This is a genomic window from Pseudomonas sp. TE21435 (genome assembly GCF_056279265.1).
Genome location: NZ_JBWBQZ010000001.1, coordinates 285,602 through 393,251, shown reverse-complemented (window position 1 = coordinate 393,251; position 107,650 = coordinate 285,602). Strand labels below are relative to the sequence as shown.

General features: G+C 62.3%; 117 protein-coding genes, 1 tRNA gene and 3 pseudogenes (1 of these 121 only partly in view). 45 read left to right on the top strand and 76 right to left on the bottom strand.

The genetic code is table 11. The annotated features are described in order from the left end of the window. Positions 1 to 809: the 5' portion of an AMP-binding protein gene (locus ACZ9C1_RS01795; protein WP_277503368.1), read on the bottom strand. It extends 862 nt beyond the left edge of the window; the window shows 809 of its 1,671 coding nt (coding positions 1-809); it begins with the start codon at positions 807 to 809; the stop codon falls past the left edge of the window. 311 nt (positions 810 to 1,120) lie between these two features. Here ACZ9C1_RS01795 and ACZ9C1_RS01790 point away from each other — a divergent pair, with 311 nt between their 5' ends. Genes ACZ9C1_RS01790 through ACZ9C1_RS01775 form a run of 4 tightly spaced genes read left to right on the top strand, consistent with a single transcriptional unit; the run spans position 1,121 to position 6,676 of the window. Next, on the top strand, positions 1,121 to 2,284 hold the full coding sequence (locus ACZ9C1_RS01790; RefSeq protein WP_277503367.1) for an isovaleryl-CoA dehydrogenase: 1,164 nt from the start codon (positions 1,121 to 1,123) through the stop codon (positions 2,282 to 2,284). Between the two features lie 19 nt (positions 2,285 to 2,303). Continuing rightward, positions 2,304 to 3,911: a carboxyl transferase domain-containing protein gene (locus tag ACZ9C1_RS01785; RefSeq protein WP_102684457.1), complete on the top strand. Its 1,608-nt coding sequence runs from the start codon at positions 2,304 to 2,306 to the stop codon at positions 3,909 to 3,911. A gap of 3 nt (positions 3,912 to 3,914) precedes the next feature. Next, on the top strand, positions 3,915 to 4,724 hold the full coding sequence (locus tag ACZ9C1_RS01780; RefSeq protein ID WP_102684458.1) for a gamma-carboxygeranoyl-CoA hydratase: 810 nt from the start codon (positions 3,915 to 3,917) through the stop codon (positions 4,722 to 4,724). Continuing rightward, positions 4,721 to 6,676: an acetyl/propionyl/methylcrotonyl-CoA carboxylase subunit alpha gene (locus ACZ9C1_RS01775; RefSeq protein WP_476253463.1), complete on the top strand. Its 1,956-nt coding sequence runs from the start codon at positions 4,721 to 4,723 to the stop codon at positions 6,674 to 6,676. Before ACZ9C1_RS01780 ends, ACZ9C1_RS01775 begins: the two co-directional genes overlap by 4 nt. Before the next feature lie 356 nt (positions 6,677 to 7,032). Here ACZ9C1_RS01775 and ACZ9C1_RS01770 read toward each other — a convergent pair whose 3' ends face one another. Continuing rightward, positions 7,033 to 7,689, bottom strand: a complete 657-nt coding sequence (locus ACZ9C1_RS01770; protein WP_102684462.1) for a LexA family protein — start codon at positions 7,687 to 7,689, stop codon at positions 7,033 to 7,035. Positions 7,690 to 7,818: 129 nt separating this feature from the next. Between ACZ9C1_RS01770 and ACZ9C1_RS01765 the strand changes: the two genes are divergently transcribed. From ACZ9C1_RS01765 to ACZ9C1_RS01750, 4 genes and pseudogenes are all read left to right on the top strand, one after another. Further along, entirely contained in the window at positions 7,819 to 8,133 is a 315-nt protein-coding gene (locus tag ACZ9C1_RS01765; RefSeq protein WP_110698643.1) for a DUF6124 family protein, read from the top strand. A gap of 250 nt (positions 8,134 to 8,383) precedes the next feature. Then, positions 8,384 to 8,512 (top strand): annotated as a pseudogene (locus ACZ9C1_RS01760) (DUF6124 family protein); the annotation flags it as partial. Positions 8,513 to 8,943: 431 nt separating this feature from the next. Then, positions 8,944 to 9,459: a DUF4880 domain-containing protein gene (locus ACZ9C1_RS01755; protein ID WP_457377901.1), complete on the top strand. Its 516-nt coding sequence runs from the start codon at positions 8,944 to 8,946 to the stop codon at positions 9,457 to 9,459. A 103-nt stretch (positions 9,460 to 9,562) separates the two neighbouring features. Continuing rightward, positions 9,563 to 10,711 carry a M14 family metallopeptidase gene (locus ACZ9C1_RS01750; protein WP_277503364.1) on the top strand — a complete coding sequence of 383 codons (1,149 nt, stop codon included), beginning with the start codon at positions 9,563 to 9,565 and terminating at the stop codon, positions 10,709 to 10,711. A gap of 13 nt (positions 10,712 to 10,724) precedes the next feature. Here ACZ9C1_RS01750 and ACZ9C1_RS01745 read toward each other — a convergent pair whose 3' ends face one another. From ACZ9C1_RS01745 to ACZ9C1_RS01715, 7 genes are all read right to left on the bottom strand, one after another. Continuing rightward, positions 10,725 to 11,693 carry a Csu type fimbrial protein gene (locus ACZ9C1_RS01745; RefSeq protein ID WP_277503363.1) on the bottom strand — a complete coding sequence of 323 codons (969 nt, stop codon included), beginning with the start codon at positions 11,691 to 11,693 and terminating at the stop codon, positions 10,725 to 10,727. Further along, positions 11,690 to 14,023, bottom strand: coding sequence for a fimbria/pilus outer membrane usher protein (locus ACZ9C1_RS01740; RefSeq protein WP_277505583.1), 2,334 nt, complete (start codon positions 14,021 to 14,023; stop codon positions 11,690 to 11,692). Before ACZ9C1_RS01740 ends, ACZ9C1_RS01745 begins: the two co-directional genes overlap by 4 nt. A 68-nt stretch (positions 14,024 to 14,091) precedes the next feature. Beyond that, positions 14,092 to 14,868 (bottom strand): fimbrial biogenesis chaperone, encoded by a 777-nt coding sequence (locus ACZ9C1_RS01735; RefSeq protein ID WP_277503362.1) that lies wholly within the window; start codon positions 14,866 to 14,868, stop codon positions 14,092 to 14,094. Between the two features lie 34 nt (positions 14,869 to 14,902). Next, positions 14,903 to 15,406, bottom strand: coding sequence for a Csu type fimbrial protein (locus tag ACZ9C1_RS01730; protein ID WP_457377902.1), 504 nt, complete (start codon positions 15,404 to 15,406; stop codon positions 14,903 to 14,905). A 3-nt stretch (positions 15,407 to 15,409) separates the two neighbouring features. Next, positions 15,410 to 15,943, bottom strand: a complete 534-nt coding sequence (locus ACZ9C1_RS01725) for a Csu type fimbrial protein (protein ID WP_111532996.1) — start codon at positions 15,941 to 15,943, stop codon at positions 15,410 to 15,412. Between the two features lie 17 nt (positions 15,944 to 15,960). Beyond that, positions 15,961 to 16,494, bottom strand: coding sequence for a Csu type fimbrial protein (locus tag ACZ9C1_RS01720; RefSeq protein ID WP_102684541.1), 534 nt, complete (start codon positions 16,492 to 16,494; stop codon positions 15,961 to 15,963). 24 nt (positions 16,495 to 16,518) lie between these two features. After that, positions 16,519 to 17,046 (bottom strand): Csu type fimbrial protein, encoded by a 528-nt coding sequence (locus tag ACZ9C1_RS01715; RefSeq protein ID WP_476253462.1) that lies wholly within the window; start codon positions 17,044 to 17,046, stop codon positions 16,519 to 16,521. A 301-nt stretch (positions 17,047 to 17,347) separates the two neighbouring features. On the opposite strand from ACZ9C1_RS01715, the gene ACZ9C1_RS01710 reads away from it, so the two are divergent. Genes ACZ9C1_RS01710 through ACZ9C1_RS01700 form a run of 3 tightly spaced genes read left to right on the top strand, consistent with a single transcriptional unit; the run spans position 17,348 to position 22,468 of the window. Further along, complete coding sequence (locus ACZ9C1_RS01710) at positions 17,348 to 19,600, top strand: ATP-binding protein (RefSeq protein WP_476253461.1); 2,253 nt, start codon at positions 17,348 to 17,350, stop codon at positions 19,598 to 19,600. 11 nt (positions 19,601 to 19,611) lie between these two features. Next, positions 19,612 to 20,073 (top strand): response regulator, encoded by a 462-nt coding sequence (locus ACZ9C1_RS01705; protein ID WP_102684529.1) that lies wholly within the window; start codon positions 19,612 to 19,614, stop codon positions 20,071 to 20,073. Positions 20,074 to 20,083: 10 nt separating this feature from the next. Next, positions 20,084 to 22,468, top strand: coding sequence for a response regulator (locus ACZ9C1_RS01700; protein WP_139672168.1), 2,385 nt, complete (start codon positions 20,084 to 20,086; stop codon positions 22,466 to 22,468). A 54-nt stretch (positions 22,469 to 22,522) separates the two neighbouring features. Here the strand turns inward: ACZ9C1_RS01700 and ACZ9C1_RS01695 are convergent. Beyond that, a tRNA-Gln gene (locus ACZ9C1_RS01695) sits at positions 22,523 to 22,597 on the bottom strand. A 292-nt stretch (positions 22,598 to 22,889) separates the two neighbouring features. On the opposite strand from ACZ9C1_RS01695, the gene ACZ9C1_RS01690 reads away from it, so the two are divergent. From ACZ9C1_RS01690 to ACZ9C1_RS01680, 3 genes are all read left to right on the top strand, one after another. After that, positions 22,890 to 23,132 carry a hypothetical protein gene (locus ACZ9C1_RS01690; protein ID WP_102684527.1) on the top strand — a complete coding sequence of 81 codons (243 nt, stop codon included), beginning with the start codon at positions 22,890 to 22,892 and terminating at the stop codon, positions 23,130 to 23,132. A gap of 106 nt (positions 23,133 to 23,238) precedes the next feature. Continuing rightward, complete coding sequence (gene zapE, locus ACZ9C1_RS01685; protein WP_258700995.1) at positions 23,239 to 24,312, top strand: cell division protein ZapE; 1,074 nt, start codon at positions 23,239 to 23,241, stop codon at positions 24,310 to 24,312. Between the two features lie 120 nt (positions 24,313 to 24,432). Then, positions 24,433 to 25,629, top strand: a complete 1,197-nt coding sequence (locus tag ACZ9C1_RS01680; RefSeq protein ID WP_277503359.1) for an MFS transporter — start codon at positions 24,433 to 24,435, stop codon at positions 25,627 to 25,629. Between the two features lie 97 nt (positions 25,630 to 25,726). Here the strand turns inward: ACZ9C1_RS01680 and ACZ9C1_RS01675 are convergent, their stop codons facing one another. The 16 genes from ACZ9C1_RS01675 to ACZ9C1_RS01600 form a co-directional block, all read right to left on the bottom strand. Continuing rightward, positions 25,727 to 26,323 carry a putative adenosine monophosphate-protein transferase Fic gene (locus tag ACZ9C1_RS01675; RefSeq protein WP_102684524.1) on the bottom strand — a complete coding sequence of 199 codons (597 nt, stop codon included), beginning with the start codon at positions 26,321 to 26,323 and terminating at the stop codon, positions 25,727 to 25,729. 2 nt (positions 26,324 to 26,325) lie between these two features. Then, the gene (locus ACZ9C1_RS01670) at positions 26,326 to 26,493 is read right to left on the bottom strand and encodes a YhfG family protein (RefSeq protein ID WP_102684523.1); all 168 of its coding nucleotides are present in this window, start codon (positions 26,491 to 26,493) and stop codon (positions 26,326 to 26,328) included. 77 nt (positions 26,494 to 26,570) lie between these two features. Further along, positions 26,571 to 28,382 (bottom strand): ABC transporter ATP-binding protein/permease, encoded by a 1,812-nt coding sequence (locus ACZ9C1_RS01665; RefSeq protein WP_476253460.1) that lies wholly within the window; start codon positions 28,380 to 28,382, stop codon positions 26,571 to 26,573. A 242-nt stretch (positions 28,383 to 28,624) separates the two neighbouring features. Then, complete coding sequence (locus tag ACZ9C1_RS01660) at positions 28,625 to 28,828, bottom strand: formate dehydrogenase subunit delta (protein WP_110698669.1); 204 nt, start codon at positions 28,826 to 28,828, stop codon at positions 28,625 to 28,627. Then, complete coding sequence (gene fdhF / locus ACZ9C1_RS01655; protein WP_277503357.1) at positions 28,825 to 31,701, bottom strand: formate dehydrogenase subunit alpha; 2,877 nt, start codon at positions 31,699 to 31,701, stop codon at positions 28,825 to 28,827. Before fdhF ends, ACZ9C1_RS01660 begins: the two co-directional genes overlap by 4 nt. Further along, positions 31,698 to 33,242, bottom strand: coding sequence for a formate dehydrogenase beta subunit (locus ACZ9C1_RS01650; RefSeq protein WP_476253459.1), 1,545 nt, complete (start codon positions 33,240 to 33,242; stop codon positions 31,698 to 31,700). Before ACZ9C1_RS01650 ends, fdhF begins: the two co-directional genes overlap by 4 nt. Beyond that, positions 33,236 to 33,721 carry a formate dehydrogenase subunit gamma gene (locus ACZ9C1_RS01645; RefSeq protein ID WP_198753882.1) on the bottom strand — a complete coding sequence of 162 codons (486 nt, stop codon included), beginning with the start codon at positions 33,719 to 33,721 and terminating at the stop codon, positions 33,236 to 33,238. Before ACZ9C1_RS01645 ends, ACZ9C1_RS01650 begins: the two co-directional genes overlap by 7 nt. 351 nt (positions 33,722 to 34,072) lie before the next feature. Continuing rightward, a complete protein-coding gene (locus ACZ9C1_RS01640; protein WP_457377907.1) occupies positions 34,073 to 35,230 on the bottom strand; it encodes a glutathionylspermidine synthase family protein in 1,158 nt (385 codons plus the stop codon). 2 nt (positions 35,231 to 35,232) lie between these two features. Then, positions 35,233 to 35,985: a DUF1190 domain-containing protein gene (locus tag ACZ9C1_RS01635; protein WP_139672193.1), complete on the bottom strand. Its 753-nt coding sequence runs from the start codon at positions 35,983 to 35,985 to the stop codon at positions 35,233 to 35,235. Between the two features lie 25 nt (positions 35,986 to 36,010). Next, a complete protein-coding gene (locus ACZ9C1_RS01630; protein ID WP_023631082.1) occupies positions 36,011 to 36,436 on the bottom strand; it encodes a DUF350 domain-containing protein in 426 nt (141 codons plus the stop codon). Between the two features lie 12 nt (positions 36,437 to 36,448). Then, the gene (locus ACZ9C1_RS01625; protein WP_476253458.1) at positions 36,449 to 37,105 is read right to left on the bottom strand and encodes a DUF2491 family protein; all 657 of its coding nucleotides are present in this window, start codon (positions 37,103 to 37,105) and stop codon (positions 36,449 to 36,451) included. 255 nt (positions 37,106 to 37,360) lie between these two features. After that, the gene (locus ACZ9C1_RS01620; protein WP_046856319.1) at positions 37,361 to 38,062 is read right to left on the bottom strand and encodes a PspA/IM30 family protein; all 702 of its coding nucleotides are present in this window, start codon (positions 38,060 to 38,062) and stop codon (positions 37,361 to 37,363) included. A 16-nt stretch (positions 38,063 to 38,078) separates the two neighbouring features. After that, entirely contained in the window at positions 38,079 to 38,693 is a 615-nt protein-coding gene (locus ACZ9C1_RS01615) for a YjfI family protein (RefSeq protein ID WP_110698679.1), read from the bottom strand. A gap of 107 nt (positions 38,694 to 38,800) precedes the next feature. Next, complete coding sequence (locus ACZ9C1_RS01610) at positions 38,801 to 39,433, bottom strand: hypothetical protein (protein ID WP_277503352.1); 633 nt, start codon at positions 39,431 to 39,433, stop codon at positions 38,801 to 38,803. An 11-nt stretch (positions 39,434 to 39,444) separates the two neighbouring features. Further along, positions 39,445 to 39,735 (bottom strand): hypothetical protein, encoded by a 291-nt coding sequence (locus ACZ9C1_RS01605; protein ID WP_476253457.1) that lies wholly within the window; start codon positions 39,733 to 39,735, stop codon positions 39,445 to 39,447. A gap of 273 nt (positions 39,736 to 40,008) precedes the next feature. Then, positions 40,009 to 40,938, bottom strand: coding sequence for a LysR family transcriptional regulator (locus ACZ9C1_RS01600; protein WP_476253456.1), 930 nt, complete (start codon positions 40,936 to 40,938; stop codon positions 40,009 to 40,011). Between the two features lie 189 nt (positions 40,939 to 41,127). Here ACZ9C1_RS01600 and ACZ9C1_RS01595 point away from each other — a divergent pair, with 189 nt between their 5' ends. From ACZ9C1_RS01595 to ACZ9C1_RS01585, 3 genes are all read left to right on the top strand, one after another. Further along, positions 41,128 to 42,111: a DUF1852 domain-containing protein gene (locus ACZ9C1_RS01595; RefSeq protein WP_139673174.1), complete on the top strand. Its 984-nt coding sequence runs from the start codon at positions 41,128 to 41,130 to the stop codon at positions 42,109 to 42,111. Positions 42,112 to 42,137: 26 nt separating this feature from the next. After that, positions 42,138 to 43,172 carry a methionine synthase gene (locus ACZ9C1_RS01590; RefSeq protein ID WP_110698689.1) on the top strand — a complete coding sequence of 345 codons (1,035 nt, stop codon included), beginning with the start codon at positions 42,138 to 42,140 and terminating at the stop codon, positions 43,170 to 43,172. 85 nt (positions 43,173 to 43,257) lie between these two features. After that, the gene (locus ACZ9C1_RS01585) at positions 43,258 to 43,764 is read left to right on the top strand and encodes a flavin reductase family protein (protein WP_111533003.1); all 507 of its coding nucleotides are present in this window, start codon (positions 43,258 to 43,260) and stop codon (positions 43,762 to 43,764) included. A gap of 25 nt (positions 43,765 to 43,789) precedes the next feature. Here the strand turns inward: ACZ9C1_RS01585 and ACZ9C1_RS01580 are convergent, their stop codons facing one another. Further along, complete coding sequence (locus ACZ9C1_RS01580) at positions 43,790 to 44,365, bottom strand: hypothetical protein (RefSeq protein ID WP_111533013.1); 576 nt, start codon at positions 44,363 to 44,365, stop codon at positions 43,790 to 43,792. Positions 44,366 to 44,600: 235 nt separating this feature from the next. Between ACZ9C1_RS01580 and ACZ9C1_RS01575 the strand changes: the two genes are divergently transcribed. The 3 genes from ACZ9C1_RS01575 to ACZ9C1_RS01565 all read left to right on the top strand — a co-directional run bounded on the left by ACZ9C1_RS01575 (position 44,601) and on the right by ACZ9C1_RS01565 (position 46,854). Continuing rightward, entirely contained in the window at positions 44,601 to 45,638 is a 1,038-nt protein-coding gene (locus ACZ9C1_RS01575) for a sensor domain-containing diguanylate cyclase (protein WP_457377912.1), read from the top strand. Between the two features lie 295 nt (positions 45,639 to 45,933). Continuing rightward, positions 45,934 to 46,347, top strand: coding sequence for a hypothetical protein (locus ACZ9C1_RS01570; RefSeq protein ID WP_457377913.1), 414 nt, complete (start codon positions 45,934 to 45,936; stop codon positions 46,345 to 46,347). Between the two features lie 9 nt (positions 46,348 to 46,356). Further along, on the top strand, positions 46,357 to 46,854 hold the full coding sequence (locus tag ACZ9C1_RS01565) for a GNAT family N-acetyltransferase (protein ID WP_476253455.1): 498 nt from the start codon (positions 46,357 to 46,359) through the stop codon (positions 46,852 to 46,854). Between the two features lie 152 nt (positions 46,855 to 47,006). Here the strand turns inward: ACZ9C1_RS01565 and ACZ9C1_RS01560 are convergent, their stop codons facing one another. After that, complete coding sequence (locus ACZ9C1_RS01560) at positions 47,007 to 47,819, bottom strand: aminoglycoside phosphotransferase family protein (protein WP_476254550.1); 813 nt, start codon at positions 47,817 to 47,819, stop codon at positions 47,007 to 47,009. 251 nt (positions 47,820 to 48,070) lie between these two features. Here ACZ9C1_RS01560 and ACZ9C1_RS01555 point away from each other — a divergent pair, with 251 nt between their 5' ends. Next, positions 48,071 to 49,168, top strand: coding sequence for an NAD(P)/FAD-dependent oxidoreductase (locus ACZ9C1_RS01555; RefSeq protein ID WP_476253454.1), 1,098 nt, complete (start codon positions 48,071 to 48,073; stop codon positions 49,166 to 49,168). Here the strand turns inward: ACZ9C1_RS01555 and ACZ9C1_RS01550 are convergent. Beyond that, positions 49,155 to 50,210 (bottom strand): hypothetical protein, encoded by a 1,056-nt coding sequence (locus tag ACZ9C1_RS01550; RefSeq protein WP_476253453.1) that lies wholly within the window; start codon positions 50,208 to 50,210, stop codon positions 49,155 to 49,157. The two genes, ACZ9C1_RS01555 and ACZ9C1_RS01550, sit on opposite strands and share 14 nt — an antisense overlap. Before the next feature lie 442 nt (positions 50,211 to 50,652). On the opposite strand from ACZ9C1_RS01550, the gene ACZ9C1_RS01545 reads away from it, so the two are divergent. The 3 genes from ACZ9C1_RS01545 (at position 50,653) to ACZ9C1_RS01535 (ending at position 51,984) form a co-directional block, all read left to right on the top strand. Continuing rightward, complete coding sequence (locus ACZ9C1_RS01545) at positions 50,653 to 50,898, top strand: hypothetical protein (protein ID WP_102684505.1); 246 nt, start codon at positions 50,653 to 50,655, stop codon at positions 50,896 to 50,898. A gap of 138 nt (positions 50,899 to 51,036) precedes the next feature. Continuing rightward, entirely contained in the window at positions 51,037 to 51,306 is a 270-nt protein-coding gene (locus ACZ9C1_RS01540; RefSeq protein WP_102684504.1) for a DUF3077 domain-containing protein, read from the top strand. Positions 51,307 to 51,594: 288 nt separating this feature from the next. After that, positions 51,595 to 51,984, top strand: a complete 390-nt coding sequence (locus ACZ9C1_RS01535; protein ID WP_476253452.1) for a hypothetical protein — start codon at positions 51,595 to 51,597, stop codon at positions 51,982 to 51,984. A 186-nt stretch (positions 51,985 to 52,170) separates the two neighbouring features. Here ACZ9C1_RS01535 and ACZ9C1_RS01530 read toward each other — a convergent pair whose 3' ends face one another. From ACZ9C1_RS01530 to ACZ9C1_RS01510, 5 genes are all read right to left on the bottom strand, one after another. Next, positions 52,171 to 52,326 carry a hypothetical protein gene (locus ACZ9C1_RS01530; protein ID WP_476253451.1) on the bottom strand — a complete coding sequence of 52 codons (156 nt, stop codon included), beginning with the start codon at positions 52,324 to 52,326 and terminating at the stop codon, positions 52,171 to 52,173. A 55-nt stretch (positions 52,327 to 52,381) separates the two neighbouring features. Beyond that, positions 52,382 to 52,708 carry a hypothetical protein gene (locus ACZ9C1_RS01525; protein WP_457377919.1) on the bottom strand — a complete coding sequence of 109 codons (327 nt, stop codon included), beginning with the start codon at positions 52,706 to 52,708 and terminating at the stop codon, positions 52,382 to 52,384. A 100-nt stretch (positions 52,709 to 52,808) separates the two neighbouring features. Continuing rightward, positions 52,809 to 53,021, bottom strand: a complete 213-nt coding sequence (locus ACZ9C1_RS01520; RefSeq protein ID WP_457377920.1) for a hypothetical protein — start codon at positions 53,019 to 53,021, stop codon at positions 52,809 to 52,811. 402 nt (positions 53,022 to 53,423) lie between these two features. Next, positions 53,424 to 54,035: a M48 family metalloprotease gene (locus ACZ9C1_RS01515; RefSeq protein ID WP_457377921.1), complete on the bottom strand. Its 612-nt coding sequence runs from the start codon at positions 54,033 to 54,035 to the stop codon at positions 53,424 to 53,426. 170 nt (positions 54,036 to 54,205) lie between these two features. Beyond that, positions 54,206 to 54,700, bottom strand: coding sequence for a hypothetical protein (locus tag ACZ9C1_RS01510; RefSeq protein WP_146022622.1), 495 nt, complete (start codon positions 54,698 to 54,700; stop codon positions 54,206 to 54,208). Positions 54,701 to 55,227: 527 nt separating this feature from the next. Between ACZ9C1_RS01510 and ACZ9C1_RS01505 the strand changes: the two genes are divergently transcribed. The 3 genes from ACZ9C1_RS01505 to ACZ9C1_RS01495 all read left to right on the top strand — a co-directional run bounded on the left by ACZ9C1_RS01505 (position 55,228) and on the right by ACZ9C1_RS01495 (position 59,919). Then, complete coding sequence (locus tag ACZ9C1_RS01505) at positions 55,228 to 56,424, top strand: IS256 family transposase (protein ID WP_016391483.1); 1,197 nt, start codon at positions 55,228 to 55,230, stop codon at positions 56,422 to 56,424. A 780-nt stretch (positions 56,425 to 57,204) separates the two neighbouring features. Continuing rightward, positions 57,205 to 58,632 carry a hypothetical protein gene (locus tag ACZ9C1_RS01500; RefSeq protein WP_476253450.1) on the top strand — a complete coding sequence of 476 codons (1,428 nt, stop codon included), beginning with the start codon at positions 57,205 to 57,207 and terminating at the stop codon, positions 58,630 to 58,632. 351 nt (positions 58,633 to 58,983) lie between these two features. After that, positions 58,984 to 59,919 (top strand): hypothetical protein, encoded by a 936-nt coding sequence (locus tag ACZ9C1_RS01495; RefSeq protein ID WP_476253449.1) that lies wholly within the window; start codon positions 58,984 to 58,986, stop codon positions 59,917 to 59,919. A 64-nt stretch (positions 59,920 to 59,983) separates the two neighbouring features. On the opposite strand, the gene umuC is transcribed toward ACZ9C1_RS01495, so the two are convergent. Beyond that, complete coding sequence (umuC, locus tag ACZ9C1_RS01490) at positions 59,984 to 61,261, bottom strand: translesion error-prone DNA polymerase V subunit UmuC (RefSeq protein WP_476253448.1); 1,278 nt, start codon at positions 61,259 to 61,261, stop codon at positions 59,984 to 59,986. Further along, complete coding sequence (locus tag ACZ9C1_RS01485) at positions 61,251 to 61,679, bottom strand: LexA family protein (RefSeq protein WP_476253447.1); 429 nt, start codon at positions 61,677 to 61,679, stop codon at positions 61,251 to 61,253. The genes umuC and ACZ9C1_RS01485 overlap by 11 nt, the downstream gene beginning before the upstream one ends. A gap of 107 nt (positions 61,680 to 61,786) precedes the next feature. Between ACZ9C1_RS01485 and ACZ9C1_RS01480 the strand changes: the two genes are divergently transcribed. After that, positions 61,787 to 62,464 carry an SOS response-associated peptidase gene (locus ACZ9C1_RS01480; RefSeq protein WP_476253446.1) on the top strand — a complete coding sequence of 226 codons (678 nt, stop codon included), beginning with the start codon at positions 61,787 to 61,789 and terminating at the stop codon, positions 62,462 to 62,464. 48 nt (positions 62,465 to 62,512) lie between these two features. On the opposite strand, the gene ACZ9C1_RS01475 is transcribed toward ACZ9C1_RS01480, so the two are convergent. Both ACZ9C1_RS01475 and ACZ9C1_RS01470 read right to left on the bottom strand, forming a co-directional pair. Then, positions 62,513 to 62,698 (bottom strand): hypothetical protein, encoded by a 186-nt coding sequence (locus ACZ9C1_RS01475; protein WP_476253445.1) that lies wholly within the window; start codon positions 62,696 to 62,698, stop codon positions 62,513 to 62,515. Positions 62,699 to 62,783: 85 nt separating this feature from the next. After that, a complete protein-coding gene (locus tag ACZ9C1_RS01470; RefSeq protein ID WP_476253444.1) occupies positions 62,784 to 63,578 on the bottom strand; it encodes a DNA adenine methylase in 795 nt (264 codons plus the stop codon). A 20-nt stretch (positions 63,579 to 63,598) separates the two neighbouring features. Here ACZ9C1_RS01470 and ACZ9C1_RS01465 point away from each other — a divergent pair, with 20 nt between their 5' ends. Beyond that, entirely contained in the window at positions 63,599 to 64,285 is a 687-nt protein-coding gene (locus ACZ9C1_RS01465; protein WP_476253443.1) for a hypothetical protein, read from the top strand. Between the two features lie 8 nt (positions 64,286 to 64,293). On the opposite strand, the gene ACZ9C1_RS01460 is transcribed toward ACZ9C1_RS01465, so the two are convergent. The 26 genes and pseudogenes from ACZ9C1_RS01460 to ACZ9C1_RS01335 all read right to left on the bottom strand — a co-directional run bounded on the left by ACZ9C1_RS01460 (position 64,294) and on the right by ACZ9C1_RS01335 (position 85,506). Next, positions 64,294 to 64,836, bottom strand: a complete 543-nt coding sequence (locus tag ACZ9C1_RS01460; protein ID WP_476253442.1) for a lysis system spanin subunit — start codon at positions 64,834 to 64,836, stop codon at positions 64,294 to 64,296. Further along, positions 64,836 to 65,387: a glycoside hydrolase family 19 protein gene (locus ACZ9C1_RS01455; RefSeq protein ID WP_476253441.1), complete on the bottom strand. Its 552-nt coding sequence runs from the start codon at positions 65,385 to 65,387 to the stop codon at positions 64,836 to 64,838. Before ACZ9C1_RS01455 ends, ACZ9C1_RS01460 begins: the two co-directional genes overlap by 1 nt. Positions 65,388 to 65,410: 23 nt before the next feature. Further along, positions 65,411 to 66,475, bottom strand: a complete 1,065-nt coding sequence (locus ACZ9C1_RS01450; RefSeq protein ID WP_476253440.1) for a phage late control D family protein — start codon at positions 66,473 to 66,475, stop codon at positions 65,411 to 65,413. A gap of 57 nt (positions 66,476 to 66,532) precedes the next feature. Beyond that, complete coding sequence (locus tag ACZ9C1_RS01445; RefSeq protein ID WP_186713635.1) at positions 66,533 to 66,739, bottom strand: tail protein X; 207 nt, start codon at positions 66,737 to 66,739, stop codon at positions 66,533 to 66,535. Continuing rightward, positions 66,714 to 67,556, bottom strand: coding sequence for a phage tail protein (locus ACZ9C1_RS01440; protein ID WP_476253439.1), 843 nt, complete (start codon positions 67,554 to 67,556; stop codon positions 66,714 to 66,716). The genes ACZ9C1_RS01445 and ACZ9C1_RS01440 overlap by 26 nt, the downstream gene beginning before the upstream one ends. Positions 67,557 to 67,565: 9 nt before the next feature. Continuing rightward, positions 67,566 to 70,154 carry a phage tail tape measure protein gene (locus ACZ9C1_RS01435; protein WP_476253438.1) on the bottom strand — a complete coding sequence of 863 codons (2,589 nt, stop codon included), beginning with the start codon at positions 70,152 to 70,154 and terminating at the stop codon, positions 67,566 to 67,568. Between the two features lie 131 nt (positions 70,155 to 70,285). Further along, a complete protein-coding gene (locus ACZ9C1_RS01430; protein WP_476253437.1) occupies positions 70,286 to 70,582 on the bottom strand; it encodes a phage tail assembly protein in 297 nt (98 codons plus the stop codon). Between the two features lie 27 nt (positions 70,583 to 70,609). Then, a complete protein-coding gene (locus ACZ9C1_RS01425) occupies positions 70,610 to 71,119 on the bottom strand; it encodes a phage major tail tube protein (RefSeq protein WP_476253436.1) in 510 nt (169 codons plus the stop codon). 11 nt (positions 71,120 to 71,130) lie between these two features. Next, on the bottom strand, positions 71,131 to 72,297 hold the full coding sequence (locus ACZ9C1_RS01420; RefSeq protein ID WP_476253435.1) for a phage tail sheath subtilisin-like domain-containing protein: 1,167 nt from the start codon (positions 72,295 to 72,297) through the stop codon (positions 71,131 to 71,133). Between the two features lie 102 nt (positions 72,298 to 72,399). Continuing rightward, on the bottom strand, positions 72,400 to 72,825 hold the full coding sequence (locus tag ACZ9C1_RS01415; protein WP_457377938.1) for a phage tail assembly chaperone: 426 nt from the start codon (positions 72,823 to 72,825) through the stop codon (positions 72,400 to 72,402). 8 nt (positions 72,826 to 72,833) lie between these two features. Further along, positions 72,834 to 74,513: a phage tail protein gene (locus ACZ9C1_RS01410; protein WP_476253434.1), complete on the bottom strand. Its 1,680-nt coding sequence runs from the start codon at positions 74,511 to 74,513 to the stop codon at positions 72,834 to 72,836. Continuing rightward, positions 74,506 to 75,114 carry a phage tail protein I gene (locus tag ACZ9C1_RS01405; protein ID WP_476253433.1) on the bottom strand — a complete coding sequence of 203 codons (609 nt, stop codon included), beginning with the start codon at positions 75,112 to 75,114 and terminating at the stop codon, positions 74,506 to 74,508. The genes ACZ9C1_RS01410 and ACZ9C1_RS01405 overlap by 8 nt, the downstream gene beginning before the upstream one ends. A 1-nt stretch (position 75,115) precedes the next feature. Continuing rightward, positions 75,116 to 75,997, bottom strand: coding sequence for a baseplate assembly protein (locus tag ACZ9C1_RS01400; RefSeq protein WP_476253432.1), 882 nt, complete (start codon positions 75,995 to 75,997; stop codon positions 75,116 to 75,118). Next, positions 75,994 to 76,320 (bottom strand): GPW/gp25 family protein, encoded by a 327-nt coding sequence (locus ACZ9C1_RS01395; protein ID WP_476253431.1) that lies wholly within the window; start codon positions 76,318 to 76,320, stop codon positions 75,994 to 75,996. Before ACZ9C1_RS01395 ends, ACZ9C1_RS01400 begins: the two co-directional genes overlap by 4 nt. A gap of 2 nt (positions 76,321 to 76,322) precedes the next feature. Further along, entirely contained in the window at positions 76,323 to 76,538 is a 216-nt protein-coding gene (locus ACZ9C1_RS01390) for a hypothetical protein (RefSeq protein WP_476253430.1), read from the bottom strand. Between the two features lie 44 nt (positions 76,539 to 76,582). Continuing rightward, positions 76,583 to 77,164 carry a phage baseplate assembly protein V gene (locus ACZ9C1_RS01385; protein WP_434728753.1) on the bottom strand — a complete coding sequence of 194 codons (582 nt, stop codon included), beginning with the start codon at positions 77,162 to 77,164 and terminating at the stop codon, positions 76,583 to 76,585. After that, positions 77,161 to 77,673 carry a hypothetical protein gene (locus ACZ9C1_RS01380; protein ID WP_476253429.1) on the bottom strand — a complete coding sequence of 171 codons (513 nt, stop codon included), beginning with the start codon at positions 77,671 to 77,673 and terminating at the stop codon, positions 77,161 to 77,163. Before ACZ9C1_RS01380 ends, ACZ9C1_RS01385 begins: the two co-directional genes overlap by 4 nt. Then, positions 77,666 to 78,328, bottom strand: a complete 663-nt coding sequence (locus ACZ9C1_RS01375; protein ID WP_476253428.1) for a hypothetical protein — start codon at positions 78,326 to 78,328, stop codon at positions 77,666 to 77,668. The genes ACZ9C1_RS01380 and ACZ9C1_RS01375 overlap by 8 nt, the downstream gene beginning before the upstream one ends. Then, a complete protein-coding gene (locus ACZ9C1_RS01370; RefSeq protein ID WP_258599023.1) occupies positions 78,325 to 78,639 on the bottom strand; it encodes a head-tail joining protein in 315 nt (104 codons plus the stop codon). The genes ACZ9C1_RS01375 and ACZ9C1_RS01370 overlap by 4 nt, the downstream gene beginning before the upstream one ends. A 2-nt stretch (positions 78,640 to 78,641) precedes the next feature. Continuing rightward, positions 78,642 to 79,637 carry a major capsid protein gene (locus ACZ9C1_RS01365; RefSeq protein WP_476253427.1) on the bottom strand — a complete coding sequence of 332 codons (996 nt, stop codon included), beginning with the start codon at positions 79,635 to 79,637 and terminating at the stop codon, positions 78,642 to 78,644. 61 nt (positions 79,638 to 79,698) lie between these two features. Further along, a complete protein-coding gene (locus tag ACZ9C1_RS01360) occupies positions 79,699 to 80,046 on the bottom strand; it encodes a head decoration protein (RefSeq protein WP_046856360.1) in 348 nt (115 codons plus the stop codon). Continuing rightward, the gene (locus ACZ9C1_RS01355; RefSeq protein ID WP_476253426.1) at positions 80,043 to 81,194 is read right to left on the bottom strand and encodes a head maturation protease, ClpP-related; all 1,152 of its coding nucleotides are present in this window, start codon (positions 81,192 to 81,194) and stop codon (positions 80,043 to 80,045) included. The genes ACZ9C1_RS01360 and ACZ9C1_RS01355 overlap by 4 nt, the downstream gene beginning before the upstream one ends. After that, positions 81,191 to 82,672, bottom strand: a complete 1,482-nt coding sequence (locus ACZ9C1_RS01350; RefSeq protein WP_476253425.1) for a phage portal protein — start codon at positions 82,670 to 82,672, stop codon at positions 81,191 to 81,193. Before ACZ9C1_RS01350 ends, ACZ9C1_RS01355 begins: the two co-directional genes overlap by 4 nt. Beyond that, positions 82,669 to 82,875, bottom strand: a complete 207-nt coding sequence (locus ACZ9C1_RS01345) for a phage head-tail joining protein (protein WP_197865791.1) — start codon at positions 82,873 to 82,875, stop codon at positions 82,669 to 82,671. The genes ACZ9C1_RS01350 and ACZ9C1_RS01345 overlap by 4 nt, the downstream gene beginning before the upstream one ends. A gap of 1 nt (position 82,876) precedes the next feature. Next, positions 82,877 to 84,920 (bottom strand): annotated as a pseudogene (locus tag ACZ9C1_RS01340) (phage terminase large subunit family protein). Positions 84,921 to 84,924: 4 nt separating this feature from the next. Further along, complete coding sequence (locus ACZ9C1_RS01335) at positions 84,925 to 85,506, bottom strand: terminase small subunit (protein ID WP_236180312.1); 582 nt, start codon at positions 85,504 to 85,506, stop codon at positions 84,925 to 84,927. 167 nt (positions 85,507 to 85,673) lie between these two features. On the opposite strand from ACZ9C1_RS01335, the gene ACZ9C1_RS01330 reads away from it, so the two are divergent. After that, complete coding sequence (locus ACZ9C1_RS01330; protein ID WP_476253424.1) at positions 85,674 to 86,384, top strand: cell division protein ZapB; 711 nt, start codon at positions 85,674 to 85,676, stop codon at positions 86,382 to 86,384. 121 nt (positions 86,385 to 86,505) lie between these two features. Here the strand turns inward: ACZ9C1_RS01330 and ACZ9C1_RS01325 are convergent, their stop codons facing one another. The 7 genes and pseudogenes from ACZ9C1_RS01325 to ACZ9C1_RS01295 form a co-directional block, all read right to left on the bottom strand. Further along, positions 86,506 to 86,853, bottom strand: coding sequence for a phage holin family protein (locus tag ACZ9C1_RS01325; RefSeq protein ID WP_476253423.1), 348 nt, complete (start codon positions 86,851 to 86,853; stop codon positions 86,506 to 86,508). A gap of 208 nt (positions 86,854 to 87,061) precedes the next feature. After that, positions 87,062 to 87,610 carry a hypothetical protein gene (locus ACZ9C1_RS01320; RefSeq protein ID WP_476253422.1) on the bottom strand — a complete coding sequence of 183 codons (549 nt, stop codon included), beginning with the start codon at positions 87,608 to 87,610 and terminating at the stop codon, positions 87,062 to 87,064. Beyond that, entirely contained in the window at positions 87,607 to 87,939 is a 333-nt protein-coding gene (locus ACZ9C1_RS01315; protein ID WP_476253421.1) for a hypothetical protein, read from the bottom strand. Before ACZ9C1_RS01315 ends, ACZ9C1_RS01320 begins: the two co-directional genes overlap by 4 nt. After that, positions 87,936 to 90,715, bottom strand: a pseudogene (locus tag ACZ9C1_RS01310) (bifunctional DNA primase/polymerase). The gene ACZ9C1_RS01315 and the pseudogene ACZ9C1_RS01310 overlap by 4 nt, the downstream one beginning before the upstream one ends. Further along, positions 90,712 to 90,915, bottom strand: a complete 204-nt coding sequence (locus ACZ9C1_RS01305) for a TraR/DksA C4-type zinc finger protein (protein WP_476253420.1) — start codon at positions 90,913 to 90,915, stop codon at positions 90,712 to 90,714. Before ACZ9C1_RS01305 ends, ACZ9C1_RS01310 begins: the two are co-directional and overlap by 4 nt. Next, entirely contained in the window at positions 90,908 to 91,396 is a 489-nt protein-coding gene (locus tag ACZ9C1_RS01300) for a phage regulatory CII family protein (protein ID WP_197865784.1), read from the bottom strand. The genes ACZ9C1_RS01305 and ACZ9C1_RS01300 overlap by 8 nt, the downstream gene beginning before the upstream one ends. A gap of 215 nt (positions 91,397 to 91,611) precedes the next feature. Beyond that, positions 91,612 to 91,836, bottom strand: a complete 225-nt coding sequence (locus tag ACZ9C1_RS01295; protein WP_434728764.1) for a transcriptional regulator — start codon at positions 91,834 to 91,836, stop codon at positions 91,612 to 91,614. Between the two features lie 97 nt (positions 91,837 to 91,933). Here ACZ9C1_RS01295 and ACZ9C1_RS01290 point away from each other — a divergent pair, with 97 nt between their 5' ends. From ACZ9C1_RS01290 to ACZ9C1_RS01250, 9 genes are all read left to right on the top strand, one after another. After that, positions 91,934 to 92,638 carry a S24 family peptidase gene (locus ACZ9C1_RS01290; RefSeq protein ID WP_434728765.1) on the top strand — a complete coding sequence of 235 codons (705 nt, stop codon included), beginning with the start codon at positions 91,934 to 91,936 and terminating at the stop codon, positions 92,636 to 92,638. A gap of 301 nt (positions 92,639 to 92,939) precedes the next feature. After that, positions 92,940 to 93,449, top strand: a complete 510-nt coding sequence (locus ACZ9C1_RS01285) for a hypothetical protein (protein ID WP_476253419.1) — start codon at positions 92,940 to 92,942, stop codon at positions 93,447 to 93,449. Then, a complete protein-coding gene (locus tag ACZ9C1_RS01280; protein WP_046856373.1) occupies positions 93,446 to 93,691 on the top strand; it encodes a pyocin activator PrtN family protein in 246 nt (81 codons plus the stop codon). The genes ACZ9C1_RS01285 and ACZ9C1_RS01280 overlap by 4 nt, the downstream gene beginning before the upstream one ends. 85 nt (positions 93,692 to 93,776) lie before the next feature. Next, positions 93,777 to 94,268, top strand: a complete 492-nt coding sequence (locus ACZ9C1_RS01275) for a hypothetical protein (RefSeq protein ID WP_476253418.1) — start codon at positions 93,777 to 93,779, stop codon at positions 94,266 to 94,268. After that, positions 94,265 to 94,510: an AAA family ATPase gene (locus ACZ9C1_RS01270; protein ID WP_258599055.1), complete on the top strand. Its 246-nt coding sequence runs from the start codon at positions 94,265 to 94,267 to the stop codon at positions 94,508 to 94,510. The genes ACZ9C1_RS01275 and ACZ9C1_RS01270 overlap by 4 nt, the downstream gene beginning before the upstream one ends. Positions 94,511 to 94,650: 140 nt before the next feature. Then, positions 94,651 to 95,550 (top strand): DHHA1 domain-containing protein, encoded by a 900-nt coding sequence (locus tag ACZ9C1_RS01265; RefSeq protein ID WP_476253417.1) that lies wholly within the window; start codon positions 94,651 to 94,653, stop codon positions 95,548 to 95,550. A gap of 189 nt (positions 95,551 to 95,739) precedes the next feature. Beyond that, positions 95,740 to 95,925: a hypothetical protein gene (locus tag ACZ9C1_RS01260; RefSeq protein WP_476253416.1), complete on the top strand. Its 186-nt coding sequence runs from the start codon at positions 95,740 to 95,742 to the stop codon at positions 95,923 to 95,925. Next, complete coding sequence (locus ACZ9C1_RS01255) at positions 95,922 to 96,437, top strand: hypothetical protein (RefSeq protein WP_476253415.1); 516 nt, start codon at positions 95,922 to 95,924, stop codon at positions 96,435 to 96,437. Before ACZ9C1_RS01260 ends, ACZ9C1_RS01255 begins: the two co-directional genes overlap by 4 nt. Before the next feature lie 186 nt (positions 96,438 to 96,623). After that, on the top strand, positions 96,624 to 96,884 hold the full coding sequence (locus ACZ9C1_RS01250) for a pyocin activator PrtN family protein (protein WP_476253414.1): 261 nt from the start codon (positions 96,624 to 96,626) through the stop codon (positions 96,882 to 96,884). Between the two features lie 33 nt (positions 96,885 to 96,917). Here ACZ9C1_RS01250 and ACZ9C1_RS01245 read toward each other — a convergent pair whose 3' ends face one another. Next, positions 96,918 to 97,895, bottom strand: a complete 978-nt coding sequence (locus tag ACZ9C1_RS01245; RefSeq protein ID WP_476253413.1) for a DUF6602 domain-containing protein — start codon at positions 97,893 to 97,895, stop codon at positions 96,918 to 96,920. Then, positions 97,892 to 99,013 (bottom strand): tyrosine-type recombinase/integrase, encoded by a 1,122-nt coding sequence (locus ACZ9C1_RS01240; RefSeq protein ID WP_476253412.1) that lies wholly within the window; start codon positions 99,011 to 99,013, stop codon positions 97,892 to 97,894. The genes ACZ9C1_RS01245 and ACZ9C1_RS01240 overlap by 4 nt, the downstream gene beginning before the upstream one ends. Before the next feature lie 92 nt (positions 99,014 to 99,105). Between ACZ9C1_RS01240 and dusA the strand changes: the two genes are divergently transcribed. The 3 genes from dusA to ACZ9C1_RS01225 all read left to right on the top strand — a co-directional run bounded on the left by dusA (position 99,106) and on the right by ACZ9C1_RS01225 (position 103,304). After that, positions 99,106 to 100,125, top strand: coding sequence for a tRNA dihydrouridine(20/20a) synthase DusA (gene dusA, locus ACZ9C1_RS01235; protein ID WP_476253411.1), 1,020 nt, complete (start codon positions 99,106 to 99,108; stop codon positions 100,123 to 100,125). 213 nt (positions 100,126 to 100,338) lie between these two features. Beyond that, positions 100,339 to 101,259 carry a transaldolase gene (gene tal / locus ACZ9C1_RS01230; RefSeq protein ID WP_046856381.1) on the top strand — a complete coding sequence of 307 codons (921 nt, stop codon included), beginning with the start codon at positions 100,339 to 100,341 and terminating at the stop codon, positions 101,257 to 101,259. Positions 101,260 to 101,450: 191 nt separating this feature from the next. Continuing rightward, positions 101,451 to 103,304 carry an alkaline phosphatase D family protein gene (locus ACZ9C1_RS01225; RefSeq protein WP_476253410.1) on the top strand — a complete coding sequence of 618 codons (1,854 nt, stop codon included), beginning with the start codon at positions 101,451 to 101,453 and terminating at the stop codon, positions 103,302 to 103,304. Positions 103,305 to 103,333: 29 nt separating this feature from the next. Here ACZ9C1_RS01225 and rssC read toward each other — a convergent pair whose 3' ends face one another. Next, positions 103,334 to 103,816 (bottom strand): anti-sigma factor antagonist RssC, encoded by a 483-nt coding sequence (gene rssC / locus ACZ9C1_RS01220; protein ID WP_023631332.1) that lies wholly within the window; start codon positions 103,814 to 103,816, stop codon positions 103,334 to 103,336. Continuing rightward, positions 103,813 to 104,997 (bottom strand): two-component system response regulator RssB, encoded by a 1,185-nt coding sequence (gene rssB, locus ACZ9C1_RS01215; protein WP_102684499.1) that lies wholly within the window; start codon positions 104,995 to 104,997, stop codon positions 103,813 to 103,815. Before rssB ends, rssC begins: the two co-directional genes overlap by 4 nt. Before the next feature lie 269 nt (positions 104,998 to 105,266). Here rssB and ACZ9C1_RS01210 point away from each other — a divergent pair, with 269 nt between their 5' ends. After that, the gene (locus ACZ9C1_RS01210; RefSeq protein ID WP_102684498.1) at positions 105,267 to 105,566 is read left to right on the top strand and encodes a PilZ domain-containing protein; all 300 of its coding nucleotides are present in this window, start codon (positions 105,267 to 105,269) and stop codon (positions 105,564 to 105,566) included. A 48-nt stretch (positions 105,567 to 105,614) separates the two neighbouring features. Here the strand turns inward: ACZ9C1_RS01210 and ACZ9C1_RS01205 are convergent, their stop codons facing one another. Next, a complete protein-coding gene (locus ACZ9C1_RS01205; RefSeq protein WP_476253409.1) occupies positions 105,615 to 106,322 on the bottom strand; it encodes an MlaA family lipoprotein in 708 nt (235 codons plus the stop codon). A 328-nt stretch (positions 106,323 to 106,650) separates the two neighbouring features. On the opposite strand from ACZ9C1_RS01205, the gene ACZ9C1_RS01200 reads away from it, so the two are divergent. Next, positions 106,651 to 107,202, top strand: a complete 552-nt coding sequence (locus ACZ9C1_RS01200) for a phosphonoacetaldehyde phosphonohydrolase-related protein (RefSeq protein WP_476253408.1) — start codon at positions 106,651 to 106,653, stop codon at positions 107,200 to 107,202. A gap of 123 nt (positions 107,203 to 107,325) precedes the next feature. Next, entirely contained in the window at positions 107,326 to 107,589 is a 264-nt protein-coding gene (locus tag ACZ9C1_RS01195) for a DUF4404 family protein (protein ID WP_031315272.1), read from the top strand. The last annotated feature ends 61 nt before the right edge of the window (positions 107,590 to 107,650 follow it).

Below are 107,650 nucleotides of genomic sequence, written 5' to 3'. Positions count from 1 at the left end.
GTGCTGCCGTGGGTGATGCAGCCGAGGTTGGCCATGACCATGCCGAAGCAGTGGTACAGCGGCACCGGGATCACCATGCGGTCGCGCTCGCTCAGGCCCAGGCTCTGGCCGACCATGTAGCCGTTGTTGAGGATGTTGTAGTGGCTCAGGGTCGCGCCCTTGGGCGCGCCGGTGGTGCCGGAGGTGTACTGGATGTTCACTGGCTGGTCGAACTGCAGGCCCTGTTGCCGCGCCTGGTAGGTCTCAACCTCGACCGCCCCTGCCCGCCCGGCCAGCGCGGCCCAGGGCAGGAAGCCCGAGGGCGGCTCGGCGGCCAGGCTGATCACGCCACGCAGGTCGGGCAGTCGTTCGCTGGCCAGTTCGCCCAATGCGTGGGTCGCCAGCTCCGGCACCAGTTCCTGCACCATCGCGTGGTAGTCGGAAGTCTTGAAGGCATCGGCGCACACCAGCCAGCGGCAGCCGGACTGGCGCAGCACGTACTCCAGCTCGCCCACCCGGTAGGCCGGGTTGATGTTGACCAGGATCGCGCCGACCTTGGCCGTGGCCAGTTGCAGGATGCACCACTGGGCGCAGTTGGGCGCCCAGATGCCAACCCGCTCGCCCACCTCCACCCCCAGCGCCATCAAGGCCTGGGCCTGCACATCGACCTCGGCGGCGAGCTCGCGCCAGCTGTAGCGCAGCCCCTGGTGGCGCACCACCAGCGCCTCGCGCTCGCCGTGGCGGGCGACGGTGGCATCGAAGGCCTGGCCGATGGTCAGGGTCAGCAAGGGGTGGTCTTGACGGCCGCGGGTATAGCTTGGTTGAGGCATGGTGATCCCTTCTTGTGGTTGTTCTGGGCATGACTGAAGCAGGCGGCGAATACTCTGGCGCAGATTTACGTTTACGTAAAGGTGATGATCCGATTGACAGCCCCGGAAGGCAGGTTTACGTTAACGTCAACCACGCATCACGACGACCGGACGGGAGCGCGGTTGTGGGAGCGGGCTTGCCCCGCGATGAGGCCGGACCAGGCAACACAGCTGGCCGCTCTGACGGGCATCGCGGGGCAAGCCCGCTCCCACAACTCCGTTTCCGCAAGGTCGCCGTGGTACCCAAATTTCAAGAACAAGAAGGTGCCCACATGCATTACCCCAGCCTGAACTTCGCCCTGGGCGAGACCATCGACATGCTCCGCGACCAGGTGCACACCTTCGTTGCCGCCGAGCTGGCGCCGCGCGCCGCGCAGATCGACCACGACAACCTGTTCCCCGCCGACATGTGGCGCAAGTTCGGCGACATGGGCCTGCTGGGCATCACCGTGCCCGAAGAATACGGCGGCGCCGGCCTGGGCTACCTGGCCCACGTGGTGTCGATGGAAGAGATCAGCCGGGGCTCGGCGTCAGTGGCCCTGTCCTACGGCGCCCACTCCAACCTGTGCGTCAACCAGATCAACCGCAACGGCAGCCACGAGCAGAAGCTCAAGTACCTGCCCAAGCTGATCAGCGGCGAGCACATCGGCGCCCTGGCCATGAGCGAGCCCAACGCCGGCTCCGACGTGGTGTCGATGAAACTGCGCGCCGAAAAACGCGGCGACCGCTACGTGCTCAACGGCAGCAAGACCTGGATCACCAACGGCCCCGACGCCAACACCTACGTGATCTACGCCAAGACCGACCTGGACAAGGGCCCCCACGGCATCACCGCGTTCATCGTCGAGCGCGACTGGAAAGGCTTCAGCCGCAGCAACAAGTTCGACAAGCTCGGCATGCGCGGCTCCAACACCTGCGAGCTGTTCTTCGACGGCGTCGAAGTGCCGGAAGAAAACATCCTCGGCCAGCTCAACGGCGGCGTGCGCGTGCTGATGAGCGGCCTGGACTACGAGCGCGTGGTGCTGTCCGGCGGCCCGACCGGCATCATGCAGAGCTGCATGGACCTGGTGGTGCCTTACATCCACGACCGCAAGCAGTTCGGCCAGAGCATCGGCGAGTTCCAGCTGATCCAGGGCAAGATCGCCGACATGTACACCCAGCTCAACGCCAGCCGCGCCTACCTGTACGCCGTGGCCCAGGCCTGCGACCGCGCCGAGACCACCCGCAAGGACGCCGCCGGGGTCATCCTCTACACCGCCGAACGCGCCACGCAGATGGCCCTGGAAGCGATCCAGATCCTCGGCGGCAACGGCTACATCAATGAATTCCCGGCTGGCCGCCTGTTGCGCGACGCCAAGCTGTACGAGATTGGCGCCGGCACCAGCGAAATTCGCCGGATGCTGATCGGCCGCGAACTGTTCAACGAAACCCGCTGAGCACAAGGAACGGGCGCACATGGCTACCCTGCATACCCAGATCAACCCGCGCTCGGCGGAGTTCGCCGCCAACAGCGCGGCCATGCTCGAACAGGTCCAGGCCCTGCGCGGCCTGCTCGCCCAGGTCAGTCAGGGCGGCGGGCCGAAGGCCCAGGAGCGGCATACCTCGCGGGGCAAGCTGCTGCCTCGCGAGCGCATCGACCGCCTGCTCGACCCAGGCTCGGCGTTCCTCGAGATCGGCCAGCTGGCCGCCCATGAGGTGTACGGCGAAGACGTGCCGGCTGCGGGCGTGATCGCCGGCATCGGCCGCGTCGAAGGCGTGGAGTGCATGATCGTGGCCAACGACGCCACGGTCAAAGGCGGCTCCTACTACCCGCTGACGGTGAAGAAGCACCTGCGCGCCCAGACCATCGCCCTGCAGAACCGCCTGCCATGCATCTACCTGGTGGACTCCGGCGGCGCCAACCTGCCACGCCAGGACGAGGTATTCCCCGACCGCGAGCACTTCGGGCGGATCTTCTTCAACCAGGCCAACATGAGCGCCCTGGGGATACCGCAGATCGCCGTGGTGATGGGCTCGTGCACCGCCGGTGGCGCCTACGTGCCAGCCATGGCCGACGAAGCGATCATGGTGCGCCAGCAGGCGACCATCTTCCTCGCAGGCCCCCCTTTGGTAAAAGCCGCGACCGGCGAGGTAGTCAGTGCCGAGGACCTCGGCGGCGCCGACGTGCACTGCCGCACCAGCGGCGTGGCCGACCACTATGCCGACAACGACGAGCACGCCCTGGCCATCGCCCGGCGCAGCGTCGCCAATCTCAACTGGCACAAGCAGGGCAAGCTGCAATGCCAGGCACCGATCGCGCCGCTGTACAACGCCGAAGAGCTGTACGGCGTGGTCCCGGCCGACGCCAAGCAGCCGTTTGACGTGCGCGAGGTGATTGCGCGGCTGGTCGACGGTTCGGTGTTCGATGAGTTCAAGGCGCTGTTCGGCACCACCCTGGTGTGCGGCTTCGCCCACCTGCACGGCTACCCGGTGGCGATCCTGGCCAACAACGGCATCCTCTTCGCCGAGGCCGCGCAAAAAGGCGCGCACTTCATCGAACTGGCCTGCCAGCGCGGGATCCCGCTGCTGTTCCTGCAGAACATCACCGGTTTCATGGTCGGAAAAAAATACGAGGAAGGCGGCATCGCCAAGCACGGCGCCAAGCTGGTGACGGCAGTGGCCTGCGCCCAGGTACCGAAGTTCACGGTGATCATCGGCGGCAGCTTCGGCGCCGGCAACTACGGCATGTGCGGCCGCGCCTACGACCCACGCTTCCTGTGGATGTGGCCCAACGCCCGCATCGGCGTGATGGGCGCCGAACAGGCGGCCGGCGTGCTGGCCCAGGTCAAGCGCGAGCAGAGCGAGCGCAGCGGCGAGGTGTTCAGCGCCGATGACGAGAAGAAGCTCAAGCAGCCGATCCTCGACCAGTATGAGCGCCAGGGCCACCCCTACTACTCAAGCGCCCGACTGTGGGACGACGGTGTCATCGACCCGGCGCAGACCCGCGACGTGCTCGGCCTGGCGCTGTCCGCCGCGCTGAACGCCCCGATCGAACAGAGCCGCTTCGGCATATTCCGGATGTGACCCATGAGCGAATTCGCCACCCTTGAACTGGTCAAGGACCCTCGCGGTTTCGCCACCCTGTGGCTGAGCCGGGAAGACAAGAACAACGCCTTCAACGCGCAGATGATCCGCGAACTGATCGTCGCCCTCGACCAGCTGGGCGAGGATAGCGGCCTGCGCTTCGTGGTGCTGCGCGGCCGTGGCCGGCACTTCAGCGCCGGCGCCGACCTGGCGTGGATGCAGCAGTCGGCGCAACTGGACTTCAACACCAACCTGGACGACGCCCATGAGCTGGGCGAGCTGATGTACGCCCTGCACCGGCTCAAGGCGCCGACCCTGGCCGTGGTGCAAGGCGCGGCCTTCGGCGGCGCGCTGGGGCTGATCAGTTGCTGCGACATGGCCATCGGCGCCGAGGACGCCCAACTGTGCCTGTCGGAGGTGCGCATCGGCCTGGCTCCGGCGGTGATCAGCCCGTTCGTGGTCAAGGCCATCGGCGAGCGCGCCGCCCGCCGCTACGCCCTCACCGCCGAGCGCTTCAGCGGCGTGCGCGCCCGCGACCTGGGCCTGCTGGCCGAGGTGTACCCGGCCGCCGAACTGGACGCCCAGGTCGAGGCCTGGGTCGACAACCTGCTGCAGAACAGCCCGCAGGCGCTGCGTGCCACCAAGGACCTGCTGCGCGAAGTGGATGACGGTGAGCTGAGCCCGGCCCTGCGCCGCTACTGCGAGAACACCATCGCCCGCATCCGCGTCAGCGCCGAAGGCCAGGAGGGCCTGCGCGCCTTCCTGGAAAAACGCCGCCCTGCCTGGCAAGACAACAAGGAACCGCGCCCATGAGCCGACCCACGCTGACCACCCTGCTGGTCGCCAACCGCGGCGAAATCGCCTGCCGGGTGATGCGCACCGCCAAGGCCATGGGCCTGACCACCGTGGCCGTGCACAGCGCCACCGACCGCGACACGCGGCACAGCCGCGAGGCCGACATCCGTGTCGACCTCGGTGGCAGCAAGGCCGCCGACAGCTACCTGGTGATCGACAAGCTGCTCGCCGCCGCCAAGGCCAGCGGCGCCCAAGCCATCCACCCAGGCTATGGCTTCCTCTCGGAGAACGCCGGTTTTGCCCGCGCCATCGAACAGGCCGGGCTGATCTTCCTTGGCCCACCGGCCAGCGCCATCGATGCGATGGGCAGCAAGTCGGCGGCCAAGGCGTTGATGGAGGCCGCCGGCGTGCCGCTGGTGCCGGGCTACCACGGCGAGGCCCAAGACCTGGAGACCTTCCGCGCCGCCGCCGAGCGCATCGGCTACCCGGTGCTGCTCAAGGCCAGCGCCGGGGGCGGTGGCAAGGGCATGAAGGTGGTCGAGGAGGAAAGCCAGCTGGCCGACGCCCTGGCCTCGGCGCAACGTGAAGCGCAGTCTTCGTTCGGCGATGCGCGCATGTTGGTCGAGAAGTACGTGCTCAAGCCGCGCCACGTGGAGATCCAGGTGTTCGCCGACCAGCACGGCCACTGCCTGTACCTCAACGAGCGCGACTGCTCGATCCAGCGTCGCCACCAGAAGGTGTTCGAGGAAGCCCCGGCACCGGGCCTCTCCCCCGAGCTGCGCAAGGCCATGGGCGAGGCCGCGGTGCGCGCCGCCCAGGCCATCGGCTACGTGGGGGCCGGCACTGTCGAGTTCCTGCTCGATGCCCGTGGCGAGTTCTTCTTCATGGAAATGAACACCCGCCTGCAGGTGGAGCATCCGGTCACAGAGGCCATCACCGGGCTCGACCTGGTGGCCTGGCAGATCCGCGTGGCCTGCGGCGAGCCGCTGCCTTTGACTCAAGAGCAGGTGCCGCTGATCGGCCACGCCATCGAGGTACGGCTATACGCGGAGGATCCGGCCAACGAATTCCTCCCGGCCACCGGCACCCTGGCGCTGTACCGCGAGTCGGCGCCGGGCGAAGGCCGCCGGGTGGACAGCGGCGTCAGCGAGGGCGATGTGGTATCGCCGTTCTACGACCCGATGCTGGGCAAGCTGATCGCCTGGGGCCAGGACCGCGAACAGGCGCGCCTGCGACTGCTGGCGATGCTCGATGAGTTCGCCATTGGCGGGCTGAAAACCAATATTGCCTTCCTGCGCCGCATCCTGGCGCACCCAGCGTTTGCCGAGGCGGAGCTGGACACCGGGTTCATTCCGCGTCACCAGGATGTGTTGTTGCCTGCGCCTCAGACTTTGCCGGCCCATTTCTGGGAAGCTGCCGCCGAGGCGTGGCTGCAAAGCGAGCCTGCGCTAAAGCGCCAGGACGACCGCGCTTCACCGTGGGCGGCCCGCGATGGCCTGCGCCTGGGCTTGCCGGCGCGCAGCAGCCTGCATTTGCAGTGTGAAGGGCATGAACAGGCGGTGGCACTGGAGCGCAGCGCGCCTTCGACTTATCGCCTGGAGGGGGAGCAGCTGTGTCATGACCAGGATGGTCTGCGCCATCGCCACCTGGCGGTGCGTCGGGGTGGCACGCTGTACCTGCAGTGGCAGGGTGAGCTGCATGCCGTCAGCGTTCATGACCCGATCGCTGCGGCCGAGGCCAGCCACAGCCACCAGGGCGGGCTGGGTGCGCCGATGAACGGCAGTATCGTGCGGGTGCTGGTGGAACCGGGGCAGGCTGTGGAGGCCGGTACTGCGCTGGTGGTGCTTGAGGCGATGAAGATGGAGCACAGCATCCGGGCGCCCCATGATGGGACGGTGAAGGCGCTGTTCTGTCAGGAGGGGGATATGGTCAGCGAGGGGACAGTGCTGGTCGAGCTGGAGGCGGAGTGATGGCGACAAGGTGTTCGCCGAAAGGATTGTTTCGCCTCTGAGATCGAGCGCCGCCCGCGCGGCGCATCGCTGGCAAGCCAGCTCCCACATCTGTTTCGGGCCAATCAATCCTGTAAGGTCATCACTGTCCGCCTTGGCGCTTGTCTTGAGACAGGTGGGGCGCCAGTGGCGCCCAAGCTGAAACCGCGTCGTACCCACAAGGCGTACAGCCGCGGCGGCGCAGACATAACTGGCCCGAAACAGATGTGGGAGCTGGCTTGCCAGCGATGCGCCGCGCGGGGGGCGCTCGATCTCGAGAGCGCTGCAAGGCTCCCGCCTGGCACCTCGCAGCCCCAACACGGTCTGTGCGCGCGAACCTAGAGCACCCCGTGCATCCGCACCACAACGCCAAGGAACTCGCACCCCTCCTCGCACAGCACCGTCGGATACAAGGTATTGAGCGGCCTGAGCATCCGCTGCCCGCCCTCCTCGATCAACTCACGCAGCACCGCCGACTTACCGGGCTGCCGAGCCACCACCAGCCTGCCCGGCGTCACCTCGATCCCCGCATCCACCAGCACCCGCATGCCCAGCGGCACGCTCCTACCGCTGGCGGCATTCATCGAATCGTTCTCGACCGGCAACCAGAACGCATTGCCCGCAGGCATGTAATCGGTCAGCTCATGAACTTCACAGGATTGCGGCAAAGGCCCGTCCAGGTCGGTCCAGCTCAGCACTGGAAAGCGGAAACTGGCATGGCGCAAGGCATTGACCGAAAGCGGCCGCTCCACGGCGTAGGCCCCCCTGGTCTCGCGAACCGTAACGTCACGCTCGACCACCATCACCCGCGCTTCGAGGTACACCAGCCCGAGCTTTTCCAGCTTCTCGTTGACTGTCACCAGGGTGGGCCTGCGCGTGCCACGCAGCCAATGGCCGACACCGCCTTGGGTCATGCCCAGGCGTTCGGCCAGTTGGTGCTGCTTGAGGTTGTGCTCGCGCTGATAGCGCGACAGAAATTCGATCCAGTTTTCCATGGCAGTGAACGATACGGACTGGATGAACGGCATCAATACACATTCTGAATTATCTCAGAACTCAAAAATAATACAAATTGACCTAACATCAACGCTCATTGTCCTCGAAGGGATTTCACAGGAGCAGTCATGAGCAATTCGACAAAAGAAGAAACAGATCTCGACGAAGAAGCAGCCCGCCGCGCCCTCGATTTCTACCTCAACCCCACCCCCACGCCCCGCGACCTGGAGCGTTCACTGTGGACCCTGCGCGAAGGCGTCAGCGACGCCCAGGCCAGCGAGCACGCCATGGCACTGCTGCGCTGCGCATCGGCCACGGCACAGGAAACCGGCAACCATCTGCAGGGCACGACACGGGAAGTGGTGTTTGCGCTGATGCACATGATCAACATGGCCCGCGCCCTGCTGGAGCAGTGCCACGCCACGGAAAAGGCATCGATCTGAGGGGGAGAACTGTGAGCAGGCGCCGGATTTGGCACCAACGCGATATTTGGCACTCTGATAAATCATAGAAAAATCAATATTTTGCGCTATTTTTCGGTGCCAAAGGCTGCGCTAAGGAAAATGGGGATTTTCTTCATTCTTACGCATTTTTGCAGGCTATTTGGCATTCAAAATCGTCTCTAGCCCGCATGTTTACTGGGGATGCCAAAGACAGCGCTTCACAGTGCCAAATCCACCGCCTCCTCACACCACGGCACAGGAAACCGGCAACCATCTGCAGGGCACGACGCGGGAAGTGGTGTTTGGGCTGATGCACATGATCAATATGGCCCGCGCCCTGCTGGAGCAGTGCCACGCCACGGAAAAGGCATCGAGCTGAAGGGAGAACGTGATAGCCGACGAACGGCAAAAGCCCCGATTGCCGGGGACGAGGAGTGCGTCAGGAATATTTTTTTAGCCGATCGCTGAAAAATCATTTGACTGGCAAATGATAACGATTATTATTGCACTCAGCAGGTCGCGAGACCCGCTGGATAACCTGCAACGTCCTCAGGTCGGACGCTCAGATTATCTCCTCATCAGGCTAATCACGGTTTTTGACCCGGCTTTTTGCCGGGTCATTTTTTTTGGCTCTTCAGGCTAATGAAGATCGTTTAATGGCCGCGATGATAGCAAAAGTGTGTCAGCACGTGAATGCTCATTACAAATCTTTGCGGAATCAGCACTTGAGAATCAATCTCGTTTAGCCTAAGCTGGTTCGGCATCAAGGAAGATGCCCCCACCCCTTTCCTTATGAGCAAGGAGCTGTCCATGACCCGCCTGCTGCTGCCCCTCGAGCACGACCCGCGCCCTGCCGAACTGCACGCTGAAGACGCGCTGCTGCATGCACTCAAGCGCTTGCCGCGCCGGGTCCAGCAAGTCTTCCTGCTCAACCGCCTCGACCAGCAGAGCTTCGCCGCCATCGCCGAGCGCCTGGACCTGCCACTGATCAGCATCGAGCGCCACATGAACCAGGCCCTGCAGACCGCCCGCGCGCCCGGCGACGCGCTGGCCAGCATTGCCGGCCAGTGGTACGTGCGCCTGCAGAGCCCGCAGGTGACCGCCAGCGAACGCATCGACTTCCGCCGCTGGCTGGATGCCAACCCCGACCACCTGCGCGCCTTCCACGAAACCGAACTGCGCTGGCGCAGCCTGCTCGCCCCGGCGCGGCAATTGGGCCATGACGGCTGGTACCGGCAAGGACGCGCGGCGCTTTCGCTAGGTGGCTGTTCGATTGCCGTCGGGCTTGGTGTTGCTGCGCTTGTGGCACTGGGGCTGCTGGCCTGATTCGCAGGCGCGGACTTATCCACGACTGCGTCAATTAACCTGCGCACCCGCGCCACCAGGCGGTGTAGAGTACGGTCACAACAACGCCAACAGGAGGCTGGCAATGACCGTGACGCTCTCCCCGCTGCACATCGACTGCGATTTCGACTCCGGCAACATCCTGGTCCTGGACGCCAGCAACCCTGCGCACGTCCACCTGAACATCCGCAAGGACAGCCACAGCGACCACTTCCAGTGGTTCCATTTCAAGGCCAGCGGCCTGACTCCGAGCCAGGTCCATCGCTTCAGCCTGGACAACGCCCACCAGTCCTCCTACAAGCACGCCTGGACCGGCTACCACGCCGTGGCCTCCTACGACCAGCAGACCTGGTTCCGTGTGCCCAGCCAGTTCGACGGCAAGGCCCTGAGCTTCGACTTCAAGGCCGAACAGCCACAAGCCTGGTTCGCCTACTTCGAGCCCTACCCCCGCGCCCGCCACAACCAGCTGATCGAGCGCGCCAAGCAGATCCGCGGCGTCAAGCTGCTGGCCAGCGGGCGCAGCGTGCAAGGTCGGGATATCCCGCTGCTACGCGCAGGCAACGGCGCGGCCGGCAAGCGCAAGCTGTGGCTCATCGCCCAGCAGCACCCGGGCGAGCACATGGCCGAGTGGTTCATGGAAGGTGTGATCGACGCCCTCGAAGCCAACGCCTCGGTCATCCAGCAACTGCTGGCCAAGGCCGACCTGTACCTGATCCCCAACATGAACCCGGATGGCGCCTTCCTCGGCCACCTGCGCACCAACTTCAAGGGCAAGGACCTCAACCGCGCCTGGCAGGACGCCAGCGTCGAGTTGAGCCCCGAGGTGTTCTTCGCCCAGAGCCAGATGAAGCTGCATGGCGTGGACGCGTTCATCGATGCCCATGGCGACGAGGAGATCCCCCATGTGTTCACCGCGGCCTGCGAGGGCAACCCCGGCTATACGCCACGCATCGCCAAGCTGGAAGAGCAGTTCCGCAGTACCCTGTGCAGCCTGACCCCAGACTTCCAGGTGAAGTATGGCTATACCCGCGACGAACCAGGCCAGGCCAACATGACCCTGGCATGCAATGCCGTGGGGCAGACCCATGACTGTCTGTCGCTGACCCTGGAGATGCCGTTCAAGGACCACGACGATGCGCCGAACCCGCGCACCGGCTGGTCGGGTGAGCGCTCCAAGGCGCTGGCCGGGGCGGTGCTTGAGACGTTGCTGAAGATGGTTGGCGACCTGCGCTGAGCAACGCCGTCACTCAAAACTGCACATCCAGAATCACGCTGTCGGTATAGGTCGCCGCCGGCGGCGTGGCCTGGTCGGTGTACACCTTGGCGTTGTAGTTGAACACCTGGCTGCCCGTGCCGGTCCCCGCCCCGGGGTTCACCTCGGCATCGCTGCTCGAACGCCGCGCCGCGCCCACCGAGCCCCAGCGCACCACGCCTGCGCTCTTGAAGATATCGTAGGCCAGGTAGTTGTTGGCACTGGATTTCATCCGCCGCCGTCCGCCCGAGACGTTCTGCCCGTCGTCCAACCCGACCGTGTAGTTGCTGCCCTTGGTGCACGACACGCTCAGGCTCTGGTTCACCGTGCCGAACCCGGCCACCACCGGTGCGCTGGCGAAGCTGATGTTGGGCGTGGTGATCTGGCAGTCGTTGCTTACCGTCAGGCTGACGTTCAGGGTCTTGCTGCCACTGCCGATATCGCGCCCCAGGCAGATATTGCCGATGCCAATGCCCGAGCAGTAGTTCCAGCTCCAGGCAACGGTCAGCGTCTCCTGGTACAGGCCCGCGGCGACATTGCTGCCGATCTGTGTACGCAGATAAATCGGTACCGCCTTGGGCGTCGGACCATTGAGCAGGCCCAGCAAGTCGATGATGCCATTGCGGGCAACGTCGAAGGCAACGCCCCGGGTGATCGGGTAGTTGACACTGTTGTCGGCATACAGGGTGTAGTTGATGACATCGCCGGTCGGGCCGACCAGGCCACCGGAGGCGGGCGTGATGGTTGCGTAGAAGTGGTCATTGCTGGACAGCAGGCTGAGCAGCGAGCCGGTGCACTGCAAGCCGGAATTGGTGGTCGAGGCAGTCTGCACGGTGGTACGTACCAGCGTCGAGTTGACAGTGCCGAACGCCGCTGGCGTGGTGGCCACCGACGAACACAGTGCCCAGGCCGGGCATGGCGCCAGCAACAGGCCAAACAGCAGGCCGTGCCGTCGAACATTCACTGGCACACCAGCGGACCGATCAACGGGATCGGCCCCTCCCCTTCAGGCAGGTCGAACGCCACCTGGCACTGCCCGCCATCGGCCTTGTCCACCTGCAGGCGGTTGTGCGGCGCCAGGTTCTCCAGGTAGACCAGCCCGTCCCAGCCCACCACCGCCTCGCCGCCGCTTTCCCGGTGGCGTACCCGGCTGCCCAGCTTGAGCTCCCGCTGATTGCCGTCGACCAGCACCAGGCTTGCCGCCAGGACACGCTTGAGCGGGAACTCCAACAGGTAACCGCTGCCACGGCGCACGGCCACGCGCTGCTCCACCTGCGGCGCCAGCACATCGGCGGGCAGGTCCATGGGGTCGATCTCGTATTTGCCGCGGTAATAGCCGCTGCTGTAGGGCACCAACAAATGGCCGTTGCGATCGGTGCGGCCGATCTGCTGGTTCTCGTAGCGCACCGGCACGTCGGCGTAGCCGCTGGTACTGACCACCACAAAGGCGTCGTCGATGCGGTTGGCGGCGAACAGCCCCGCATCCATCAGCACCAGCGAACCGCTGGCGTCGGCCCAGCGGGTCATCTCGCCGCTGCTGCCGTAGGCGCCCACCTGCAACTGCACCGATTGCAGGCGCCAGGTCAGGTCGGCCTGGCGGTAGTCGTCGCGGTTGCCGCCGGTGGCGTAGCCCAGGTTATAGCCCACACCACCGCCCACCGGTACCGCCTGGCTGTAGTTGACCCGCTGCAGGTCCTGACCGTCCTTGCTGCGCTCGGCGCTGAAGGCCAGGGTGCCGCGCAGGTCGAAGGGGATCACCAGTTGCGCCTGCACCGCCCACTGGCTGTCACCAACCTCGCGGTTGGCCGACAGGTACAGGCTGCTGTTGCGCCACAGCGGCTTGCTCCAGCTGAGGTTGATCAGCCGCGTGCGCGTGCCGTCACCGGCGCGCACATCGAAGTAACCGGCGCCGAGGCTGCCGTAGCTGTCCAGGTTGAGGCTCAGGGTCGCCTGCTCGCTGCGCTGGCTCAGGCGCGTGTAGGGGCTGTCGACCCGCGACAGGTCGGCGTAGTCGCCATGGCGCTGCACGCGCTGGTAGTTGAAGCCTATCCGCCGGCTGTTGTACTGGTAGCCCAGCGCCAGCTGCTGGCCTGTATCGCCTTCAAAGCGGCTCTGGGTCACTGCCGCATTGAGCACGCCGAAGGTGCCCAGGCGCAGGTTGCCGCCCAGGCCGCCGAGCATCAGCGACTCGGCGCTCTCAGCATGGGTTTCCACGGTGAAGTAGTCGGATACACCGTGGCGCAGGGTCGCCGAGGCCACACCCGGACCATAGGCGAAATCGCGCACGGCGTAGTCGCGGCGCAGGCTGCCGGCGGCCACCGAGAAGTCTGACAGGCCCTTGGCCAGCAGGCTGCTGGTGACATAGAACGGCAAGGTGGTCGACACCTGCCGGCCCAGGGCATCGGTGGTGACCACCACCGCTTCGCCGGCGCCGTTGATGAACGGCACGTTGGTCAGGGTGTAGGGGCCAGGCTGCAATTCGGTACTGCTGCTCTTGTAGCCGTTGATGAACAGGTCCAGCGAGGTCGGCACAGCGGCTTCGCCGGCAAAGGCCGGCAGCGGGTAGGTGACCAGGTCGGGACGGGCGCCGAAGTCGCGGGACAGTTGCAGCCCGCCCACGCGCACCGAGGTGGTCCAGGGCAGCGCGCCGGTCACCAGGTCGCCGGCCTCATAAGTGAGCAGGCGCTGCTCGTCGGTGTAGCGGAAGGTGGTGTCGTAGCGCAGGAAGCCCTGGCGGCCCTGGGCCTGGGCACCATTGAACGACTGGCGCCATTGCCCGGTGGTGGAAAAGGTGCCCCAGTCGTCGAACAGGCGCAGCTCGTTCCAGGCGGCCAGGTAGCTGCCGCCCTCATCGGTGTCGTTGAGGTAGGCGTCGTAGTTGAGCAAGGCGCCGAAGCTGCTGCGCGCGTCGCTGGCCGGGTACAGGTTGCGCTCACCGACCTGCTGGTCGGGTAGCCAGGCCGGCGGCACCTGCAGCAGCAGGCGCTGGTTCTGGCTGTCGTAGTCGCTGTGCAGGCCGGAGATGTCGTCCAGGGCCACCTCGCCCTGAGGCTCTCCCGGCAGCCTGACGCCCGCCTCGCGCAGCACCTCGCTGGCCAGGTACAGGCGCCCGGCGCGCTGCTGCACCGGCACCAGCTCAGCCTTGGCCACCTGGTTCACCAGCAGGTCGAGGTACAGCGTGGCGTCGGCGATGGCGGCATGCTCCGAGGGCGGCGGCGGCAGCTCGTCGGCCACGGCCAGGCCGGGCCCCAGCACCGCCAGGCCCAGCCACAACCGGTGCGTTGCCACCCGCACCCAGCTCACACACGATTTCCAACCATTGCCGGGTCCTCCCTGGCCCCTGTGATCCGTTCAAGCGCGGCTCATTGCCCCTGTTTGATGGCCTGTGCCACCTCCTGGCCGTTGACTCGCCCTTTCAGCACGCTGGCGGCGCCCGGCGTGGCCGGTGCCGGCCAGCGCATGCTGGCGCCGGGCAACACATAACCGAGCAGCCCTTCGACCAATGGCCTGTCCTGACCGGCTTGCTGCAGCACCACGTCGGTCAGCCGCGCATGCACAGGCCCCGTGTTGCGCAGCTCGACATAGGGTTTGCCCTGCACTGTCACCGCGCGCCAGCTCAACTGCGGCTTGCCCACGCCTTCGACGCTGCGCTTGCCCGCTGGGTCGGGTTTGCCCCACAGCCCCTCGCCGTAGACGAACAGCGGCACCGAGTAGCGCATCTGCAAACGGATCGCTGCCTTCGGCCCTTCACTGGCGGCATCGGTCGGCAGCGGCGACGGGATCTCATCGATGATGATGCGGTACGCCTGCTCCTGACCTGCGGGCGAACCGCCGGTGCGGGTCAGGCGGATCAGTTGTTTCTGCCCCGGCGCAATGTTGGCCACCGGCGGGCTGCCGATGATCTCGCGCTGGGCCTGGAACTGCTCCTGGTACTCGCCCTGGCGCCAGGCGAACACCCGCACCTGCAGGCTGGTCGGCGCCGAGCCACGGTTTTCCAGCCACAGCGCGCCGGCCTTCTGGTCGGCCTCCAGCACTGGGTCGATCGGCCAGATCAGCACCGAGGTGGCCGCGAAGGCCGGTGCGCTGGCCAACAGCAGCACCCCGATGATTCCTCGCGCCCATTTCGCGCCTGCCCCCATGCCCCTCTCCTTTTCTGTTATCCGCGGTGGCCTTTCACCAGGTCACCGTCACTTGCACGACATCGGTGTAGGTCCCCGCCGGCAAGGTGCCGGTCAGGGTGGTACGGCCATAGACCGGCAGCTTGATCGCGGTCGGGTCGCTGTAGCTCACCGCCACGCTGCTGCCGATGCCCAGGCTCTGGCTGAAACCGGCGTCGCGGTAAAGCTGATAGGCCAGCAATTGCGTACCGCCCGAACGCTTGAGGTTGCGCGTGCCGCTGGCGCTGTTCTGGCCACCGTCCAGGCTCATGCTCAGGACCACGCCGGGGGTGCACTGGAACGTCACCGTGCTGCCGCCGAGCGAGGTGCTCAGGGTGGCCGTGGACAGTGCCGAGCTGGTGCCGTAATCGAGCACGCCATAGGCCGTCACGCCGCCCACAACCAGACAGCCCGCGACGATCTGCGCCGTCACCTGGAAGGTGCTGGTGGTGACCGCGTGGGCACCCGGGGTCAACGTCAGGCACACGCCGACCGCGACCAGCCGCGCAGTGCCTGGCATGGCTCAGAAACTCAGCTCGACCGCCACCGTGTCGGTGTACACCCCGGCCGGCAGGCCGGCTTTACCCCGGGCCTGGCCATACAGGTTGACGGTCTGCGCCACGCCGGTACTGGTCGGCAGGGTAATGGTGCCGTCGATCGCCAGCAGTTGGGTGTGTCCGGCGTCGGTGTAGAAGTCGTAGGGCACGAAATTGCCCGCGCCATCGGCCAAGGCCCGGGTCCCCCCGGCGGACTGCGAGTCATGGGCGCCGGCACGCACCTTGATCGTCGGCACCGTGCCTGCCGAGCAGAGAATACTCATGGCCCCGCCTCCGCCGCCGAGCACCTGGCCATTGGCGGTGGTGAACAGCGAATCCTGGGTGCCAAAGTTGAGGCTGCCGAAGTTCAGCCCGGAGGTGCCGCCGCTGCCATTGACCTGGCAGGCGGCGGTCAGGGTCAGGGTCGAGCTGATGGTGCCGGTCACGGTGGCGGCCTGGGCCTGGGCCGCCAGGGCGAGGCCAAGGCCGGCGAGCATGCAGCGGGTGAGGTGCTTGGGCATCGGAATCTCCTTGCGTGTTACCAGTCCAGGGTCACCCTGAGGGTGTCGCGATACAGCCCGGCGGGCAGCGCGCGCGGTTGCGCGACCACTACGCCGTAGATGGGCACGGGCACTTGCTGGGTACTGCTGATGGTGAAGGTACGAGCCTGGCCGATGCCGTAGCGGCTGTTGCCGCCCGGGTCGATGGCCAGTTGGTAGGGAATGAGCTCGCGGCCATTGCTCAGGCGGCGCACGCCGTCGCTGCCGTTCTGGCCACCGTTGATGCGCACGCTGAAAGCGCGCACCTGGGGCGAACAGCTGATCTGCAGGCTGCCCTCGCCGCCGGCCTCGTCGACCCGGCTGGTCAAAGGCTGGTCCCAGGTCGGCCCCCGCGCACCGAAGTCCATCAACCCCGGGTTGCCCAGGGTGGCCGGTTGCGGGTCGCTGCTGATCTGACAGGCGGCGCTGATCACCAGGCGCGCCTGGATGAAGCCGGTGGTGGTGCCGTGGGCCGCGCCAGTGGGCAACAGCAGCGGGCCGAGGGTCAGCAGCAGGATCGATCCACGGTGCAACACTTCCATGAGCATGAAGCCTCCCTACCAGGTGACCGTGACTTTGAGCAGGTCGGTATACAGGCCGGCGCGGGGTACCCAGGCCAGCTTGTCGATCCGTGCGTAGAGGGGAAGCTGCGCCGAACCGCTGTCCGGCACCCGCGCCGATTGCGCAGCGTCCACCGCCAACGGCTGGCGCCAGGCGGCGTCGCGGTAGAGACGATAGGGAATCGGCCGGGCCTGGACATCGCGGCTCGCCAGGTAGCGCAGTTCGCCGATGCCGCCGTGCTGGCCGCCATCGACACGTACCTGATATGGGGTATCGGGGTTGCACTCCAACCGCGGCGGGCGCTGGGCCAGCAGCACGCCACTCAACGGCGCACCAGGGCCATCCAGGCGCGCCGCGCTGCCCAGGTCGATGCGCCCCAGCGCCTGCGGGCCGGCATCGCGCTGCTGGTTGACCAGCATGCACCCGCGCTGCACGCGCACCTGCACTTCAACGAGAAAATCCGCTGCCATGGCGTTGCCACTCAACCACAGGCCCAACAGCATGGCCACAAAGCGCTCCGTCACCTGACAATCCTTCCTGTATAGGTTGAACTTGAGCGTAGCAGCGCGATTGGATCCGGGCCGGGCAAGCCCTACCCCTCTTTGGCATTAATGAAAATGGCGGGGCTGGGGCTGTGCAGTCCATTGCGGGCCTGACAAACGTGACACGATTGAATTTTCTCGCCTGGTAACGAAACCCCAGCGCCTGGCGCCTTTCAAAACAACCAGATCCCGGCAAAGCGGCCGGCATTCTGATACCGTTCACCAACAACATCCTGTGCAACACGCATGCGCCATGCATGGACGGACCCTACAGGAGAGTCCCGTGACGACCGAACCGACCTCGCTCGAGCAGGCCATCGAGCGCTGTGCCCAGGAACCGATCCAGGTTCCGGGCAGCATTCAGCCACAGGGTTTCCTGTTGGTGCTGGACGAGACCGACCTGCGTATTCTCCAGGCCAGCGAGAATACCGAGCGTTGGCTGGGCGTACCTGCCCGCGCGCTGGCGGGCCAAGCCTTCGCCGAGCTGGTCAGCACCAGCTTCGACCTGCGCACCCGCCTGGCCAACCTGCCCGACGACGAAATCTTCCCGTTTCACATCGGCGATACACACCTGCACCATGGTGCGCCCTGGCAAGCGCCGCTGCGGGTCCTGGCACACCGTCACGACCAGGTGCTGATCCTCGAACTCGAACCCCACCGCAGTGCTGCGCAGGGTGGCGAAAAGGACAACTACTACCCGCTGGTCCGCGCCTTCGTCAGCACCCTGCACCAGGTCAGCAGCATCGACGAGTTGCTGCTGCAATCAGTACGCCAGATCAAACGCATCACCGGCTTCGGCCGGGTCAAGGCCTACCGCTTCGACAGCGAGGGCACCGGCACGGTCCTGGCCGAGGATGCCGACCCCGGCTACCCGAGCTACCTGGGGCTGTGCTTCCCCGCTTCGGACATCCCGCGCCAGGCCCGCGAGCTGTACCGGATCAACCGCATCCGGGTGATCGAAGACGCCAACTACCAACCCTCGCCCCTGGTGCCGGCCAGCAATCCGCGTACCGGCAAGCCCCTGGACATGAGCTTCGCCTCACTGCGCAGTGTGTCGCCGGTGCACCTGCAGTACATGCGCAACATGGGCACACTGGCGTCGATGTCGTTGTCCATCGTGGTCGATGACCAGCTATGGGGCCTGGTGTCCTGCCACCATGACCAGCCTAGGCCGGTGGATTTCCAGACCCGCACCGCCTGCGAACTGCTGGCCAATGTGCTGTCGTTGCAGATCGAGGCCATCGAGTCCCACGACAGCACACGCCAGCTGCTCGACTTGCGCCAGCGCATCGTGCGCATGCTCGGCTCGATGGCCGACCATGACAGTGTCAGCGATGGCCTGCTCGCCCAGCCCGAGGTGATGCTGCAGTTCGCCGGAGCCTCGGGGGCGGCGATCATCAGCGCCGAGCGCTGCGACCTGATCGGCGCCACCCCGCCAGCGTCGCTGGTCAATGCCCTGGCGCACTGGCTGGCGCGGCGTGACGGCCAGGCGGTGTTCCACACCGACAACGTACAGCGTGACATCGATGAACTGCCTGAATTGGCCCGGCATGCCGCCGGGGTGCTGGCAGTCGCGATCTCGCAGATTCATTCGCACTATCTTGTATGGTTCCGGCCCGAGCAGGCCCATACGGTGAACTGGGCGGGCCGACCGGAGAAGTCTGTCGGTCCGCAGGGCAATCTCAACCCACGGCACAGCTTCGAGCGCTGGCAGCAGGAAGTGCGCGGCATCAGCGCGCCTTGGCACCCGCTGATCATCGAAGGCGTGATGGAGTTGCGCGGCGCGGTGCTCGGCATCGTCTTGCGCAAGGCCGAGGAACTGGCACAGCTGGCCGGCGAGCTGAAGCGCTCGAACAAGGAACTCGAAGCGTTTTCCTACAGCGTGTCCCACGACCTGCGTGCTCCGCTGCGGCACATCGCCGGCTACAGTGAACTGCTCGGCGAAATAGAGGGAGAGCAGCTCTCCGAACGCGGCAAGCGCTTCCTCAGCCATATCGAGGATGCCGCGCAATTCGCCGGTACCCTGGTGGACAACCTGCTCAACTTCTCGCAGATGGGCCGTTCGGCGCTGCGCCTGTCCGACGTCGACCTCAATACCCTGGCCGACACCATCCGCTCGGAGCTGGCGCCGGACTACGCGGGGCGTGACATCGTCTGGGAAATCGCCGACCTGCCCAAGGTAATCGCCGACCCGGCCTTCATCAACATGGTCCTGCACAACCTGATCGCCAATGCCATCAAGTACACCCGCGGCCGCGCCCCCGCGCGCATCGAGATCGGCGCGGTGCGTCACCGGCACGAACTCGAGTTCTATGTGCGCGACAATGGCGTGGGCTTCGACATGGCCTATGTCGACAAGCTGTTCGGCGTGTTCCAGCGCCTGCACCGTATGGAAGAGTTCGAAGGCACCGGGATCGGCCTGGCCAGCGTGCGCCGCATTATCGAGCGCCACGATGGGCGGGTGTGGGCCGAGGGCCGCATCAACCAGGGCGCCAGCTTCCACTTCACCCTGCCACTAAACCCAAAGTCTGCCTGAGGCCGGACATCATGCTCAAACCTATCCTGCTGGTCGAAGACAACCCCAGAGACCTCGAACTGACCCTGCTCGCCCTTGAGCGCAGCCAGCTGGCCAACGAGGTGGTCGTCGTGCGCGACGGCGCCGATGCGCTGGACTACCTGCTGCGGCGCAACGCCTTTGCCGGACGCGACGGCGGCAATCCGGCGGTGATGCTGCTGGACCTGAAGCTGCCCAAGGTCGATGGCCTGGAAGTCCTCAAGGTAGTGCGCGAAACCGCCGAGTTGCGCAGCATCCCCATCGTCATGCTGACGTCCTCGCGCGAGGGGCCGGACCTGAGCCGGGCCTATGAGCTCGGGGTCAATGCCTATGTGGTCAAGCCTGTGGAGTTCAAGGAGTTCGTCACCGCCATCTCCGACCTGGGCATGTTCTGGGCGGTGCTCAACGAACCACCACCCGGTTCGCTGCGCCTGAACCGACGCGGCAGCAACTGAGGCGGACACGATGCAGCTTACTCCACTGAAACTGCTGATGGTCGAAGACAGCGCCATGGATGCCGAGCTGATCCTGGTGCGCCTTGAGCGCAGCGGGTTTCAGGTGCAATCACGGCTGGTGTTCGACCATGTCGGTGCCGAGCATGCCCTGGGCGAGGCTTCGTACGACCTGATCCTGTGCGATTGCGTGCTGCCGAGTTCCTCTGGCGCCGACGTGCTGGCCATCGCCCAACGCCTGGCGCCTCACATACCGTTCATCTTCCTCTCCGGCATCTACGGCGAAGAACACGCGGTGGAGATGATCCGCCTCGGCGCCACCGACTACGTCCTGAAGAAGAACCTGCCGCTGCTGCCCAAGGCCGTGCGCCGGGCGCTGACCGAAGTGCAGGAACGCCAGCGCCGACGCCGCGCTGAAGAGGCCCTGGCCGAGGCGGAGGCGCGCGCCCGCATCGCCATCGATGCCGCCGGCATGGGCACTTGGGACTACCGCCCGCAGGACGGGCAGTTAGTCTGGGACGACCGCTGCAAGATGCTGTTCGGCCTGCCCAGCGACACTCGGATGACGATCGAGGTCTTCTACGCCGGCATCCACCCCGACGACCAATCCCGTGTGCGCAACGCCGTCGAGCAGGCCATGCGCCCTGACAGCGATGGCCATTACCGGGCCGAGTTCCGTATCGCTCAACCCGGCGCACTGGAGCCGCGCTGGCTGCTCTCCACCGGCCAGACCCAACTCATCGACGGCCTGTGCGTGCGCTTTTCCGGGGTGCTGCAGGACATCCACCAGCAGCGCCAGGCCACCCGGGCGCTGGAGCAGCTCAACGAGATGCTCGGCGAGCGGGTCGAGCGCCGCACCCGCGAGCGCGACCGTGCCTGGGAACTGTCCCAGGACCTGCTGGCGGTACTCAACAAGGACCTGACCCCGGTAGCCCTCAACCCGGCCTGGGAAGCCGCGCTGGGCTTTCCCCGTGAGCGATTGGCGCAGATTTCGCTGCTGCAGCTGCTACCGGAAGCCGACCAGGAAACCTTCCTCACCGAGCTGGCCGCGCTCTCTCAGGGACGCACCAGCGCCCGCTTCGTCGGCCGCATCCTGCATGCCGAAGGCCAGCAGCGCTGGCTGTCGTGGGTGGTGGTGCCGGACGACAACCTGCTGCATGTGGTCGCCCGCGACATCTCCAGCGAACGCGAAGCGGTGCTGGACCTGGCCGAGGCCAACGAGCGCCTGCGCGAACAGATCGCCGAACGCGAACGCATCGAGGCCGCGCTGCAGCAGATGCAGCGCCTGGAAGCGGTCGGCCAGCTCACGGCCGGCGTGGCGCACGATTTCAACAACCTGCTGACGGTGATCCTCACCGGTGCCAGCTTCCTGCAGAACGACTTGGACAAAGGCCTGCTGGACAAGGCACACAAGCGCCTGCAGCACATTCGCGAGGCGGGCGAGCGCGGGGCCAAGCTGACCTCCCAGTTGCTGGCGTTTTCGCGCAAGCAACGGTTGGAGCCGGTGCCGCTGAACCTCAACCGCACGCTGGCAGGGCTGGAAGAACTGCTGCGCCGCACCTTGGGTGGCAGCGTCGCAGTGCGCCTGGAGCTCGATGCTGGGCTATGGCAAGCCCTGACCGACCCGACCCAGACCGAAATGATCATTCTCAACCTGGCGATCAACGCCCGCGACGCCATGCCCGAGGGCGGCCAACTTACCCTGGCCACGCGCAACACCCGAATCAATACCCGTCCACAACGCCCGGAGGACCCGGAACCCGGTGAGTACGTGGTGCTGAGTATCCGCGACAGCGGCTGCGGCATGAGCGAGGAAGTACTGGCCAAAGCCTTCGAACCGTTCTTCACCACCAAGGATATCGGCAAGGGCTCAGGTCTGGGGCTGGCGCAGGTGTTCGGCTTCGCCAAACAGATCGGCGGTGGCGTGCGCATCGATACAACGCCAGGCCGCGGCACCCTGGTCAGTGTCTACCTGCCAGCGGTAAAGGCCCGTGCCGATTCACTCACTACGGGCGAGGACGATGTGCGCCCGCCTTTCGCCCAAGGGGCCGAGCGTCACATCCTGCTGGTGGACGACGACCATCTGGTGCGCGAAATGATTGGCGACCTGCTGCAGCGCCAGGGCTACGAGGTACACCAGGCGCACAATGGTGCCCAGGCCATGGCCCTGCTCGATGAACGCATAGACCTGCTGCTTACCGACTTCGCCATGCCAGAGTTCAATGGTGCCCAACTGGCCCTGGCGGCCCGCGAGCGCTTTCCGCGCCTGCCCGTGGTGTTCCTCACCGGCTATGCCCAGCTGCAAGGGCTGGAGCTGCAGGGGTGCCAGGTGGTGCAGAAACCGGTGCACGAACACATCCTCGCCCAGGTGCTGGCCGAGTCGCTGGAAAACAGGTAGGCAGAAACGAAAAAATCGCCGAAAGGCGATTGGGAAGAGGATACAACTTTAAAATGGCAGGGGCGGCTGGATTCGAACCAACGCATGGCAGGATCAAAACCTGCTGCCTTACCGCTTGGCGACGCCCCTGTATCGGATCTGGCGAATGACTGATCACCGCCTCACTGACAACTCCCTGAGAGCTCCGTGTGTTGCTGCTCGGGAATGGCCGGCACTTTAACAACCTTTTTTCGAAGTGGGAAGCTTTTTTTTGAAAAAAACGCAGGAAAACAGCAAGTTAGTTATAGCAGCTACCTCCCGAGAGGGTTCTCGCGGCGCCTACGACAACCGCTCGTCGCAATTCCACCGCCTCGCCTCAACACAATCGCATTCCTCCATTCCAATCAGATAGAGCCCATCGGCGCATTACAAGGAGGACGCCATGCCCGTTTCCCATGACCTCTATCAGGACCTGCACTACCCACGCGAGATCGTCCAGCAGCGCCGCCAGCAGGACCCGCAGCTCGACCGCCTGCTGGACGAGTACATGGACATCGACAACCAGGTGCTGGCCGCCGAGTCGATCTCGGCAGGCAACTTTGTGGACGAAGACCTGCGCCATCTCAAGGAGCGTCGCCTGGCGGTGAAGTACATGATCGAGCGCCAGCTCGAGCACAAGACCTGAAGTATCGTATTTCACGATCATTGTCCGGCACATTCTCGATTGGTCAAAATGCCCGGCATCGCGCAAGCTGCGCCCTGCCCCAGACTCGGCCCGAGGAGCCTGCCACTTGCCCACCTGGATTCCCCCGTCCTTGCGCCAGATTGGCCAGCGCCTGCGCAGTGCCCCGGCCAAGGTTCCCACCTTGTTGGGCCACTTCCAGACAATGGCAACCGAGCGTGGCTATGCCCTGAGCGATGGGCAGCTTCAGGTGATAGAGGCGATGGCCATGCTGTTGGGCAGCCTCGACGCGGGTCCGACGCGCAGCCTGTACCTGCACGGCGCGGTCGGACGCGGCAAGAGCTGGCTGCTCGATGGCTTCTTCCAGGCCGTGCCGACGGCGGCCAAGCGCCGCCTGCATTTTCACGATTTCTTCGCCCGCCTGCACCAAGGCATGCATCACCACCGGGCGCAGGACGATGCCCTGGGGGCGACCCTCGACGCGCTGCTTGGCCACTGCCAAGTGCTGTGCTTCGACGAGTTCCACGTCCATGACATCGGCGATGCCATGCTCCTCACCCGGCTGTTCGATGCCCTGTTCGCACGAGGCGTTTCCCTGCTGGTCACGTCCAACTACGCGCCTGAGGGGTTGCTGCCCAACCCGCTGTATCACGCGCGCTTCCTGCCGGTGATCCGCCTGATCAACAGCCGCATGCAAGTGCTTGAGGTAGGGGGAGAGACCGACTTTCGCAGCCTGCCAGCCAATCGCCAACACCAGCGCTTCACCCGGGGTCGCTACGTCTGGCCAGGAGATGCAGGGCAGCGCCGGGCTCTGCAGGTGCCCGCGCCGCAGCCGGTAGGGCTGGAGGTCAACAAACGTTCCCTGAGGGCCCTGGCCAGCGAGGGGCGCCAGGTAATGTTCAGCTTCGACGATCTGTGCGAACAACCGACAGCAGTGATCGATTACCTGGCCCTGGCCGAGCGCTATGATCGCTGGATCATAGACGGCCTGGATGATCTGGCCGAGTGCTCGCTGGCGGCGCAGCAGCGCTTCGTCAACCTGGTGGATGTGCTGTACGACCAGGACCGGGAGGTGCTGGTGATCGGCAAGCAGGCCCTGGAAAAAAGCCTGGGCGGCGCCATCGCCGATCTGATGCGTACACGCAGCCGCCTGGGGCAGCTGCATCAGCAAGGGCCAGCCTGAGCGCCCCTGCTAGTGTGGTGTTTCACAAATAACGACCATAACTCGCGGCGCTTTTTGCGCTCATGCGGCGTTGAGGCCGCTATTGTCTAGAGTGAAATCGGAGCAACGCCGAGATCACCCATGAACAGTGTTCCGCACTCGCGCCGTCGCCACAGCCTCGCGCTGATCCCCCGCAGCGTCTGGGCCCTGGGTTTTGTCTCGCTACTGATGGATGTCTCTTCGGAGATGATCCACGCCCTCCTCCCGCTGTACATGGTCAGCGTGCTCGGCACCTCAGTGCTGGCCGTCGGCCTGATCGAGGGTATCGCCGAGGCAACGGCGGCGTTCACCAAGGTGTTCTCCGGGGCCCTCAGCGACCGCCTGGGCAAGCGCAAGCTGCTGACGGTGATCGGCTACGGCATGGCTGCCGTTACCAAGCCGGTGTTCCCGTTGGCCCCAGGGCTGGAATGGCTGACCGCGGCGCGTTTTCTCGACCGTGTCGGCAAGGGCATCCGCGGCGCGCCGAGGGATGCGCTGATTGCCGATGTCACGCCCGCCGAACTGCGCGGTGCAGCATTCGGCCTGCGCCAGGCGCTGGATACAGTCGGGGCCTTTTTCGGGCCATTGCTCGCGATCCTGTTGATGTGGTTGACCGCGAGCCACTTCCAGACGGTGTTCTGGGTGGCGGTAGTCCCCGCATTTATGGCGCTCTATGTGTTGATTGCCTTCGTTCGCGAACCCGACAACCCCGCAGCGACAAGTGCGCGCGCCGCTCCCCTGGCATTGCGTGAGCTGGCCCGGTTGGGCAACCGTTACTGGCGCCTGGTCATGTTGGCCACGCTGTTCACCCTGGCGCGCTTCAGCGAGGCCTTTCTGTTGCTGCGCGGTCAGGCGCTGGGCCTTGCGGCGCTGTGGGCGCCAGCCGTGCTGGTGCTGATGTCGCTGGCATATGCACTGTCGGCCTACCCCGCCGGCGCACTCTCCGACCGGATCGGGAGACAGGGTGTGTTGATGACCGGCCTGGCCCTGCTGGTAATGGCCGATCTGCTGCTGGCCTGGTTGCCGGGCCTACCCGGCCTGGTGCTGGGAGTTACCCTGTGGGGATTGCACATGGGCTTTACCCAGGGCGTGTTCAGCGCCCTGATCGCCGACAGCGCGCCCGAGGCGCTGCGCGGGACTGCGTTCGGCGTGTTCTACCTGGTGACCGGGGTGGCGTTGCTGGTAGCCAGTGTGCTGGCCGGTGGTTTGTGGGACTGGGTGGGGTACCGGGCGACGTTCATGGTGGGGGGCGGGTTCGCTCTGATCACGCTGGCCGGGCTATGGTTTACCCGACGCTAAAACTGGCAGGACCAATCTCATTGCCTGGACTGGCGCCATCGCGGGGCAAGCCCGCTCCTACGGAAATTCGCGTCAGCTTGCGCAAATCGGCCGGGCTTCACTTGATCATCGACAAACCCAGGCACCGGTCAAATATGCGTTCCAGCGCCGAGTAATCACACACAATTGCGGCAATGTTGGCCTCGATCCAGGCATCGGGTTCAACCTGCCACCAGTCGATCTGGAAACCCGCGTTGAGCAGTAAATGCTCGAACAGGATGCGCTGTGCACGCCCGTTGCCCTCTCGGAAGGGGTGGACCATATTCAGATCCCCAAAGCTCTCAGCGACTGCCTTTACCAAGGCGTCACGATCATGCCCCTCGAAAAACTGCCTCTCAGCCATCAAGGCGAAAATCTTGTCGGCTTCGGGTTTGATCCGACTCAGATTGCAAAAACGGGTCTGACCTTTAGAAATATCGAGAACACGCAGTTCGCCCGCCCAATCATAGACATCACGAAAGAGCGAACGGTGAATCTGCTTCAAGTAGGCAAGATCGTAGGGTGGAAGACTGAATTCAATCTCGCTCGCGGCCAACTCGGAGAAGTCACGCTCGGCTCTACACAGCTCATCGTCATCATGAACATCAAGCCGATTGCGCAAGACCGAGGTGCCGGCATAGCAATAAGCATCCTGCCCTACCCCGTACTTATCCAACGTCAACGCTGCTTGCGGTATTTATGCAGCAGTTCCTCCCGGGTCGGGAGTTCACGCTCGGCCGCGTCCCGAGACACGCTGAACCCCTCTAGCCTCAGGCTGGCCAGGTAGTTGGAACGACGCGTCTTGGCGCAATAAGCCTTCTTGGTTTCCAGGCTGATCCCTTTCACCTTTACACACCTTGCTGGGTGAACACACCGCGATTATAGCGGATCGCAAGCAATGCCGTGCTATGTTCCCCTACGCCCTATGCTGGCACGGCCGGCTGTTGCTCCAGGAGCGACCAGCCCCCCTGCCCGTCCACCTCCAGGCGATGGGAATGGAACGCCGCCAGGGTGCTGCGGTGCCCGACGCTGACCAGCAACGTCGCCGGCAACTGCTCACGCAGCAGCGAATACAACGCATGCTCCAGCCCTTCGTCCATCGCCGAGGTGGACTCGTCGAGGAACACCACCTGCGGCCGATTGAACAGCACCCGGGAAAACGCCAGGCGCTGCTGTTCGCCCAGCGACAAGATGCGCGACCAGTCACTCGGCTCGTCCAGTCGCTCGGCCAGGTGGGCAAGGTTGACCTGGCGCAGGGCCTGTTGCATGCGCGCATCGTCCCCAGGCTCACCCTGCGCCGGATAGGCGATGGCAGTACGCAGGTCACCCAACGGCAGGTACGGACGTTGCGAGAGGAACAGCGCCTGCGTCCCCGACGGCCGCCTGACCTCACCGTCGGCATGCGGCCACAGGCCCGCCAGGGCGCGCAGCAAGGTGGTCTTGCCGCTGCCCGATGGTCCCTTGATCAGCAGCGCCTGGCCGCTGTGCAGGTTCAGGTCGAGATCGGTGATCAGCGCGTAGCCGTCGGGCCGACGCACCTGCAAGCCATGGATACCCAGCGCATGCGCCTGGTCCACAGTGGTCACCCGTGGCAACTCACTGGCCTGCTGATTGGCATCGAGAAACCCGGTCAGACGGTCGAGGGTGGCACGATACTGGGCGAAGGTGTCGTAGGACTCACGGAAGAACGACAGTGAATCCTGCACCTGGCCGAAGGCCTGGGCGGTCTGCATCACGTCGCCGAGCTTGATCGCTCCACTGAAAAAGCGCGGCGCCTGGAGGATGAACGGGAACACCACCGCCACTTGGCTGACGCCCAGGTTGAACCCGCTGAACTTGAGGTTCCGGAATACCAGGGCCCAGGCGTTGCCGATCAAGGCGAAGAAACGCCCAAGCAAGGTGCCGCGCTCCACCTGCGCGCCCTGGTAGAAGGCGATGTTCTCGGCGTTCTCGCGCAAGCGCATGAGCGCGTAGCGGAAGTTGGCGGTAAGTTTTTCGTTGAGGAAATTCAGGCGGATCAGCGGCTGGCCGAGGCGAAAGGCGATCCAGGTGGCGATCAGCACATAGATGTAGACAGCAAACACCATCGCCCGGGGGATTTCGACGCCGGCCACGGCCAGTGGCGCCGACAGGCCCCAGAGAATGCCGGTGAACGCCACCAACGACACCACCGCGCCAACCGCCCCCAACGCCAGGGAAACGGAACCTGTGACAAAGTTGTTCACGTCCAGCTCGATACGCTGGTCGGGGTTATCCACGGGCTCTGCGAGAAACTGCCCACGGTAGTAGGCATCACCGTGCATCCAGTCGGCGGTCAGGCGCTCGGTGAGCCACACCCGCCAGCGGATGTTAAACGCCTGGGTCACATAGAAGGTGAACAGCGAACGCAGTACATGGATGGTCGCCAGCACCGCGAACACCCCGAGCATGTACCAGAACGCCGTCTGGTCCAGGGCCTGCAAGGCACTGTAGAAACCGTTGTACCAGAACGAGAACAGCACGTTCAGGCGCACCGCGAACAACGTCAGCACCAGCAGCAGGGCGAAGGTCAGCAGCGGTCGCCAGCTGCGGCGCCAACTGAAATAAGGTCCGGCCAGGTGCCAGAACTGAGCACCCCAGCGGGTGCAGCGCACCGCCAGGAAGGCGGCGACGATGAAGCAGCCAAAGGTGACCAACGAGGCGATCGCCAGCCAGCTCAGGCTCGCTTGCAGGGCCTGGTGCCAGTTCATGTCCATGGTGGGCTTCCGTCAGGGTGTTTTTGCGAGCGTAGCACCGGCTATTCGTTAACCCTGCGAACATGACGGACATTTCATCCAGGCCATGCGCTGCGCCAACATTCTAATGCTGGCGATTGGATCAGGGCGGGAGCCCGCCGGCGGTCACAGGGCACCGCTGACGCGGCGCATCGCCGGCAAGCCGGCTCCCAGAACGACCGCATCAGCCTCAAGCCATGCGCCATCCTGCGGGAGCAGGCGTGCTACGCCAGTGCCTCCCGTACCTTGGGGTCGAGCCCCTCCCCCGCGTGGGCCTCGTTCCACTCCAGTAACTGCCGGCGCATGGCCGGCGTCCAGAAGCTCTGCAGATGCTGCCTCACCCCCTGCACCGCCTTGGCATGATCCGGCTCACTGTCGAAGTAATGGGCGATCTGGTTGGCCATCTTGACCAGGTTGTCGCTGCTCATGGGCGCACCTTCGCCTTTTCCGACTGACGCCGCTCCTTGAGCAAGCGCCGCTGCTCGTCACTGAAACTCTGATAGCGCTTCTGCCATTCCGACGGCTGGAACACCTTCACCACCTCCACTGCGGTGACCTTGTATTCCGGGCAGTTGGTGGCCCAGTCGGAGTTGTCGGTGGTGATCACGTTGGCCCCGGACTCGGGGAAGTGGAACGTTGTGTACACCACCCCCGGCGCCACCCGGCTGCTGACCCTGGCGCGCAACACGCTCTGCCCGGAGCGGCTGCCCACGCCCACCCAATCGCCGTCGGCGATGCCGCGGCTCTCGGCGTCGCTGGGGTGGATCTCCAGCCGGTCCTCGTCGTGCCAGGCGACATTGCTGGTACGCCGGGTCTGCGCGCCGACGTTGTACTGGCTGAGGATGCGCCCGGTGGTCAGCAGCAGCGGGTAGCGGCTGTTGACCTTCTCGTCGGTGGGCACGTAGCCGGTGAGCATGAAGCGCCCCCTGCCGCGCACGAACTGCTCGATGTGCATGGTCGGCGTGCCGTCGGGAGCGGCGTCGTTACATGGCCACTGCAGGCTGCCGTGGCGGTCGAGTTCGGCATAGCTGACCCGGCGGAACGTCGGGGTCAGGCGGGCGATCTCGTCCATGATCTGCGATGGATGCTGGTAGTCCATGTGATAGCCCAGGGCATCGGCCAAGGCCAGGGTCGCCTCCCAGTCGGCCTTGCCGGCCAGCGGTTCCATGACCTTGCGCACCCGCGAGATACGCCGCTCGGCATTGGTGAAGGTGCCGTCCTTCTCGAGGAACGAGCTGCCGGGCAGGAACACATGGGCGAACTTGGCCGTCTCGTTGAGGAAAATGTCCTGTACCACCACGCACTCCATCGCCAACAGCGCGGCGGTGACGTGCTGGGTATTGGGGTCGCTCTGGGCGATATCCTCGCCCTGGCAGTACAGCGCCTTGAAGCTGCCATCCAGCGCGGCCTCGAACATGTTGGGTATGCGCAGGCCCGGGTCGGGCTGCAGGGTCACGCCCCAGGCCTGCTCGAACTCGGCGCGCACGCTTTCGTTGGAGATGTGCCGGTAGCCGGGCAACTCGTGGGGGAACGAACCCATGTCGCACGAGCCCTGCACGTTGTTCTGCCCGCGCAGCGGGTTCACCCCCACCCCTTCGCGGCCGATGTTGCCGGTGGCCATGGCCAGGTTGGCGATGCCCATCACCGCAGTGCTGCCCTGGCTGTGCTCGGTCACGCCCAGGCCATAGTAGATCGCAGCATTGCCGCCGGTGGCGTACAGCCGGGCGGCGGCGCGGATCTGCTCGGCGGGCACGCCGCACACCGGGCCGAGCACTTCAGGGGCATTGTCGGGCTGGGCGACGAAATCGCGCCAGCGCGCAAAATCCTCGGTTTCGCAGCGGGCATCGATGAAGCGCTGGTCGAGCAGGCCCTCGCTGACGATCACATGAGCCAGGGCGTTGAGCATGGCCACGTTGGTACCCGGACGCAGTTGCAGGTGCAGTTCGGCGCGGGCATGGGGTGAATCGACCAGATCGATGCGCCGTGGGTCGATGACGATCAGCCGCGCGCCCTGGCGCAGGCGGCGCTTGAGCTGCGAGCCGAACACCGGGTGGGCGTCGGTGGGGTTGGCGCCGATCACCAGCACCACGTCGGCCTGCATCACCGAGTCGAAGCTCTGGGTACCGGCGGACTCGCCCAGGGTCTGCTTGAGGCCATAGCCGGTAGGTGAATGGCAAACCCGCGCGCACGTGTCGACGTTATTGTTGCCGAAGGCCGTGCGCACCATTTTCTGCACCAGGTACGCCTCTTCGTTGGTGCAGCGGCTGGAGGTGATCCCACCGATGGAATCACGCCCGTACTTGAGCTGGATGCGTCGCAACTCGCTGGCGGCATAAGTGACTGCCTCATCCCAGCTGACCTCTTGCCACGGATCCTCCAGGCGTTTGCGGATCATCGGCCTGGTGATGCGGTCCGGGTGCGTGGCATAGCCCCAGGCGAAGCGTCCCTTGACACAGGCATGGCCGTGGTTGGCGCCGCCGTTCTTGTCCGGGACCATGCGCACCAGTTGGTCGCCCTTCATCTCGGCGCGGAACGAGCAGCCCACGCCGCAATAGGCACAGGTGGTGATCACCGCGCGCTCGGGCTGGCCGAGCTGGATCAGGCTTTTCTCGCTCAGGGTCGCCGTCGGGCAGGCCTGCACGCAGGCGCCGCAGGAAACGCATTCGGAGCTGAGGAAATCGTCACCGCCGGCCGCCGCCACCCGCGACTCGAAACCACGCCCGGTGATGGTCAGGGCGAAGGTGCCCTGGATGTCCTCGCAAGCGCGCACGCAGCGGCTGCAGACGATGCACTTGCTCGGCTCGTAGTCAAAGTACGGGTTGGACACGTCCTTGCCTTCGCCCAGGTGATTGGCGCCGTCGTAGCCATAGCGCACCTCGCGCAGGCCGACCTGGCCGGCGACGGTCTGCAGCTCGCAGTTACCGTTGGCCGAACAGGTCAGGCAGTCCAGCGGGTGGTCGGAGATATACAGTTCCATCACGTTGCGGCGCAGGTCGGCCAGGCGTGGCGTCTGCGTGCGCACCACCATGCCCTCGCCCACCGGGGTGGTGCAGGACGCCGGGTAACCGCGCATGCCGTCGATCTCGACCATGCACATGCGGCACGAGCCGAAGGCCTCGAGGCTGTCGGTGGCGCACAGCTTGGGGATGCTGGTGCCAAGCATGGCCGCGGCGCGCATCACCGAGGTGCCGGCGGGCACGCTGATCGAACGGCCGTCGATGACCAGGCTGACCTGCACCTCGCTGAGGCGTTGCGGGGTACCCAGGTCGAGGTCGCTGCTGGGGTCGAAGTAATTGATCATTGCGCGGCCTCCAGACCGAAATCGGCGGGGAAATGCTTGAGGGCGCTGGCCACCGGGTACGGGGTCATCCCGCCCATGGCGCACAGCGAGCCGTACTGCATCGTGTCGCACAGGTCGCGCAGCAACCCCGCCTGGCTTTCGCGGTAGGCCGGGTCGGTGCTGGCGATCAGCCGGTCGACCACTTCCACGCCGCGGGTCGAACCGATCCGGCACGGCGTGCACTTGCCGCAGGATTCTTCGGCGCAGAACTGCAGGGCGAAGCGGGCCATGCCGGCCATGTTCAGGGTGTCGTCGGCCAGTACCACGCCGCCATGGCCGAGCATCGCGCCAATGGCAGCGAAGGCCTCGTAGTCCAACGGCGTGTCGAACTGTTCAGGCGGCACCCAGGCACCCAGCGGGCCGCCGACCTGCGCTGCCTTGATCGGCCGGCCACTGGCGGTGCCGCCACCGTAGCCATCCACCAACTCGCGCAGGGTCAGGCCGAAAGCGCGCTCCACCAGCCCGCCATGGCGGATATTGCCGGCCAGCTGGAACGGCAGGGTGCCGAGCGAGCGGCCCATGCCGAAATCGCGGTAATAGGCCGCGCCCTTGGCCAGGATGATCGGTACCGAGGCCAGGGTGAGCACGTTGTGCACCAGCGTCGGTTGACCGAACAGGCCCTCCAGCGCCGGCAACGGGGGTTTTGCGCGGACGATGCCGCGCTTGCCCTCCAGGGATTCGAGCAGCGCGGTTTCCTCGCCACAGATATAGGCTCCCGCGCCGACCCGCACCTCCAGGTCGAAGGCCACGCCGCTGCCGGCGACATCCAGGTAACCGGCCTCGCGGGCCAGCATGATCGCCTCGTTGAGCGCGCGCACGGCATCGGGGTACTCCGAGCGCACATAGATGTAGCCCTTGCTCGCCCCCACGGCGAGGCCGGCGATGATCATGCCCTCGATCAGCAGGAACGGGTCGCCCTCCATCAGCATGCGGTCGGCGAAGGTACCGGAGTCACCCTCGTCGGCGTTGCACACCACGTACTTCTGCCCGGCCGGCGCCTGGCGCACGGTGCGCCACTTGATGCCCGCCGGGAAGGCCGCGCCACCTCGGCCACGCAGGCCCGAATCGAGCACTGCCGCGACCACTTCGTCGCCGTCCAGCAGGGTGGCCTGGCGCAGCCCCTCGAAGCCACCGTTGGCGTGATAGTCATCCAGCGACAGCGGCCGGGTGATGCCGGCGCGGGCGAACAACAGGCGCTGCTGGGTTTTCAGGTAGGGAATGTCCTCGACCGGCCCCAGCGCCAGCGCATGGCCGGCGTGGTCGCCCGCCAGGGCATCGAGCAAACCGGGGACATCCTCGGGCGCTACCGGCCCGAAGCCCAGCCGGCCTTGCGCGGTGTCCAGTTCCACCAGCGGCTCCAGCCAATACAGGCCACGGGAGCTGGTGCGCTTGATGCGTATCGGCAGGTTGCGCTGCCCCGCCTCGCGGGCCACCGCATCGGCTACTTGGTCGGCACCGACCGCACGGGCCAGCGAATCACAGGAGATGCACAGGTTCAACATGCCTTCACCTCCTCTCGGCAGCTCGCCACCAGCGCCCGCAGGCGCTCCGGGGTAACGCGGGCGTGGAGCTGGCCATCGAGCTCCAACGCCGGCGAGCAGGCACAGGCACCCAGGCAGTACACCGGGCGCAGGTCGAGCGCACCGTCTTCGCTGCGGCCGTGGTCATCCAGCCCGAGCTGCTCGCGCAATTGCGCGGCCAGCGCCTCGGCGCCACGGCTCTGGCAGGACTCGGCGCGGCACAGGCGCAGGGTATGGCGGGCCGGCGGCGTGGTACGGAAATCGTGGTAGAAGCTGAGCACCCCGCGCACCTCGGCCTGGCTGAGGTTGAGGGCATGGGCGATCTCGGTGACGGCGATGTCAGGGATGTAGCCGGCGCCGGTCTGGATGGCGTGGAGAATCGGCAACAAGGCGCCGGGGGTGTCCTTTTCACGGGCCAGGACACGCTGGATCAACGGCAGGTGGTTCAACTCATCAGGCATACAGCAGACCTCGGCAACCCGGCCCGACCCTGATCGCGGGCCAGTGTCCGGCGGTGTTCAGCTGTGGTGCGCCGGCCGCGTCACGGTGGCGGCAGGCCAGGCACCCTCCTTGCCTGTGGCCATGCGTCTTGCTGCGCGCGGTCCACGGGCATCCTCAGAGCATGGCAGCTATTGCGCGAAGAGGTTGTGCGCGGGCGACCCGGCGCGTCCTGAAACCGACCATTGAAGGGGCCGCTCCGCGCCCCATCGCCGGCAAGCCGGCTCCCACAGGGATAGCTGACGCGCTCAGTGTGGGAACCGGCTTGCCGGCGATGGGGCGCGGAGCGGCCCCCGCATAGACAGCCCTGACACTCAGTCCACGACCACATGCGGCAGGAACCGCGAGCTGTCCTTGGTGATCAGGGTGTCGTCTTCACGAATGCCGATCCCCGAGGCCAGATCACCGACTACCCACGAGCCGATCAGGGTGTAGCTGTCACCGAACTTCGGCAAAGGCGCAAAGCCTTGCAGGATATAGGGTGCATCGTCGTAGGGCCCGTCCTCGAACACCCGCTGGTCATCGGTGGTGCGGATATCCACGTTGGCCCCCTCGCGGGAGAAGTACGGCTTGCGCACCCAGCCCTTGGGCACCGGCCGCCGGGGGTCTTCGTCGAGGAAGGCCGGCAACAGGTTCGGGTGGCCCTCATGCCATTCCCACAACAACGGCAGGATGCCCTTGTTGGAGATCAGCGACTTCCACGCTGGCTCGACGAACTGGGTATCGCAATCGGCGATGGCCTGGCCGAAGTCCTCGTGGAAGATATGCTCCCAGGCGTGCAGCTTGAACAGGCGCGGGATCGGTCGGCCTTCGAGGTCGACGAAACGCCCCTCGTCGTTCAGACCGATATCCTCCAGGTCGATATGCCGCGTACTGATACCCACGTGCCCAGCCATCTTGCGCAGGAAATCCGTGGTGCCGCGGTCCTCGATCGAACCGCCGATGGCCGAGAAGTAGAACGGGCTTTCACGTTCGAAGGCGGCGAAAGCCCGCACCAGGTCTTCAGCCAGGGTGTTGAACTGGCTGGCATGGGTCGGCAGCACGCCGCGCTCGATCTGCTGCTCAAGCCAGATCAGCTGGAACGCCGCGGCTTCGTACAGCGAGGTCGGCGTGTCGTAGTTGGCCTCGATCAGCTTGGCCGGGCCCGTGCCGTTGTAACTGAAGTCGAAACGCCCGTAGAGGTGTGGATGCCCCTCCTTCCACGAACGACGCACCAGGTCGAAGAACGCCGGCGGGATCGCCAGGCGGGTCATCAGCGCTTCGCTGTCGACGATGCGCGCCACCGCGTCCAGGCACATCGCGTGCAGCTCCTGGGTGGGCGCCTCCAGGTCACGGCTGACCTGGGCCTCACTGAACTGGTAGTAACCGCGCTCGTCCCAGTAGCGCTCACCGTCGATGGTGTGGAAGGCGAAGCCCTCACGCTCGGCGGTGGCGCGCCAGTCCGGGCGTTCGTCGCAGTGGACCTTGCGCATGCTCAACCACCGAAACTGAAGCCGCCGCTGCTCTTGCCGCCCCAGCCGCTGCGCGCAGTGGCCTGGCTGCCGAAGCCGCCACGGGAGATCGACGAGGACACGCTGGAGCGGGTCGAGGTGCTGGACTTGTAGCTGCGGCCACTGGAGCTGCCGGAGTAGTAGCTGGAATAGCTGCCACCGCTCTGCTGGGCCTGGTCGGAGCGCTCGAAGCGCTTGCCCTGGTCGATCTGCTGGCCGAGCGTGGTGTTGCGGTATCCACCGTTGCTATCACGGTACTGGTAGACCGGCTGCGAGTAGTACTGGCGATTGCCGCCACTGAGCACCTGGCCGAGCAGCAGGCCGGTAAGCAGGCCGTTGAAGTTGCTGCCACCGCTGCTGGCCTGGCCGCTGTTCTCGACCTGGGCGCGGGCTGCGTCGACCTGCGACTGGCTCACCTCACCCGACACCGCCAGCTCGAAACCGCCGAGGCGCGGCATGTAGCGGTTATCGCTGGTAACCTGGCAGTAGTCCGGCACGAAGTCGGCCTCGCAGGCGGCCTTGTCGCCGTAGGTCGGGGCGATGCGGCGGTGGTCGGCCAACGCCTGCATGTAGGCGTCGGAACACACGTCCACCGGCATCTTGTCATCGACACAGGCCTGGACGGTGGTGTAGTTGCTGCGCTTGCTGACCGTGTAGGTCTCCTCGGGCGCGCTGCACGCGGTGAGCGCCAGCGGCAGGGAACTGGCCAGCACCAGCTTGACGGAACTGCGTCTCATGTATGGCTCCTTGCGCGCAAACGGCTCAGACCGACGGGGTCATGCAGGCCGAATTGAGGAAGCCCACGCTGATCGCCACGGCGGCGGCGTAGATCGCGGCGGCCATCTCGCCCTTGGCGATGCGGCTGGCCAAGCCCTTGAGCACCAGGCTGGTGATCCCGAAGGCGAGCAGTTGCACCACGGCGGCGATCACCACCCAGACCACAAAGTCGAGCAGGCTGACGCTGTAGGCGATGATGTTGCTGGCCGGCAGCGAGAAACCGATCAGCGCACCGCCCAGGGCGATGGCCGCAGCGCTGTTGTTGTCGCGGATCAGGGCGAATTCGCGGTGCGGGGTAAGGTGCGTATAGATGAACTGGAACAGCCAGAACAGCACCAGCGCCACGCTGATGTAGAGAATGAAGCCGATCACTGCCTGGGCGTTGAGCGACATGCGAAGTGCGTCGAGCATGGTGAATCCTTGTCAGATGACGTTGAAGTCCGTTGATTGCAGGGTGACACCCACCGAAGTGGTCAGGCTGACATTGCCTTCCTCGTCTTCCTCCACCGACAGCAGGAGGAATTCGCGGCGGTCGGTCAGGCCGGTTTCGCGGGCATACAGCATCGACAGGTGCTGGATGCGGTAGCTGGTCTCGGGGCTGGTGACCCACTCGCTGATAGGCGTGAGCTCGGTCTGTCCCTCTTCGCTGCCCCACTGGCGAACGAACTCGTAGCCTTCGTGCTCGTAGTACGGCAGGCCGATGTTCGACTCGGGGCCGACCAGGCGTTTGAGTTCGGCGTCGCTGGTGACCGGCACCACGCTGTAATAACCGAACAGGATGATGTCACGGACATCGTCAGCGGACGCGCCGTTCATCACCACCTGCAGCCAGTAGTCCTCGTCTTCCATATAGAAGCGCGCCAGGCGCACCGACTGGCCGAGGTCGACTTCACCGACCGCCCAGACCACTTCCTGCTCGGGGACCTCCAGCTCGGAATGCCCGTCGAGCAGCAGTTTGAGCGAGCGATCGAGCTTGAGCATGCGCCCGCTGCCCAGGCCGAATGGCAGATTACCTTGGGCCTGACTGCCGGCGGCAGGTCTGGGGGCTTCGAAGCCCATGAAGCGTTTCAACCAACCCACGGGGCATCTCCTGGGTGAGAAGGGGACGGAACAGGAGCCAATCGCGGAGCTGTAGCGAACAGGCTGGGCCTGTCGGGAGAAGGCGACATTGAAAATCCCTTGGGTCGCGGCAGTCCTTTGGCGGGGGCGACACGATACTGCTTTTCGTGCGCCCCGCCAACGGGTCTGCAGCAGGGTTTTGCGCCAGCCGGGCCGGCTCCATCGCGGGGCAAGCCCGCTCCCACGGGCCCACGATAGGCCGGCCCGGTCAACGAATCACTCCGCCGGCTTGGCCGCCTTGGCCTTCAAGCGTGCCAGCACATCGTCGGCACCACTGTTGCTGGCGCCGATCCCGGCCGACTTCAGGCGTGCTTCCAGATCGCTGCCGTCAGCCTTGCCTGCCAGTTCCGCCGCCGCTTCCAGCTCGGCGGCACGCTCGGTCTGGCGCTTCTTGATGCGGTCCAGCGAGCCGACCGCTGTTTCCAGGCTGCCATTGGCGCCGCCGGTGGCCGAGGCCGCACTGACCTGGGCACGCTGCACGCTCTCGCGGGCCTTGACCAGGTCCACCTGCTGCTTGAGGCCCTTGATCTGCGCCTCGGTCTTGCTCACGGTGGCGGTCAGGGTCGTCACCGAGGCACCGAACTGGTCGGCCAGCGCCTGCTCGCTGTCACGCTGGTTGGTCAGGTCAGCGATGCGCGCCGCGCATTCGTGAGCCAGGCCTTCCTCGCCCTTGTCCAGCGCGGCAATGGCCTTCTGCTCCCAGTCGCCGATGGTCTTGTCGAACTCGGTGATGCGCTGCTGCGCGGTCTTGTGCTTGGCCATGATCTTGACCAACTGGTTGCGCGCATCGATCAGGTTGTTGTCCGCGTCGCGGATCTCCTGGTCGAGGATGCGCAGGGCCTGGGAGTCGACGATCGCCTCACCGACTTCCGAAGCGCCGCCACGCAGGGCGGTGACGATCTTTCTCAACAAACTCATGGTGCAATCTCCGGAATCAGTGGGTGAAGTAGTCTTCAAAATCTTCGGCGGCGGTGATGACGTTGTCGGCCAGGGTGTGGATCTCCTGGACGATGTTGTCCAGCGACGAAGCCGCGCTCAGGGCGCCGAACATGGTGTACACCGACTCGCCCGACGGCAGTGTGTGCAGGCCGATCGACGACAGCGGGAACACGTCGCGGGTGCGCAGCACCGCATCGTTGAATGCAGCGCGGTCTTTCACCTGGCTGGCTTCCACCAGCAGCGTATCGACCAGGATCTGCTCACCGGCCACGGCGATGTACAGCGGCAGACCGTCCAGTTCGTTCATCACCAGCTTGAGGCTGGGCTCGGCGCCCTGTTGCAAGGACAGGCCGATCGACTCGTCACGCACCTCGTCCAGGCCTTGCAGGGCGCCGTGCAGCGTTTCGATCGTCCAGTGGGTGTGCTCGGTCATGAAATCCTCCGTTCTGACCTGTTTGCCCGCGTGGGGCTGACGTAAAGCCTTCTCGATGCCGCGCAGGGCGGCGGCGTGCTCGGGCAGGATCCACAGCTCACGCTTGACCAGGCCCGCGGCCTTGAGCCGGGCGCGCATGTCACGCATGTAGTCGGTGGAGCTTTTCTTGCCTGCCATCGAAGGGGGTATCCTTGTCTCACATGTGATGCACGTTACGCCTGGATCACGAGCTGCGCAAGCATCACATGTGAGGAGCAATGTCCGCACGGTGCGCCCGCTCCAACCTACCCCGCCACTCGCGTCAGCCGCTGCAGCGCCTCGATCACCTGCGGATCACGCGCCTCGAGCACATCCACCTGGATTCTTGCGATCACCGCCTTGAGCAGCTCGGTCTGACTCATCCGGGTTTGCCCCAGCAGCGTCAGGAAATCCTCGGCCATGTGCGGGTTGACCTTCATCGACAGCCGCCGCGTGGCCCCTGACGCCTGCAACCCCCTCTGACGCCGCTGCGCATCGAGTGCCTGGACGAAGGCCTCGTGGCCGGGTTGCAGACCCGCCCCCTGGCTGGCCTGCACCAGCCAATGGAAATAATGGGCGAGGAACAGCTTGCGCAGGTGTGCCCCCGCCTCGCTGCTGACCGCTTGCATCGCCGCGTCGAGCACATCGAGATACACCGCCGGCAGCCGCGCCTCGATGGACTTGAGCTGCTGCTTGCGCGCCTCGCGGATTGCCGGAGTGGACTGCGGCGGGATGGCCACCACCGTATCGCAGCCATCGCACACGCCCACCAGGATGTCCCGCGCCACGCCCAGGCCGTCACTGAAAGGCACGTCGCGCCGGGTGTAATGCATGGCGACCAATGCCTGGCAACGCTCGCACAGGGCCTGGCCGGTGTCGCCCTCGAACAGGATATTCATGCTTGGGTTACTCATTGGTGAACACTGATGAACCACGTCTGCGGCTCGATGAAATAGAACTTGATGTACCAGCCGGAGCGCCTGAGCACATGGACTTCGATGGCTGGCACGGCATGGTGTGGGCTGCAGCTGTAGTGAGTGCCATTGCAAGCACGGATGACCTCGATGACATCGCCCGCACTGACCGCGCCAAGGGCCAACAGGTTCTTTATCTCGATATCGCCCCGCGCTGCATGCAGGTACCTCCCGGATTCGAGCGCGGCAATCACCGCGCTCTTGGCTGCCTTGAAGCCTTTTGGCATGACCCCTCCCTGGGATTACGAAAATCATCGTACATTTTTCTGGCCAAATCCAGCTTGCGCTGCGACTCAGTCGACCAACGGCGCTGTCGCGCACCGATGAAGCCTGGGCATGAACTATGGCCGCGGGCGCGCAAGTGTGTGGCCTGGATGTGTAACCGGCGCTTTCGGGGAAATACAGCGTGTTTCGCGCGATCCCTGCCGACTCGATGATGCCCCGCTGATCCGTGCGCCTCGATTGCCAGGTAAATGCGCCGCGATAGCTGGGGCTGGCTATCAAACGGCGATCCCGGAAACAGCATTGACGCCTTCCAGCGTCGCGAAGGACATATCCTTTGCCGTGAGCAGGAAGTCGCTTACATAAGGCACTTCGAGCATGTCGCTGCGGACCGCCGCATACAGTTTTGCCTGCAGTCCCATCTCCCCCAGTCGCTTGGTGGTCACGTAACCGCGCGAGCTGTATTCATGCACGGCCCAGTTCGGCAGGCAGCACACACCGCGGCCGCTGGCCACCAGTTGCATCATCATGATCGTCAGCTCCGAGGTGCGTACTTGCGCCGGCTCGATGTCGGCCGGGTCAAGGAAGCGGGTGAAGATGTCCAGCCTGTTGCGCTCGATCGGGTAGGTGATCAGCGTCTGGCTGGCAATATCGGCGGGCTCGAGGTACGGCCTTGCGCACAAGGCGTGGTGATTGTCGATGGCCAGCAGTGCCTCATAGCCGAACAGTGGCACGTAGCTGATCCCCGGCAGTTTCATCGGGTCGGACGTCACCACCAGGTCCAGATCGCCCCGCTCCAACGCTGGCAGTGGCGCGAATGAAAACCCCGACGCCAGGTCCAGCTCGACCTCCGGCCAGGCACCGCGAAATTCGTCCACCGTCGGCATCAGCCATTGATAGCAGCTGTGGCACTCGATCGCGATATGCAGCCGCCCAGCCGTACCGCCCGCCAGCTTGCCCAGGTCCCGCTCGGTGGCGCGGATCTGCGGCAGCACCTGCTCGGCCAGTTCCAGCAGCTTGAGACCGGCGCTGGTAAAGCGCACCGGCTTGGACTTGCGCACGAACAGCGGCATGCCAATCCGGTCCTCCAGCTCGCGGAACTGGTGCGACAGCGCCGACTGGGTCAAGTGCAGCCGCTCGGCGGCTTCGTACAGGCTGTCGGTTTCGCGCAAGGCATGGATGGTGCGCAGGTGCCTCAGATCGATCATGAGAAAAACTACACTTGTATGCAAAAAAAATGAGTTTGTCTCATGACGAGCTGATCTTTGACAATCCCCCCATCGATTTTGCGTAAGCGAAAAAGGCAGCCTGGCATGGCGCGTCCGTCTTGGCGGCAGCCATGCATCTCAACCCTGGCCTTTCTTGCCTCGCTTCAGACATCAGGGTACACGACCACCATGAATAACGAGTTTGCATTCACCCTCAAGCGTATTTGTTTCGATGAGCACTACCAGCCTTCGGACAAGACCCGCACCACCACCAACTTTGCCAACCTGGCCAGGGGCAAGAGCCGCCAGGAGAATCTGCGCAATACCTTGAGGATGATCGACAACCGCTTCAATGCCTTGGCGCACTGGGATAACCCCAAAGGCGACCGCTACACGGTCGAGCTCGACATCATTTCAGTGGAAATGGATATCGGCTTCTCGGGCACTGCCCCTGCCCTGCCCTTGATTGAAATATTGAAAACGACGGTGGTCGATCGACAAACCAACGAGCGTATCGACGGCATGGTCGGGAATAATTTTTCCTCGTACGTGCGCGATTACGATTTCAGCGTGCTGCTGCAGGGGCACAACAAGGATCGGCAAACCTTCAGCACACCCGATGATTTCGGAGACCTGCACGGAAAACTGTTCAAGTGCTTCGTGAGTTCGAGCGCCTACAAGGAGCATTTCAGCAAGCCCCCCGTCATCTGCCTGAGCGTCTCGAGCAGCAAGGTTTATCACCGCACGGAAAACCAGCACCCGGTCCTGGGCGTTGAATACCTGCAGGCTGAATACTCGCTGACCGATGAGTACTTCAAGAAGATGGGTTTGAAGGTGCGCTACTTCATGCCGCCCAACAGTGCCGCGCCGCTGGCGTTCTATTTTGCCGGCGATTTGCTGGGCGACTACACCAACCTGGAACTGATCAGCACCATCAGCACGATGGACACCTTCCAGAAAATCTACCGGCCTGAAATCTACAACGCGAACTCCGCCGCCGGCAAAACCTACCAGCCCAGCTTGCACCACCAGGACTACTCGTTGACGCGCATCGTTTACGACCGCGAAGAGCGCAGCCGGCTGGCTGTCGAACAGGGGAAGTTTGCGCAAGAGCATTTCATCAAGCCCTACCAGGCGATCCTCGAGCAGTGGTCCGCCCGTTGCGCGCTTTGACTCAACCAGACACAAGGTTTTCCAGTATGAAAAAGCTGTTACCCACCTCCACTGCCGGCAGCCTGCCCAAACCCGCCTGGCTCGCCGAGCCCGAGAAGCTCTGGTCGCCATGGAAGTTGGAGGGTGATGAACTGGTCGAGGGCAAGCAAGACGCGCTGCGCTTGTCCTTGCAAGAGCAACAGCACGCCGGCATCGATATCGTCAGCGATGGCGAACAGACACGTCAGCATTTCGTCACGACCTTTATCGAACACCTCGACGGTGTCGATTTCGAGAAGCGCGAGACTGTCAGAATCCGCGATCGCTACGATGCCAGCGTGCCGACGGTCGTAGGCGCTGTTGCTCGCCGCAAGCCTGTGTTCGTCGATGACGCCAGGTTCTTGCGTCAACACACCTCGCAACCCATCAAGTGGGCGCTGCCAGGCCCCATGACGATGATCGACACACTGTATGACGCCCACTACAAAAGCCGCGAAAAACTGGCCTGGGAATTCGCCAAGATCCTCAACCAGGAAGCCCGCGAACTCGAAGCGGCGGGTGTCGACATCATCCAGTTCGACGAACCCGCCTTCAACGTGTTCTTCGACGAGGTCAATGACTGGGGCGTGGCCACCCTGGAGCGCGCCATCGAAGGGCTCAAGTGCGAAACCGCCGTGCACATTTGCTACGGCTACGGCATCAAGGCCAACACCGACTGGAAAAAGACCCTCGGCTCGGAATGGCGCCAATACGAAGAAGCCTTCCCCAAGCTGCAGAAATCCAGCATCGATATCGTCTCGCTGGAGTGCCACAACTCCCACGTGCCGATGGACCTGATCGAGCTTATCCGTGGCAAGAAAGTGATGGTTGGCGCCATCGATGTCGCCAACCACGCCATTGAAACCCCCGAGGAAGTTGCCAATACCCTGCGCAAGGCCCTGCAGTTCGTCGACGCCGACAAGCTCTACCCTTGCACCAACTGCGGGATGGCGCCCCTGCCGCGCCAGGTAGCAAGAGGCAAGCTCAATGCGTTGAGTGCGGGCGCGGAGATTGTTCGCAGGGAACTGGCAAACCAGCGCTGAGCCCAGGTCGGAGGTAACAGGCGAAGGCCCGGACAGATGCGGGCCTTCCCACACCTTCGAGCGGCACCCACACCCAGGACCTACTATGTCACTCCCTATCGAGCCATCGAGCTTTCGCGAAGCGCTCGGGCACTACGCCTCCGGTATCACGGTCATTACATCGCACACCGATGACGAGCCGATCGGCTTCACTTGCCAGTCGTTCTACAGCGTGTCGATGAACCCGCCACTGGTGTCATTCAGCGTGATGGCCAGTTCGGCCAGCTACCCCAGGATTCGCCAGGCCGGCCGCTTCGCGGTCAACATCCTGGCGGGTGAGCAGATCGAGATTTCCAACCAGTTCGCGCGGCGCGGCACGGACAAGTGGCACAAGGTGCAATGGCAACCGTCACCGCTGGGCAATCCGATCATTACCGGTAGCCTGCACTGGATCGATTGCGAGATTCACGCTGAACACGCCGCGGGCGATCACCTGATCGTCATCGGTGAAGTGAAGGCGTTGAACCTGCAGCAAACCACGTCCTCGCAGCCTTTGCTGTATTTCAAGGGGCAGTATTGCAACCTCGCGGCACAGGGTGCGACGAGCGCCTGACGCTATCGCCAACAAGCCATGGCCATCAGAACAGCCCACCCATGGTCAACGCCAGGCCACCGCCCGCCTGCACGCCGATGTTGAACCCGGCGGAGAAGATCACGCCCTTGGCCGAGCGCAGCAGGCGCGGCAAGGTTTCCTGCGGCAGGAACGCGCCGCCGCCACCAATCGCGGCGGTACCCAGGACCAATAGCTTGGGATCCAGGCCGAACAGCACGCCCGAGCCGCTGCCACCGCCAACCAGGCCCAGCCCGCCTTCGAGGAACACGCACCCGCCCTTGAAGTCGTCGCGCACCAGGCCCCGGGCCGCGACCGATTCGGCCACCAGCACCGTGCCGACCGCCGGGAAGTCTTCATTGGCGCCGACCGCACCCACGCTCTTGCCCGCCACCAGCAAGTTGATCTTGCCTACCCGCGGCAAGCGTGCGCCTACGCCAACACCGACCCCGAGCGAGCCATAGCGAAACTGCTGCTCGGCCTGGTTGGGATCGGTCAGGGTCAGCAAGCCACCGTTGGCGGCGGCAAACATCACCGTCAACCCACCCCCGCTGGCAGTCTTGTATTTCCAGTCGCTGACACTCAGCGGCAATGTGATCTGCATGTGCACCTCCGTGTAGTGGCAGCGCCATTCGACGCCGGCCAATCCCTGTGTCCAGACCGACAGCAGCATAGCAACCCGCGCATAGCCAGCCCCATAGCGCCAATGAGCTATTGCCAAACCGCCACAAGGCGCCAGCCCATACGGATGACGAGCCGATAGGCGTCACTCGCCAGTGGTGAAGCTTGTCTAAAGTAGTTCCCATCACGGACCCTGCCCATGGAATGGAGAAGCAAAGATGCCGGCTTGCCCGATCCCCACCGACGAAGCGCTGCGCCAACGCGCCCTCGACGAGATGAACCTGGTCGATACGCCCGCCGAGCATTACCTCGATACCCTGGTGCGGCTCACCCAGGACCTGGCGCACGTGGACACCGTGCTGATCAGCCTGATCGACCAAGACCGTCAGTGGTTCAAGGCCAGGATCGGGCTGGACGCCAGCGAGACCCCGCGCGACATGTCCTTCTGCGGGTACGCCATTCTCGATGACGACACCTTGCTGGTGCCGGATGCCACGCAAGACCCGCGATTCGTCGACAATCCTCTGGTGCTGAATCCGCCCTATATCCGCTTTTACGCCGGACATCCGCTGCGTGCCGGAAACGGCAAGGCCATCGGTACGTTGTGCATGTTCGACCCTCGACCGCGCCAGCTGAACGAGATCCAGCAGGCGAATTTCAAGGACCTGGCCACACTTGCGGAGGGCTATCTGCGACTGCGCAGCCTGATCCAGACCAATCGCGACCTGCGCCTGGAGATGGACCGCGAACAGCGCAAAGCGCTGCTCGACCCCTTGACCCAGCTGTGGAACCGCGGGGCGTTGGCCGCCTTCCATGACCGTGAGCGGCGCCTGGCCCAAGAGCGAGGCCTGCAGTTGGGGGCGATTTATGCGGACCTGGACCACTTCAAGGCCGTCAACGACCAGCATGGCCACGCGGCCGGCGACCTGGTGCTGTGCGAGTGCGCCCGCCGCCTGCGCGCCGCGCTTCGCCCCGATGACCTGCTGGTGCGCCAGGGTGGCGAGGAATTCGTTGCCTTGCTGCCGATCAAGGACAGCGCGGAACTGAACAGGATCGCGCAACGAGTGCGTCAGCTGATCGGCACCCAGCCGGTGCAGCTGGCCAGCGGCCCGCTGCGGGTAAGCCTCAGCGCAGGGTGCACCCTGTTTGCCGAGGGGGAAGCGCTCGAAGACGCGCTGAGACGCGCCGACAGCGGGCTGTACGCCGCGAAGCAAGGGGGGCGGGATCAGGTGGTCTATGTGCCGGGCGCGTTTTGAACGGGGTGGATTGTGCATTCCAATCGACTGATACTTCTCATCCAGAAGCGAACGTTTGATCAGGCAAGGAGAAAACAGGCGAGAAGCGTTAGGAGTCGCGCCTGGCCTTGCTGATTGCGCATGAAAATTCCGAACTTGTTTTCACCGCCGCATGACCGTCGTGCAGGCACTTTCGTACAAAGACCTCGCCTGGCCTTCGGATATCCTTTCCATACCTTGGACACGGCTGGCCTCATGCCTGCTAGCGGTCCGACCAGGCCAAAATGTCAAGGGCAATGTGCTAGGATCGGAAAATATGGAGAATATCGTTGTGACGAACAGATCTGAAGCCGGGCTTGCCCGTCGTGCCGCTACCAGAAAAAAATACCTCCTGCTGAAAGGCGGGAGACTGGAAGCGTTGCGCATTACTGCTGACGATCTCGTTGAAGATCTCGCAACGAAAACCCTATCTGGCGGTACCTGGGTTAACGTCAAGATTCACGGCAGGAATCGCCCCGCAAGAGCGCCGCACCTCTCCGAGGTTGAACGAGATCTGTCAGAACTGAAAAAGCTTGTCGCTGCCCTGGCTGTCCGTTCCGTTGCGCATGCGGAAGTCACTAGTGTTGATCGCTCAGGCATGACGGTTCTCGACGCTGAGGCAGCCGAGCAGATGCTCGATATTCCCCCTGAGCCCACCGAAACGCTTCGTAACTTGCTCGCACTGCGCTGAGGGGCATCAATGGACTTCATTACTGTCGACTTCGACAAGTCGATTGATCGCTCTGCGTTCAATTGTAAGATCCATCCCGCTCTCAACGCCTATATCACTCAACAAGCCGGTCAAGACCAGAAGCGCAATGTGTCACGCACATTCATGTACGTTGAGAAAAGCACTTTGCTGGGCTTTTACACGCTAGCTAATGCGTCAGTGGCGCTCGACTCGCTTAGTGAGGATCAGCAGAAAAAGATGCCTCGGTATCCGATCCCGGCGATTCTCTTGAGTCGTCTTGCAGTCGACCGAACCGCACAAAAAAAGGGCCTTGGCAAACGCCTGATGGCAGACTTCTTTCGGCGAGTGTGCGTGGTTGCCCGACATTCGGGAGTTGCGTTCATTGTCGTCGATGCAAAGGACATGGACGCTGCCAGCTACTACCACAGCAAGCTTGGTTTCGTACCATCCAGCAATAATCCTTTACGCCTCGTATTACCCACCGCCACTCTTTTAAAAACGGTTTAGACCGATCTGCCCAACGGAGGGCAATACACTGGGTGCCCGTGCGGGGCCAGTATGCGTGTAGCCAACGCCTAGGGGTTGGAAGGTTTCGTGTGCGAGCTGCACATCAGCGCAATCCCGGCGTCACCCTTGATCGCCGCCTTACATACAATGCCTCAGTCAGAACCCCGAGCGCTGCCATCGAGCGCCGAAGCCGCCAGCCTCGCCAACGCCAACCTGCCCCCCGGCTCAGCGCCGTCCTCGATCATCCAGGTTGCCGACAACCCTGCCCACGCCAGCACCCACTGCAACAACCTGTGACGCTCAATACCGGCTGCCTGCGAAATGATCGCTATACGCCGTGGGAAGCGCCCCGGTGCCTGCGCGCTGGCGTCGTCCGGGTTGCAGAGGATATTGGCAAAATCGAAGCCCCGCTCGCCGTACAACCCCTTGGGGTCGATGGCGAGCCAACCGGCCGGCCCGAAATCCAGCACATTGCCGTGATGGATGTCGCCATGCAGCACCGCAGCGTCCTGGGGAGCTGCGAAAAGCGCCCTCGCCGCCTTTGCGCTGTGCTCCAGCACCCCACCGTACGTCGCCGCCGCGCTCCACAATGCGTCGAACCATTGCTCCAGCGGCACCAGCGCAGGCCTCGGCGTCGACCGTGGCGCATGCAGGCGGGCTGCCACGGCACAGAGAATGCGCGTGGCCTCGTCATCCCTGCCATCTGCGACCATCTGCGCAAGCGACGCCGAACCTTGCGCCCGCTTCATCAGCAATGCCTCGCCGGCATGGGCCAGCACAGGGGCTGCACCTTCGCCTGCCCACCAGGCCATCAGTTGGCTGCCGGCCTGCTCCTCCGGCGCCTGCGAGATTTTCAGCATCGCCGGTGTATCGCCTTGGCGAACGGGCAATAGATTGCCATTGAGTGAAACGAAAGCCTCCCCATCGATGGTCAGCCCCCACTGCTTCAGGTATCGATCAAACATAGGCTCGCTGGTACTCACGCTTTCCATTTAATATGCCGTTTGCCCCTGTGGACCTAGGGTCTGTACGAAATGTGTCTGCGCGAAGGCCAGACAAGGCGAAACGGGGGGAGGAAGCGGAGTGTACTGGATTACATGAGCATTCCGAGCCCCGTTTCAACGCAGTATGGGCGAGTGCAGATACATTTCGTACAGAGCCTAGGGTTGCCAGGTACGGCCAGTGAAACATAGTCCCGAGTCGGTGACGGAGCACGATGAAAAATATCCCGGGACTGAATGTGGTTGTGGTGGGGGCAGGTATCGTGGGGGCCTCCGTTGCTTACCACCTTTCCTGCCAAGGCGTGCAGGTGACCATCGTGGAGGCTGGCCATGTAGCGTCTGGTGTGACCTCCACTTCCTTTGCATGGATCAATTCCGCCTGCAGTGACGCAGACCCTGTCGCCGCACTGCGGGCCGCAGCCGTATCGGACTATCGTCGCCTCGAAGCGCAGCTGCCAGACCTACACATTCAATGGACCGGTTCGCTAACCTATGGCCTCCCGGAAGTACCGGCCACCCCTGCCACGGCTACAGGGATCTCAACGGTATCCCGCGCTCAGATCCTCACCCTGGAACCTAATCTGAAACACCCTCCTGCCCAGGCCAACCATGCTCCAGAGGAAGGCGCGCTGAACGCAGTAGCGGCCACCCGGGCCTTGATCAAAGGCGCTCAAGCCCGAGGCGCCAGGTTGCTGGAGCAGACACAGGTGGAAGGGTTCACGGGTAGCGCAGATAAAGTCTCAGGTTTGAAAACCACCCACGGGGTAATCGATGCGGACCTGGTGGTACTTGCGGCGGGAACGGGTACCACGCTATTGACAGACTTGTTGGGCTACCCACTTCCACTGGAAGCCTCTCCTGCCATCTATATCCGCTACAACTCGCCGCCCCACCTTGTCCGAGGGATCCTTTCCAACGCAACCATGGAGGTACGGCATGCTGATGACGGCAGCCTGTTGGCGGCAGAGGATTATCTGGACGATGCCGCAGATAACCAACCAGGCGCGATTGCACTGAGAACCGCCGAGGCCATCAGAGCAGAGTTGCATGGCGCCGTTTCACTCGACGTGGAAAAGGCGTGCGTGGGTTTCAGGCCAATACCCAGCGATGGTGCACCGCTAGTTGGTTATCTGCCGGGTATCAGCGGCGTTTACGTTTGTGTCATGCATCCTGGTGTCACGCTGGCCGCTACCGTAGGCCGCCTCGTGAGCATGGAAATCACCAGTGACACGCCATCGCCCGATTTGGCGCCGTGCAGGCTTGGTCGATTTGCCGGTGAAATGGGGGCCTGCCCCCTGCCTATTGCAACTTGATGCCTAGGCTCACCAGTGCGGCCAACTCCAGTGGGTTCAACTGGTTGAAGCTATCGATAGTGGGTAAGCTCTTCATACCACTCTCGGGCATATCAAGCTTCGCGCGAAGCAGACTGATCAGGCTATCGCTCAGGCCCTCGGCACGGGTCATGCGGGACAGAAGCTGATCGTCATCGTCCGCCAACCCCAATAGTTCGATGGCAGTCCCCATAACCCCATATGCCCGCTGACCGAAACACCCCTCCAGCTGCTCAAGAATCTTGTTGGCCTCGTGAGCACCCAGTTTATCAATATGCGCCTGGAGCTGTTCGCTAATGAAATCATTCTGCGCTTGAGCGTCCAGCCGCATCTTAGGATTATTCATGGTTTTTTCGAACCACCGGGTTTCCTGGCCTTGCAGGAATGTCATCAGCCCATTCAGAAAGACACTTGGGTTTGGACGGTCGGTGGCCAAGTTCGCCAGCGCTGCCTTGATTGAAGGCTGATGGGAGTCAGCATCATGAGTCAAGCTCAACGCGAGGGTGCGCACACATTGCAAGTCCCCGCGGGTTTTCACCATCATCTCAATTTCTTTGAAATTTGCACGCCCCTCGACAATGGCACCTTGCAAGCTATTAATCTGCTCGGCTTTCAGCGTTACATCGAAGCGCTTGTGATCAACTTTGGAGGCAGTAGCGAGCAGGCTTACTGCATCGAGCGCGGTCTTGAAGCCATTGCCGAAACTGCGGCGAAAAGGCGCTGCGGTGCCGGTCGGTTCGGCGTGTTGCGGGCGTAGATCCTCCGCCGCGCCCTGGGCCGCTGCGCTTCGGCCGAGAAAACTGGCCAACCATTGGAGCAAGTCCTTCAGCGGCTGGGTCGTGGATATATTCAGGTAGTGGAGCAAACTCTTACCTGCACTATATTCAATTCGCTTTGCCAACCGATTGGCCTCTGGCGAGGTAGTGACCACGCTCACCTGCGCCTCACCAACGGTACCTGAATGAGTCTGCTCGCTGATTTGGCTGGGCAGGTACTGGAAGCTCTGATAACCATTGATCAGCATAGTTAACTCCTTGGTTTAACCTAGCCATCAATGTATGACCCTGGGCAACGCAGAGGCTATCAATGCTGATCGGTTTGTTTTAGGCGACGCCTGTCCCCACACCCTGTTCCCGAAAAGCGTCGATGTAGATCATCAACAATCAGATTTTACCCCTTCCTTGTAGTCCATTTCCCAAACATACTGCTGCCGCCTTTTTTCCGTTGCGGCTGCTCTGTGGGCGCTCTAGTCTCGGCCTGTCGTTGCACATCAACGACACAGCTTTGACAGGCTGTAACGGTAGAATCACGCAGGCAGTCCCCGTTCAATGGTGGCTGTACGTGTGGGCACGCTTGCGTGCGCCGGAACTTTTGCGTGATTTACCGCCGGTCTGTCAACCCACGTACAGCTGCCGCCCTTCTGTTTGACAGCAGGCTGGTGGTGGCACCGTCAACGGTAAATCACCATGCTAAAGATCGTCCCCGACCCACCCCACAACCACCACTCTCTCGAAGACACCCTTATCCAGGCCACCGAGTACGCCCTGTGCGCGCAGAGCGTGGCGCATCAGGCTGTGCTGCTGCAGCCCAAGGCACCCGCCTCGATTCTGATGCTGGCCTCCATGCATGAGATGGAGGCACTGCGCGTGCTGCTTGAGTCGGCATTGATTCAGGTGCAAATGCCGAACGCTCAACCGCGTACGTTGCACTAGATCACAAGGCATGTGGCGCCTGAGATGACGTCATCGCGGGGCAAGCCCGCTCCCACGCCATTACGTCCCGACGTGGGAGCGGGCTTGCCCCGCGATAGCGCCAGGCCAGGCAGCAGAACCCTTCAGGGAGATTCAACGATGACCACAGATACCACCCCGCCCCACACCACCGTGGGCAAGACCAAGTTCTACCAGGGCGAAGGCCAGACCGACCCGCTGTTCTGCATCGAACCCGGCATCCCTTGCCAGCATGCGCGGGACCAGGCTTCGGAATTGATGGGCTGCGTACGCGACCTGACCATCACCGGCATCATGGAGGAAAAGCCCCAACTGCTCTGGGCGTCGTATTACCTGAGCGCGTTGGCCAAGGCATTGATGGACGATGCGGAGTTGGGGATGAGTCGCTAGGAAAAACGACTATCCGGTCGGTGCCATAAGCCAGGATGTGGGGCACCACCAAGGATCGTTCGGCAAACCGGCTCCCACCCAACCGCGCCGACCTCAAGTCGGCGCCATCGCTGGCAGGCAAGCCCGGTGCGACGCACTGGGATAACTCTTGGACTACACTGCACCCGCGCTCAGCGACGTACAGCGCAAAACGCGTTAGTTCATGAACCCGCCTCCAGCGCCCTGCTTGAGGCAAGGTTATCTACCGCCTCAGGTCTGGCTGGAGCGGCAGCCAAAAGGAATTGGAAAATGCTCAAAGCACTCTCGATAACCGGGCTTACGCTCTCGCTTGCTGGCTGCATGCTCCCCGAGCCGCCAGCGCCCCCAACCCCTCCCACCGTCGAACATGCCGCTGCAAGCAAAGCTGAAATAGCCGATGCCAAACAGAAGCTGCTCAAGCATATTGCCGACCCGGATTCGGCGAAGTTCGAAACGCTGTACAAATTCAAGGCAGCCTACGCCAGCGGTAAACAGTACGAAGGCGTTTGTGGCTATGTGAACTTCCGCGGGGCGGAAGGCGGCTACGAGGGCTTTACACCGTTCATGGTTATTGGTGATGTGGTCTCCTATTACGGTGACCACTTGTCCCACAATCAAAACTTCCTCAGACAATTCTGCACGCGCCCACGTCTGGGCTGAAAGCCAGCAGATCTGCCCATACCCCGATGCAAACAGCATCGGGACGATGCGTCAGAGTTTCAGGATTGTGAACGTACGAAACGAAGGCGAGCCGCTGATTCACAGAGCGGAGCCGAAAACGCAGTAAGTGAGCCGTCTAAATACCAAAAGCCCAGCACGAAGCCGGGCTTGGCTCAACAATCCCGCTCACTCAGGCGTGCGCGCCGGGTCGTCTGGACTGCGTTGCTGCCCCATGCCCTCGCCTTCTTCTTCCTCATCCATGAGCGGATCGTCTTCTACTGGGTCAGGCGTCGTGGGATCGTCTGGGTTGGTGCCGCCCTGCTCTCTCGGATCGGTGCTCATCGCTGCATACCTCGGAAGGAATTGCTGGATACCACACCTGATTTGAGAAAGAGGCTCACGGGCTCGTTCGATTTTCCGTCGCGCCGCCGGTCGCCTTGGCGTCAGGCCCCGGAACCGCATAGGACGCCCCCATGTCGCGTGCCAGCGCAACACCCCAGAGCATCGCTGTGGTCATGGATTGGCCTGGCCTCGCCTTGTGCGCTTCCTCATGGAGGCAAGCGCCGTCCGGCCCATAGATTCCAATGAACATTTGAGTGGCACCCACACGGGAAAGTCGGACCTGAACATCAATGGTCAACCCGGCCTCGAGCACTTCGGTATGTGAACGACTGTGCAGCTGGGCGTCCGCCCAATTCCAGTAGGTCTGGCCTCTCGATCTCATCGCGTCCTCCGTCAGAATGAGATCTAAGTAAGGCACAGATAGCGAAGCGGCTCTATGCAGGCTATCCAGTTGTTTGGAAAACCTGACACATTCGACGAATTCACTCCGGAAAAACCCGCATGGCCTGCTGGAGCTCATTGATCGTGGCGCCAACGTGCGCTTCATCGATCCACTTCCATCGAGCACCGGTAAGCAGCCCTCCAATGGCATGAAGACGCAGATCATTGGGAGGGATGCCCCGGACAGCGCCGGCAGCCAGCAACGCGAAAAGCGCCTGCTCCAGCGCGATTATTCGTTGCGCCTCGTCAGTCATGATGCAATCCCCTGTTTTGCTTTGCCCTACCCATTGGTCATCATTGGCAAGAGGAAGAGCAGCCCATGCGACCGGTGGCGCGAAATACCGGTGTACGCGTTCAGCGTATGTAACCGACCAGCACCTGATTGCCGATCAAACCGGAGAATCCCGCCATGGTTGGTAAACTGGCAACCATTCATTCTTCACATTGCCTGCCAGCGCCCCTGCCGTCTGGCTTCGCTGAGTTCGTGCCCCACTCTTATGCATTCTCAAGCCGCTCCCCCCACCGCACCACGCCCCGAACCGGCCTCCCAGCCTCCCAGGCAGCAGCAGGAGCGTCCGACCAGTGGTACTGGTATGGTTTTTTACAAGTTTCGAAAAGCTCCGTTGTGGCGGAGCCTTAAAAAACACTAACAAGTTTTAACCTTTTAGACGCATTACATACCGAGTGCTTTCATCCGCAGCTTGGTCTAGAGAGTTTCCATTCATTGCAAAATGGAACCCCGCCACAATTGCATCTGCACGCTCGTTTGGCGTGCCGTGGTGGGATGGATGATCAATCATATTATCCCCGAAGTTGTGCTGTGTCTGGGCAAAGACAGCAGCCGGAAATTCAGGCCTTTCTCGCTTTCTAAGCCCAGCGAAAAACCCAGCTAAATAATCCGCCTGCAGCTCAGACCGCTTAACCGTTGCAGCTCCAGCATTCACCACATCCATCAACCCATGTTTATATTGATAGATATGGCCAAATTCATGCGCACAAACTGCAGCCACGGACAGCTCAGGATGATCATTACCCGACATTAGCCTCTGCAGCATGCCAAGACCAAACATCACTGTCCCGTCGGTTTTTTCTAACAGCTGAGCAGGGGTTGCAAATGCATTGTGCTCAGAACCGTCAGCATAATAGGCAAAGCCTGGCAAGACGCCAAAGGTATTGGCAAGCTTGGCTAGCGTATGTGCCAGAGCCCTATCAAACGCCCTATTGCCTGACTGCCGTATGGGTTCTGTTCCTAGATTAAACGAGCGCACCTCGCTACTCCCCAAAAGCTGCCGAGCTTGTGGCGCAGTTATAAAACATCCGTGATAATGATCTCCCCCATGTTCTGCAAGGCAACGAGAGGAATTAACATAACTAAAGACGATAGTAAGCAACCCTCCCAGGACAGTCCGGCGTCTTGTTAGCATGATTCTACCCTCTACTAACACAAGTCGGGATACATTGAGCAGGCTCCTCCGTCATTAGAGGGGCTAGTCGGTGTAGAGGGCGTAGCGGTGGGCGTTGGGGTGGGGTTTGGAATTGGTTGCGATGGTAAGTTCGCGCCGATGTTGAAATTTGCATACTCTATTCTGTTACTCAGCGCGCCAATGCCCATAAACCACGTTGACTGACCGCCTTGATGCGTAGCAACAAGATTGAAAATTGCTCCACCCGGCAGCCCCTGAGAACCGATAACTGTAATATTGGTAACTGGCCCCAGCGCAGCCAGGGCTGGATAGTATCCACTATTGCCGGTCTGCATCGCAATTGTTTGCCAGAGCTGTGGCCCATACCACATCTGGTTGGGTGTACCGGTCTGCAACTGCTGAATCATTCCCGCTAACACGGGCCTAGGGTCCGCTTTGGCGGCATTAAAAAACAATGAAGTCACAATAACCAACCAGCCGACCATTAAACCAATGCGTCTCTTGTTCATTATTATTGCTCCCTAGCTTAACTATAGGTCTCAGCCTACTGCCGTTTCGCTGGCTACCCTGAAAGCTAGACCAATGCAGGCAACTCGCCACCCTCCAACTCGAAATGAGCTCTGGCTGCGCTGCGACAACGCTCGTGAGCCAGTACTGAGGTTGTACCATCGCCAGCCAGGCCATGAGCCGGTTGCGGGGAAGATCTATGTGCTGGCAGCTTCGCTCTCTCGTGAAAGCAAAGCTGCCGTGATCAAGCTACGACAGAAACTCGTCTACTCCTATCCCGACACCTTGTTCCTTCTAGCGGGAACAGGCCGGCTATGGCTGAAGGGTACCCGCAGGCAACTCGAAAATGCCCAGCAATTGCTCGCCATCGAAGGTATTACGACACAGATCTAGCCTCACGCAGAGATCGTGTCCCGGGAAGTGGTGTAACTGAACCAGCCGAAGGCGCCCTGCGGGCGAAAGAGGATGGTCATCGTGGTTCTTGGCTAACGTTGAGTTTGCGGACTTAACCTTCACCAGAGAAACCACGATGACCAAGCCCACTATCGCATTGACCGAGTTGGTTGAGAAAGGGGCAGATGCTGATCTGCTCAAGCAAATGATCCAGTTCGTTGCCCAGCGCATGATGGAGTTCGATGTCGAAGGCCTGTGCGGTGCCGGCTTCGATGTCAAAAGCCCAGACCGGACAAACAGCCGCAATGGCTACCGTGACCGCCTGTGGCAAACCCGTGCCGGCGACGTCGACCTGAAGATCCCCAAGTTGCGCCAAGGCAGCTACTTTCCGGGCTTCCTCGAACCTCGACGCACCGCCGAGAAGGCCATGGCGGCGGTCATTCAGGAGGCCTACATTCAAGGCGTTTCAACGCGTTCAGTAGATGAGCTGGTGAAGGCCATGGGCATGACCGGCATTTCCAAAAGCCAGGTGTCACGGCTGGCAGGCGAGATTGATGAACGCGTTCATGCGTTTCTTGATCGGCCACTTGAAGGTGACTGGCCCTACCTCTGGATCGATGCCACCTACGTCAAGGTGCGGGAGGCCGGGCGCATCGTCTCGGTCGCCGTAATAATCGCCGTGGCCGTGAACACTGACGGTGGCCGCGAAGTCCTGGGCATGCGGGTTGGGCCATCGGAGGCCGAGCCGTTCTGGACAGACTTCCTGCGCAGCCTCATGCGACGTGGCTTACGGGGCGTGAAGCTGGTCATCTCCGACGCCCACGAAGGCCTGAAAGCAGCTGTGTCCAAGGTCTTCAATGCGACCTGGCAGCGCTGTCGCGTGCACTTCATGCGCAACGCCATGGCCCATGTCGGCAAGGGCCAGCGCACCATGGTAGCGGCGCTGCTGCGCACGGTCTTCGCCCAGGACAGCCGTGCCGAATGCCATCAGCAATGGCGTTTGGTCGCTGATCAACTGCGCGAAAAATACCCCAAGATCGCGACACTCATGGACGGCTGCGAGGATGAAGTGCTGGCTCACATGGCGTTTCCAAAAGCGCACCGACAGCAGTTACACAGCACCAACCCGCTTGAACGGCTTAACGCTGAAATCAAACGCCGCACCGATGTCGTGGGGATTTTTCCCAACGATCCGGCCATCACACGGCTGGTAGGCGCGATGCTGCTGGAGCAGAACGACGAGTGGTGCCTGCAAAGACGCTACATGCAGTTGGAGGCCTTCGAAGCGGTCAGCGATAATCCACAGGCCAAGCTGTCGGCCGTGATCAACTAAACGGCAAACTCAGTGGCCAGAGCCATGATGAGTTACACCACTTCCTGGGACACAATCCACGCAGATCCGCAGGCTGCCATTCCAATCGGCCCCCAAACCTGGCACATCGGAGCAGCATTCAAGGCGTTGCATGGAAAACGAGTTGGCGTGGCTTCCGGTGCCGATGCATAACAGCGGCTTATCGCCGATCAGTTCGGACGAATCCCGCCATGCTTGGTAAACTGGCAACCATTCATTCTTCACATTGCCTGCCAGCGCCCCCCGCCGCCTGGCTTCGCTGAGTTCGTGCCCCACACCTATGCATTCTCAAGCCGCTACCCCCACTGCCCCGCGCCCCGAGCCGTCCCGCCGCTTCTCCGTGGCGCCGATGATGGATTGGGCAGACTCTACTTGCAGGCTTTGATTTTCGGGAGCCCCAGGGTCACCTGTATTTATCCGTACCAATCTTGTACCAACCAATCCTTTAGCTGCCACAGAATGGCCCAGCTCTCGACCAGCCCCTACTGTGAGGCCATGCGGCTTCGATCAAAGCCGCAACGCTACGTTCCGATGCCTTCCTGATGTGCGGCCTAGCCTGACGCGCTAGCTCACCTGCCCCCCAAAAAACCGGCAGCACCAAACACCCATACTCGCCCCATAGCCCGCCCACGTCTGTACTGGCACAATGCATCAGACCTTGGCAAGGATAGGCTCCAGGTTGGCTCACTCGACCACAGGCGCTAGTTCTGCGCTCAAGAAGCAGTACCACCACACTGTATCGCACAAAGGAATGGATCCACTATGAGCAGTCTAGTCCCCAAACCACAAATGCAGTTAGTTGACCCACAAGCACAAATGGTCGTTGACGTACTGCAAAGTATTGGCTTGCCACATGAAAACATTATTGCCTCCCAAGAGGAAAGAGCAATTATCGGGCACGCCTTACCGGCATTAATTGAGTCACTCCCTCATGACGCGAAACAAGGCGCCAGGTACTTATCCAAATTTGTTGTAGGTGCGGGCTTTGGGTTATTTGACTACTCACTCAACGCAATTTGGAATGAGGTCGTCCTAGACCTACATAAAAAAGTTATAGCGTATGGACTCGATATTTTCTACGACGCGGCAATCGGAGGAAAAAATAGGGAGTTCTACCAGACAGAAGATGACCTCCGCTCAGTAAAAGATGCAACTCTCCTAGATACATGTCGAAAGCTTGAACTGATAAGCGAGACAACAACAAAAAAACTGAAGCACATGCTCGACATGCGCAACGATATTGGAATATCGCACCCAACCAATTACACAATCAATGCTTACGAGCTTTTAGCCTGGCTCACGAATTGCATCAAAGATGTATTGAATGATCGCCCCACTGAATCCGCGCTACAAGTTCAGGCATTCATCCAAAACCTCCGATCATACACTCAACCTCTTGACGCCGCCAACCTTTCCAGCATTACCAGCAAAATAAATGAGCTTGCGTCCCACCACTGTGGGAACATTCTCAGAACCATGTTTGGCATCTACGTAGCAGCAGATACAGACCCACAGGTCAGGAAGAACATTTCCCTACTTTCAATTCCTGTCTGGCAAGCAAGCAATGAAGACTTCAAATACCGACTCGGACTAACTCTTGAAGGCTACAACACCAATCTTCACAAAGAAAAGTACGAACTTGGCGACCAATTCTTCCAAGCCGTCAACGGCAATGCTTTCCGCTCAGATGCTGAACGAGCAATTATCGTAGATGGGCTGATCGACTCGCTGCTTGAAAAGCATAACGCTTGGGACAACTACCACCACGAGGCCCCCGTGGCTGACGACATAATGTCGTACATACACAAACAGCAGGATATTCTAACGAATTTCGCGCCCAAGCTGATTAAGGTTTTCCTCATATGCCGAATCGGTAATGGCCGGTCGTACTGCAACGGAGTCTCCCCAAGAGGTGCGACTTATTACGATCAGCTTCTAGGATTGCTAGGTGACCACTGGGCACCTACTGCGCTTGCAGCCCTTACGAGCTTCGAGATTCAGTTTCAACTTAGTGAGGAAATTTGCCGCAAACAAGCATGCAAAGCCTTGGAAAAAATCAAAGCGGGCGTGGTCAATCAGCGCCTTCTCGAGTGCATTGACTTCCTCTTAACCAACCTCCCAGGCAATGGCAAAGCACCACTTGACAGCAGATTTAAGCAGCTATCCGCTGGATATCTAACCTGGTCGTGAGTCCGCTTTGATTCGACTATTGCACACCCCAATTGTGCTGGAGTATTGACGTAACAAGCGCCCAACCCTATAAACAAAGGGCTTGGCGCTTGTTGAGGCCTGCTGGCGGAACCCCTAAAGGGCATGGGGTGGCATAGAACGGTGCTCGGTTTGTCCCATTTTTGCCCCATCTCACCCCGCTACCTGCCCCACGGGGGAAAACCGACAAGACAGCGTACGCCCGATGATGAATGTGGCCAATTCTGCTTGTCATACTCAGAGGCTAGAGAGGTTCCTAGCCCCACTTTCTCCACCCTACGGCACAGACTGATCACCTGCGCCATTTGAAAATCACATAAGGTCTACAAGGAAATGTTAGACGACATAACGACTGCCATCAAAGCCCAACTCTACGAGCGCGCAACAAGCCCACTTCTAGGTGCATTCCTACTTTCGTGGTGCCTAATAAATTACAAAGTAATTTTAATAATCTTCTCAAGCCTGGGCGCCCCTGAAAAAATTACTTATATTAGCTTAAATCTCTTCCCCACAACTCAGGATTATATACTTAAGGGAATTGCCTTTCCGCTACTAGCCTCGCTCTTCCTAATAATACTATACCCCCACCCTGCGGCTTGGATTTACTCAATATCCAGATCGCACCACAAAAAACTTAAAGAAATAAAACAAGCTATAGATGACGAAATCCCGCTAACAAGAGCGGAATGGCGAGAGCTACGTATCTTAACCATCCAACAGCAGTCCGCCTTTGACGAGAAAAATGAAAAACATTTAGCAGAAATCAAGTCACTGAAAGAAATCATAGCCCAGCTTAATCCACAGACCTCAGTGCTAAGCGGCAAAATATCCGACCTCGAATTGACAAACACCCGATTGGAGTCCGACCTCCACAGATCAAAAAACGACATACAAACGTTAGAAGACATGCTCAAAAAAGTATCCAGCGGAAACTTTAAGAAAATTGAGGACCTACTACCTCACGAGATTTTAGAGAAACTATATCCTCAGAAAAAATTCCCTGCCTCTGGTACTGGAATGGGACAGGACTTCGCCCTAAAAAGCGCCGTAACCCAGATAGAGAGATACATAAAAGATATTAACGCCTTCGGAAATATCGACTGGGCAGTAACCACTACAAACAATAAAGTTTACACTTCCTGCCCCGGACCATCAGGCTTGATTGTAAAGGAATGGGGAACCATAGAGTTTGACAACATCTCCAGCTCCATACTCTCTATTATGAGCGCCATCAGTCGCCATGTAGAAACCAACGGAAGAAAACCATAGGCCGCACTCGATCAAAGACCAATACCATTCATTTAGCAATACACAATAAACCCATGAAACCTGATCACAAACATTTTACTTTCCACAATTGGTCAATTCGCGTTGTATAGGATTGGCTCATCATATCTCGGCGCATCCTCCATTCGGGAGCGCCGGGATCACTGCCCGCCCTCACTGTTCTTCTGCCATAGCGTGTATTGATTTCGTCCAAAACAGCCATTAAGCGGCTTGAGGATTCTGGTTGTGAGGCTGTAAACAGGTCATCGCTAAACTCGCCAGGCTGTCGCAGATCGAGCAGTAGCACCTCGGCCTTGCTGTAGCGGTAGCCGGCCTGGTAAATCCGATCTACTGCCTCAGTTGCAGCCCTTGTCAGCAGCAAGGTGTCATTGGTGGGGTACGGGAGGGCGACCTGGGCACCTTTGGCAAAGTGCAGCTCATTGGGATTGAACATGCCTGTGCGGATCGATACTCGCATGTGCTTACAGACCGAGCCCTGCGCACGTAGCTTCTCGGCCGCGCGCCCCGTATAGGTAGCCACCGCCTGCTTAATCGGCGTCAGCTCCGTCAGCCGCTTGCCGAACATTCGACTGCAGCAGATCTCCTGCTTCGGCGGGTCAGCCTCATCCAGCTCGAGGCAGGGTGTGCCGGCGAGCTCACGCGCGGTCTTCTCGACCACCACGCTGAATTTGTCGCGCAACATCCGCGGATCTGCCTTCGCCAAGTCCATGGCCATGCGGATGCCCATGGCCTCCAGGTGTGCCGTCATCCGCCGGCCAATACCCCACACCTCTTGCACCTCGGTGTTGCGCAACACCCAATCACGCTTGAAGTCATCAGTGATATCGACCACCCCGCCCGTATGCGCCTGCAGGCGCTTGGCAGTGTGGTTGGCGAGCTTTGCCAGGGTCTTGGTGCGGGCGATCCCTACACCGACGGGGATGCCAGTACAGCGCAGCACCTTGGCACGCACATCCCGGCCGAACTGGGTCAGGCTCCCCTGTACGCCCGTGAGGTCAGCGAAGCATTCGTCGATCGAATAGACCTCGGTCGCCGGCACCATCGACTCGATCAGCGACATGACCCGCTCGCTCATGTCGCCATACAGCGCATAGTTGGACGAGAATGCCACGACGCCATGCCGGCGCAGCTTCTCCTTGGCCTGGAAATAGGGCTCACCCATCTTCACGTAGGGCTTGGCGTCGTATGACCTGGCGATCACACAGCCGTCGTTGTTACTCAGCACCACGATGGGCGTCTTGGCCAGATCCGGCCGGAACACGCGCTCGCAGCTCGCGTAAAACGAGTTGCAGTCGATCAGCGCGAACACCTGGTCACTGGGCATGATCGCGCACGCTGTAACGGACCACACCCCACATGACCAGATCGTCGCCCTCCATGACATGTCGCGGTGGGTAGGCGGGGTTCTCCGACTGCAGGATTAGCACGCCGTCGCGCCGGTACAGGCGCTTGCAGACGGGCTCAGTATTGATCGCGGCGATCACGATGTCGCCGTGCTCGGCCTCCTTGCTGCGGTCTACGATGAGAAGATCGCCCGAGAAGATCCCGGCCCCCTGCATGCTGTCGCCCTCCACCTGCACCAGGTACACGTGAGGGGCACGCAGGTCGAAAAGCTCGTCGAGGGAGATATGGCGCTCCAGGTGATCCGCCGCTGGCGAAGGGAATCCGGCCGGCACACGGAACGAATACACCGGCAGCAGCGCGGGGCCGCCCGTCGGCGCGCCCAGGAATGTGATGGTCATGGCAGATAAACTCAAATGAATAGCTGTATATTCATACAGTAAACTGTCAGACCGTTCCTACGTCAATGCGCGGACGCGAGGCAGCCGACAAACGAGCGAGGTGGGTTATGTGTGGGAGGCTAAGCCAGTACCGAGGCATCCATGACTTCGTTGACACCCTGAGCATGCCAGAGGTATGGCGGAACAACGTCGGTGACCAAGCCCTGGGCCGGTACAACGTCGCGCCCACGACAAACGTGGCGGTGCTTCGAGTAGATGACGCAGGCCCGCGCGCGGACCTGGTGAGGTGGGGGTGGCGGCCGGACTGGGCGGCCGACCGGGCGGCGCCTATCAACGCCAGGGTCGAAAAGGTGGCGCACGGCCCGTTCTTCCGCGCGATATGGCCGCACCGGGCGATCACACCGGTGGATGGCTGGTACGAATGGGTTGATGAAGGCGGGCCAAAGAAGCAGCCCTACTACATCCGCCGGCGAGATGGACGCCCCGCCCTTTGCGCCGCGATCGGTCAGTTCACCGGTACTGAGCATGACGGGTTCGTGATAATCACCGCCGACGCCCAGGGCGGGATGGTCGACGTGCATGATCGGCGGCCAGTCGTACTGTCGCCCGATCTGGCAGTTGAATGGATTGCGGCCGGCATGCCAAGCGAGCATGCCGAACAGATCGTGCTCAACCTGGGCGAGCCGGCCGACATCTTTGAGTGGCACCGTGTCGGCACCGATGTAGGCAACGTGCGCAATCAGGGGCCGAGCCTGATCAAGCCCGCGCAACAAACCGCCTCGTAAGCACCGTCCCGGACCAACTTCGCCCGGGAAAGCGCTGAGGCGTCGCGGTTACTTACCCACCGACTCCGCCTTGATCCGGGCGGACTCGGCAAAGCCAACCCACTTGCCGGCGGAATCCAGGCCGCGACTCACCAGTTGCTGTTTAGCCAGCTCGTTCAGGTCAATCTCACCGCGCAGAGCCGCCAGCAGGATGTGGGAGGGGAAGGTTTGAAGGTACATCTCGGCGGTTTCCATGAAGCGGCTTCCTTTGTGATCGTGGACACAGTAACGCTCCACGCAAATCGAATAGCAAGCAGATCAGATCCTGAGCGACAACCATCTAGAACAGGCCTCCCAAAGCCTCGGGGACCCAGTTCATGATCACCAGCTCGCCGGTCACATCAGCCTTGCCTTGCCGCTGATTGGTATTGCTGTAGCGGATATCCAGGCACTCAAAGTGGAAGCCGTCGAAGGCTCGCCGGATGTCCGGGTGATCGTTGATGCTGACCATCACCCTGCCCTTGCAGCGCCGCATGAAGTCGGCCATGCGCTCGTACTCCTCGAACGGGAAGTCGACGCCATAGCCGGCGGTCTGCCAATAAGGCGGGTCCATGTAGAAGAACGTGTGCGTTCGATCGTAGCGCTCGGCGCAATCGTGCCAGGAAAGGTTTTCGACGTAGGTGCCGGCCAGGCGCTGCCATGCGGCCGAGAGATTCTCCTCGATGCGCAGCAGGTTGATGGCCGGTCCCGTGGTGGCGGTACCGAACGTCTGCCCGGAGACCTTGCCGCCGAAGGCGTGCTGCTGCAGGTAGAAGAAACGGGCTGCACGCTGGATGTCGGTCAGCGTCTCGGGGCGGGTCATCTTCTGCCACTCGAAGATCTGCCGCGAGCTGAGCGCCCATTTGAACTGGCGGACGAACTCCTCGAGGTGGTTCTGCACCACCCGGTAGAGCGTCACCAAGTCGCCGTTGAGGTCGTTGAGTATCTCCACCGGGGCGGCCTGGGGACGCATGAAGTACAACGCAGCACCGCCGGCGAAGACTTCGACATAGCATTCATGAGGGGGAAAGAGAGGGATCAAGCGGTCGGCCAGGCGGCGCTTGCCGCCCATCCAGGGAATGATTGGAGAGGTCATTGATTGCAAGTCTTTACTGTATGGATAAACAGGTGTTAGGCTCGCCGCGCTTTGTGCACAAGGCAGGGGCCACGGCTGGACTTGCAGGAAGAGTCTGCGGGTTCGGCGGGCCGGGCTGGATGTTGGCGCATCCAACCGGCTCGCCCTTTTACTTTTACATGACTGAACCTCAAGGAACGGGTATGGGTAAGAAACTTCAAAAGTTCAAAAAAGACACTTTTGACCTTATACGCGAGATACCGACAGAGTTCGCCCTAGCTTTTCTACTTGGGACACTCCCTATATTGCTATTCAGCAAAAGCTCAAAAGCATTAGACGAAATGGTGTCAGGACTATTAGCGATCGGCCCCCTGATCGACTATTACGGCTGGATGATGCTCCCCTATTTAGTATTGATAGGGATCAAATATGGCTTCCGGTTTAGAACAGAAAGAGGGGCGACCACATTCAACTTCACTCACAAGGTCGTCACAGAAGCAGGGACTGGATTCCAGACCATTTTAAGGACCGGTTGTGGTGTTGCGATAGGGATTGCACTGCTATCGACTAAAATAACCCACGCCACCACCGCTCATTATTGGATGCTATTCTGGATGGCGATTGCACTACTGATCGCCACCAGCGCTATATCTATGTTTAGAAATCGGGTCCTTCAAACAACTGATCGCCCAACTTACAAAAACCCCTTAAAACTAGACATCAAATGAAAAAAGAACTAATTGACCATAGTTGATACATAAGCCTGACAGGCTTTCAAAGCGATCAATCCTCGATCGCCTTCATCGGTGATGGCGACAATTCGTCGAGCATGCGCTGGGTCAAGTTGGGCGCGTAGGGCTCCATCCACCACGCCTCCGGTGCCGGCGGGCGCTCGCACCCCACCGCCACAACCCTGGGCGGCAACGGATCCGGCGTCGACCAGGACTGACAGCCGCAGATCAGCAGTAGCAAGCCGGTCGCGCAGGCGAGCCTGAGCTTGTTGAGCATCGTTCATCTCCTTCCAGTGGGTTTGGTCCTGCACCTGCAGGCGGTCTTCCAACGCACGCCTTGCTGCCTGCAACTGTTCGAGCTGGCCGAGCGCCGCCACTGCAGCAGCTTCCCTCTCCCGGCCATGCTCCAGATCCTTTGTCGCAAGCTGCTGCTCGTAGCCCGCCACCTGCGTGGCCAGCTCGTTGGCCTGCCACAACCAGGCAAGCCGTGCGCCGACCACGGCACCGAACACCAGGGCCAGCAGGGCGAGCCGCGATTCGAGGCCCATCAGATCAGCACCTGCTCGGCACGCCTGTAGATCGCCAAGCGATCCTCCAGGCCATTCAGGCCGCCGTTGATGCGCCGCGTGATGGCTTCGAACGCCGCCGGTCCCTTGTCGGCCAGCGAGTTAAGGCCCGCCTGATGCCAGAACCACCCCGCCGAGTCTGCGGCATGCTCAGGGCGCTCGAGGAGTTCGGGGTAGGCCAGCAGGTTCAGGCCCAGGGCCTCGCCGCAGCGCTTGTAGTTGTCGTGGCCAGTGATCTGAATCAGGCCACGGCCGCGGTACTTCTGGCCGTCACCGTCGGCCTCGGGCGTATTGCCCAGGCGCGCGGCGAGCTTGCCGGTGTCGTACTTGCTTAGGTACTGATCGCTGCCGAGTTCACGGACGTAACGCAGCTGGCCAGACTCGTGGCCGACCTGGGCGAGCCATGCGCGCTTGCGAAAGGGAGTGACGATCCCCCACTTCACCATCGCCGCGTTCAAGACAGGAAGAAAAACGCCGGCTTGGGTACCGGCGTTGGGAAGGATCTGCTGCAACTGTTTGAGGGTGACTGTCATCTTGAATCTCCTGTTGTGGCCGCTCAGGCCGGGTTCACCGCGACCACCTTCAGTGGCCTGTCGAATTTAGTTTTCTTGCCCCTGCCCTTGCCTTTGGCATTGGCCTTGCCCTTCTTCCCGCCGTTGCACTCCACCGCGGTCGACCAGCCAGAGGCATCGAACGTCTGCTCGACGCTGTCGACCAGGTACTGGCCATCCAGCCCATCCTTGAAACCCTGGGCGTTGATCACCCGTTCAGCGAAGAGATCGGTTCGCCCAGCCATCTGCAGGCGCACGCCGGCCGTGCTGCGATTGAATGCGGCGAGCTTGGCTTTGGCCGCCTGCTGGGCTGCCGACTTGTTCGGGTAGATGTGTCGATCGGTGTGCACGGCCGGCAGGCCGGTAGGTGCGTCCTCGTTGCTCAGCTCGATGACGGCCAGTTCTCCCGTCTTCTTGTCCTGGTGCGCTGTCTTCACCGCCGCCTGCGCGTTGCGATCGCCGAGTCGGAACTGCCACCGGCTCACATCCGCCGGGGTGATCGTGACCGTGCCAAAGGCCTTGCCGCTGGCACTCAGGCTGGCTTCACGCGGCATTACCAGCAGCTTGCCGTCGGCGACCTTCGCCGTGCAGTCGTACTGCTTGGCCAGCCGGGTGATGAAGTTGAAGTCGGATTCGTTGCGCTGGTCGACGCGATCGACCTTCGTCTGCACCGGACAGACCGGTGTCCAGCCATTGCGCGCGGCAATGTCGCGGACGATCTGCGACAGGGGCACGCCTTCCCAACTGCCACTGCGTGTGGTCTTGCCAGTGCCACGCATGTCGCTGGCCTTGCCCCTGATCACCATGGTGCGGGGCGGCGCCGAGACCTCGATCTCGTCGACGGTGTATCGGCCCAGGCGAGCCAGCGCCTGGCCCACGTAGCCCAGGTGGACCTCGATCCGGGCGCCCCGGGCAGGCAGTGCCACCGCGGCGTCGCGGTCATCGATCCGCAGCTCGAACTCGTCGGAGTCCATGCCGGGCTTGTCGGTGGTTCTCAGCAGGATCAGCCGGTCGTTGATCAGCATCGTGATGTCCCTGCCATCAGCGACGATGCGGAAAGTGGGTTGCATAGTCCCTCCAGAATGCAAGAGCCCCGCACTGGGCGGGGCTCGGTGTGGTGCGATGGGTCAACCCCATAGCTCGATAGTCTCGATCGACGGTGCTGCCAGCTCGGGCAGCACGATGATTACCCCGGCGCGGTAGGGTTGCGGCTCATCCGCCAACCCCGGGTTCTCCTGCAGCACCAGCTCGACGGTGCCGTTGAGGTGCCCGTAATGCTGGTAGCACAGCGTATCCAGCAGATCCCCGTCAGACGTTCTGCATGTCATTGCCATAACTCACGAACTCCAGTGAGAAACCCTGCTTGCGCGGAATGCCGCCGGCCAGCAACGCGCTCTGTTCTTCGTCCAGGCTGGTCAGGCACCAGGTGCCCAACACGTCGCCGTAACCGGTCACCAGACTGATCGGCTGCAGCCGGCGCACAATGGTGCGCAGCGCATCCAGCTGCTTGATCCCACCCCGGCTGGTGAAGATCACACCCTTGAGCGTGATCTTGTCCTCGCCCTGCCCGACCGCCTGCTGCGCAATGGTTCGCGTCAGGCGCTCCTGGCCGGCCCAGCGCGCCGAGGTCTGCCGGCGCAGTTCGTCGAAGGCCGCGGTATCCAGGTTGAAGTAGTACGGCTGCTGCTTGGCATCGAGCGGCTGCAGGATCAGCAGATGCGGGAAAGGCTTGATGGCATCGGCTGCCGGCGTGGCCAGCGGCGCGAGCGCACTGGTCGGCAAGATGTTGGCCAGCGTAGGGCTTGCCTGCCCCGCGATGCGGCTGATCGCCGCCGAGGCCCTGCCGGCCTGCTCCTTCAGGGAGCCGATGCGGTCTTGCACCGCTGCCGCTCCGCTAACTACCTGGCTATAGGTTGATGCGACCTGCCCCACCGAGGACTGGGCCGCGTTGATGGCTCGCATCGTGCGCTGCAGCTTCTGGCCGAGGGCCGGGCCAAGGACTGGCAGGTTCTCAAGCTCCGAGGCAGCGCCGGTCATATCGCCAACGGCACCGGTCAGCGGGCCGAGCATTCCGTCGAGGCTGGTACGGCCAGCCTCCCCCGCCGCAATCAACGACGAAAGCGTCGATTGCATGGACGCCATGTAGGCCATGGCACCTCCTTAAACGTGAGGTTGATCGAAGAGCTGACCAGCGGCCTGGCGCGCCAGACTTTCCCGTGACCAGGTTTCCCAGCTATTGCGGATCATCCCCTCGAGTGAGCGGAACACCTGCTGCGGATCCTTGACGTCACCCTGCACCGTGACCGGCATGTTGGGCATGTATGAGAACTGCTGGTCGACCTTGGGCGGGTCCGCTTTCGGCTTGGCCTGCTCGAGCGCCTGGGCCACGACGGGCGCCGTGGGAGCGGGAGCCGCCGCGGCGATCGATCGCGCGACATCCCCAGGCGCGGCCTTTTCCTTGTCGGCCTTTGCCACCTGCTCGTCCTCGCCGAACAACTTCTTGCCCAGCCAGCCGCCCAGGCCCTCACCGCCGAGGCCGCCGATCGCAGCCCCGATGGCACCACCAATCGCCGTGCCCAAAACCGGCACAACCGAACCGAGCGCCGCACCTGCAGCACCGCCCGCCAGCGCGCCGGCCAACCCGCCCGCCGCACTACCGTAGCCCTCGGCCTTCTCATCCTGGGTTTTCGCGTTCATGGCCGTCTCGACCACGGTCATACCCGCATCGAGGACCTTCCCGCCTGGGAGCCTGCCGACCACCTTCGACACCTTGCCGACGGCACCCAGCATTCGGCCCATCCGACCAACCTCGGAAACCGCCGACGCTGCAGCTATCCCGGTCGAGGTACCCGCGCGCGCCACTCGCCCGACTGCACTCGTAGGAGCGGACCGACGCGGCGCAAGCCCGCCACGCCCCTTACGCTGCTGCCGGCGTCGGCGCCGACCGCCCGGTTCGCCGCCTCCCGTTGAGGATCCGAACCCGCCGAGGTCCTTGACGTTGACGACAAACACCCGCTGAGGCTCGCTACCCAGAACACCGCCGGCATCATTCGCCGCAGCACCGCCGAACACCTTCCCCAGGACGCCTAAGCCAGCATCGACGACCTTGCTGCCGGTCTCGGGCACGTCATCGGTACCTCCACCGCGCCCCCTGCGACGGCCGCGCATGACGTTCAGGACGCCCTTGCCGATCTTCGCAGTGCTGTAAACGGCCAGCAGGGCACTGATGCCAGCAGCGATGCCTGCAATCCCTATCACTAGGCCAGGGAGCTTGTCGGACAGCGTCGTCAACCCACGGGCCAGGAACGTGATCCCCTGACCGATCTTGTCGGTCACCGGGCGTATCGCGTCACCGACACTGCGCATGCCATCATCGATCGACTGCAGCGTCTCCGCCCAGATCTGCGAGGACGTCTCGCGGCGCTCAGCAAGGTTCTTGTCCAGGATACCGGTCGCCTTGGTCGAGTCGTTCTTGAGCTGGGTGTAAAGGTCGCGGTTCTGCGAGTACGCCGTGAGCGCGGCCTTGACCTGCATATCCGCGAACAGGTCGCCGGTACGCAAGGACTTCTCCAGCGCTTCCAGCGCAGCCTTGGCCTTGACCGGGTCGGCTTCCTTGCTGATCCCGGCCTGCGCGTCTTTGATCTTCTTGGCCTTGGCAGGGTCAGTGGCCTCGACGTAACGCAGAGCCAGGGCCATGCTCGACTCAATCGTCGACATGCCCTTTTGGATCCCCGTGTTCAGCGAGGCCTGATAGTCAATTCCCGCCTTCTTGTAGGCATCGACGACCTCGCCGGAACCGATCTTCTCGATCCAGTTTTTGAAGTTATTCGCTGCTTCGTCCGAGCCGCCGGCCGTCTTCATCTGCACCTGCAGCATAGAGCCGAGCGAAGTCACCGCATCGAGGCCAGTGCTGCCGCTCTTCTCCATACCCGCCAGCAGCTGCGGAAACCAGCGCGCCATGTCACTGGCCTCGAAGCTGCCCGCCTGACCTTGGTAAGCAATCGCCTCGAGCGCTTGCTCCATCACCTTGGGGTCCGTGATCTTGGCGTTCTGTTGCAGCGCCATGATCATCGACGCGGTGTCGACGCCGCTGGCTCCCTGCCCGACCGCAAACTTCGCCGCCGTGGGCGCGTAGGACAGCGCCTTGTCCAGTTCCATACCGGCGCCGACGAGCTGGTTGACCAAGTCCGCGACGTCGTTGCGGGACATACCCGTGTCCTTGGCCGTGTCGATCACCGTCCGTGTGAGCTGCGCTTCCTCGGGCTTGTTCGCCACATCCGCCTTGATCGCGATGTCACGGATCACAGCCTGGTAGCCTGCACTGATCTTGGTCGGGATCGCCGCCATACCGACCCCGACCGCCGTGGCGGCCAGGGTTGGCTTGAGCAACGACTGGCCAGAGCTGATCTGTTGCCTGCCTTTCTGCTGCAGATCTGCAGCTTTCGCTTCGCGCCCCAGGCGCTGGTACTCCTTTGACAGCCGGCCGACTTCGACACCCTGTTTCTTAAGGGCATCGAGATTGCCCTCCAGGCGCCGCAGCAGCCCGGAGGCCGCCGCCGAGCCGCTGTCGTGCGCTTTCTTCCATTCATCTCGAAGCTTGATCGTCTCGCCGATGGTGTTCTTCAACACCTTTGCGCGACTGCCGCTCTCCTCGAGTTTTTTGATGTGCCCCTTGGCAGTACCGAATGCTGCACCAAGCGATGCAGCGACGGCGCCGCCGATTTCCAGGGCGATCGCCAGCTTTGCCATGCGCTACCCTCCTGCGTGCTCAGTCGGTGAGCCACCAAACGATATCCATCCAAGGCATCGCCGAGATTTCGGCCGCCGAGAAACCCAGCTCCTTAGCCAGCCGCTTGGCTAGCTGTTTCTGAGCTCGCGGGTCAAAGCCCGTCGTCTTGCACCAGACGAAAATAACCGGCCTGCAGGCGCGTGTAGTCCTTCAGGGTCAGGCTCTCGAGGTCCTTCACACCGACCTCTGCGAGTGAGGCGAACAGATTCAGTTCGCGCTGCTCGTCGTCACCGTCGGCGGTGCCTTGGGCGGTGCGGATATCACGTACGGTCGGCGCACGCAGCGACAGTTTGTCGACCTGAATGCCGTTGCACTCCGCAGGGCGGCTCAGCTGTACGGTGACGCGGTCGGCTTCAAGGTATAGGTAAGCGGGGGTTTTCTTGCTCATGGGATGTTGTCCTTTTCAGTGAGGGGGTTACAGGCCCAGGGCCTGGCGTTGAGCAGCAAGCTGGTCGACGCCGTCGATCACCCGCTTCATGCCCAGCGCATCGATCTCGTAGATCAGGCGCCCGTCGACCTCGAGCTTGTAGTAAGTCACTGCGACGTTGTGCTTGATCTCGGCCTTGTCGCCCGGCTTCCAGTCGCCCATGTCGACCTCCTTCAGCGCGCCGCGCAGGGTGACGATCACCGGGGTGATCTTGCCCTTGAAGCCCTTGAAGGCGCCGCGGAACGTACCGTTGAAGGCGGTGCCGTCAGCCAGGCCGAAGAACTTCAGCGCCTCCCGGCGAATGCCGGTGGTGGTGAAGGCGGCCTCTTGTTTCTCCATGCCCTGTTCCATCTCGATCGGCATATCCATGCCGCCCGGGCGGTGCTCTTCCATCTTCAGGGTGAGCTTGGGCAGGGTCAGGCTGGGCACGTCGCCCTGGAAGCTGACGCCGTCGACGAACAGGTTCAGGTTGGCCAGTGTTTCGGGAATCATCGCCATGGGTTCGCTCCTTATGCGTTACCGTCGAGGACTTCGGTCAGCCACTGGTTGGTGACCTCGACGCGGAAGTTGGGGTTTTCAGCCGGCGGGACATCGGTGAAACGGATGTTCCAGTACACCTTGCCCTGCTCTAGTTGGCTGGCGGTGTTCAGCTCCGGGTCGGCGAAGACCTCGAAGTTGATGATTGCGCCCTGGTTCTTCAGGTCGCGCATGAACGCCTGCAGGCCCTCGGTCACGTCCTTGACGTAGGTGGCCGTGATCGAACGGTCCACGGCCCACTTGTGGCCGTAGAGGATCGCGTCCATGACGATGTCCATGGTCCGTACACGGGTGACGAAGGCCCACTTCGGATCGCTCGACAGCGTGCGGTTGCCCCATAGGCGGTAGCCGTCGTCGCGGATGATGGTGGCGATGTTGGCGTTGTTCAGCAGGTTGGCGCGGCAAGTCTCGTCGCCGTCGAGGAACTCGATGGGCCGCGAGGTGCCGGTGATGCCGACGAATTCCTTGTTCGACGGCGAGGCCCAGAAGCCATACTCGCGGTCGGTCCAGGCGAACAGGCCGGCCACCCAGGCCGAGCTGGGCGCGTCCACCGTGGCACTCGCGTCGGTATCCCAGAACCGCACGCCCGGATCGACCAGGAATGCACGCTTGGCACCGAACTCGCCGGCATACGCGACAGCTGCTTCGTCGGTGGTATTCGGCCCGTCGAGGATGGCAATGCCACGCAGCTTGTCGGCCAGGGCCACCAGGGCGGTACCGACCGCCTGGGTGGCACTGTACTTGGGGGTGACCAGCAGGCGCGGCTGGGCGTTGAAACGGCTCTTGCCGTCGAGCAGCCCCTGCAGGCCAGTGCGGGTACCGTCTGCCTTGGTACCGCCGATAATTGCTGACACCTGCTCCGCGGGATCGGCCAGCTTGGCCACACCACAGGCGACGACCACTGCCTTGGCGCGGGTGTAGATAGCGCGGCAGGCCTTGGTGATCGCCGCATTAGGACCGAACGCGGCCACCGCCTCGCGCTCGCTGGTGATCATTACCAGGTCATTCGCTTTGGCCGTGGTATCGGGACCAGGGGTGAAGGTGTCGACCAGGCCGATGATCGAGGACGACGGCAGCGCGATAGTGCGCGCGCCGGTGTCGACGTTCGTTACGGTAACGCCGTGGAAAAAACCGCTCATACAAGTCTCCAGATACGAAAAGGCCCCGCATGCGCGAGGCCTGGAAAGGTGCCGCCGGCCATAGCCGACAACGCCAAAAGAAAAGCCCCGACGGGCGGGGCCTTACAGGATCAACTCGGCAAGCCAATCCGGTGCTACCGGACGGTTGGCCAGCGCCGGGAAGGCGTCGGCCGCTGGCCAGTCACGCAGCGCCTGCCGGTAGGCCAGCAGCGCGGCATATTGCTCAGCCGTGAGCGTCGTTACGCCTCCCAGTTCGACCTCGTCCCTGTGGCGCGTAACCACCCACTCGTAGCGGGACAGCTCTACAGTGCGCCAAGCGCGCTCCCGCTCCATCACAAACTCGAGGGGTGGCGGCTGTCGCTCAGTCAACGTTGGCGCCCCATCATCGCCCGGTGCTATTGACTGCCCCGAGGCTTCGGCCGCCAAAAGCTCCGCATGCCGCTTGCGTGAAATCTTGGCCCCACCGTTGTCACTGAGGTCGAACGAAAACCGCTGATCGGCCTCAACCCACTTAGCCCAAATGTCCATGCTTACCCTCAATAGCCAACGGCAATCCAGCGGATGTACGCGGTGCCGGAAAATGATGAGCTGTTGATGACGTCTTCTCGTCGAGACTGAAAGCCTGTCGCGGTGAGCAGCCGAGCTTGCGGCGCCACTGTCGACTGGGTCATGACGCCGTCATGCGTGAAGCCGCTCACGCACGCTGGAATGATGTTGAAGCCCAGAGGAAACGTGACCGTCGTCTCGGCATCAGCGGCATTCGCAATGTGAACGCCCCACTGAATCATCAGACCACCCAACCAGGAGGGGAACACGATCGCATTGTTCGCGCCGCCTCCACCCTTGATGAAGGAGAACCCCCAGCGCAGCTTGAGCGGCGTCACGAAGCCCGTATCAGTGCTGCCGGTGTCGACCTCACCCTGGCTGGCGGTGGTGCCCATCAACAGGGGCTGCCCGTTCCACTTCAACTTGCCGATTGAGTCCATTACCAGCTTGCCGGCCACCAACCCCAACCAGTGGAAGCCGATACCGGGCGCGCAAACTTCGCGCTGATCCGCTGCACCGACCTCCATCGCCTCGCGGATAATCAGCGCTCCAGAGCCGTACTCCGCGCCCCACGCAGGCGACGCCAGTACCGGCTGCTGCCGGCTGACAACGCCGACGGCCAGCGCCTTATCCTTGTCGGCCTTGGCGAGCAACGCGGTATTCACCTCGCTTTTCGTGTAAGCGTCGGTGATGCCGTATCCGCCAAGCGTGATCGCCCAGTTGGCCTTGCTGGCCAGGAGCCCGTCGACCTGCGGGCGGGTGTAGCCATTGGCAACACTGATGTAGCCCGACGGGTCAAAGTTGCCGTTGTGCCACAAGATGCGCGTCAGCCCCCACTGCCGCGAGGTCTTGGCGGAGCGGACCGCAATGATCGGCTCGTCGCCTGAATACATGAACCCGATCTGCGCCGCGTAATCATCGGTGATGTACGGGATGTTCAACACCGAGGCGTAGTTGCCGAGCGTCGTTTGCCCGTCGGTGAACGAGTAGAAACCACCCTCCAGGCCGATAGTGTCGATCTGGCCGGCCGGGGCTATCCTGCCACCCAGGCCAAGGTGGCCTTTCTTCAGGGCGTCGGTGATGCCATAGCCGCCCAGGGTCGTGGGATTTGTGCCCGTGGTGACAATGCCGCGCTCATTGATCGTGACCTTGGTGTAAGTGCCGGCCGGCTTCCCACCTGGCAATACCCCAGCGACCTTGTTGTCGACGTACTCTCGAGTAGCAAGCACGACGCTCGGGTCAATGCGCAGCTGGACGTTACTGGAACTGCTGACGATCAGGTTCATGCGCACCACCTGGGTGCGGCCCGAGCCCTGGCTCAACAGCGGCTTGTATGTCGGCGCGCAGTTGGCCACCGCCACCATGTCACCGTCGGCATCATACAGCGCGATCTCGCGAATCCAGTGACCGCCCACATCTGCGGGAATCACCTGCTCCGCCACGATCACCGAAGTATCCTTGTCGTCGACTTTCAGCTGGTTCAACGGCGCTCTGCGCCACTCATTGATTAGCCGCATCTGGGTTGCGCTGGGTATAGGGTCAGTGCCGTTGGCATCCCCCACGGCCATTTGCGTGATGGTCCATGGGATGCCCAGGGCATCCGCGTTGGCTTGTTTTGCCGCGCCCACGTTCGTGAGGATCGCGAAGAACTGCGAGTTCTGGTCAACCATGTGCAATGTCCAGGGTATCAATTGTGTGTTCACGCCCCCCGCGTCCTATGCGGCCGGAGACACTGATGTCACGCTGAGCCGGCGGGTAGACGTCGAGGATGTCGCCGTCGCTCAGCGAACTAGCCAAATAGAATGTTCCGCGAGTTTCGAGGCTAATTTGCAAGGTAGTCAGGTGCCGACTGACAGGCCGAGCGTCGTCTAGCAGCAAGGACAACTCGCGGTAGGTCTCTTCACCGATCCCGCCATCAGAAACACCCACCTTCAACCCGAAGGTGCCAGGCACGCCCCTAGGCTGTTGCTGCCACCATTCGTTGATCTCAATGAGATAACCAAACGGCTCAACCACACGCCGGAGCGCGCCGATCGTGCCCTTGTGGGCATGCACGAAGAAGGCAGAATGGATTACGGAACGCTTCACCGCCTCCGACCAACCGTCGTCCCAGCGGTCCACCGACCAGGCCCAGGCCAGCTGGTACAGCAGGTGCGCCGGGCAGGTGTCGGGGTTGTACAGAGTACGCAGGGGGATGTCGGTCAGCTCGTCCGTGGCGACCTCGACGGCGCGTTCCAGCTGGGTGCTGTTCACGGGGAGCAGACTTTTCATGTCAGCCACCCCATTCCACGTCGATCGCCTCGCACCATGCGGCCTGTTCCTTCGTGGGGCGGATGTCCGTCCATCCCACCAGTTCCACCCGGCTCACACCGTCGATGTGCAACTGGGCATTGATCCCGGACCGCGAAACCTCCAGGCCCAGCCGGCGCCGGGGATTTACCCAAGCCTTCAGCCGAGCCTTGCATGCCGCCAGGATGGCTTCGTTTTCTGGTCCCGTGCCGGCCTTGTAAAGCAGGGCCTCGACCCGGTACGGCAGGATCTCGGCGGCTTGGACCGTGAGCCGATCGGCCACGGGGCGTACATCGTCGTCGCTCAGGTATGCACGTACCGTCTCCAGCAGCTCCGGCGTCGCGAGGCCCGCACCCTCCAGGTCCAGCACCGTAACCACCACCTCGGCCGGGGCCGGGCTTTCGGCTGTCGCGTCCGCCACCCGCCCGGAGGCGTTGCGGGCATGCAGTATGTAGCTGTTGCGCGGTCCTGCGGTGGTCAGCCCCTCATAGACCAGCTGCACGCGCTCACGTAGCGCATCGTCCGCCTCGAGGACGCGCTCAACCGGAGGCACTGCATTGAGATCCTCGGCCTGCACCACCAGCCGCTGCAGGTTCACATTGGCGGCCAGCTGGTCCAGATCCGCACCGCGGGCATAGGCCAGCATCAGGGCCTTGGCCGCGTCGTTGACCCGCGCCCGGTTCTGCATGCGACGGTATGCGCCCAGCTCGAGGAGCTTGGTGATCGGATCGCTCTCGAGCAGCGCGTCCCATTTGTCCCCCATGTACTGGCGAAAGCGCTGCAGCTCCTCGCCGTACACCCCTTCGAAATCGAGACTCTCCAGCACCTGCGGCGCCGGGAGCTGCGATAGATCCACTGCGCTCATGCACTCACCTCCAAGACTGCGCTGTCACCCAGGTACGTGCCGGTCAACTGCAGGTCGATCTTGCCGTCGATGACTGCAAGCACCCGCACCCGCTCCAGCTGCAGCCGCGGTTCCCAACGGCCCAGGGCACGGGCGACCTCGGCCTGTACCGCACTTTTCCAGCCCTCGGTGACCGGCAGGTCGACGTAACGGCGCAACTGGCAACCGTACTCGGGGCGCATCCGGCGACTGCCCACCGTGGTAGTGAGGATGTCCTCGATGGATTGACGCAGATGCCCCAGGCCGGAAACTGGCTGGCCCGTTCGACGATCCATGCCGATCACGGTCAGGCTTCCTTGAAGTCGGACCGGTTGCGCATGTAGGCCAGGCCCACCGCGTCCTCTCCGCTGATCGTGACCTGGCCCTGCACCACCTCAAGCTCCACCCAGTCAGGCAGGATCAACTTGCGGCGGGTGTACTCCTGATCGATGAAAGTCACCGGCCCGCGCGATACCGGCGCCGCTTCGCTGCCCTCTTCAGGCTCTTTCTGTGTTCTGGCCATGCTTTTCTCCAGGCATGAAAAAGCCCGCACTCGGCGGGCTGTGGTCAGTGTTTGTGGTTTGCCGTGTTGCCGGCGGTGTCGATGATCCTGCCCCCGCCGTTGATGTCACCCGTGACCATCAGTGTCCCGTTGATGGTGACCGCGCCGGTCAGCGTGATCATGTCGCCCTGGGCGGTGATGCTCGAGGACTGGGCCGTGATGGCGTCGTCTGTCAGCACTGCCTGGGAGGCTCCGACCTTCACCGTAACCGTGCCGCTGGGCAGCTCGATCGTGTAGCTCTTGGCCTGCCAGTCGTAGACCAGGGAGCCACCGTCGTCGAAACGCCAGACCTCGACATGGTCGCGGTTGTCCGGCGCCGGACCGGCGTTGCCGTACAGCCCTGGAACGAAAGTGCCCTGGGCTGGCTCACCGCTGGGACTGATCAGTGCACCCTGCTCGGCCAGGCTCGGCGCCCGCCAATGGCGTGCCTTGCCGGCGGCTTGGCTGTGCCAGCGCACCCAGGCGCTGGTCCAGCCGCTGCCGTCCGACACGCGCACCATTGCGGCGGCCAAGTCGACGGCGACCACCCGGCAGGGGATCACCAGGCTGGCCAGCATCCGGTCGTGCATCGCGGATGCGTAGCTCATGACAGATCCTCCGGGCTGACGGGCTCAACGTCGGGGCCGACCTTCAGCACCAGCGAGCCGGGCGGCTGGATTGGCCAAGGCCACTCCTCCTCGCCGAGGTAGATGATTTGGGTCCACTCCACCACCCAAACCGCGTATCCATCTAACTCAGGCCGCGTCCAGTCCTGTGCTGCTCGAACGAACTTGGCCGGCTCGACCTCGATATCCCAGGTCTGCATGCGCAGCAACACGGTCAACTGGGCCGCTGAGAACGCGGCGATACGGAGGCTGTAGTCCTCCTCCCCCGCTACAATCACGCGCGCCTCGAATCGCGCCTCTACTCCAACCTCGCCCGTGCCGAGGTCCGGCCCTGGCTCCCACTCGACCAACTCGATCAACACGGCGGGAATCGCTATGCGATCAAGCCGGTCAGGCATGGTACCGACGTATTCCAACGCAGGTAGCGTACGGACGATATGTTCCTCGATCGCAGCGTACAGACGATCAAGCGGGATCGGATCGTCAGCCATTGCCAACCCTCCCCAACAGTTTCTGCAGTTCGTAGTTGAGTTCTTGCTTCATGACCACCAGCAGCCGCTGGTGGGCTTTCTGTGTCCACGATTCGAAGTGTGGCCGCACGTCCTCCAGGGAGATCATCGCCTTGGCCAGCGGGAAGCGGCTGCCGTTCTCGGCGATCCAGCCGGAACTCGCCCCGCCCTTCCCCGACACTTCGCTGGCCGGGTAGTCGCTTGCCTTGAAATGCTTGCTGGCTGTGCGGATCCAGATGTCTGGGTTGCTCCCGTAGACCGCCTTGAAGAACGCCCCTTGGTAGCGGCGCCCAGCCACCGAGACACCGTTGCGAGTCTGCCGTGGCCGGCCCGCGCGACTTGCCGCGATCGGGTCAAGGCCGAACCAAAGCTTGCCGCGACCATCACCGCCCACCGGATAGGCCCGCAGGCGTTGACGAACCGAGGCCACGGCGATCCGCTCCTGCACGGCGACCGCCCTGCCCACGTGGGTGCGCAGCCAGCGCAGGGTCTTGTTGATCGCTCGACGCTGAGCATTGGCAATGGCCTTCGGGGCCAGCGCCGCGAACTCATCGAACTGTGCGACCTGCTGGGGCAGCGCCTGAAGGGTAATCATCCCGGTGCTGGAGGACACCTTGTGATAGCTGCCGACGCTCATGGCGCCTTCCTCAGCACCAGGGCAACCAGTCCGTCACCGCCTGGCTCGACGCTAGCGATCGTGTACGCGCCGCCGCCGTCCTCCGCCGACAGGTCGATTTCTACCCGCTGCCGGGCTTCGACCCCGGCGTTGTCCTTCACACGGATAACCAGGTGCGGTTCCCGCAGCGACGTGGTGATGCGGCCGAGCTTCGGCTGCAGCCACGGTGCAGAGAACATCCCCTGCACTTCGCGCCCATCGATCAGGGCGCGATCGCCCAGGACATCGAACACCGTATCGTCCACTTCATCGATCAGGTCCCGGAAGGCCATGATCAGAGCGTCAGTCGGATTACTGCACGGGGACGAGTGCAGATGTGCAGCGGGTTGGACTGCGCCTCGCCGTCGACACCTTTGCCGAACGGCATCTCCTCGATCTTGCTGTAGTACGGCAGGCCTTCGGTGTTAACCGTCTCGATGTAGTCCGCCGGAGCGTAGATCGAAAGGAACAGATCCGAGACGCCCTCGGGCACCAGGCGGGCTTCGTCGTCGGCAACGTAGGCCTTGCCACCTACCTTGCCGCGATAGCGCTCCCAGCTGATGCCGCCAAATTCGAACGACGCACGCCCGTCACCCCGCAGGGATGCGGCCTGCTCGCTGCCCTTGTAGGTCTCAACCACCGAATTGTGAGCGATCAGCTTTTTCCAGAACGTCTTGCCGCAGAAGGCACGTGCACCAGTGGTGGTGACGTTGCCGAGCGCGTCTTCCTGCATGTCCAGCGCATCGACGCACTGGGCCTGGACGGTGGCGTTCTGATCGTTGAGGCCCATCGACATCGTCTGTCGGGAAACACCAAAGGTTTTGTAGATGTCCAGCAGCACCGAGGTGCCGTCGGCGTCCAGCACCTGGCCATTCACAGCACCCATGCGGTGATACTCATGGGTGGCATCCAGCTGGCTGCGCACCTTGCTCAAGCGTTTGTTCACCACTGCCTGAACGGCCTGGAGCTCGGTGGTGGTACCAAACGCACGAATGCCCTGAATCTCGTCAGCCTTGATCGAGAAGCGCTGCGGCAGGTGGATGGTGTTGAACGGGATCAGCTTGCGCTTGCTGCCGCCGACCACAAGGCCAGAGGTCCCACGTTCACCTGCAGGAACCAAGGCCAGCGTATCGCCGTCCTTTTCGATCTGAACGGTCAGGGTCGGTACGCCCTCCTCGCGGAACAGGCCGAGGGCGGCCAGACGGCCCGGCACGTACTCCTGCTCGTTGATGGCGGCGGTCAGGGCCGCAACGCTGAAGGCATCGTCTTGAAAAATGGCAATCTCAGCCATGGGGTACTCCAGAAAGTAAGAACCCCGCACAAGGCGGGGCTGGGAGAAAGAGAGGGTTGGGTCAGCGCAGGATGATGAACTGCTTCGCCAGGGACTTTTCGGCATCAGCATCGACGCCCGTCAGCAACGCCTCGGTGACCTCGGCCAGCCGCACGACAGCGCGCCCCCGACGCGAGATGTCCGACTCACCGAGCGGGGCGAAAAGGATGCAAACGGCGTTTTCAGTACCGTCTTCAGCCGCAGGGGCGTAGGGCGCGAACTCGCCGGTTGCAGTGATCAGGCCGAGCAACTGCCCAGCGACCAGGGCCGGGCCAGCGGCAATGTTGATGGCTTCGCGGGAGATCTTCCCCGCGCCCTCGGAAAGCAGGAACTCACCCGCGTGGACTGGTTCCTCTTGAATGCTGCTCATGGTCGTGCTCCTTTGTTGGCGGCCTGCCGACGGGCAGCCCAGATGCTGGATGGGTTGGGGAGTTGCGCCTTGACCTTCTCCGGCTCGTCGTCGGCCGGTGGCAGGCTGTTGTCGATCTCAAAGCCTTTGCCGGAGCTAACCAGCTTCTCGAACAGGCGCGCTCGCACCGCGTCAGGCTCCAGGCCGGCGTTGACGTACTCCGCTGTAAGCTCGGGCAAGCGCGCCGCGACGCAGAGGTCGTGAACACCCTTGGCCCGTGTCAGCGCGGCCTGCACCGTGGCCTGGTCGGTCAGTTTGGTGGAGGCGATCAGGGTCTCGGCCAAGTTGCTAATACCGGCCTTGGCGCAGCCCTGGGTGATCATCAGCGCCAGCGCCGTGGAGGCTGCTGGATCTGGCGGGGTTACTTCAGGTGGAGTTGCTGGGTCATCGTCCGGCGTCTGATCAGCCAGCTGATCCAGCAGCGCCTGCGGCGTCTGGCGGTACCGCTTCATCGCTGCGCCCTGCGCGAGGCAGGCTTTGACCTCGACCCCGTTGCCCACCTCATCAGCCAGGCCCAGCGCCAGGGCTTCCTGAGCCGTCAGCCAGGTCTCATCGTTGACCATGCGGCGCAGCTCGACGTCGTCGATGTCCGGGGCCTTGGCCCGGTATGCCGCGATGATGGCTTCGAAGGTCTGGTCGAGGACGTCAGCGACGCGGCGCAGGTCCTCGGCATCACCGCTGGTCCAGGTCCAAGGGTTGTGCACCATCAGCATGGCGTTGGAAGCCATGACCAGGCGGTGGGCGCCACAGGCCGCGACACTGCCGGCACTGGCGGCCAGCGCATCAATACGCGCGGTGCAGCGTTCACCGAGGCGATTCAGCGCGTTGTGAATGGCCAGGCCGTCAAACAGATCACCACCAATGGTGTTGAACGCCACCACGACTGGCGATACACCGTCGTCGATCGCCTTCAAGTCCTTGATGAACTCGTTCGCGGTGATGCCCCACCCACCGATCTCTCCATAGATGTAGATCTCGATTGGGGCAGGCTCGGTGTTGGCTGTGCCTTCGCCTTCGGCCGCTGCGCTGATCTTGTACCAATGCTGGTCTTCGACCTTCGGCGCCGAGGGCACCTTGTTGAAGATGCGGAATGGCATCAACGGTTTCATGGTTTCTCCTTCTCGTCGGGATCGTCATCGATCGCCGACAACGTGCTGTAGGTGAGGCCCAAGGACTTCGCCCGGGCGAGATCGGCGGCGTTCTCTTCGTCCACCACCTCGGCATCGGTACCGCCTCGCAGGCAAACCTCGCTGCGTGACGCGAAGCCCGCGGCGATTTCCATGGTGCGCGACTGGACGTCCTGCACCGGGTGGATGTAAGCCCAGCCCTGCGGAACCCAACGGGTGCGCTGGTAATCGCGGCGGCGCTGCGAGTAGTCCGGCAGGTCGAGCGCACCGGCGAGTACCGCCATGTCCATCCAGGCTTTACGCACCGGCCGACACAGCTGATGGACGTAGACCTGGAACTGCAGTTGCTCCAGCCTGCGACGGAACTCGGTCAGCACCACGCGGATCGCGCGGTCGTTCACGCCCTGCATGTCACCGGTCATCAGCTCGTAAGGCAGCCCTGAGCCGGCGGCAGCGGCCATCAGTTGCTGCCGCATGAAGTCGGGGTAGTTGTTGCCGGCATCGGGCGGGTCCGAGAACTCGACCTGCTCACCGGGTAACAGCTCCTGCATCGTGCCGGGCTCCAGCCCCACCATCGGTGTGAAACCGTCACGGTCGTACTTCACCGGTGCGCCAGTGAGTGGGTCTATCTGCGGCGGACCGTCCGGGGTGGGTTTGCGAACGAAGCCTGCGAAGAGGTTGGCCACCTCTTGGCGGAACAGCACCGCATCGTCGAAGTTGTCCAGGCTGCGCAGACGCTTCAGCACCGGCGCCAGGCGCGGTACGCCACGCAGTTGCCCCGGCTCCAGCGGCTCGAAGACATGCAGCATCTGCTCGGCCGGTATGCGCACCAGCTGGTTGTAGCCGACGTTCAGCGCCGACTTGTCGCTGGGATGGTTGCGGTAGCACCAGTACGCTACCCGCCGCCCCATACCGTTGAACTCGATCCCGGCGCGGATAACGTTGCCGAAGCGTGTCAACTCGAACTTGTCGTGAGGGACGAATTCAGGCGCCAGGCACTGCAGCTGGAGCGGCACCGCGTAGCCATCCTCCAGCCGGCGTGGGCGCAGGCGGATGAAGCATTCGCCCGACTGCTCGACCGTCCGCGCCACCAGCGCCTGCAGGCCGTAGAAGTCGGTGAGCTGATCGGCGTCAGCTTCGTCCACCCAATCCTCCCACAGCACCTGCATCGCCTTGCGCACCGCCTTGTCGAGCAGCTGCGGATGCGGCGTGATGCCGGTGCCGATCAAGTTGCTTACGCGCTTGTCGATGACGTTGGCGGCGTAGGGGTCGTTGCGGACCGCGCTGCGGGAGCGAGAACGCAGGTTGCGCAAGGCCGGCATGATCAGGCTGTTCACGCCAGTGTCCGTCGCATCCCAGTTCGATGAGCGCCGTCCCTCGGCGGCACCTTCGTAGCTGGCCTTGATCCGCTCGGGCACCAGAATGCCGGAGCGGCCGAGGGTCAGATAACGCCCGCTCACAGGCCTTTGCCCCCGTGGTAGACGCGCACGACGCGCGAACGCGGCCCGGCGGCTTTCACCAGTTCGGACTGGATCAGGTCGCGGGCCTTGATCAACTCGTCGACGGTTCGATACTCAACGGTGCGGTCCGAGTAACGGACGATCTTTTCGCCGCGCGCGATCGCCCGCTCGACGGTGGCGAGGTCTGCTTTTGTATAAGCCATGTCAGCGTCTCTTCAGATAGCCGCTGCTGGAGCTGCGGCGTTGCATAGGTTGAGGCGCGGCTCGCGGAGCCGGCGGTGTTGACGGTGTTGGCGGATCGGGGCGCCTAATCGGTGCCGATGCCGGCTGCTCGACCTCTTCGTTCTGGTCGTCGCCGTCTGGCTCGCTGGCCTGGGGCCGGGCTGGCTGCTGCTCGCCCTGGTCGAACAGGCTGGCCTGCGCAAGCGCCTGCCGCAGCTTGTCCCAGTCCTGTTCGCCATAGCGGTGCAGGCCGAGGAAGTTGGCCATGGCCAGGTTGTACACCATGAGGTCCAGCGCCTCGTTGCGCTCGGCCTTGCTCTTGACCCACTCGATCCGCTTGTAGCCCTTCACGTAGCGGGGCGATCTTGCGTTCGGCCACGCACTGCTGGAAGAACTCGTCCGGCAGGTCCTTGGCGAAGTGCAGCGCGCCCGGCCCCGTCTCGAAGCTGTAGCGGTTGTAGATCCAGTCCTTGGCCGTGTCGGTACCAACGATCCACAGCTCGGCGCCGTTGCGCTCGGTTTGGCCCTTCCAAGTGACGTCCACCTGCGACGGGCGCTGGGCGATCACTGGCCGGCCCGGCTTGCTTGCGCCCTTGAGCGCAAACACGTTGCGCCAGCGGCGCACGCGGGTGAACTGGTAGACCTCATGCGTGTGGTGGCCGCCAGAGTCGATGCCGGTGGCCAGGATCCCCAGGCTTACGCCGCAGGGGTGGCGATACCGGACTTTGAGGCGGTCGTCGAGCAGCGCCCAGGTGCGCTCGTCGGCAGGGTCGCCGGGGATCACCTGGTGGTCGACCACCCAGCGCTCCATACCCGCGCCCCAGGCCATGACCATCAGCTCCAGGCGGTTGGCCTGTACGTCGACAGATGCCGTCAGGGTGAGCGCCCCCACTGGCAGTGTGCCGAGCACGTAGTCTTCTTGCAGCGCACGAGCCTGCAACACCTCGGCCTTGGTCTGCTCGATCGCGCTATCCCAGACCTCGGCCAGACGGGTGTTGTAGAACACCTGCATCGGTTCAAGGTCGCCACGGTCCTGGGCGCGCTTGGCCTCTTCAAACTCGCGGGCCAGCATGGCCCAAGAGTGCCAGCCGAGCGGGGCGTACAGTGCATTGAGGTGGAAGCTCACCGTTTCGCCGTCGCCCTGGGCGTGGGCACGCCACTCGCCCTTCGCCAGCATATCGGCCTTGTGATGCTCTTCGATCAGCACGTCGCAGTCGGCGCCTTCGCACTGGTAGTGCACGCGACTGAAGTCAGGGGAGTACAACAGGCGATCCCACTTCAAGACCTGCATCGTCCCGCACGTTGGGCAAGGCACGTAGTAATGCCGCTGATCCCCCATCAGGAACAGGTCGTCGATCCGCGAGGCGCCTTTGATGAGCGGCGAGCTGGAGAAATAGAACTTGGCGTTGCGGCCGAAGGTACTACCCCGCGCCTCGGCCAGCTTGATCGGGTCGCCCTCTTGGTCGACGTCGACGTCCCAGCGGTCGACCTCGTCGCCATACACGTAGCGGGCGGACAGCTCCGACAGGTTGGCAGCTGAGCCAGCGGTGGTAGCGTACAGCGTGCCGCCCTCGAACTCTTTGGTGTCCATCGTGTTGCGGGCATCCCTGGAACGGTTAGCCGCCACGCGCGCCTTGAGTTCTGGCGTGGCGTCGATCGTCTTGCCGATCCGCGAGGACACCCGCTTGGCCAGGGCCAGGCTGGGCAGCAGGGTAAGGATGTTGGAAGGCGCCATGTGGATCAGTGCGCCGATCCAGTTCAGGGCGATCTGGGTTTTCATCAGCTGCGAGGCAACCTTGGTCACCACCCGTTTACAGGGGTGGGCAGGCGACAGGCAGCGCATGGGTTCGCGGGCATACGGGGTACGCGCGGTGCGGTACTTGCCGGGCTCGGCGGCGCCGGTATCACGCGGGATCCGCATGTACTCGTCCGCCCACTCGTCTACCCACAGCTCGGGGTCAGGCGTCAGCCCTCGGCAATACGCTTCGCGGTACACCTTGGCACCGTCTGCGTATCCGGTGGGCATAGGCTCAGCTCTGTGTGATGGCTCGGTCGAGGTCGGCACTGCTCATCTTGTCGACCTCGGTGAATACGCGGCGGAACGCGGTGGCAAGGTGCTTCTCGATGTCCCATGGATCGTCCATCCCCACCAGCTCGGCAGCGAGCTGGGGTGCAAGGCCGAAGAACTGGTCGCGAAGCATCCGGCCTGCGGCGTAGGCCGCATCTTCCACCGCCTTGCGCTCGACCAAGTCGCCCTGGACCTTGTGGAACTCGGCCTCGGCCAGCTGCGCCAGGTAGAACTCGCGATGGGCTTTCGACCGCTGGAAGTTGTGGCCACTGCCCGGCGCCGGATCCGGCTGCTGCACCGCAGGTGTGTCGCGGCCTGGCTGGAGCTGGCTGCGCACGTCGCGTTCTATCCGGGCTTCTTCATGCCGAGCCGCAACTGGCGCCTTGGCCGGATCCGCCGATTCGGCCAGCAGCACCTCGGTGGCTTCGACGTCGACCTTGCCGTCGGCAGTCAGAACCAGACGCTCCTGCTTGGCCAGTTTGGAAACGTAGGATTTCGACCAACCATTGCGGGCGGCGAACTCCGATTTCGTCAGATGGGTCATGTCGAAAAGTCCAGTTCACCCAATGAATTCAGGGGGTTAACCAGTTCACCGCAGTTCACTAAGCGGGTGAACCGTCCGCTAAAAAAGAATCGCGGGTTCCCGGTCCCGTACCCCGGCCATATCGCCAGGGTCCCCCACAACCAATATGAGACGGGACCTGTAATTCGATGCATTTTCTCTCCCTCTCGGATATGCTCACTGCTCCGCCAACAACAGATAAAACTTCGCAGCCCATGTCATTTTTACTTCCCGTAACTTTCCAACTAACTTGGAATAAGGTTTACACCATCGCAGGCGTTTTGGTGGCAGGCGCAGCCATAATCGTAACTGTAACTTGGACCCTGCGCGGAGCTTATATTGAAGAGCTAAAGTCTGATATTGCCTCTCGAAAGGAGTCCAGCGAGTGGAAGGTTCCAGAAACAATAAAAAAGCTCACAGTTATCAGCGATAAGCTGGCAGATCAAATTGGCACAAAAGAGCAGATAGACTCCCTCAAGGAAACGAGCAAGGAACTGGAGGATAAAAATTCCAGCCTCAATGCTGAAGTCAAGAAGCTGAAGGATGATCATCGCCTACTTCAGGACAAAAATGAGCGTCTTGCTACAGAATTAAAAAGAATGATAGCCCCAACCCAAGAATTCACATTGACAAATGGAAAAACGGTAGACCTGGTAAAAAACCGAATCACCCTTGGAGTTGAAAGCGTACTTCCCTCTTCAGTATCGTTCACCATTAATAATGAGTCTCATACTCTCTCTAGCGGTAATAGGCTCTCGATCAATGCCTACGAAAGAATTTGCTTTTTAACCGTTGCAGATCTCTCGTATCCTCAAGTGACATTCAGGCTGGTATGTGACGATCCATCAACAAAAGGCTAGTAAGTCGGACACCCCTGCTTTGCCATATTTGTGTTGTGATCACGAGTCTGCGCACCCGTGTAGGGGGCGGCCCAGGGGGAGGACCCAGAAAATCGGCCCCCACCCCCTGCCCCCGGCCGGGTCACTGGCCTGCCTCGGTACCAGCTGGCGGCACCTGCGTCAGACCCAGCCGCTTGGCCGCCCAGCGCTCGTAGAGGTTGATCGCCACATCAGCGCCGGCCATCGCGGTCAAGCAACCGACCGCCGCCGCCATCCACACCGATGCGCCAAGGGCGTACAACAGCATGTTGGCCGACAGCCCGCAGGTAACGCAGGCACCCGAACGTAAGGCCAACCGGCGCACTAGCCCCCAACCTCGAGCACCCGCCTTGTCGGCCCGCCACATTTCACCCGACACCCCGCCGACCAGGGACAGTACGATCACCATCCAGATCGGCATCTCGACTAACGCTTGTTGCTCGCTGTTCATGCAGGCCTCAATTGGCAAAGCACGGCGCCGGAAAAAGAAAACCCCGCCAGATGGCAGGGTTCTCGATGCGCCGACAGGTCGGAGCGGGTTGCACAGCACAGTGCTTGTTGGGGAAGCGCCTAAGCGCACTTTTGATATCGTGGCGCCTTTTTACATGCCACCGGAAAAACCGAAAAGAGGTGATTTTCGGTTCGTCAGAATGTGGTCGCTATGTAGCCTCAATGTTGCCAGAAAGTTGCATTCTTACCCGACGAACGGTCTGTTGGCGAACCCGGCCAGAACGCGCCGCCAGGATGGCCAGCACCTGCAGGTGCAACGCTTTCACCCAGTTGCGGTAGGTCCGGTCGGCATGCTCGGCCAGCCCTACTTCACGCATCTGCTCCCTAATCGTGGCGCGATGGAGGTAGCGCAGCTCGGCCAGCTTGGCCAGCGTCACACCGCGTTTATTGCGCCGGGCAAGCTCGGCGACCGCCGCGTCGACCTCGGCGGCCGCGTGATCGAGCCCGGCACCCGAGATCAGAATGCGCGAACCCGATGCACCCGTGCGCGGTGCCGACCCCTTCCATTCCATGATCGTGCCCATCTGGCTGCCCAGGCTCGCATCCAACCCCAGCCGTCCACGTTGATCCCCCCAATGCTGCATCAGGTCACCAACCAGGCGCAGGCGCTCAACCGGGTCGATCAGTGGCGCCATATCGCTCTGGTGCTGGGCCAGTTGCGCCAGGAGCTGAAGGCGCAATCCCGTGTCCATCGTCATCGCAACCCCTCCAAATTCGATACCCAACACACATTCAGCCAACCCAACACAAACCCAACACAGATAAAACCCAGTAAATTCAATGGATTGGATAAACCTGTGTTGAGTGTGTTGGGTGTGTTGGGTTTATCGAGCTTCGCATAGGAAATAATCACCCGTTCGGAATCACCGTTAAAAAAAGCGCGCCTGCGCGCGCGCGTGCGCAAACCCAACACACCCAACACACATGCCCGCCACACCACGGAATTCGGGGCCTGAACCTGTGTTGGCTTGCCAAAACCAACCCGACACCAACCCAACACACCCAACACACCTGCCGATAGAGTCATGCTGCAACCCTCTTGATCTTGATGTGGTCCCAGGCTTCCACAGCCCAGCCCGCGAGCCTCGCTCGCTCGCGCCACTCTTGAACGTTCTTGCCCAGCACGGCCGCATTAGAGGATGGGGGCAGGGAAGGGTCACCATCGCCGGGCATGAAGAACGCGGCAAAACGCCGGGTGTCCTTCTCCGTAGAGCAGTCCGTCCAAGGGATAGCCTTCGTCTTCTCCACCTTCGCGCTCAGCATTAGCGAGAACTTTGTCTGGCTCATCGCATGCTCTTTATTGTGGGCGCACCACTCGATGAACATGGCGTACACATCCGAAGTCAAGCAGCAGCCCCACAGGCCGTACCCAAGTTCACCGCTCCGCCAAAGGTGGAAGAAGGTCTGCCAGGCCGTGCGGCTCAGCTCCACCAGGCGCTGGCGAGCCTCGGTTTCCGGCGGGCGCGTGCGCTGGTCGAACTCGCCCAGCTCAACGTCCAGCAGCCAGCCGTACAACGCAGCCACGCCACCGTTGGCCAGCTCGCGGGCAATCGCTTTCTGCCGCTCGGGCGGCAACGTCTCCAGTGGCCACATCACCAACATTCGCCGGTCACTCTCGCTGATCGGCCAGGGCATTATCTCGTTGCTCAAGAACACCGAATTCATGTGGTTGGCCTCTTCCCAACCGTTGATGAACTTCGACTCCATGCGCACCGTCTTGCCGGTGATCATGTGCTTGATCTTGCCGACCTGGTTGTAGCGCTGGTCACGGCTCACCACCTCTTCGAACACCGCCCACAGCTTGCCGCTCTGCCAGGCGTTGAAGTTGCCTTCAAGCTGGGTCTGCCCGACCGTTGCACCGTACCGGCCGTAGAGCTCGCCCATGATGTCGGCGAACAGCAGGCTCTTGCCCGAGCCTTCCATCGTGGAGTGGAACAGCACCGCGGTGTCCATCTTGGCGCCCATGTGCTGCAGCGGGTAAGCCAGCCACTTGACCAGCCAATCCAGGGCCACCGCTTCGTGGTTGCACAGGAACGAGATCAGCCACCGCAAGTTCTCGCAGGCAGCGTCATTCCGTACAGGCTCCAGGGGCAGGCCCTCGAAAGTGTTGATGTAGGTCGCGGGGTCCTTGGTCATCGTCGGGTCGAACACGATGTGGTCGACATCGACCACCCGCCGGCTTGGGCTGTTCAGCCACAGCTGATAGGCGTCACCCAGAGCCATCTTGACGCTGCCCTCGGGCAGGCGCCGCTTCTTTTCCCGGTCCCAGGCCTCCTTGGTACCGTCGATGTAGACATAGCGATTAAGCGGATCGAGGCTCAGCGCTCCGCCCTTCTTGCTCGCCATCTTGCGGGCCTGCTCGAGTTCCTTGACCTGCTCGGACGAGACCAGCTTCTTGTCAGTGCTGTCCATCCACTGCTTGGCAAGGGGCTTGCCGACCAGGGCCTCGAAGCCTGACCGCTTCATCGACTGCCCCTTGTCCATGTCCCACACGTTGGTGGTGCCTTCAACCAGGGCGAACCGGCGCTTGGCACTCTTCAGGACCAAGCCCTCTCCCCCCTCCCCCCCGTTGGCTGAGGAGGCGGCCGGGCTGGGCTCGATTGGATTTGGGTCAGCGGCTGCAGGTCCGTCAGGGTTAGCGTCCACTTCGCCCTGCTCGGCCTGCTTGACGACAGATGGGGTGCGGGGAAGCTCACCCAGCGGCGGGGGTGCCGGCGGGCGCGACTTGGCATCGATACCAAGGATCTGCGCTGCCGCTCTGGTCGCTGCCCTCTGATCGCCGTCGTGCATCAGAATGCAGAACACGTCGAAGGCATCATTCTTGTGTCCGTTCGCCAGCGGGTCCGACGTGTGATGGGAAAAGAGCTTGCCGTCGGTGATCGTCACCCCAGGCATGCCGGAGCTGCTGTGCGGGCTCAGCCACTTCCCGTCGATGCGCTTGTAGCCATGCGCCTCAATCATCGTGGCGATGTCATGGATGCGGTTGAATTCCGGGATGACCTCGGGGAGCTTGTCACCAGATCGAGCAGCAACTGGTGATGGCCTTGGCATAGGGCGAGCCGCAGGCATAGCCGGCTTCGGCCGCCACGGGCAAACGGCCTCCCCTTTGGGCTTGAACTCGTCCCAGCCCTGCCAGATCGCCAGCAGTTCGGGCGGTAGCTCCGGCAAGCCGCCGGGGTCTGGCTCAGTACGCCATGTGTACGGCTTCCCCGTCCCAGGATGGACGGAGGGCGGCAGCACGTCTTGTACCAGGCCGCCCCGCAACTCGAAGACGGTCACTTTCTTGAAGGGCTCAGCAGCCAGGCGGAATGCCGCTTCGCGGTCGGCATCTTCATCGTCTCTACCGCAGCTTGAACCTGCGCCATAAGCCCCTTGTAGATGGTGCCATCAGGGTCGTTCTTGTTGGGCCAAACCAAGGCGTGGCGACTCAGCTCCACACCCTCGGGGACGCGGAACATCACCCGGAAACGTTCAGGGTTACCCACGGAGGTCGGGTATGCGTCTGCAAGGGCGTCAACGTCGAGCCCCAGCGTCTGCTGCATGACCTGCCGCGTCAGTTCGACGTCATCAACGTCCAACGAACAGACGCGACTAGGCCCGAGCACCACCCCAAGATTGTGACTCGGGCGCTTCGTCCAGAACGCCTCGGCATCATCGGCAACAGTGAAGTAGCGACCGGGCTGGTTCCAACCCTTACCCTTCGGCCCCTTCTCACCTGGCTCGATCGGAACCAGGGCCAAGTTGAAGGTTTCAATGTATCGCCGCGCCCAATCAGCTGTGGTAGGAGTTGGGCGCCCGCTCATCTCCGGCGCTCCCGCAACCCCTGGCAGTCGACGCAGGTTTCGCAACCCGCGACCGACTGCTGACGGGCCAACGGAATCGGCTCGTCGCAATCCTCACAGAACTGCGCGCTCGGCTTTTCAGGAAGGCGCGCAAGGCGCTGCAAGGACAGTTGCAGGAAGTACTCAGCATGATCGCTGGCGAAATCAACGGCGTCAGCCATGAGCTTCGTCCTCCATGGCCTGGCGGGCGCCCGCCATGATCGCGAGCACCTGACGGATCACGTCCATCCCACGCTTCTCAAGATCCATCACCTCGGCAAGCGTCCATACGTTGTCGGCTGCACCGTCGTGCAGACTGCCCACGAACTGACTGGACTCATCCAAGAGTTTGGCTACAGCTTGCAGTGCTTCGTTGGTGGCAGGCACTGGCTCTGGCCGGTACCATACCGCCCCCGCCGGACGAACCAGGGCATCGAGCAGCCGCGGGTCTGAGGTCCACTGGACGATTTCTTCCAGCTCATCAGGGGTGGGCCAGCGGCGCTCCTCGTTGTGGTGGAGCTTCTTCTGCAGCGTGTCCACCTCAAGGCCCATATCGAAGGCCAACTTGGTGATACCGCCGTGATAGTCACGACCTGCGCGGTAGAGCGCCTGCCGCAATGTGAGGACCGGACCTGCGCCCGGCAATAGATCAACTCGACTCATAACCGTAAATCCTCGGTTTACGGCCTAGTCACAGGGTTAGGTAAGACCTATCCTACGACCACGACCTGTGTGCTGTGCCTTGCGTGCTGTGCGGGCATGGCATGCGGTAATAGTCGTCCGGCTGCACTTGTGAGAGAGGGTGCCGGACGACGAGAGTGATGGTGCTTTGTACTGTCATAGCTGGGCCGGGAGGTCAGAGTCCTGGCTCAGCGTTCTTACTGCTTTGCTTGCCGCAAATAAGCCCAGTCGATATCTGGCCGAAGCGATTCACAACGAATCTCCCCTCCCGTTTCCCGATCCAGGCTGACTGCGAGCCCCGCGCTCGCGCGACGATTTCCGTAGGCCACTTGTTTCAACTGGCCGACTGACGTCCCGCAGCGCTGCGCTAGAGCGTCGAGCCCCTCCTTGTCCATCTTCTTCAAATACTCGCTAAGCGTCATAGACACCTCCATTGGCGGCGAGATTAGCAATTGCTAATTACAAGAGCAATAGCAACGAGTAATTTACTGTTTGCTAACGGAAAGCAATCATCGCCGCATGGACATAAATGAAAGGCGCATCGCCTACCTCCGCAAGATCATGGGCACCCTGAGCCAGAAGGATTTCGCCGAAGCTCACGACCTGGATGCCTCATACCTGTCGCAGTTGCTCAATGGCCACCGCAAGCTGGGGGAAAAGGCAGCGCACAATCTCGAGCTCAAGATCGGGCTTGCAGCAGGGACGCTGACAGCACCTCCAATGGAGGAACCCATCACTGCCCCACCCACAAACGTGGTTCGCCTGCCCACACGACAGGCCAAGGACAAGAACTTCGTGGTGATTCCGCACCTAGATATCGCGGCATCAATGGGGCACGGCAAGGCAGCCCCGGAAATGCACATTGAAGTCATCCGCGACATGACGGTTCACCTCGACTGGCTCAGGATGCAAGGCCTCAGCTTCTCCAACATCGATAACCTCGCCATCATTACCGGCGATGGAGACAGCATGTCAGGCACCTTCGCCGACGGCGATGCGCTGTTGGTCGATCGCGGCATCTCCGAGGTCAAAACAGATGCCATCTACGTGTTCACTCTCGACGGTGACCTCTACATAAAACGGCTTCAGCGCATGACCGGTGGGCTGTTGCGGATGATTTCCGATAACCCGATCTATCCACCGATCGTCATCGACGAGTCAATGATCGAACGCATGCACATCCAAGCCCGCGTCCTGCTGGCCTGGAACGCAAAAAAGCTCTAATCCAGCTGGCAATGCAATCTACCGGCGATCGGCCGGAGTGCAGTCGCGCCAAAACAATTTAGCATTTGCTATTGATCAAACATTTAGCCTTTGCTAATTTTTGCTTCGTGTCACCTCTCTCAAATCAAGGACACGGACGAATGAAGCCAGCACAGCACAACGGATCGGTAGCGGTCCTCATCCACCCCACCGCCTGCAGCAGCCTCGCCAAGATACAGGCGTTTCAGCGCCGCACCGGCCTGCAAGTAGTCGTCTCCACTGACGGAAAGGCCCACGCCATCCCATGCGCAGGAGGTGCAGCATGACCGAGTTCAGCATTCCCCTGAGCCGGGTCATGGGCTTGGAGCGCACCCTGGAAGCCGGCGGCTGTTCCAAGTGCACCCTGCGCCGCCCGGAGACCACACTAGACGCACGGATCACCGTCGAGAACGATGACACCACCCACCATATCAAGGTGGAAATGGGAGAGCTGACCAGCTCGATGACCCTCCCCAGGAAGTTGGTGACCAAGTGGCAGTCGTTGCGAGACTTCCTACAGGACTTGGCCAACGGCCGGGCTGACAGCGGCGCCATGTCGGAAGAAGCCCTTGCTCTCTTGGAGGCCCAGGACAGCGTCGACCAAGTGCTGCTGCACGGCCAAGTCGCCTATGTCATCAACACTGTCAACCGAGCCTTTCCCCTGGGCGCAGTCGTGACCAACGACCAGGGCGAGATCTGCGCTGCAGTAATCGGATCCAGCAAAGAACACCTAGTGGGCGCCCTACGCGCGAAGCTCCAGCCCGGCCAAGAGGGGCTTGGGGAGTGCGCATGAGCACGCTGGATCAACTCTACAGAGAGTGGCCGACGCTCTGCCCGACATTGACCGAGGTTAGAGAGCGCTATTTCCCTCATATCGGCTCGGACCGGTACTTCAAAGCGCTTGTCCGCAAGGGTCGCATTGATCTTCAACTGAGCAAGATCGAGCCCTCAGGGAAGGCTCAGATCGTGGTTTATCTGCACAACTTGGCGGCCTACCTCGATCGCCAACAAGAACGCAGCACTCAAAACGCTTGAACTAGGCCGCCCCGGCCACCAGGGGCAACAAGCCCGCCACCGACTCTGACATTTACCGGTGGCGGGCCTTCTCGGAGCACAGTACATGCAACCGCATCAACAAATCCTCGCCATGGGCATCATTTGGCTTGCCACCTTGATCGTCGCGCCATACCTGTTCTCGAAGGCCCGCAGCCGCGCCTTCAGTCGTGGCGTGGAGATCGGCAAGGAACATCATAGAGCTGACCTAAAGCTGCAGCTCAAGACGCTCCGAGAGGAACTGGACGAAGCCCGCGTCCAGACCGAGGCAGACCAGCGTAAGCACCATCTGGCTGTGGCGTCCCTCAAGCGAACCATCACGGAGCTTGAAGAACGGATCATGTCCTACACAGGCATGCCGGTGACCAGAGCAGACTACGACAAGCTACTCGGCACTGCTGAGATGCTACGCCTGGCCCAACGCACGATGAGCGCCTTGATGGCGGCCCCACAAGCCGCGCGCGCTGCCGAACAAGCCACCGCCATAGACAACCTCGCCAAGCGAGTTCATTCCCACCTGCGTGCAACACCGGCAGCCACCACGGAGGCCGCAGCATGAGCACCAAAAGCGTACTCGTGATTGGCCCCCAAGGGTGCGGTAAGACCACTCAAGCCCCCGCGATCGCCAAGGCCCTGGGCCTCAGCAACATCCACGACAACTGGGAGCCCGGAGCAGCAGTTGCACTTCTGGACACCCTGGTACTGACCACCGCACGCGGGACTAATTGGCACTTCAAAGGGCGGACGATGACTTTCGACCAGGCCATGCAGATCGTCCAGCACCGAGGTGACGCAGCATGAAGACCCTATGCATCTATCACGGTAACTGCGCCGACGGGTTCGGCGCTGCCTGGACTGTGCGTCGCTGCTTGGGCGCAGAGAATGTCGAGTTCCTCGCCGGTCACCACGGCATGACCCCACCTGAAGTAACTGGCCGCACCGTGGTCATCGTCGACTTCTCCTTCCCTCTGGAAACGCTTCAGGTGATGGCCCAGCACGCCCAAGCCGTACTGATCATCGACCACCACAAAACCGCTGCCGAGGCCCTGGCCGACGTGGAGGCCGCCCCAATCCACTTTTACGCCTGGGCAGAAACCCTGCCTAAGCTCAGCGCCGTGTTCGACATGAACCGCAGCGGCGCCGGCCTCACCTGGGACTTTTTCTTCCCCTACAACCAGCGACCGGCCCTTATCAACCACATCGAGGACCGTGACCTCTGGCGCTTCAAGCTGGCAGGCACCCGCGAGATCCTGGCCAACCTGTTCAGCTACCCACAGGACTTCGAGGCCTGGGACAAGCTGATACAGCAGCCAATGAACGCTGCCATCGCTGCTGGGACAGCCATCAACCGAAAGCACCACAAGGACGTAGCCGACCTGGTAGCCAGCAGTAAGCGCCGGATGATCATCGCCGGTCATGATGTGCCAGTGGCGAACCTGCCCCATATCCATGCCAGTGACGCCGGTCACCTGATGGCACAAGGCGAGGAGTTTGCTGCCTGCTACCAGGACAGCACCGACCACCGTTACTTCTCCTTGCGCAGCAGCGATGAGGGAATGGATGTAAGCGAGATCGCCAAGCAGTACGGCGGCGGCGGACACCGCAATGCGGCGGGCTTCAAGGTGCCGTTAGACCATGAACTGGTACAAGGCGGCAAAGCCAATGAAGCCCTAGCGCTGGACGCAGATAACAGCGCAGTCGCTTGGCTCGGCCAGGCCGGGCTGTACCGCACTCGATTGGAAGCCTTGCAGAACGGCGAACAGCACCTCGAACCAGTTTCCGCCGACGAGCTATTCGAACTTGCTCGTAGCCACGTTCGAGAGGGCCACATCCATGCCTAATCCAACCCGCACCTGGCAGCTGATCAGCCTGATCTTGGCCTGCACGCTGATCGCTGCCCTGACCCAATTGCACCAGCCAGCCCCTGTTAACGCACAGAAAGGCACGTCACCGACTGTAAACAAAATCACCGGCTACGAGCACTTGGCCCTGAGCCCGAACGCCCGCCGCGCCCATGAGAGGTATTCGCTGTGATCACAACACAGGCCTACACCCCGAACACTCGCGACGCAAAGGGCATACAGACCTTCATGCGTCCCGCCATGGGCGTGTTCTGCGACGTCTGCGCCATCCCACGCACACGTGGCAACCATGAACGCTGCAGCAAGATCCGCCAGGCGGCAGGCTTCGCTACCCCACTGGAGCGCCAGGCATGAATGTAGACCTCTCAGAACTGAAGGCCCTCGCCACCGTAGCAAAACGCGCCCCATATGATCACGTCGCCGCGAACGACTACGGCATGGCGATGCCGCCAGCGGTAACCCTGGAGCTGATCGCCGAGATTGAGCGCCAACGCCTGATAAACGCCGAGGGCTGTAAGCCCGACAGCACCATCCAGCCCTTCGGCATGACCTGCGCCAGGGCAACGTCTTGCCACAGCCTCGACACAGCGGAGGGCTGCAAGCCCGACCTCATTCTCCTTCCCCCCGCCCTCCCAAGCTTCGTGGCATCGAGCATTCGCAAAGCCATGGAGCACAGCGCTGCCGGCGGGATTGATGCGGAGATAAGCATTGGCACCACGCGGTTACGGGTGACTTACCACGGGATCAAGTGGTACCACGACCTCCGACACTGCAATCAATGGGAGCCGCTGGCCATCGAGGAGTTCGACAACCAACTTAGCGCCGCACTGAACTACTACCAAGCCTTCGAGGTGGATCATGACTGAAGTACTCACTCGGCCTCGTCTAGCCACCCACAGCCTCGACCTACCTGCCATCTGTGATGTCTGCGGCAAAGGCAGGTCAACCCGTCGCCACATCAACTGCAGTCAGATTCGCCAACAGCGCGAGAGCGAAAAGTGGTCAGCGTACATGACCAACGTAGCTGCCAAACGAGCATTAAGGGGGCGAGCATGAACACAGCTTTCGTGCTGATGGCGCAATATAACAGCCAAGCAATCATCCCACTGGAGATAGTATGTAAAGACTATTTCAGGCACCTGACACCTGAGATGCTCCAGCGAAAGGTACTTGCTGGAAAAATCAAACTCCCCATCACTCGCATCGAGAACAGTCAGAAAAGTGCAAAAGGAATACACCTGGGTGATTTAGCTGACTATTTGGACGAACAACGGCGCATTGCCAACCGCGAATTGCAACAGCTAATACGCTAACTGATACCCGGCGCGTAACTCGCCGGGAACACCTCACTTGACCACGCCAACATCAATCCAACCCAAGTTATACCCATCATATTTATACGACAAGCGCTCGCCAGACTTTGCTTCGTCAATATACGAAAAGAATCGATTAAAATTATCTAACCCTAAAGTCAAGTGAAGCTCAGCAAGCAGCCAAGCCACCGTTCGATCCTTATCTCTATATAGCTCCCCCGTACTCGCAACCCTGGCAAAACGACCATCCTGGCTATACCATCCCAGGCCCAGTCGAGTGAAGTCTTGATCGCCACCAATTCCAGTTGGAAAATAGCAAAGATTTATCAGGGACTCATTATAAATCATCATACTACTAAGCAAGGGAAAGCAATCCAGCTCTTCCACCTTAACTGCTTCACTGTAACGCCTGGCAATTGCCGCGCGAATTTTTTCGGGATTAGTTACGGCTCGCCCATTTCGCTCATAGATACTCCACCCCATTGCAAGAAGAGTCGGGGACTCTACCTTTCCAGGCACATGATGGGACTTATAGAATTCCTGAGTTGCCTTCCATTTTCTACCGAAATCTATAAATCCATCTACAACTCCATTAACCTCCCCAAGACTCAAACTTCCTTTGACCTCGATAACAGCCTTGACAGACTCAGGCCTTAAAACCACAAAATCTTTGTCCCGAAATACTGGAGGATACATATTTGCATCGAAAACCAGAATATCGCACTGCTTAGATATTGTGAAAGCACTTTGATTCAGAGGGTCAAAATATTCATGAGGCTGATCATCTTCGTGCGGAAAAAGTACAAAACCTGTACCTACCTCCAGCGACCTAGGCAAGTAGTTCCGTATGGTTTCTGAGAGAATGCGCTCTTTATAGCTCCCCAAACTTGGATAGTGTGCACCTTTAATAATTTGAGCAAGCAGGTCAATGCGCGAAGAAAAGCTTTCTCCTAGTAGGGCAGCAAAACCCGTTAAATCACTTCGCCTGAGCATTTTTTCTTTAGAGCTCATCGCACCCGCGCCCCCAGGACGACCTGACTTTTGACTATCCTGTGTAGCCATTCCCACCCCTCATATCGATCTCCACGACCACGTAAGTGAGTATATCGTCGCAATGAATTCCAGTCGCGATGACCGGAAACACTGGATACCCTTGGAATGTCCCAGTCCATCTCAAACAACCGGCTCACTCCCTCGTGGCGCAAGTCATGGAAGTGCAGATCCTCAATCCCGGTCATCTTGCATGCCTTGGACCAAGCGGTGCCAATTGAATCAGTGTTGTACGGAAATATTTCTGCACACTCTCGTGGCATACTCTGCAAGATAATCCAAGCCTCATTTGGCAAATAACACCAAACGTCGTTGCCGATCTTCTGACCAGGGTTCTTCATATCCCGGACTTTCACTGCCTGCCGATGCTCATCCAGATCCTCCCACAGGATGCGGGTGATCTCATCCATCCGCCGGGTTGAATAAATCGCGAACGCCACCACCTTCGGCATGTGGATCACGCTGGGCCGCCGCTCCAGCATCTTGAAGAAGTGCTCCAGCACTTTGTCGATCTCATCCAACGTCGGCCGCCGATCCCGCTCACGGCTTCTCATGTTGTAGCCGAACTTCTTCAACACCAGGCGCGCATCGGACATTGCCTGGGGATCGATCTCAGACCCCCACGCCGCCCTGGCCAGGGACAACACCGATCCCAGATGTGCCAGGTCATTGCCAACCGTCTGCGGCTTGACTCCTCCCCCTTCTAGCCCCATGCGCCACAGCGCATAGTCCACCAGTACCTGCTGGGTGATATCGGAGTCCACGATCTCACCCAGGTAACTGTTCTTGATGGCATTCAACGTGCGTCGTTTCGTCTCGCCCAGCGGCCGGGCTTTCTCGGCCTCCACCAGGTAGCGCTCGATCATTTGCTTGACCGAGTGCCCTATCCGACTCGCGCGCTCGATCGCTCCCGGCTCTGCCAGCTCCGTCTCCCGTCGCTTCGCCCAGGCCACCGCCGCCTGTTTGCGGGCGAACGTCTGGCTCTCTTGGTAGACTGTCACCCTGTCGCGGTTGATGCGGATCTGAGCTGTGTAGCTGATGGTGCCGTCTGCCTTCTTACGGGGTCTGATCGTTGCCATGAGAATTGGTACACGTCCTGATTCGATTGGTACATTGTACCAAGCGCTTGGTAAAAACGCCCCAAAACCCCCGAAAATCGGTACGAAACACGTTGAACGAATACACCGCAAAATCAGACTCCAAGCCAGAAACCACGCGACCTGAGCCGTCCCGCCGCTTCTCCGTGGCGCCGATGATGGACTGGACAGACCGCCACTGCCGCTTCTTCCTGCGCCTGCTCTCCCAGCACGCCCTGCTCTACACCGAAATGGTCACCACCGGCGCCCTGCTGCACAACGACGCCCAGCGTTTCCTGCGCCATGACGTGTCCGAGCACCCGCTGGCCCTGCAACTGGGCGGCAGCGTGCCGGCGGACCTGGCCGCCTGCGCGCGCCTGGCCGAGGACGCCGGCTACGACGAGGTCAACCTCAACGTCGGCTGCCCCAGCGACCGGGTGCAGAACAACATGATCGGCGCCTGCCTGATGGGCCACCCGGCGCTGGTGGCCGATTGCGTCAAGGCCATGCAGGACGCGGTCAGCATTCCGGTCACAGTCAAGCACCGCATCGGCATCAACGGCCGCGACAGCTATGCCGAGTTGTGCGACTTCGTCGGCCAGGTACGCGACGCCGGGTGCCGCAGCTTCACCGTGCATGCGCGCATCGCCATCCTCGAAGGGCTGTCGCCCAAGGAAAACCGCGAGATCCCACCGCTGCGCTACGACGTGGCGGCGCAGTTGAAGGCCGACTTCGCGGACCTGGAACTGGTGCTCAATGGCGGCATCAAGACCCTCGACGAGTGCCGCACCCACCTGCAGACCTTCGATGGCGTGATGCTGGGGCGCGAGGCGTACCACAACCCGTACCTGCTGGCCGAGGTCGACCAGCAGCTGTTCGGCAGCGCGGCGCCGGTGGTCAGCCGGGCCGAAGCTATTGAAAAGCTGCGCCCGTACATCGTCGCGCATATGCAAAGCGGCGGCGCGATGCACCACATCACCCGGCATATCCTCGGGCTGGGCCAGGGCTTCCCGGGGGCGCGGCGCTTCCGCCAGTTGCTGTCGGCGGACATTCACAAGGCCAGCGAGCCGCTGAAGGTGCTGGACCAGGCCGCCGAGCTGCTGCAGGGGCGCTGAGGGAACCTGGGGCGGGGTTGGCACTCGAAGGCAATGCCTTTTGCTGCAGGCCCGGCGTGAGCCGGGGCTGCTTTGCAGCCTAATGCGGGCAAGCGCGCGCCTACAGAAGGATCGTGTTGCCTGCGAGGGCTTTCCCGATACGCCTGCGACGGGCCTTGAGTGGCTGTCGGGGCTCGGGTAATGTCGAGTCATTGCACAGGACAGAGCACGCCCATGACCTCCAAGCTGGAACAACTCAAGCAGTTCACCACCGTGGTCGCCGACACCGGCGACCTGGACGCCATCACCCGACTCAAGCCGGTCGACGCCACCACCAACCCGTCGCTGCTGCTCAAGGCCGCGGCCATCCCGGGCTACGCCGACCTGCTCAAGCAGGTCAAGGCCGACGCCAAGGGCAATGTCGACCTGGCCTGCGACAAGTTCGCGGTGTCGGTGGGCTCGGGCATTCTCAAAGTCATTCCAGGGCGCATCTCCACCGAGGTAGACGCGCGGCTGTCGTTCGACGAGCCGGCGCTGCTGAAAAAGGCCCGTCAGCTGATCGAGCTGTATGAAGCCGCCGGTGTGCCGAAAGACCGCGTGCTGATCAAGCTGGCCTCCACCTGGGAAGGCATCCGCGCCGCCGAGAAGCTGGAGAAGGAAGGCATCCAGACCAACCTCACCCTGCTGTTCTCCTTCGCCCAGGCCCAGGCCTGCGCCGACGCCGGGGTGTTCCTGATCTCGCCGTTCGTGGGGCGCATCTACGACTGGTACAAGAAGAGCACCGGCAAGGAATACGTCGGCGCCGAGGACCCGGGCGTGGTATCGGTCACGCGCATCTACGACTACTACAAGACCAATGGCTACAACACCGTGGTCATGGGCGCGAGCTTCCGTAATATCGGCCAGATCGAACAGCTGGCCGGCTGCGATCGCCTGACCATCAGCCCCGAGCTGCTGCAGCAGCTGTCGGACGACCAAGGCGATCTGCCGCGCATCCTCAAGCCGGGCAATGCCGGCGAGGCCAGGCAGCAGTTGAACGAGAGCCAGTTCCGATGGGCAATGAACGAGGACGCCATGGCCACCGAGAAGCTGGCTGAAGGCATCCGCCAGTTCGCCCGCGACCAGGAGAAGCTGGAAGCGCTGATGGCTGGCTGACAAAGCCTGATACATCTTCGGCTTGATCGACGGGCGGTTAATGCAGAGCATTTCCCGCCCGTTTTTCGTTGGGGTGGCCGATGACGCCATCGCGGGGCAAGCCCGCTCCCCCGATGAAAATAACGCATTCCCTGTGGGAGCGAGCTTGCCCCGCGATAGGGCCATCAGCATCACACGAACCTGAGCCATCCATGCCCGCCACCGCTTCACTCCCTCTTGTCCTCGCCGGCCCCATCCTCCGTCGCCTGGAACCCCAACGCCTGGCCATCTGGCTGGTCGGCTCGCAACCGCTGCAAGCCGAATTTCTCCTGGATCAGGCCGGCATCGGCGCCACTGTGCACTGCGAGATGATCCCGGTCGGTACCCACGCCTTCATACACCTGCTAGACATCCACTTCGATCAGCCGCTCCCCAGCGACGTGGCCCTGGAATACGACCTGCGCCTGGCCAACGGCCAAGGCATCGCCGACTGGGCCCCACACCTGCTCTACCCCGGCGCCAGCCGCCCCAGCTTCGTGCTGCGCGAACGCCTCGACCAGGTGCTCCACGGCTCGTGCCGCAAGCCCCATCATCCGGCTGTCGACGGCCTGCTGTGCGCCGACCGCCTGCTGGCCACCGGCCCGCGCCCCGAGGAGCGCCCCGCCGTGCTGCTGATGAGCGGCGACCAGGTCTATGCCGACGATGTCGCCGGCCCCATGCTGCGTGCCATCCACGGGTTGATCGAGCGCCTGGGGCTGTTCGACGAGGCGCTGGACGGCGCCCTGGTCGACAGCGGCGCCGCGCTGTACCGGCACCCGGCCTGCTATTACCACCGCGCCGACCTGCTGCCTGCCCAGGAAGGCAACGAGACCCTGCGTGAGCGCTTCTTCGGCGGCAAGCGCAAGCCGATCTTCTCCTCCAGCAACGCCGACAACCACCTGGTGACCTTCGCCGAAGTCATGGCCATGTACCTGCTGGTCTGGTCGCCGCTGCCCTGGTCGCTGGTGGGCATGCAGATGCCACCCGGCCTCACCGACAAGCGCCAGGCCCGCTACCGCCACGAGCTGCCGCTGATCGAGGCCTTTCGCGACGGCCTAGGCCAGGTGGCGCGGGTCATGGCCCACCTGCCCTGCCTGATGATCTTCGACGACCACGACATCACCGATGACTGGAACCTGTCGGCGCAGTGGGAACAGACCGCCTACGGCCATCCGTTCTCGCGGCGGATCATCGGCAACGCCCTGCTCGGCTACCTGCTGTGCCAGGGCTGGGGCAACGACCCGGACGGCTGCGCGGCGCTGGCCCGACAGTGCCGGCAGGTGGGCGAGGCGCGAGATGAACTGATTGGCGAACTGCTGCGCTTCCAGGGCTGGCAATACGCGCTGCCGAGCAACCCGCCGCTGCTGGTGCTGGACACCCGCACCCGGCGCTGGCGCAGCGAGCGCAATCTGGCCAAGCCTTCGGGCTTGCTCGATTGGGAGGCACTGAGCGAGCTGCAGCAGGCGCTGCTCGATCACCCGTCGGCGATCATCGTGTCGCCGGCGCCGATCTTTGGGGTCAAGCTGATCGAGACCGTGCAACGGGTGTTCAGCGCCCTGGGCTACCCGTTACTGGTAGATGCCGAGAACTGGATGGCGCACCGGGGCGCGGCGCAGGTGGTGCTCAATATCTTCCGCCACTCGCGCACGCCGGGGCATTACGTGGTGCTATCGGGCGATGTGCACTACTCATTCGTCTACGAAGTGCTGATCCGCCATCGCCAGAGCAGCCCGCACTTGTGGCAGGTGACCAGCAGCGGGATCAAGAACGAGTTTCCCCGGCGCCTGCTGGATGTGCTCGACCGGCTCAACCGCTGGCTGTATTCGCCGCGCTCGCCACTCAACTGGTTTACCAAGCGTCGGCAGATGGAAGTGGTGCCGCGTACGCCCAGCCGCAGCAACGCCGGGGAACGGCTGTGGAACAGCGCGGGGCTGGGGCAGGTATTCTTCGATGACCAGGGGCGGCCCGCGCGGGTGTATCAGTTGAATGCCGACGGTTCGCCGGCTACGGCGTTCATCAAGGACTGAAGCCATCGCGGGGCAAGCCCGCGATGGGGTCAGGATCTTTCCAGCGCGCTCACCAGGTCATGGAACGCCTCGCGGTTGGAGTCGTTCAAGCCCATGAGAATCTTGTGCGCCTCCAGCACCTTGGAGCGCACCACGCTCTCGTCCTGGTCCTGGGACGGCAGGTCGGTCAGGCACTCCGGGCACGGCACCGGGCGGTCGACGATGTTGAACACCTGGTCGAAACCCATGGACTGCAACAGCCGGGAGATGTCCGGGTTGGTGGTAACCACGGTCGGCAACAGGCCGACCTTTTGCCGGGACAGGATCGACAGCTTGGCCAGCAGGCCCAGGGTGGTGCTGTCGATGCTTTCGGTTTCGGTCAGGTCGATGACGATGGCCGAGAAGTTCAGCGCGGTGAAGATCTTCTCGATCGTCGCATCCAGTGCCGAACACAGGGTCAGGCGCACTTCACCGACAAATTTCAGAACGAAGGTCCCGCTTTGCTCGGCGAACTGGATTCTACCAGTACTCATTCAAGGTTCCTGCTCAACACCAATAGGGCGATATCATCCGGCATCTCCCCAAGCGTAGCCAATTCGAATCGTTGGCGCAGCCCCTCCAGGCTGCCCCCCGCCGCCTTGACGATTTCCGGCAAGGCAGCTTCCTTATCTTTGAGTGTGTCCCCGGGCAAAAGGTCCAGAATGCCATCGGACATCAGGGTGAGGCTGAACTGCGCTGGCAGTTCCAGCACCAGGTCCTGGTAGCTGGCCTCGTCGAACAACCCCACCGGCAGGCCACGGCCTTCAAGGTAGCGGGCCTGGCCCGGGGTATACAGCACCGGCAGCGGCAAGTGGCCGCCGACGCTGTAGGTGAGCAGGCCGGTGTCCTCGTCGATGACCCCACCGACCATGGTCACATGCTTGCCCAGCTTGCAGTTGATCAGACCACGGTTGATGTGGCTGAGCACCTGCGAAGGCTTGAACTCACGCATCTTGCCGCCACGCTTGAATTCGAACAGCAAGCGCGTGGTCATGAACTTGAGCAGCACCGTGACGAACGCCGACGAGGCACCATGGCCAGACACGTCCGCCAGGTAGAAGGCAATGCGCCGGTCGTCCACGCGGAAGTAGTCGGCGAAATCCCCCGACAGGTACAGCGACGGGATGATCTGGTGCTCGAAAGCGAAATCGCCGGCCACCCAGGGGTTTTCCGGCAGCATGTTCATCTGCACCTGGCGCCCGGCGGTCTGGTCCTCCTGCAGCAGGTGCAGGCTGGCCTCCAGTTCGCGGTTGGCGGCTTCGAGCTTCTCGCGGTAGCGCTGGTTCTCCAGCACCAGGCGCGATCGGTCGAGCGCGCGGCGCACCGAGTGCTCGAGCACGGCCAAGTCTTCCAGGGGCTTGATCAGGTAGTCCGCCGCGCCCAGGCGCAAGGCTTCGACCGCGTCGCTCATCACGCCGGCACCGGACACCACGATCACCGGCAACTGCGGCGCGAGCTCGCTGATCCGGCGGATCAGTTCGAGGCCGCCCATCTGCGGCATGCGCAGATCGCAGATCACGAGGTCGGGCTGGTGTGCTTCGAAGACCTGGAGGCCCTGCTGACCGTTGCCGGCCTGGAGGACGCTGAAGCCGCTGTCTTCCAGATAAGCGGCGAGGCTGGCACGGACCACCTCGTCGTCATCGATGATCAGCAGCGTTGCACTGGGTTTCTGCATGTGGGCGAACGGCGCCAGATTTGGGTTGGCGTAGCGGCTGTGGAGAAACGACAGACGGCTACTGGAATGCTCTCTAGCCACTCTCTACTTGAGTTGTAGGACAAGAAGACTGGTCCGGCAAATAGCGAGGTGCCCTGTAAGGCGCTGACGGTACTCCCATCCGCCTGGCGTTTCAAGCATGGGCAGGTAGACTTCCCTGCACTTTACAGGGCAAATCACCCGGCGTTATAAGAATGTGGAGCAGCGCAACCTGACGAAAGGATGCAAGCATGTCCCAGCACCCCGTGGATTACAGCGAAAAACGAGATTTCATTCGCATGCGTATCGATGCCGAGGTCCAGCTGCTGCAGGCCGACCAGGTGATCAGCGCTGTGTGCATCGACCTCTCCAGCACCGGCATGCAGGTGCAGGCGCCGCAGCGTTTCCAGGTAGGCGACCGCCTTGAGGTACGCATCGACTCCGACCACACGGCCCTCGCCGGGCTGCATGCCAGCACCGAAGTGGTATGGATCGCCGACCAGCCAGGCGGTGCGCAGCGCTTCGGCTTGCGCATCCTGGCCATGCATTGAACTGTTACGAAAAAGGCGACCCGAGGGTCGCCTTTTGCGTAAGCAGTGTCAGAAGTCGTCTTCGACCTCGCCGTCCTTGACCTTGAACTCGCGGTTCTGCAGGTAGGCGTTGCGCAGGAAGATGTATTTGTCGCCCTGCATCAGCTTCTCTGCCGACAGCAGGCTGGCGCGGGTATCGATCACGTCCAGGGCGAGGATCGAGTTGCGCGTCGGCACATGGTCGATGTAGCGGTAGGGCTCGGTGTAGGAGTCCGGGTACTTGGCCAGGCCGTCACGCACGGTGCTTGGGCCAAGGAACGGGATGACCACGTACGGTCCGCTGGGCACGCCCCAGTAGCCGAGGGTCTGGCCGAAGTCTTCATCGTTGCGCTGCAGGCCCATCTTGGTGCCGACGTCGAAGAAGCCACCCAGGCCGAAGGTGGTGTTGACGATCAGCCGCGCCGTATCGATGCCCGCCGCACGGGGCTTGAGCTGCAACACGTTGTTGGCCAGGTTGGTGACGTCGCCCAGGTTGCGGAAGACGTTGTGGATGCCATCTTCGAGGAACTGCGGGGTGACGTATTGATAACCCTGCGCCAACGGCTTGAGGGCATAGGTGTCGAGGACGTCGTTGAACCGGAAGATCGGCCGGTTCACCGCCTCCCAGGGATCCTCCTCCGTGGCTGCCTGAGTAGCCGCCACGGGCGCCAGCAGCAAGCTGGCGCAGACACAGGCCTGGGTGACTCGCTCGATCACTCCGGCACCGATCCTACGCATAGATGTTTCTCCATCGGATTTCACGGCGGCAACGGCCTTTGGCACGCTGCTCGATAGGGCGCAAGTATACTGGCTTGCTGACCGAACGATAGTTTTACATATCAGCGTCAAGAATTTGTGAACAACTGTAGGCTCTGTACGAAATGTATCTGCACTCGCCCATACTGCGTTGAAACGGGGCTCGGAATGCTCATGTACTCCAGTACACTGCGCTTCCTCCCCGTTTCGCCTTGTCTGGCCTTCGCGCAGACACATTTCGTACAGACCCTGGCCGTCATCCGTCGGTAACAATCGCTGGATAGCCTGCGGGTTATTTAGGGACGTTGCCATGCAAGACGCACCCGCCTTCACTGCTGTGCTGTTCGGCTTGCGCGGCTGCCTGGTACAGGCGACCGACGGCGGCCCCCTGCCCGCCCCCGGCGCCCTGGATTCCCTGCTTCGCCTGCGCTCGCAGCAGGTGCCGTGCATCTGGCTTGACGAACTCAGCGCCACCCTGGGCAAACGCCTGAGCAGCGTGCTGCCCGACTGGCTGCCGGGCCACTGCGCCAATGGCAGCAAATGGCCCACCCCCAATGCCTGCTGGCAGGCGCTGATGAACTTGCAAAGCCAGCGCCTGGACGGCTGCGTGCTGGTCAGTGGCGAGCCGCTGCTGTTGCAATCGGGGCTCAATGCCGGCCTGTGGACGGTGGGGCTTGCGGCCTGCAATCAGGGCTCGGCGCAATGGCAGGCACTGAGCCGGCAGGAACAGGAGTTGGCCCGCGGCAAGGCCACCCTGGCGCTGTTCGGCCTGGGCGTGCACTCGGTGATTGACCACCTCGAATCCCTTGATGCCTGCCTCGCGGATATCGCCCAGCGCCGGCAAAAAGGCGAGAAACCCTGATACATCCCCGTTGATACGGGTCATGCAAAGCGCCGGCAGGTGGATTACGCTAGAAGTCAGGCCCGAACCTTTGCCGCTTCGCTGAGGTCCATGCCTTGCCAAGTCATTGATGGAGTAAGAACAATGCCTGCCCGCGAACTGCAAGAGCGCCTGAATAGCCTGCGCGAGCAACTGGATCGCAATGTGCCGCTTTCGGAAGAGGAGCTGGCCAGCCTGCATGAAGAAGCCAGGCAGATCGAGGCCCAGCTGAAGCTTGAGGAAGCCACCCCGGACAACAACCTCGTCGACGGCGTGAACCTCGCCATCGAACGCTTCGAGGCCGAACACCCCGACCTTACCGCCACCCTGCGCAGCATTGCCAACTCGCTGCACAGCATGGGGATCTGAACCCAACGGGGCTGCGTTGCAGCCCATCGCCGGCAAGCCGGCTCCCAAAGGGATTGCGCCA

What these genes read in the sequence shown, in the direction of transcription:
- ACZ9C1_RS01765 (WP_110698643.1), top strand. Translation starts at nt 7,819, where the DNA reads ATGAGCAATTCGACAAAAGAAGAAACAGATCTCGACGAAGAAGCAGCC.
- ACZ9C1_RS01495 (WP_476253449.1), top strand. Translation starts at nt 58,984, where the DNA reads ATGTTAGACGACATAACGACTGCCATCAAAGCCCAACTCTACGAGCGC.
- ACZ9C1_RS01690 (WP_102684527.1), top strand. Translation starts at nt 22,890, where the DNA reads ATGCCCGTTTCCCATGACCTCTATCAGGACCTGCACTACCCACGCGAG.
- ACZ9C1_RS01535 (WP_476253452.1), top strand. Translation starts at nt 51,595, where the DNA reads ATGCTCAAAGCACTCTCGATAACCGGGCTTACGCTCTCGCTTGCTGGC.
- ACZ9C1_RS01465 (WP_476253443.1), top strand. Translation starts at nt 63,599, where the DNA reads ATGGATAAACAGGTGTTAGGCTCGCCGCGCTTTGTGCACAAGGCAGGG.
- ACZ9C1_RS01505 (WP_016391483.1), top strand. Translation starts at nt 55,228, where the DNA reads ATGACCAAGCCCACTATCGCATTGACCGAGTTGGTTGAGAAAGGGGCA.
- ACZ9C1_RS01285 (WP_476253419.1), top strand. Translation starts at nt 92,940, where the DNA reads ATGACCGAGTTCAGCATTCCCCTGAGCCGGGTCATGGGCTTGGAGCGC.
- ACZ9C1_RS01470 (WP_476253444.1), bottom strand. Translation starts at nt 63,578, where the DNA reads ATGACCTCTCCAATCATTCCCTGGATGGGCGGCAAGCGCCGCCTGGCC.
- ACZ9C1_RS01555 (WP_476253454.1), top strand. Translation starts at nt 48,071, where the DNA reads ATGAAAAATATCCCGGGACTGAATGTGGTTGTGGTGGGGGCAGGTATC.
- ACZ9C1_RS01580 (WP_111533013.1), bottom strand. Translation starts at nt 44,365, where the DNA reads ATGCAGATCACATTGCCGCTGAGTGTCAGCGACTGGAAATACAAGACT.
- ACZ9C1_RS01360 (WP_046856360.1), bottom strand. Translation starts at nt 80,046, where the DNA reads ATGAGCAGCATTCAAGAGGAACCAGTCCACGCGGGTGAGTTCCTGCTT.
- ACZ9C1_RS01660 (WP_110698669.1), bottom strand. Translation starts at nt 28,828, where the DNA reads ATGAGCAGCGACAACCTGGTCAAGATGGCCAACCAGATCGCCCATTAC.
- ACZ9C1_RS01295 (WP_434728764.1), bottom strand. Translation starts at nt 91,836, where the DNA reads ATGACGCTTAGCGAGTATTTGAAGAAGATGGACAAGGAGGGGCTCGAC.
- ACZ9C1_RS01320 (WP_476253422.1), bottom strand. Translation starts at nt 87,610, where the DNA reads ATGACGATGGACACGGGATTGCGCCTTCAGCTCCTGGCGCAACTGGCC.
- ACZ9C1_RS01410 (WP_476253434.1), bottom strand. Translation starts at nt 74,513, where the DNA reads ATGGTTGACCAGAACTCGCAGTTCTTCGCGATCCTCACGAACGTGGGC.
- ACZ9C1_RS01425 (WP_476253436.1), bottom strand. Translation starts at nt 71,119, where the DNA reads ATGGCGATGATTCCCGAAACACTGGCCAACCTGAACCTGTTCGTCGAC.
- ACZ9C1_RS01435 (WP_476253438.1), bottom strand. Translation starts at nt 70,154, where the DNA reads ATGGCAAAGCTGGCGATCGCCCTGGAAATCGGCGGCGCCGTCGCTGCA.
- ACZ9C1_RS01475 (WP_476253445.1), bottom strand. Translation starts at nt 62,698, where the DNA reads ATGGAAACCGCCGAGATGTACCTTCAAACCTTCCCCTCCCACATCCTG.
- ACZ9C1_RS01255 (WP_476253415.1), top strand. Translation starts at nt 95,922, where the DNA reads ATGAATGTAGACCTCTCAGAACTGAAGGCCCTCGCCACCGTAGCAAAA.
- ACZ9C1_RS01205 (WP_476253409.1), bottom strand. Translation starts at nt 106,322, where the DNA reads ATGCGTAGGATCGGTGCCGGAGTGATCGAGCGAGTCACCCAGGCCTGT.
- ACZ9C1_RS01480 (WP_476253446.1), top strand. Translation starts at nt 61,787, where the DNA reads ATGTGTGGGAGGCTAAGCCAGTACCGAGGCATCCATGACTTCGTTGAC.
- ACZ9C1_RS01445 (WP_186713635.1), bottom strand. Translation starts at nt 66,739, where the DNA reads ATGGCAATGACATGCAGAACGTCTGACGGGGATCTGCTGGATACGCTG.
- ACZ9C1_RS01415 (WP_457377938.1), bottom strand. Translation starts at nt 72,825, where the DNA reads ATGGACATTTGGGCTAAGTGGGTTGAGGCCGATCAGCGGTTTTCGTTC.
- ACZ9C1_RS01440 (WP_476253439.1), bottom strand. Translation starts at nt 67,556, where the DNA reads ATGGCCTACATGGCGTCCATGCAATCGACGCTTTCGTCGTTGATTGCG.
- ACZ9C1_RS01485 (WP_476253447.1), bottom strand. Translation starts at nt 61,679, where the DNA reads ATGACCATCACATTCCTGGGCGCGCCGACGGGCGGCCCCGCGCTGCTG.
- ACZ9C1_RS01635 (WP_139672193.1), bottom strand. Translation starts at nt 35,985, where the DNA reads ATGAGACGCAGTTCCGTCAAGCTGGTGCTGGCCAGTTCCCTGCCGCTG.
- ACZ9C1_RS01665 (WP_476253460.1), bottom strand. Translation starts at nt 28,382, where the DNA reads ATGGACATGAACTGGCACCAGGCCCTGCAAGCGAGCCTGAGCTGGCTG.
- ACZ9C1_RS01620 (WP_046856319.1), bottom strand. Translation starts at nt 38,062, where the DNA reads ATGAGTTTGTTGAGAAAGATCGTCACCGCCCTGCGTGGCGGCGCTTCG.
- ACZ9C1_RS01775 (WP_476253463.1), top strand. Translation starts at nt 4,721, where the DNA reads ATGAGCCGACCCACGCTGACCACCCTGCTGGTCGCCAACCGCGGCGAA.
- ACZ9C1_RS01210 (WP_102684498.1), top strand. Translation starts at nt 105,267, where the DNA reads ATGTCCCAGCACCCCGTGGATTACAGCGAAAAACGAGATTTCATTCGC.
- ACZ9C1_RS01325 (WP_476253423.1), bottom strand. Translation starts at nt 86,853, where the DNA reads ATGAACAGCGAGCAACAAGCGTTAGTCGAGATGCCGATCTGGATGGTG.
- umuC (WP_476253448.1), bottom strand. Translation starts at nt 61,261, where the DNA reads ATGCCCAGTGACCAGGTGTTCGCGCTGATCGACTGCAACTCGTTTTAC.
- rssB (WP_102684499.1), bottom strand. Translation starts at nt 104,997, where the DNA reads ATGCAGAAACCCAGTGCAACGCTGCTGATCATCGATGACGACGAGGTG.
- fdhF (WP_277503357.1), bottom strand. Translation starts at nt 31,701, where the DNA reads ATGATCAATTACTTCGACCCCAGCAGCGACCTCGACCTGGGTACCCCG.
- ACZ9C1_RS01250 (WP_476253414.1), top strand. Translation starts at nt 96,624, where the DNA reads ATGAACACAGCTTTCGTGCTGATGGCGCAATATAACAGCCAAGCAATC.
- ACZ9C1_RS01500 (WP_476253450.1), top strand. Translation starts at nt 57,205, where the DNA reads ATGAGCAGTCTAGTCCCCAAACCACAAATGCAGTTAGTTGACCCACAA.
- ACZ9C1_RS01390 (WP_476253430.1), bottom strand. Translation starts at nt 76,538, where the DNA reads ATGGCCAGAACACAGAAAGAGCCTGAAGAGGGCAGCGAAGCGGCGCCG.
- ACZ9C1_RS01585 (WP_111533003.1), top strand. Translation starts at nt 43,258, where the DNA reads ATGTCACTCCCTATCGAGCCATCGAGCTTTCGCGAAGCGCTCGGGCAC.
- ACZ9C1_RS01195 (WP_031315272.1), top strand. Translation starts at nt 107,326, where the DNA reads ATGCCTGCCCGCGAACTGCAAGAGCGCCTGAATAGCCTGCGCGAGCAA.
- ACZ9C1_RS01365 (WP_476253427.1), bottom strand. Translation starts at nt 79,637, where the DNA reads ATGGCTGAGATTGCCATTTTTCAAGACGATGCCTTCAGCGTTGCGGCC.
- ACZ9C1_RS01640 (WP_457377907.1), bottom strand. Translation starts at nt 35,230, where the DNA reads ATGCGCAAGGTCCACTGCGACGAACGCCCGGACTGGCGCGCCACCGCC.
- ACZ9C1_RS01520 (WP_457377920.1), bottom strand. Translation starts at nt 53,021, where the DNA reads ATGACTGACGAGGCGCAACGAATAATCGCGCTGGAGCAGGCGCTTTTC.
- tal (WP_046856381.1), top strand. Translation starts at nt 100,339, where the DNA reads ATGACCTCCAAGCTGGAACAACTCAAGCAGTTCACCACCGTGGTCGCC.
- ACZ9C1_RS01400 (WP_476253432.1), bottom strand. Translation starts at nt 75,997, where the DNA reads ATGAGCGCAGTGGATCTATCGCAGCTCCCGGCGCCGCAGGTGCTGGAG.
- ACZ9C1_RS01560 (WP_476254550.1), bottom strand. Translation starts at nt 47,819, where the DNA reads ATGTTTGATCGATACCTGAAGCAGTGGGGGCTGACCATCGATGGGGAG.
- ACZ9C1_RS01330 (WP_476253424.1), top strand. Translation starts at nt 85,674, where the DNA reads ATGCATTTTCTCTCCCTCTCGGATATGCTCACTGCTCCGCCAACAACA.
- ACZ9C1_RS01605 (WP_476253457.1), bottom strand. Translation starts at nt 39,735, where the DNA reads ATGCCAAAAGGCTTCAAGGCAGCCAAGAGCGCGGTGATTGCCGCGCTC.
- ACZ9C1_RS01735 (WP_277503362.1), bottom strand. Translation starts at nt 14,868, where the DNA reads ATGGGGGCAGGCGCGAAATGGGCGCGAGGAATCATCGGGGTGCTGCTG.
- ACZ9C1_RS01700 (WP_139672168.1), top strand. Translation starts at nt 20,084, where the DNA reads ATGCAGCTTACTCCACTGAAACTGCTGATGGTCGAAGACAGCGCCATG.
- ACZ9C1_RS01530 (WP_476253451.1), bottom strand. Translation starts at nt 52,326, where the DNA reads ATGAGCACCGATCCGAGAGAGCAGGGCGGCACCAACCCAGACGATCCC.
- ACZ9C1_RS01280 (WP_046856373.1), top strand. Translation starts at nt 93,446, where the DNA reads ATGAGCACGCTGGATCAACTCTACAGAGAGTGGCCGACGCTCTGCCCG.
- ACZ9C1_RS01785 (WP_102684457.1), top strand. Translation starts at nt 2,304, where the DNA reads ATGGCTACCCTGCATACCCAGATCAACCCGCGCTCGGCGGAGTTCGCC.
- ACZ9C1_RS01750 (WP_277503364.1), top strand. Translation starts at nt 9,563, where the DNA reads ATGACCGTGACGCTCTCCCCGCTGCACATCGACTGCGATTTCGACTCC.
- ACZ9C1_RS01420 (WP_476253435.1), bottom strand. Translation starts at nt 72,297, where the DNA reads ATGAGCGGTTTTTTCCACGGCGTTACCGTAACGAACGTCGACACCGGC.
- ACZ9C1_RS01525 (WP_457377919.1), bottom strand. Translation starts at nt 52,708, where the DNA reads ATGAGATCGAGAGGCCAGACCTACTGGAATTGGGCGGACGCCCAGCTG.
- ACZ9C1_RS01290 (WP_434728765.1), top strand. Translation starts at nt 91,934, where the DNA reads ATGGACATAAATGAAAGGCGCATCGCCTACCTCCGCAAGATCATGGGC.
- ACZ9C1_RS01575 (WP_457377912.1), top strand. Translation starts at nt 44,601, where the DNA reads ATGCCGGCTTGCCCGATCCCCACCGACGAAGCGCTGCGCCAACGCGCC.
- ACZ9C1_RS01570 (WP_457377913.1), top strand. Translation starts at nt 45,934, where the DNA reads ATGGAGAATATCGTTGTGACGAACAGATCTGAAGCCGGGCTTGCCCGT.
- ACZ9C1_RS01200 (WP_476253408.1), top strand. Translation starts at nt 106,651, where the DNA reads ATGCAAGACGCACCCGCCTTCACTGCTGTGCTGTTCGGCTTGCGCGGC.
- ACZ9C1_RS01755 (WP_457377901.1), top strand. Translation starts at nt 8,944, where the DNA reads ATGACCCGCCTGCTGCTGCCCCTCGAGCACGACCCGCGCCCTGCCGAA.
- ACZ9C1_RS01615 (WP_110698679.1), bottom strand. Translation starts at nt 38,693, where the DNA reads ATGGCAGGCAAGAAAAGCTCCACCGACTACATGCGTGACATGCGCGCC.
- rssC (WP_023631332.1), bottom strand. Translation starts at nt 103,816, where the DNA reads ATGAGTACTGGTAGAATCCAGTTCGCCGAGCAAAGCGGGACCTTCGTT.
- ACZ9C1_RS01380 (WP_476253429.1), bottom strand. Translation starts at nt 77,673, where the DNA reads ATGGCTGACGATCCGATCCCGCTTGATCGTCTGTACGCTGCGATCGAG.
- ACZ9C1_RS01430 (WP_476253437.1), bottom strand. Translation starts at nt 70,582, where the DNA reads ATGAGCAAGAAAACCCCCGCTTACCTATACCTTGAAGCCGACCGCGTC.
- ACZ9C1_RS01245 (WP_476253413.1), bottom strand. Translation starts at nt 97,895, where the DNA reads ATGAGCTCTAAAGAAAAAATGCTCAGGCGAAGTGATTTAACGGGTTTT.
- ACZ9C1_RS01705 (WP_102684529.1), top strand. Translation starts at nt 19,612, where the DNA reads ATGCTCAAACCTATCCTGCTGGTCGAAGACAACCCCAGAGACCTCGAA.
- ACZ9C1_RS01240 (WP_476253412.1), bottom strand. Translation starts at nt 99,013, where the DNA reads ATGGCAACGATCAGACCCCGTAAGAAGGCAGACGGCACCATCAGCTAC.
- ACZ9C1_RS01270 (WP_258599055.1), top strand. Translation starts at nt 94,265, where the DNA reads ATGAGCACCAAAAGCGTACTCGTGATTGGCCCCCAAGGGTGCGGTAAG.
- ACZ9C1_RS01405 (WP_476253433.1), bottom strand. Translation starts at nt 75,114, where the DNA reads ATGAAAAGTCTGCTCCCCGTGAACAGCACCCAGCTGGAACGCGCCGTC.
- ACZ9C1_RS01730 (WP_457377902.1), bottom strand. Translation starts at nt 15,406, where the DNA reads ATGCCAGGCACTGCGCGGCTGGTCGCGGTCGGCGTGTGCCTGACGTTG.
- ACZ9C1_RS01630 (WP_023631082.1), bottom strand. Translation starts at nt 36,436, where the DNA reads ATGCTCGACGCACTTCGCATGTCGCTCAACGCCCAGGCAGTGATCGGC.
- ACZ9C1_RS01335 (WP_236180312.1), bottom strand. Translation starts at nt 85,506, where the DNA reads ATGACCCATCTGACGAAATCGGAGTTCGCCGCCCGCAATGGTTGGTCG.
- ACZ9C1_RS01315 (WP_476253421.1), bottom strand. Translation starts at nt 87,939, where the DNA reads ATGACTCTATCGGCAGGTGTGTTGGGTGTGTTGGGTTGGTGTCGGGTT.
- ACZ9C1_RS01275 (WP_476253418.1), top strand. Translation starts at nt 93,777, where the DNA reads ATGCAACCGCATCAACAAATCCTCGCCATGGGCATCATTTGGCTTGCC.
- ACZ9C1_RS01460 (WP_476253442.1), bottom strand. Translation starts at nt 64,836, where the DNA reads ATGGGCCTCGAATCGCGGCTCGCCCTGCTGGCCCTGGTGTTCGGTGCC.
- ACZ9C1_RS01510 (WP_146022622.1), bottom strand. Translation starts at nt 54,700, where the DNA reads ATGAACAAGAGACGCATTGGTTTAATGGTCGGCTGGTTGGTTATTGTG.
- ACZ9C1_RS01455 (WP_476253441.1), bottom strand. Translation starts at nt 65,387, where the DNA reads ATGACAGTCACCCTCAAACAGTTGCAGCAGATCCTTCCCAACGCCGGT.
- ACZ9C1_RS01565 (WP_476253455.1), top strand. Translation starts at nt 46,357, where the DNA reads ATGGACTTCATTACTGTCGACTTCGACAAGTCGATTGATCGCTCTGCG.
- ACZ9C1_RS01610 (WP_277503352.1), bottom strand. Translation starts at nt 39,433, where the DNA reads ATGAATATCCTGTTCGAGGGCGACACCGGCCAGGCCCTGTGCGAGCGT.
- ACZ9C1_RS01780 (WP_102684458.1), top strand. Translation starts at nt 3,915, where the DNA reads ATGAGCGAATTCGCCACCCTTGAACTGGTCAAGGACCCTCGCGGTTTC.
- ACZ9C1_RS01385 (WP_434728753.1), bottom strand. Translation starts at nt 77,164, where the DNA reads ATGAGCTACGCATCCGCGATGCACGACCGGATGCTGGCCAGCCTGGTG.
- ACZ9C1_RS01305 (WP_476253420.1), bottom strand. Translation starts at nt 90,915, where the DNA reads ATGGCTGACGCCGTTGATTTCGCCAGCGATCATGCTGAGTACTTCCTG.
- ACZ9C1_RS01375 (WP_476253428.1), bottom strand. Translation starts at nt 78,328, where the DNA reads ATGAGCGTCGGCAGCTATCACAAGGTGTCCTCCAGCACCGGGATGATT.
- ACZ9C1_RS01545 (WP_102684505.1), top strand. Translation starts at nt 50,653, where the DNA reads ATGCTAAAGATCGTCCCCGACCCACCCCACAACCACCACTCTCTCGAA.
- ACZ9C1_RS01680 (WP_277503359.1), top strand. Translation starts at nt 24,433, where the DNA reads ATGAACAGTGTTCCGCACTCGCGCCGTCGCCACAGCCTCGCGCTGATC.
- ACZ9C1_RS01370 (WP_258599023.1), bottom strand. Translation starts at nt 78,639, where the DNA reads ATGGCCTTCCGGGACCTGATCGATGAAGTGGACGATACGGTGTTCGAT.
- ACZ9C1_RS01725 (WP_111532996.1), bottom strand. Translation starts at nt 15,943, where the DNA reads ATGCCCAAGCACCTCACCCGCTGCATGCTCGCCGGCCTTGGCCTCGCC.
- ACZ9C1_RS01645 (WP_198753882.1), bottom strand. Translation starts at nt 33,721, where the DNA reads ATGCCTGATGAGTTGAACCACCTGCCGTTGATCCAGCGTGTCCTGGCC.
- ACZ9C1_RS01650 (WP_476253459.1), bottom strand. Translation starts at nt 33,242, where the DNA reads ATGTTGAACCTGTGCATCTCCTGTGATTCGCTGGCCCGTGCGGTCGGT.
- ACZ9C1_RS01590 (WP_110698689.1), top strand. Translation starts at nt 42,138, where the DNA reads ATGAAAAAGCTGTTACCCACCTCCACTGCCGGCAGCCTGCCCAAACCC.
- ACZ9C1_RS01540 (WP_102684504.1), top strand. Translation starts at nt 51,037, where the DNA reads ATGACCACAGATACCACCCCGCCCCACACCACCGTGGGCAAGACCAAG.
- ACZ9C1_RS01595 (WP_139673174.1), top strand. Translation starts at nt 41,128, where the DNA reads ATGAATAACGAGTTTGCATTCACCCTCAAGCGTATTTGTTTCGATGAG.
- ACZ9C1_RS01770 (WP_102684462.1), bottom strand. Translation starts at nt 7,689, where the DNA reads ATGGAAAACTGGATCGAATTTCTGTCGCGCTATCAGCGCGAGCACAAC.
- ACZ9C1_RS01225 (WP_476253410.1), top strand. Translation starts at nt 101,451, where the DNA reads ATGCCCGCCACCGCTTCACTCCCTCTTGTCCTCGCCGGCCCCATCCTC.
- ACZ9C1_RS01300 (WP_197865784.1), bottom strand. Translation starts at nt 91,396, where the DNA reads ATGAGTCGAGTTGATCTATTGCCGGGCGCAGGTCCGGTCCTCACATTG.
- ACZ9C1_RS01345 (WP_197865791.1), bottom strand. Translation starts at nt 82,875, where the DNA reads ATGGCTTATACAAAAGCAGACCTCGCCACCGTCGAGCGGGCGATCGCG.
- ACZ9C1_RS01355 (WP_476253426.1), bottom strand. Translation starts at nt 81,194, where the DNA reads ATGAAACCGTTGATGCCATTCCGCATCTTCAACAAGGTGCCCTCGGCG.
- ACZ9C1_RS01790 (WP_277503367.1), top strand. Translation starts at nt 1,121, where the DNA reads ATGCATTACCCCAGCCTGAACTTCGCCCTGGGCGAGACCATCGACATG.
- ACZ9C1_RS01550 (WP_476253453.1), bottom strand. Translation starts at nt 50,210, where the DNA reads ATGCTGATCAATGGTTATCAGAGCTTCCAGTACCTGCCCAGCCAAATC.
- ACZ9C1_RS01450 (WP_476253440.1), bottom strand. Translation starts at nt 66,475, where the DNA reads ATGCAACCCACTTTCCGCATCGTCGCTGATGGCAGGGACATCACGATG.
- ACZ9C1_RS01600 (WP_476253456.1), bottom strand. Translation starts at nt 40,938, where the DNA reads ATGATCGATCTGAGGCACCTGCGCACCATCCATGCCTTGCGCGAAACC.